The sequence below is a fragment of the Exiguobacterium sp. SH0S7 genome (genome assembly GCF_004337195.1).
In the GTDB taxonomy this organism is placed as follows: domain Bacteria; phylum Bacillota; class Bacilli; order Exiguobacteriales; family Exiguobacteriaceae; genus Exiguobacterium; species Exiguobacterium aurantiacum_A.
The window spans coordinates 165,413-249,624 of record NZ_SJVA01000004.1; the positions used below are offsets into that span (position 1 = coordinate 165,413).

The following is an 84,212-nucleotide window of genomic DNA, read 5'->3' on the forward strand; positions in this document are numbered from 1 at the left end:
CCGGTTCACATCGAACAGTTCTTTGATGAACGTCGGCGTGTCGGCGTTGAACTCCATCAGTTTGATCACACCGTCTTTGACGATCCAGTCATAACGGCCGATGATCGTCTCTTGCGGGAGCGCTTTGTCACGCAAGAACGGCAAGCTCGCCTCCGGATAACCGAGCAGACGGAGCGTCTCATCTGGGAGCGTCCGCAACAATCGATTGGCTTTCCGGAAGATGGCATCGACGGCGCGCGTCGCTTCCCGGATGCGATCGACCTCGTCTTGCGTGTAGACGAGGCAATCGTAGAGTGCATATTCTTCGTCGTTCAAGTCGGGCCAAAAGTAAGGGATTTGGCCAAACAAGTCGTGCCGATTCATCCCCCGAATCCGCCTTTTGAGCCGCTGCCGAGTCCTGAGTTTGATCCTGAATTCGATCGGTTCGGTGTGATGCTGCTCGCGCCACCGTTCGAGCGGTAGTTTTTATAAGCGGACGAGTTTTTTAGCGAACTTTTTGAATTGAACAGACTGCCGAGTAAGAAGAAGCTCCCGAAGTGCGGGGACCGTCTGTCGTCGCAGTAATATGATTCCGTTTCATCGTCCCATTCCCAGTCGTCACACTCATAGCCGGTTGGCTCTTCCGGTAACGTCGCTTGTTGCGTTTCGTCCGTACCGCACGCCGCGAGTGACGCTGTCAAGACGGCGGCCGAGAGACCGCTTAAAATCTTCTTGCTTGTTTTCATGTTGTTTCCTCCAGTGTATAGCCAGTCGGGGTGACATAGATGACGTAGACGCCACGGTCCTCGTCCGTCTCGGCCGAGTCGCGCGCATATTCGTTTCCAGCGACGTATAAATACTCGCTGCCGAGCATGGCGAGCGCGTCAAGGTGACGGTCGACGAAGTACGCTTCGAGCAGCGGGTTGTCGAACCGGTCGTCGAGCGTACGAATCTCGACTTTGATGTCGTCAGTTGCTTTCTTATCAACAGGTCCTTCCGTGTACCGGTCGACATAAATCAAGAAATATTGGTCGCCTTCGAGCGCGGACGAGCGTTGTTTGTACGTCATGCCGTCTTTGACGAAAAATTCGCATTCGCGTCTAGCGAGTACTTCATCAAGCCCGAGCGATGTATAATGGTAGAGTGGCTCGAACGAGATCTCATTTTTATAGAGTCGGTATTCTAAAACGATGGAGTCCATAAGTCAGTCCTTTCTTTTTTCTTTCTATACGGAACCGAACGCAAACTGGTTTCGTAAATCAATTGAGTTGTCTCTAGTATATAGGAGAAAGGGAGTGATTTCAGTGCATATCTTTTTTCGAGTGTGGCGCGGGTTATCGAAATTATCGTTTCTGAACGTCGTGTTGGCATCACTCGTCATTATTTTGACCGGTACCGTCCTCGGTTACTGGCTCGAGCCGGAGACGTTCCCGTCGATGTTCGATTCGTTCTGGTGGACGATGACGACGCTGACGACGGTCGGTTACGGTGATTTCTTCCCGTCAACTGTTGCCGGGCGTTGGCTAGGCATTTTCTTGTTCCTGTTCGGGATCGGGATTATCGGGGCTTTGATCGGAAAACTCGTTGAGGTCGGTGCGACGTTTCAACGTTTAAAACGGGAGGGAAAGCTAGTGTATCGAGGAGAAGGGCATTACGTCTATATCGGTTGGTCGCCGAAGACGAAGAAAGCGATCGACGAGGTGCTCAGCTATGAGCCGAAGGCGGAGATCGTCTTGATCGATCAATTGAAAGAAGAACCGTACGATCATGACAACGTCCATTTTGTCCACGGTGACCCGTCCGATGAGGCGGTGCTCCTGCAGGCGAACATTTTGAAAGCGCGTCGGGTCGCCATCTTCGCGGATGCGCAGATCAGCGAGACGTTGCTCGCCGACGGGAAATCGCTATTGATCGCGTCAGCCGTCGAGGCGCTATCGTCGGAACGGGGGGTTGACCTACATACGGTCGTCGAAGTATGCGAAGAGCGGAACATCTCAAAGTTCAAACACGTGCGCATCGACGACTTTATATTGGCGAACGATTCGGTATCGCTCCTCATGGCGAAAGCGACGTTACAGCCGGGCACGACATCGATTTTTCGGCAACTGCTCAGCAAGCAGTCCGGTGGCAACATTCAAGCGCTCGCGCCGAAACCCGAGTGGGCGACGGTACGGGACGCTGTTGAAAACTTGTTGCACCAGGGCGTCACGTTAATTGCCGTCAACGACCGTCTCGATTTCGCGACGGCGCTCGATACAACGCTTGAGCCGAACGACACACTCTACATCGTCTGTCATGACGATGCGTGGGAACGTCTAAAGCAAGGAGGAATTTGATGCATAACGGAACGTTTATCCGCAAGATGACACGTATGCAAAACGTGCAGCGGTGGGATGAATACGCGCCGCACTATCACGACAACGCCGCGAGCCATAGTTTCCGCGTCGCCGTGTTCAGTTTGATCGCGGCCTATTATGAAGAGAACAACGGACGGGACGTCAACTTGCTCGATGTGCTCGGCAAGGCGTTGTTCCACGATATGAACGAGGTGCAGACCGGCCCGATCATGCACCGGACGAAAAAAGAGCCGACGCTCAAAGAACATATCGAACGGATGGAGCGGACGGCGAGCCTCGGGTTGGTCGACTTGTTGTCACAGTCGCTCCGGCCGCACTTTTATCGTTTTCTCGTCGAGGCGGAGGACGATTCGTTCGAAGGACGGATTGTCGACGGGATCGATTCGTTCGATGCGATGCTGTTCGTGCGGCGTGAAGTCGCACACGGATCGCCACACTTCGTCGAGAAGCTCAAAGAGATGAAAGCGATGCTCCGCAACCATCCGCTCGAGTCAGTCCGCTGGCTCTATGAGCAAGTCGAAACGGAGACGGACGTCGCGACGTTCATCGAGAACGTCATGCGGATGGATAGCGTCCGGCGCTGGAAAGGCCGTTTCAACACGATTGACGACAACGACGCCATCCACGGTTTCCGGGCGGCGGCGCTCGGTCTGTTCAGCGGCTTGCTCGAGCGTGAGAAGTACGGGGTCGAGGTCGACGTCGCCGAACTGACTGCGCGCTTGCTCTGTCACGACCTCGTCGAAGGCGTGACCGGGGACGTGCTCGGTCCGGTGAAGCACTCGACGGCCGAGACAGGTGCTGCGTTCGAGGCGTATGAACGGGCCGAGAGCGAGGCGTTATTGTCGCTCCTCCCGGAATACATGCAACCGGCGTTCCGGCGCTATATGGCCGATTCGAAAGATGCGACGTACGAAGGGTCGCTCGTCGATATGATGGACAAGCTCGACGCGTTGATCAAGATGAACATGGAGCGGAAGATGAACGGGGCCGAGTACGAAGTCACGTACCGGGAACAACTCCGAAAAGTCCAGTCGCGCTATGAGAATCCGAGTATGATTTTCTTCCTCGCCTACATTTTGCACGATCTCGATTATGTCACGAGTTAAACGAGTCGCAGACGACCTGTCTGCGGCTTTTTTTATATCATTCATTGACATATATCATTTAACGATATATATTAGGAGTAAGAAGTATATCAATGAATGATAGAGGAGGCGAGACGATGCCACGGAACGATACGATTGGGCTCGGGGAGTTGACCGACAGCACATTTTACATCTTGCTCGCGCTGACCGAGCCAAGACATGGGTATTTGATCATGCAGTTCGTCGAAGAGTTGACGAACGGGCGGGTGCAGATCGGTCCGGCGTCGATGTACACGATCATCAAAAAACTCGTGAACGCGTCGCTGATCGAGCCGCTCGACGGGGACGGGAAGAAGAAGAGTTACATCATCACAGACATCGGGCGCGCGTTGTTACACGAAGACGTGAAACGGCGCCAAGCGATGGTCGACGACGCACGTTTCATTATGGAAGGGGAGGGCCACAGATGAACCGAAAATATATGGCGAGTTGGGGCCTCGCGTTCGCTGAAGAACGCGAGATGGAGAAGTTGGGACGGATGGCCGCGCAGGGCTGGCATTTAGAGAAGTTTGCACCGCTCGGCTATACGCTCGTCGAAAGGGAACCGGCGGACGTCCAGTATAGTCTCGATTATCGTAAACGACCGGACGAGGATTATTTCGAGCTGTTCCGCGCGAGCGGCTGGGAACACGTCACGTCGAGCGGGGACGAGATTCACGTGTTCAAAGGGAGTCCGGACGCGCGACCGATTTACTCGGATCGTGAGACGACACACGAGAAATACGCTCAAGTCGAAGGGCAGATGGGGAAAGTCGCGTTGGTACTGCTCATCTTATGGATTGGCCTGTTTATGTTGCTTGAACTGGATTGGTCGGGACTCGTCGAGACGGGATTGATCATGGTCCAGTTGCTCGTCACGATCGGACTTGTCTTCACAGGTCTCCCGTATTTAGGCTATCTCGTGAAGCGGAAACGGCTCGATCGTAAAGGATGACTAGGCGGATGGCACAAGCCATCCGTTTTTGTTTTGGTCAACTGAACTATTCGAACAAAAAATAGTTAGGTGCATAGAACTGTTTTTCGGAAATCCTCTGTTCAACTAAAGTGGAATCGGGCATGATATTTTATGAAAGCGCTTGCATCTAATTTGATAGGAGGAAAACGCATGATGAAGAGACGACAAGGGTTTGCGGTCATCGCTGGCGTCACGGCTGTTGCACTGCTAGCCGGGCAACCGGTCGCACAAGCAGCGACGCCTCAAAACGGTACGATGATGCAGTATTTTGAATGGTACGTTCCTAACGACGGCTTACATTGGAATCGATTATCGAACGACTCCCAGAACCTGAAGGACATCGGAGTGACGACGGTATGGATCCCGCCGGCGTATAAAGGGACGTCGCAAAACGATGTCGGTTATGGGGCGTATGACTTGTATGACCTCGGTGAGTTCAACCAAAAAGGGACCGTCCGGACGAAGTACGGTACGAAAGCGCAGCTCCAATCGGCGATCTCGAACTTGCGTGGTAAAGGTATCGGTGTCTACGGCGATGTCGTCATGAACCATAAGGGTGGTGCCGACTATACCGAGTCTGTCCAAGCGATCGAGGTGAACCCGTCGAACCGGAACCAAGAGACGTCAGGGGAATACGGCATCTCGGCCTGGACCGGCTTCAACTTCGCGGGCCGCAACAATACATACTCGCCGTTCAAGTGGCGCTGGTATCACTTTGACGGGACCGACTGGGATCAGTCACGCAGCTTGAGCCGAATCTACAAGTTCAAGAGTACGGGCAAGGCGTGGGACACGGACGTCTCGAACGAAAACGGCAACTACGACTATCTCATGTATGCCGACGTCGACTTCGAGCACCCGGAAGTCCGCCAAGAGATGAAGAACTGGGGCAAGTGGTACGCCGACTCACTCGGACTCGACGGGTTCCGCTTGGACGCGGTCAAGCATATCAGTCACGCGTATTTGCGTGAATGGGTGACGAGCGTCCGGCAGACGACCGGCAAAGAGATGTTCACGGTCGCCGAATATTGGAAGAACGACCTCGGCGCCATCAACGACTATCTCGCGAAGACCGGTTACACGCACTCTGTCTTCGATGTACCGCTCCACTATAACTTCCAAGCGGCCGGCAACGGCGGCGGCTTCTATGACATGCGCAACATTTTGAAAGGCACTGTCACCGAGCAGCATCCGACGCTCGCCGTGACAATCGTCGACAACCATGACTCACAACCAGGGCAGTCGCTCGAGTCGACGGTCGCCAACTGGTTCAAACCGCTCGCCTATGCGACGATCATGACGCGCAGCCAAGGCTATCCGACGCTCTTCTACGGAGACTACTACGGGACGAAAGGGACGACGAACCGGGAGATCCCGAACATGTCGGCCTCGCTCCAACCGATCATGAAAGCACGTAAAGACTTCGCCTACGGGACACAGCACGACTATCTCGATCATCAAGACGTCATCGGTTGGACACGTGAAGGCGTGAGTGACCGGGCCAAGTCAGGTCTCGCGACGATTTTGTCTGACGGACCGGGCGGATCGAAATGGATGTACGTCGGCAAGCAGAACGCCGGTGAAGTGTGGAAAGATATGACGAACAACAACAATCGTCTCGTCACGATCAATAGCGACGGCTGGGGTCAGTTCTTCGTCAACGGGGGTTCGGTGTCGATTTACACCCAACAATAATGACTTCGAACAGAGGGACACCATCCATATCGGATGATGTCCCTCTATTTCACGTTTGTAGCAGACGTTGCACGAGCTTCGTATTCCACATCCCGTATCCGATCAAGGCACCAATCAGATTCAACATGAAATCATCGATGTCAAAACTGCCGCGTCGAGTGACGAGCTGGATGACTTCAAGGGTGAATAATAGCACCGTCATGAATCCGACGAACTTACCGATTCGATTCACCGATTTTATAAACAGCGGCACATAGATTCCCATCGGTAAGAATAGCAATACGTTACCACCTAAATTTTTGATTGGGATGTCCACATTCAAGCTTCCGTCCTTGATCGATTGGATATAAAGGCGAATCGTTTCAAACGGGACAAGATTCGAGGAGGCCTGAATGTATTCGACTAACGATAAGTTAGTAAAAAGTTGGCCGCGCCCCCCGCTGAACATCAGGACGAATAGTCCAATCAGATACAGGATGAAGCTCAGTTTGATCATTTTTTTCATGTCTTAAAATCAACTCTTTCTGAATTCATCTTTTGTGCAACGTACATTATACAATACAAGTAAATCGGTTATTCCGGTCGTGCTCACTCAATGATTTGCACGTTCAATCAATCTGTTTCTAAAATCTAACACTCTTTTAAGATAATACATGGTATAATTACCTGGTATTAGTTTAGGTGGGGAAGATGACCATACGGATACTATGAATTCACCTTCACGAACGTCGGTTGTCGGTTTCATTTCATATCATCACTTTAGACGCGTCGTGAACGCTGTCGAATTCAAGGAGGCTCACATATGAGTAAAGAAAAGATCGCCCAGCTACGTAAACACGTCTCGCCTTTTGAAAAGGCAGACGTCAAAGTCAGTGTCCGGCAGATGATCAACACGATCCTGCCGTTCCTCGTCGCCTGGTTCCTCGCGTACCAAGCACTTCAAGTGTCGGTATGGCTGACGATTCCGCTCGCCGTCATCGCGGCCGGGTTCGTCGTCCGCATGTTTATCATCTTCCACGATTGCACGCACGGTTCGTTCTTCAAAAACAAGAAAGCGAACGCCGTCGTCGGCACGATCATGGGTGTGTTGACGCTGTTCCCGTACGAGAAGTGGAAACGGGAGCATTCGATCCATCACGCGTCGAGCGGTAACCTCGATAAGCGCGGTGTCGGTGACATTTGGGTCATGACGATTGAGGAATATGTCGAGGCCTCGAAATGGACGCGTCTGCAGTATCGTCTCTATCGCAACCCGCTCGTCATGTTCGGTCTCGGACCGCTGTTCTTGATTCTCGTCACGAGCCGGTTCAACCGCAAGGACGCCCGTAAAAAAGAGCGGACGAACACGTATGTCATCAACCTCTCGCTCGTTGTGCTGTATAGTCTGATGATTTATTTGGTCGGCTGGCAGGCGTTCTTGATCGTTCAAGGGACGACGATGTTCACGGCCGGTGTCCTTGGGATTTGGCTGTTTTACGTCCAACATACGTTCGAAGACTCGTATTTCGAAGATGAGAGCGAATGGGATTACGTCAAAGCGGCGATCGAAGGCAGTTCATATTACGAGTTGCCGAAAGTGTTGCAGTGGGTGACAGGCAATATCGGCTTCCACCACGTCCACCACTTGAGCCCGCGCGTGCCGAACTATAACCTCGAAAAAGCGCATACGGCGACGCCGCCGTTGCAAAAAGCGACGACGATCGGATTGTTCTCTAGTTTAAAATCGCTTCGTTACAAATTGTACGATGCGAAAAATATGACGTTCGTCACGTTCCGCGACATTAAGCATCTGTTGCGCGACCCGAAGACAACTTTATAAAAAATGTCCTGCTGAATCGTTTCAGCAGGACATTTTTCGGTTCATGCATCTCAGCGTTTCCAGACCCAGTCGTCACTCTCATACTTTTCAACTAAGCGAGCAATCTCATCTTGCTGTTCTGACGTGAACACGAGCGGCTCGAACGTCAGTTGAAACGCGTCGCGGAACCCGTCCTCAAACGCCGCAGCGACTTCGTCGAACGTCACGAAGCGGCCGAGCGTCTCGTTCAAGGCGACCGCTTTGCTGCTGAACCGTGCTTTCGCTTGTGCTTTCTCGTCCGCCTCCATCTTAAAGCAATCGAACAGGACGTCGTCGTCGATCGATAGCGGGATCGACCCGTGCTGCAAGACCGCCCCTTGGTGCCGGACTTGAGCACTACCAGCCACTTTACGGCCGTCGACGGCGAGTTCGTAGTAAGAAGCGGCGTCGAAACAGACGGCCGACTTCGGTTTCCGCAATACTTCGCGGTCTTCTTCGGTCAACGGTACCGAGAATTCGGCCGGGACACCGAGCGCTCGGTAGCCGCGCCGGACGCCTTCGGTCAACAGGCGATAGCTCTCGATGACGTTCGTCGGGAGTGTCGGCGTCGTTTCGGGCAAGATGACGCTATACGTCAATTCGTCGGCGTGTAAGACGGCCCGGCCCCCGGTCAAGCGGCGGACGACGGGGATGCCGTTCGCTGCGAGCGCCTCACGGTCCAGGTCACGTGTCGCCCGTTGGAAGCGCCCGACACTGATCGCGTGCGGGGCCCATGAATAGAAGCGGAGTGTCGGTTTCAGTTCGCCGCGGGCGACCCAGCCTGAGACCGCTTCATCGATTGCCATGTTTTCAGCCGGGGCGAGTGATTGTGTCGTTAAAATGTGCCATGTTGTATCAGTCATCGTGTCTCTTCTTTCTCTCAATCGATTGGCAACATCGTATGGCGACGTGCCTTATGGACTTGTTCGTCGGCGTGATACGACGAGCGGACGAGCGGTCCGGCCTCGCAATGTGAGAAGCCTTTTGACAACGCGATCTCTTTCAACTCGGCAAACTCGTCCGGGTGATAGTAGCGTTCGACGTCGAGGTGTTTTTTTGTCGGCTGTAAATATTGACCGAGCGTCAATATATCGACGTCATGGGCGCGTAGATCATCCATCGCTTGGATGACTTCTTCTCGTGTCTCGCCAAGGCCGAGCATGATCGACGACTTCGTCGGGATGTCCGGATTCAGTTCTTTGGAACGTTTTAAAAATTCGAGCGTGCGGTCGTACGTCGCTTTGGCCCGGACGCGCGGCGTCAAGCGGCGCACCGTCTCCAAGTTATGGTTCATAATGTCCGGCCCCGCGTCGATCAACGTCTGAAGCGCCGAGAAGTCGCCCATCATGTCGGACGGCAATACTTCAATCGATGTTTCCGGGTTCAACGCGCGCACGGCACGGACCGTCTCGGCGAACACGGTCGCCCCATAATCGTTCAAGTCGTCGCGGGCGACGGCGGTGATGACGACGTGTTTCAAGTTCATGAGCCGAACCGACTCGGCGACGCGCTTCGGCTCTTCCCAGTCGAGTTCGTTCGGTTTACCGGTCGTGACCGCGCAGAAGCGGCACGCCCGTGTACAGATGCTCCCGAGGATCATGAACGTCGCCGTGCGGCGGACAGCCCAACATTCATGGATGTTCGGACATTTCGCTTCCTCGCACACCGTGTTCAAATTCTTCTCTCGCATCATCTTTTTAAGGCCGGTATACGTCTCATTCGTATTCAACTTGATCTTCAGCCATTCCGGCTTTCGTTTCAGTTCCCCTCTTGCCATTTCGGATTCCCCCTTTATCATGTCAACCCCTATCGAAATGAGTTTACCAAAAAACAGGTGCGAATCGAACCACTCAAATTATTGGCTTTGCCAATACAGGTGGAACGTGTTGCAAGACAGGTCATATGTTTCAAAATGGTTACGCTTTCATTAAAGTCATTGTTTCCCATTTTTTGAATTGCTATACTGACGTTGACCACCTGAATAATGACCATATGTAACTGATTCGATCAGGCATGGGGTGAACGAGCGTTGGTGAGGCAACGCTTATTCCTCCATGCCTTTTTGTTTGTGGTCGGGGGAACTTTCAAAAAGGAGTGAAAACATGAACAAAGTACTGAACTGGACAGCAACACTCGGATTGACGACAGCGTTACTCGTCTCGTCCGTCCCGATGGCAAACGCCGTCGTGGCAGAGGAGACGCCGGCACAATCGATTGAAGCACGGGTGAACGCGCAACTCGAGGCGATGACGCTCGAACAGAAACTCGGACAGATGATCATGCCAGACTTCCGACTTTGGAACGGGGCGAACCATACGGCACTCGCGCCAGATGTGGCGCGGGTCATCGACCGGTTCGACCTCGGAGGTGTCATCTTGTTCGCGGAAAACGTGACCGAGACCGAACAGACGACGAAACTCGTTCACGACCTGCAAGAAGTCGTCAAGCAAGACGACAGCAACGACGTCCCGCTCTTCATCACAATCGACCAAGAAGGCGGGATCGTGACCCGGCTCGGGACCGGCACGAACTTACCGGGGAACATGGCGCTCGGGGCGACGCGGAGCAGCCAATATGCGTATGATGCGGGGAACATCATCGGGTCAGAGCTGAACGCGCTCGGGGTGAACGTCAACTTCGGTCCGGTCTTAGACGTCAACAACAATCCGGCCAACCCGGTCATCGGGGTGCGCTCGTTCTCGAGTGACCCTGAGCTCGTCGGCGAACTCGGCTCAGCGATGACGCAAGGGATTCAAGACCAAGGCGTTGCCGCGACGGCGAAACATTTCCCGGGGCACGGCGACACGGCGGTCGACTCGCACTACGGCTTACCGATCGTCGATAAGTCACTCGAAGACTTGCGCGGCCTCGAGCTGTTGCCGTTCAAGCGGGCCATCACGGAAGGCATCGATATGATCATGACGGCCCACATCGGGATGCCACAAATCGAGGACGAGGTCGTCAACTCTCCGCGCGGCACGTTCCCGCTCCCGGCGACGCTCTCTGACGACGTCATCACCGGCGTCTTGCGTGACGAGATGGGCTATGACGGCATCGTCATCACAGACGCTTTGAACATGCAGGCGATCGCGGACAACTTCACCGAAGCCGAGGCGGTCATCAAGACGTTTGAAGCGGGCGTCGATATCGCCCTCATGCCGACGATTTTACGGTCGAACGCAGACGTCGTGAAACTTGAGACGATCTTTGAAGACGTCATGGCGGCTGTCGAGAGCGGTCGTTTGCCAGAAGCGAAGATCGATGAAGCGGTCGAACGGATCTTGAAACTGAAAGCGGAACGCGGGATTTGGAGCGAGTCAGTGGATACGACGACCCTCGAGGCGAAACTTGCGGAAGCGAACACGGTCGTCGGCAGTGCCGAGCATAAGGCGAAAGAGCGTGAAATCGCCGAAGCAGCCGTCACGCTCGTGAAGAACGACGACAAGACGCTCCCGTTCAAACCGAAAAAAGGTGACACGGTGCTCGTCATCTCGCCAGCGAAAGACCAGACCGACAGCATGGTCAAGACGATCAAATCGCTTAAAAAGAACGCGGGCAACATGAAACAAGTGAACGTCATCACGGCGAACTATACGGCGTCAACGAAACACTTGGATCAAAATCCGGCCCTTAAAGAGAAGCTCGATGCGGCCGACTATATCATCGTCGGCTCGAACGTGAACAACAGCGCCAAGCTGAAAGCGACGTCAGCGGACAATTACGTACCGGCAGAAGTGTTCCGCTATGCCAACGAGACGGGCAAGAAATCGGTGTTGCTCAGCCTTCGTAACCCGTACGATGTGGCTGTCCAACCGGATGCGCCGGCCCAGCTGCTCATCTATGGCTTCAAAGGTGACCCGAACGGACCGGACTCTGAAGCAGGTAACGCCAAATCGGCTGGACCAAACCTTCCGGCTGGCATTCGCGCCATTTTCGGTGAAGTCAAACCAGGAGGCAAGCTCCCGGTCGACGTCCCGACGTTTGAGAACGGTATGTTCGGTGACGAACTCCACCTCGAATTCGGTGACGGCTTCAAGAACTGGAATAAATGAGAACAGCGAGCGCCCTTGAGGGTGCTCGCTGCTTTTAGTTTTGGTTTACGCCTCGAAGTAACTGACGACAAGGAGTCCAGGACCTGTGTGCGCGCCAATCGCTGAACCGACGATTGTCTTCGTCACGCTGGCCGGATTCATCTGTTCAAGCAGTAGTGCTTCCAGTTGATCGGCTTTGGCCGGGTCGTCCCCGTGACCGATAAAGATGTGATGTCCTTCGATGAGCGGTTTCGACTCGGTCATCCACTCGACGATGCGCCGCATCATTTTTTTATGGCCGCGAATCTTCTCGATCGGGACGAGCTTACCATCTCGGACAGTGAGCAGCGGTAAAATCGTCAACAAGTCCCCGATGAACGCGCTCGCTCTCGAGACGCGGCCACCGCGCATCAAGTACTCGAGCGATTCGACGGTGAACAAGTGGCGGATCTTCCCGACAAGCGACTCGGCGTAGGCGATCGTCTCCTCGTACGAGTGGTCTTGGCCGTATTCGGCGACCGTTCGGACGAACAATCCTTGTCCGACCGACGCGGTCCGCGTGTCAAGAATATGGAACGTGCTGTTCGGGTATTCTTCTTTAAGCAAGTTCCCGACCATGACGGCCGTTTGATATGTACCGGACAGTTCGCCCGAGAAGGCGAGGTAAAGGAACGGGATCTCAGACTCGAGATGTTGGCGGAAACAGTGTTCAATCCGGGCCGCCTCGATTTGGAACGTCTTCGGCGTCTTGCCGACACGCATCGCGTCATATACTTCTTTCGGCTGAATCGTCTCTCCGTCTAAAAACTCTTCGTTGTCGATGATGACCCCGAGCGGTAACATCTCGAGGCCGTATTCGACGATCTGGTCTTGCGTCAAATCAGCACCGGTATCGGTTATGATTTTGAACATGGTTGGATCACTCCTCTAGTAGTTGGTGTTCAATGTCACGGATCGGTTCGTTTCGTTGCCACATGCGATCAAGCTGAACGATGAGCGTCGCTTGTTCGTCTGTGTCGAGTGTTGCCGGGACGAGTCGGCTCGTCTCCCCGAGCACGTCATAGGCACGGCGGAGCACATCCTCGACGGTGAGCGGGATGTGAAGCAAGTCTTCGAGCGACGCCATCGTCTCCGGGATGATCGCCGGGTACGTGAATCGTGTCGCTTCGCCTTGGATGGCACGGTCGTAAAAGTCACGGATGAGGGCGGCACGAGCGCTGCCGCTTTTGCGGACGCTCAAATAAATTTGGACGGCGACACCGCCACGGACACGTCGCTGCGAGATGCCGGCGAACTTTTTACCGTCAATCGATAGATCGAAGCTACCCGGGCAGTACGAACCGACGATCTCGCCAGGCACGATTTTGTCCGTCACGTCTTTGAACATATTTTGAATGAGCGACGTCATCGCCTCATAGCCGCTATCGATTTGAATGCCGTCATTCTCGGGTAGAATAAGAGATAGGTTCAATACATCTTCGTCGAGGACGACCGCAAGTCCTCCCGAGTTACGGACGACGGGGCGATAGCCGTGTTCGTGCAGCAATCGGATGCCATCGCGCAGATGAGGCAGCCGCGCGTCTTGAATCCCGAGCACGACTGTGTTCAGATGGACCCAGGCCCGCAAGACGGCGCCTTGGTGTTTCGTCGACGCGCACAGCGTATCGTCCGTCGCGAACGATTGCTCGGCTTGAAACGCCGCACCGAGCGATGATTGGTCGATCAGGCGGTAGGTCGGTTGTCGTAAAAGTGGATGGATCATATACATAATTCCTTTTCAAAAAATAATATCTTCCTCATTATAGCATGGAGGGAACGACTCGGAAGAAGTCGAATCAGTACAATATAAAACGCAGGGGGCAGAAACATGTACACATCAAGAGGTCAGCTATCTGGGTCAAAAGTGTTTAAAGACCCGGTCCATCGCTATATATACGTCTACGATCATCTCATTTGGGAGTTGATCAACACGAAAGAGTTTCAACGGTTACGTCGGATCAAGCAGCTCGGGACGTCGTTTTTGACATTCCACGGGGCTGAACACACCCGATTCCACCACTCGCTCGGCGTCTATGAGATTGCCCGGCAGTTGATCGACCAGTTCCGCGACTATCCGGAATGGGACGATCGCGACCGGGAGCTGTTGCTCGCGGCGGCACTGTTGCATGACGTCGGGCACGGCCCGTTCTCGCACGCGTTCGAGCACGTCTTCTCGGTCCGCCATGAAGTCTGGACCGAACGGATCATCTTAGGGAATACGGAAGTGAATAAAGTGCTCTCCGAGATGGGTGTCGGGTTCCCGGAAGAAGTCGCGGCCATCATCAACAAGACGCACCCGAACCGGCTCATCGTCAACATGCTCAGCTCACAGCTCGACGTCGACCGGATGGACTATTTACTTCGCGATGCCCATTTCGCCGGCGTCAGTTACGGAAAGTTCGACCTCGAGCGGATGTTGCGCGTGTTGCGGCCGGACGAAGATCAAATCGTCGTCAAACAATCGGGGATGCATACGATTGAAGACTATATCATGCGGCGCTATCAAATGTATTGGCAAGTCTATCTGCATCCGGCGACGCGTTCGAGTGACTTGCTATTAAAAGCCGTGCTCGAGCGGGCCCAAGAACTGCATGAATCGGGCTATGTGTTTGAGATGACACCGAAGCATTTCTTGCCGATCTTCAACCATGACGAGATGACGCTCGAACACTATTTGAAGCTTGACGAGACGATCGTCTACTTCTATTTCCAAGAATGGATGGACGAGGCAGACCCGATTTTGGCTGATCTGGCGAGCCGTTTCGTCAATCGTCGCCTGTTAAAGTATAAAAACTTCCCAGAAGCGAACCGTGTCCGCTATATGGACCGGTTACGGTCGACGATGGAAGCGATCGGGTTGCCGACGCGCTATTATTTGCTCGAGGACCAGCTCAGCCAGCTGCCATATGATCTATATAAAGGGCACGGCACGTACGAAGGGATTTACCTGCAGATGAACGACGGCGACCGTCGCGAGATTTCAGAGGTGTCGATGCTCGTCCAATCGATTTTGAATTCGCGACAGTCGGACGAGAAAATTTATTACCCTGAGGACGTGCTGTTGAACTTGAAAGACCACGCTTCAGAAAAATCATGGATGTTGTCAACGTTACGCGGCGATTGAATCGCTTGAAAAGGATGTGACACCATGGGGGTCGGGACGCTCATCGGCGGAATCGGCATCTTTTTGTTAGGGATGATGCTGTTGACCGATACGTTGAAAAGCTTGGCTGGGGAAAGACTGCGAGAGCGATTGAACCGCATGGCGGAAGGACCGGTGGCAGGGGCATTTCTCGGTGCGACGATGACGGCGTTGTTTCAGTCCTCGACCGTGACGACGCTCATGACGATCAGTTTCGTCAGCGCAGGGTTGTTGACGTTCACGCAGGCGCTCACGCTCGTCATCGGGGCGAACGCCGGTAGTGCGACGACGGGATGGATCGTAGCGCTCCTCGGCTACAACGTCGACATTCGGGAGCTCTTACTGCCGCTCATCGGCGTCGGGATGGCGCTCCGCTTGATCGGACGACGGGTCAAGCGGATTGGGATGTTGCTCGTCGGTCTCGGACTTGTTTTTGTCGGCATCGGCACACTTCAAGAAGCGATGCGGGAAGTCGTCACGTTCTCGTTTTCGGGCTGGGACACCGACACACCGCTTCATCAATTAGCCTTGCTCGGCACGGGCCTGTTCATGACCGTCGTCTTGCAATCGTCGAGTATCGGTCTCGTCTTGACGATGACGGCGCTCGCGACCGACACGGTGACGCTCGCGCAGGCTGCATTCCTCGTACTCGGGCAGAGTGCCGGGACGAGTCTTGTCGTCGCGCTCGGCTCGCTCGGAGGATGGAAATCAGCGCGGCGCATCGTGCTCGGACACGTACTCGTTCATAGTTCGATTTTGTTGATTGGCTGGCTGACGTTCCCGCTTTTGTTTGGTGTCGTCAATCGCGTGGCCGACTGGTTGAATTGGAATGAGCTATTGCGGCTCGCATTGTTCCATACGTCGTTTCACTTGCTTGGCGTGTTGACGTTTCTGCCGTTTCACGAAGCGTTCAGCCGGCGGTTGCTCAAATGGGTGCCGAGTCGGTCTGAAAAGCTGATCCGTTTCCTCGACCCGAACATGTCGCGGATTCCGACGGTCGCACTCGAGGCGGCAAGACGTTCGTTGATTGAGATCGAGCGCTATCTCGGAAACGAGACGAAACTGTTATTGACGGAAGCGCGCAAGCGGGAGGACGAGTTGCAGCTCGTCGAGAAGACGCTCGGTGACGTCCGGGTGTTTTTGAGCACGATTCAATTGGAAGAAGGACAGGGCCGCAACGACTACGGACAACACTTGTCACTGCTCCATACGATCGACCATTTGGAGCGCTGGCTGTTCGTCCTGCGCGAAGTCGATCCCGTCGACGCCCTCCGCGACACCGACTTTTTAGTCGCACGTCAGCTCGTCTTGCACGAGCTCGAGCTTGTCGATGCCCTCAACCATCACACGCCGCCGGAGGATTCGAAACAATGGAAGACGGCGTCGAAGCAGCTCGCCGAGTACCGGAAAGCGCATCGGGCCGAGATGTTAGAGGAGACGGCGGCGAACCAGCTTGAAATGGAGCAGACGATTCGCAAAGTTCAAGCGCTCCTTTGGCTTGACCGACTTGGTTATCACGTCTGGCGGGCGACCCGGCACTTGATCAAGCCGACCGTCCCGAGCGAGCGGTTCGAAGTGAACTTAGAAGACTGAAAAAACACCCGCGCGTCCAACTGGATGCGCGGGTGACTGGCGTTACTTTTTGTCGGCGTGCATGACACCGGCTTGACCGTAGTTCGTCGCGTCCATCTCTTCGATGAAGACGGTGATGTTCTCTTTCGGTGCGTTCGTCGTCTCTGAGACGGCGTCTGTCACTTTCTCGATCAAGGCACGTTTCTGATCAACAGTACGGCCTGGGAGCATTTTTACGGTAACGTATGGCATATTATTTCCTCCTTTTCTAGTTCTCTTCTATTTTAGAGAATCACTAGTCGAGAGGAAAGTGAAAAATCAATGGAATGCAGCTTCGATGATGTGAGGCGCACTCGATTTCGATAAGTTTTTGTGCACGACGCGCTCTGGTTTCGTCCGTAACTCGTCACGGAACGAGTTGGAAAGCTCGGCTTCTCCGATGACGACAAGCGATTCCCAGTCGTGTGCACCTTTCATCTGTTCGACGGTTTGGGCGAGGTCGCGGTAGAAGCGACCGAGATTTTCGGCAAGTCGACGATCGAATTTATCGACTTGCGAGCTGCTCGACGCCATACGGTCACCCGAAGCCGTCCCTTCGAACCGAACCCACTCCTCGGTCTCAGGGTCGAACGCGAATTCGAACGATGCATCGATGTGCCCGAGTGAGGTGTCGAGTACCGTCACGTGGTCGAGGTTCGTCAAAATAATACCGGTGGACGGAAATTTTTGTTGTAACGCCTCGAGTGGTTCAAGTACTGGCTTCGTTTCCCAGTGGAACGACGTCTCGACATCGTGTTGAAGGTAGTATGTTTCAAATAAATCGTTTTCTTCTGAAGCAAAAATGATTAGGCTGCGCGCCAAGTCGTTTCGGTGTTTGCCGAGCTCTTGATCGACTTGTTTGCGTACTTTTTTGAAGTTCTTCAGTTGCGTCTCGTCACCGGACGCCTCTAAATATTCACCGATTCGCTTCAAACCGTTCTTCAAGTGGATTGACCAGTCGCCTTGTTGGTTAGGTCCTGTATTAAGGTAGACCGATAGCACACACTTGTCCTTGCATTCAATCTGACGCAATTGTTTCAAGTCGCTTGCTAATCCCATCTTAATTCCTCCCTAAAGTAAACGTTCTCTTAACCTGTTTCCTACTTGGTTAGGACTCAAACACCGAACACGATGGGAAAATGTGAAAAAAGCAGGTGCGAAACGAGATGAATCCGGGTAAGTAACAAGACAGACTAGCAGTAGGAGGAACAATCGTATGAAATGGAAAGGCAGACAGGCGAGTCGGAATGTCGAAGACCGGCGGGGCCGAAGTGTTGGGGGAAAAGGGATTGCAGGAATCGGGGGTGGCCTTGGCCTCATTTTAGTCATCGTCTTCACGCTTTTGAACGGGGGTAACCCGGCCGATATCGTCAACAATATCGGAATCGGTGAGCCGCAGTCTTCCGAGACGTATCAAGGCTCGGCGCGGGAAGAAGAGATGGCGGACTTTGTCTCGGTCGTCCTGCGTGACACCGAAGAAGTGTGGACCGACATCTTTGCCGAGAACGGGTTGACGTATCGGGAACCGGCGCTCGTCCTCTACTCAGGACAAGTCGAGTCGGCGTGTGGGATCGCTGGCTCGGCGGTCGGACCGTTTTATTGCCCGGGTGATCAGAAACTGTATATCGATTTGAGTTTCTATGATGAACTCGGTCAGCGCTTCAACGCGCCAGGTGATTTCGCGATGGCGTACGTCGTCGCCCATGAGGTCGGACACCACGTGCAGACGTTGCTCGGCACGACCGACGAAATCATGCCGCTGCGCAACGAGATGAGCGAGACCGAGTTCAACACGTACTTGGTACGGTTCGAACTTCAAGCCGACTACTATGCCGGTGTATGGGCGCATCACGCCCAAGGCATGGGCTATTTAGAGGCGGGTGATGTCGAAGAAGCGATGAACGCGGCGCACCAAATCGGTGACGATACGCTACAAAAACAAGCACGCGGCTACGTCACGCCGGACTCGTTCACGCACGGGACGTCGGAACAACGGAAACGATGGTTTGATAAAGGGTTTCAAAATGGAACAATCCAAGGCGGCGACACGTTCAATACGAAAAACTTATAAGCCTCACCTGCAGGTTGAGCGCGAGCTCGGCCTTTTTCGTGTCCAAGTTGGAATGTGAGGAAAGAATCCGCTATCATTAAATACAGCAACTAGTAGCAGGAAGGGGATGACCTGATGGAATCCTTACTGAAAAAAATCGAGCTCGCCCAAGGCGAGATGACGTCCGTCGAAAAGAAAATCGCGGACTACATCTTGACCCATTCGACGCTCGTCCCGAATATGACGACGAAAGAACTCGCCCAAAAGACCGACGTGTCAGAAGCGAGCATCGTCCGCTTCGCGCGTGTCGTTGGGATCGACAGCTTCAAATCGTTCAAGCTCGCCCTCGTCAAAGACTTGGCGATCACAGAGACGATGCTGACCGACTTTAATGTCCTCCAACAGAAGGACACGCCGTACGACTCGTTCCAAAAAGTCATCCATGTGAACAAGATGGCCATCGAGGCTTGTGCCGAGGCGATGGACAAACGTGAACTCGAACACGCGATCGATACGTTCGCTCGCGCGAACCGGGTCATCTTCTACGGAGTCGGTGGCTCATCGACGGCCGCCTATGACGCGCAGTACAAGTTCACGAAACTCGGCTACGCCGCTCTGACATCGCAAGACTTTCACTACATGCTGTCGCTCATCCCGCATCTTGGGCCGACCGACGTCTTCGTCGCGATCAGCACGTCGGGCCGGACGAAAGACGTGCTCGAGCTCGTCCGGTTCGCTAAGAAAAAAGGCGTCACCGTCGTCGCCATCACTGACCTCGACAAGTCGCCGCTTTACCGCGAGGCGGACGTCCGTCTGTGCACACCGACCGTCGAACGAGATTACCGGATTGCGAGCATCGCCTCACGGATGACACAATTGACGATTATCGACACGCTCTACATGGGTCTGTTGCACCGAAAAGGCGAAGGGCTGATCGATCGTTACGCCGAGGCGCGCGACGAGATGGTGAAGCTGCGCCGGTGATTCGCCGATATGAAGCGTCAGACCGTGAACGAGTGGCAGCTTTCCTCATGAGACAACAAGCGTTCGCCGCATTGAACGCTCAGACGCTCGAAGTGTTCCGCGATGAGAATTTGGCTGACTTCGAGGAGACAGGTACGGTCAGCCTCGTCGTGGAGGACGACGTGGCGATCGTGGCGATGGCGGATTTGTTGAGGCGTCATCCGGTTGATGGTTCACTCTGGCTCGGTCTGCTTCTCGTCGACGAACAACTTCACGGCACCGGTCGCGCCCAGACGGTATACGATCAACTCGAGCGGGACCACATGCGTCCGTTTCAGACGACGTTCCGGCTCGGTGTGCTCCCGACGAACGTGCGGGCCCGTCGTTTTTGGGAGCGGCAAGGCTAGGTGTATGAGACAGACTCGGTCACGGGGGATGGTGTCCACGTCCACGTGTTGAAAAAAGACATCGAATGAAGCGAACTCGGTCCTCAAATGGCCGAGTTTTTTTATTGGCACTCGAGTCGAGGGTTTATGAAATTATAATTCTTTATTCATTTAAATAAGTTTGACTTTTAATTTCAAATTAGTACAATAAAACTAGAGAGAAGAAAGGATGGTGGCGATGTTAGACAAATTGGCTACAGAACGACGGAACGAACGGACGATGCGCCTAGACGACATGACGGTTGAGGAACTGCTCGGCGTGATGAATGAAGAGGACCAGTCGGTGCCTCACGTGATCAAGCAACAGCTTCCGGTCATCGCACAAGTCGTAGAACGGGCGATCACATCGTTTAAACGAGGCGGACGCTTGATCTATATCGGTGCGGGGACGAGTGGACGACTCGGTATTTTAGATGCGGCAGAATGTGTCCCGACGTTCGGCGTGTCAGCGGACATGGTCGTCGGCTTGATTGCCGGTGGCGAACGCGCGCTCGTCAAAGCGGTCGAGGGAGCAGAGGATAGTATGGATTTGGCAATCAACGATTTGAAAGCGCTTCACTTGAGTCCGGACGATACGGTCATCGGCATCGCCGCGAGCGGCCGGACCCCGTACGTCATCGGCGGACTCGATTACGCGCGTGACGTCGGTGCGACGACGGCGGCGCTATCTTGCAACGAAGGCTCAAAAATCAGCGAGCACGCCGAGTTTAAAATCGAGGTCGAGACGGGACCGGAAGTATTGACCGGATCGACGCGCTTGAAAGCGGGGACGGCCCAAAAACTTGTCCTCAACATGATCTCGACGGCGTCGATGATTGGAGTGGGCAAAGTGTATCAAAACTTGATGGTCGACGTGCAACCGACGAACGAGAAATTGGAAGTTCGGGCCAAACGGATGATTGCGGAAGCGACAGGGGTCGACGAACAGACGGCCGCGCGTTATTTCGCTTCATCGAACGGCCACGTCAAGACGGCGATCGTCATGATTTTAGCCGACGTCTCCTATGCAGAGGCAGTCGAGCGATTACAGCGCGCGAACGGATTCGTCCGCGACGCGATTTAAGGGGGATTACGAGATGAAGAAAGAAGAGGTGTTGGCGCAAGCCATACTCGAGCACGTCGGGGGAAAAGATAATATCCGCCAACTCGCGCACTGTATGACACGCGTCCGGTTGTCGTTGAAAGACCCAACGAAGGCAGATATTTCGGCACTCAAACAAATCGACGGTGTCATGGGCGTCATCGATGACGAGACGCTGCAAATCGTCGTCGGACCTGGAACGGTCAACCGTGTCGCGGATTACTTGAGCCGTGAGACGGGGCTCGCCATCGGGGAAGAGGCAGTCGATGCGAACTTGACGCCTGACGAGCGGGCGGCCATCGAGCGTCAAAAAGTGAAAGATAAACAGAAGTCACCGTTCAAACGTTTCTTGCGTCGCTTAGGGAATATCTTCATCCCGCTCATCCCGGGACTTGTCGCTTCAGGGATCATCAACGGGGCAGCGAACTTTGCCGTCAACGCTGGTGTCGACCGGACCGAGACGTGGATGCAAATTCTGCTTGTGCTCGGGAGCACGGTCTTCGCTTATCTCGCCATCCTCGTCGGGTGGAATACGGCGAAAGAGTTCGGGGGGACGCCGGTGCTCGGAGCGATTGCCGGGGGGATTTTGTTCAACCCGTTACTCGCCGACATCGTCATCTATGGGGAAGCACTCGTCGTCGGCAGGGGTGGATTGTTCGGTGTCATCTTTGCCGCTTGGCTCATGACGTATATCGAAAAACACGTCCGCCGCTTCATGCCGGTCTCGATTGATATTATCTTTACACCGCTGCTTACGGTGCTCGTCGTCGGCTTCACGGCGCTCTATGCGATCATGCCGGTCGCAGGCGTGTTGTCAGACGGCATCATGCAAGGACTGAACGCCGTGCTTGAAATCGGCGGACCGGTCGCAGGGGCCGTCCTCGCCGGCTTCTTCTTGCCGCTCGTCATGGTCGGCTTGCATCATGGTTTGACACCGATTCACCTTGAGTTACTGAACACCGTTGGCAACACGGCGCTCTTGCCGATCCTTGCGATGGCAGGAGCGGGACAAGTCGGGGCCGCGCTTGCGATTTTCGTGAAGACGCGCAACCAACGTCTCCGCAACATCATCAAAGGGGCGATCCCGGTCGGTTTCCTCGGAATCGGCGAACCGCTTCTTTACGGGGTCACGCTTCCGCTCGGCCGTCCGTTCTTGACGGCTTGTATGGGAGCCGCGGTCGGCGGTGCGTTCCAAGCGACGATGCAGACGGCAGCGCTCGGGATCGGGGTCTCGGGTCTTTCGCTCACACCGCTCATCGACAATGGGATGTACTTGACGTATATTGGGGGTCTCGTCATCTCGTATACGGCTGGCTTCATCTTCACATATTTCTTCGGTTTCAAAGAAGAGATGGCGGATGGGATTTAACAACCAAGGTGGCTCTTTCGAGTCACCTTTTTGAATAGGGAGGGCTGTTTTATATGAGAGGATTATCTGTTTACTTGAGCGAACCGCTGACAGAAGCGTTCACGGTGTGGATGAAACGTATGCGTGAGATCGGTTTTACGTCACTGTTCACATCGCTACATATCCCGGAAGACGATCCATCGGTCTACACGGAGCGTCTGCGTCGACTCGGCACGCTCGCGCGACAGCACGACATGGAACTGTTCGCCGATATCGCCCCGACTTCGCTCGCCGCGCTCGGGAAGACGTGGGACGACGCCCATACGCTCATCGACTGGGGGGTGACCGGCCTCCGCGTCGATTACGGGGTGACCCCGAAACAAGTCGCCGATTTGTCGAAACGGATGACCGTCGCCTTGAACGCGAGCACGTTGACTGCTGAAGAGCTCGACGCGATGAAACGGGAAGGGCTCATGACAGACAATGTCGAAGCTTGGCATAACTTCTATCCGCGTCCGGAGACCGGGCTCGACCGGCAATGGTTTGACGAAAAAAATGACTGGTTAAAACGACAAGGGTTGAGCGTGCAGGCGTTCATCCCGGGAGATGGGACGCTCCGCGGACCGCTATACGAACGACTGCCGACGCTTGAAGACCACCGGCAGCTGTCGACGTTCGCTGCTTATTTAGAGTTGACGGGGAGTGTCGACCGCATTTTGATTGGTGACCCGGGACTAGCGGATGCGACGGTCGAACAGTTCGCGTCATACGCGGACGGGATGCTCGTCCTCCGGGCCGAGGCGTATACGACGGTCGAGGCGGCGCTCTACCGCGTCCAGACGAACCGGATGGACCCGGCGCGCGACGTCATCCGTTCCGTCGAATCACGGGCGTATGGTCGCCCTGGGGACCGCTTGCTCGAACCGGTTGCGGCGAAACAGCGACCGCTCGGCACGATCACGATTGACAACATGGATTACGGGCGCTATGCTGGCGAAATGCAAGTGACGAAGACAGACCTTCAAGCCGACAAGCGGGTCAACGTGCTCGGACGTGTCATCGAAGCGGATCGTCCGCTCCTTCGTTCGGTTGGACCCGGTACGAAGTTTCGAATCGAGTGGGGCTGACGTTCGCGATTGCCACGTTCCCTCGTCTTTGTGTACAGTAGAGGGGGAGGGAATGCCATGAAAGATATCAACTTTAACATTATCGCTGACGATGCGACGGACGGCCACGGCGGTTTTGGGGTCGGATCGCTCAGTTTGAACAATATGTCGCCCGTCATCATCGACGTCGAGGCAGGTACGGCAGTGATCGACATGGGTGCGATGCACGCCAAGTCGGCAATCGAGAAGCGGATCAAGTTTTTGACCGACCCGGAAGCGGTGCCGAACGGTAAACCGTATTGGATCGTCTGGGTAACGGTCGGACGCAAGCCGGAAGGGTTCTACTACGGCGGGATTGCGGCTTGTGACATGTCGATTGACTTGGAGGCGCGTCGCGGGTACAAATTGCTCCCGTATCACGTCAACCAAATGGACAAATCGCTCAAAGGACGGATCCTCATCGATATGATGGATGCGCCGTCACGGAGCGTGCTCGCGGAGTTTCTGCAACAGCACCGTCCGGAGATATGGGACCAGTCGACCGAACTTCATACTGAGCTCGCGCGTCTCGCTGCCGAGTAAAAAGATTGGACCGTCACGGTCTCCAATCTTTTTTGTTTTCTTTTGAAGCAACTCGGGAAAATGACCGTGTTAAGGCCCGCAAATCAACCGGAATTGTAAGGAAATTTAGCATTATGCTATACTAAACGCACTGTGTAAAAAAGAAAGGGTGACACGATGAGTGAAACTAAGAAAATTTTGATTGGCCTCGCCTTAGGGGTCATCGTCGGTCTCGGGCTCGCCGGCCTATCCGGTAACGTCTACGACGTGATCAATACGTACATACTATCCCCAGTCGGGACAGTGTTTTTGAACTTGATTAAAATGTTAGTCGTCCCGATCGTCTTCTTCTCGATCATTCTCGGTGTCATGGGCCTAGGTGACCCGAAAGAGCTCGGTCGCGTCGGGTCGAAGGCGCTTCTGTTCTTCTTGACGACGACAGCGCTCGCCATCGTGCTCGCGATGGGTGTCGCGTCGGTCATCAAGCCAGGTGAACGCGGCAACTTCGACACAGCCAATCTAGCATTTGAATCGACAACGACCGAAGAATCGTCGAACATCGTCCAGACGTTCGTCAATATGATTCCGACGAACCCGATCCAAGCGCTCGCTGAAGGAAACATGTTACAGATCATCGTCTTCGCGGCGTTGATCGGGTTTGCGATGATCGCCCTCGGTGAACGTGCCAAAACGTGGCGCCGCTTCGTGAAACAAGGGGATCGCATCATGATGCATCTCATTCACTTGGTCATGAAGCTCGCCCCATACGGTGCCTTCGCGTTGATCGCCTCGGCCATCGGTGGTATCGGGTTTGATGCTGTCGCAGCGATGGCATGGTACATGTTTGCCGTCGTCTTGACGTTGTTCTTACATGCGACCATCGTTTACGGCGGAGCGCTCATCTTGCTCGGCAAGATGAGTCCGGTCTTCTTCTTTAAAAACTTCTATGAAGCGATCACGCTCGCGTTCTCGACGTCGTCTTCAAACGCGACGCTCCCTGTGTCGATGGAGCTCGCCCAGACGAAGCTCGGCGTCCCGCGTTCGATCTCGTCATTCGTCCAACCGCTCGGTGCGACGGTGAACATGGACGGAACGGCCATCATGCAAGGGGTCGCGACCATCTTTATCGCCCAAGTGTTCGCCGCTGACTTGACAATCACTGAGCTCGTGACGGTCGTCATCACGGCGGTGCTCGCCTCGATCGGGACGGCTGGCGTGCCGGGTGTCGGGCTCATCATGCTCGCGCTCGTCTTACAGTCGGTCAACTTGCCGGTCGAAGGGATCGCCCTCATCATCGGGGTCGACCGTATCCTCGACATGCTCCGTACGTCCGTCAACATCACGGGTGACGCGACGTGTGCGGTCGTTGTAGCGAAGCTTGAAGAGAAACACCTTCCACCTGTCGACGAAGATGCGTGGGATGAAGTCGAAGCGAAATAAAACAAAGGCTGACCTCGCGGGGTCAGCCTTTTGAAATGGGGTTTGAATGATGGAATGGGAACTGCTCCCGATCCCGCTGTTTGTCGTTATCAGTATCGTCTTGAACAGTGCCATCGCCGTCGCCGGCGTGTTGCCGAGCGCGTTTTTGACGGCGCTGAACGTAAAGGTTCTCGGTTTCGGTCTCGGCGTCACTGTCTCAATCGTCGGTGAGGCGGTCGGAGCGGTCATCAGTTTCGTACTGTACCGACGCGCGCTACAAACGTATACGTCACCGAACGGAAAGCGCTTCAAGCGTCTCCGCGAGGCGAGCGGGGTTGAGGCGTGGTTCCTCGTCCTCGGGATGCGACTCATGCCGTTCGTCCCGTCCGGACTCGTCACGTTATCGGCTGCGTTCAGTCGGATGACGCTAACGTCGTTCGCCGCGGCGAGCACGATTGGGAAAGTGCCGGCGCTCCTCATCGAGGCGCTCGCGGTCACGGCCGTGATGCGTGTTGCGACCGGTTGGCAATTCGTGCTGATCGCGCTACTCGTGCTCATCTATCTCCTCTGGCGTGTGTTTCAAAGCAACGGCGAGAAGATATGACAGAACGCCTCGATGAACCGTTTGCCGTTCGATTTTTTTCGGAGCGTCGACCAGTCGACGAGAATCGACTCGTCGAAGTCTTTCAAAAACGCGTCATGCAGTTGACCGATTGATGACGTCTCGAACTGGGCAATCGTCATCTCGTGATTCAAATACATGCTGCGGAAATCAAAGTTAGCCGTCCCAACGAGCGCAATTTTGCCGTCGATGAGGACGGTTTTTGCATGGATGAAATGACGATTGTATTTATAAATGCGGATGTTCCGTTTCAGCAGCTGCTCGAAATAATATTCGGTCGCATGGAAACTGAACCATTCGTCGCCTTGTCCTGGGACGACGATGCGAACGTCTATGCCGCTCTTCCCTGCTACTTCGAGCACGGCGAGCAGTTCGGGCGGTGGGATCAAGTAAGGGGTCGTGATCCAAATCGACTCTTTCGCTTCCATCAACAGACGCATCATCCCATCCCGGATCGTGACGTCCTTACCGGGAGACGTCACAAGTAGTTGTGTCGCCCCGTTCGCGTCTTGCGGTTCGTTAATGAAGTATTCCGGAAGATGTTTAGCGTCGGCGAACAGGTCCCACGTCTCGCTCTCTTCTTCGTGACCGGCGTAAAGCCAATTCTCGATGAACAGACGCTGAAGCTCCCGGACGAGCGGTCCTTCGACACGCAAATGCGTATCTCGCCAAAAACCGAGCTTCTTATGTCTGCCGAGATATTCATCGCCGACATTAAGCCCACCAGTGTAGGCGATCCGTCCGTCGAGCACGATGAGTTTTTGATGATTTCGGAAGTTGGCGTTAAAGACGAGCAGCGGATGCAGGACCGGATCGAACGCTTCGACGTGCACCCGCGACTTGCGGAGCGGCTCGAGGAAATCTTCGCTGATCTCTTGGCTGCCGAGACCGTCATAAAGAAAACGGACGGTGACGTTTTCATTGGCTCTTTTGATTAAGGCGTCGCGAATCTTCAGGGAGATCTCATCGGTCCGGAACAAATAATATTGGACGTGGATATGGTGCGTCGCTTGCTCGATGTCTTTGAGCACAGCGTCGTACTTTTCATCTCCGTTGACGAGCAGTTTCGTCGCCGTATGGCCGTCGGCACCGGTCGCGCCCATTTTTTCGAGCGCTCTCGTGAGAGGGAACCGGTCGGATACTTCATTCGTCGTCTCGACGCGGTCGGCTTCGATCGCTTGCCGGAACATGCGAATCTCGGACGATGTTCGTTTGATCCGGCGGTGGCGTTTCGGTGTCCGGCCGAACAGCACCCAGGCGAGAGCGCCGAGAAACGGGATGAACAAGACGGTGAGCAGCCAAGCGAGCTTCGCTTGCGGTTGAACTTGGTCAAATAAAATATTCCAACCGACGATGAGCGGGGCGAAAACCCCGATTAAAATTAAAAACGGAGTGAGCGTGTCAACCCAAAACAAAAAAACTAATAGTAAAACGAGACTGACTATCATCATGATCAGTTGAATGACTCGTCGCTTCAACAAAGGCACCTACTTTCTAAAACGTTTAAGACGAGGGGAGTCCCCTCGTCTTAATACAAGCTGTTTAATACGGCGTTGATCTCATTCGCGTAGCGTATGAAGAAGTACAGGTTGACAGCGAGTGAAAACAAAACGAGGAAGAGAGCGAATTGTGCTTTCGTTCGATTACGGTTCCAGTAGTAAAAGACGGACAATAAAACGGCGATACCAACGAATAGAGCGACAATTTCAACAATTCCCCAAAGGATGTCTTTCGATAAAAACATATCGACGATTGTCATGACGACAAAAACGAATACGACAATCCCCATGAGGACCACCAAAATGGCTAAGATGATACTAATCCAATCTGAACTGACTGCATCAACTAAATTTTCAATTGCGACGTTGTATTCGTTCATAAACGACCCTCCTTTCCAGGCACTGCATAACTACTCATCCAATACCCTTTTTTTTCATACTGAAATCAATTGTGTGCATGAGGATGGATGAACGCGGGAAGGGGGATTTTTGATACAATCGCCACGACTCCAAATACATAAACCCAGCTGTTCGGAGGAAAGAACAAGACGAGCAGGACGATGATCGCCAACGGTTGGCGCATAGTAGTCGCAAGCAGGGTACTCGTCGCTAAAACGACGGCAAAAGTTGGGTCGAGGTCGAATGATCCGCTGAAAAAGTAGCCGAGGGTGAAAGCAGAGAAAAGCAATGGATAAATATGTCCACCACGCCAGCCGGTGGCGAGACAAAAGGCGGTAAAAAATAGCTTTAAAAAGCTAAACAATAATAGTGTATACAGCGGAATACGCTCCCAATCATTAAAATACTCTAAAATGGTCTCTTCCCCAGAGAATAAGAGGTCTGGATAAATGAGTGCCATCGTACCGATTCCGATTCCACCTATGATTGTCAAAAACAAGATAGGTACTTGAGAGGTTAGCCTCATCAAAGCATGCTCTGCTAGTAAATAAAGCCAACCAAAAACCATGCCAATCAAGATGATGAATAAAATCGACCAGTCAAGCTGAATTGACTCGATGGCGGGGAACTTGACGACAAAAGGTGGACGTTCGTCCAATCGGTTGAGGAGATAAAACGTCCCGACGCCCGCAAGAGTTGCCAGTAAGTTCAGCATCGGTTGCTTTTTATGTTCAGTTTCTTCGGCTGCGAGCGCTCCAAACAATGGTGCGTTGAAAACAATCCCGAGAACGACCGCGTGCCCGACTTCTTGCAATTCATTCAGCTCGTGCCGGACATAACGGAGTCGTTCGGCAAACCAAGTCGTAAGCCCGCCGACGATTCCGATGAGAGCCGCCTCGGGCCCGAGACTAGCACCGCCAATCAAGACGAGAAGAGCGGTGAGCGTCGTGAATCCGATGTAGCGGTAGGTAATCCGTCCTGAGGTCTTCCTGTCTTCTAAAATTTCTGGCATAAGGCGCGGCATCGGCCCGTATCGCTGCTGTAATAGTCCAATCAAGACTCCGGCTACGAGCGGTACGAAAAAGATATAAAAAGGACTTTCGACTCGTTCGGGTACGGTATGCCAGACAAAGTGAATTCCTTTATAGACGACCGATAAAAAAATCCAGCTAATGAATCCAATCAAAATACCGAGTATGCCTGCATAGACACTTACGACGATGGTCTTCACTGATCTCCCACCTTTTTGCCCGTATCACTAAAAACTTCTGTTAGTTATCCTATCTCCCGAACGTTCTTCTCTAAAACCTAAAAAAAGATGCTACTCTGTTATAAGAGTGGCATCGATTTAAGCGAAGTAACATGATCTGGTGCAGCCGGTTTTCCGAAAAAGTAGCCTTGAGCGAGATCATAACCGAGTTCGCGACAGACGTCGACTTCTTCGGCGCGTTCGATCCCTTCGGCGAGGATGGTGATGCCCATCGAGCGCGTCAATTGACGGACGTTCTTCAAGAACGTGCGTTTCTCGGCATCTTGGTCACAGAACGAAATATACGACCGATCGATTTTGACGTAATCGGGCTCGAGCCGCTGTAACATGTCAAGCGTCGAGAAGCCGGCACCGACATCGTCGAGCGCGACTTTCATGCCGCGTTTCTTATACGTGGCGAACACGTGCTGCAAATGAGCGACGTCCTGGACTTGCTCCGTCTCGACGACTTCAAAGATGAAGCGGTCGGCACTGAGCCCGTAGCGGTCGATGACTTCGAACGTGTGTTGCAGGCAGTAGTCAGGATTGTAGATTGTCGACGGCAAGAAGTTGATGAACGTCTTCTCGTGAGGCGCAACGGCGTGATACGTCGCTTTGATTGCCTCGGACCGGGCGCGTTGGTCGAGCTTCGAATGAAGTCCGAACCGGTTGGCGGCGCGGAACAGCTCCCCAGGCGAGATATTGTTCGGGCTGCGAAGGAGCGCCTCGTAACCGAACCGTTCACCTGTGTCGAGATGGATGATCGGTTGCAGGTGACTTTCGAACTCCCCGTGTTGGATCAGCTCAATCGTGTCACGGTTGGCGATCTGTTCGAGCAAATCGATTGCTGGTAGAATCGGTGTTTGCTGTTTCGTGGCAGGGTTGACACAATATACATTGTCCTCGACCGAAGATAGCTTAGTCTTGAGTTCATCAAATGATTCGTATGGCTGAGGTTGGTCGTTGACGACCAACAAGCCACGTTCAAAAAGCGGGATTGTCGTGGAGCAGGCCACGCAAGGAGACCACATAGGATCCCTCCTTTCCTGTTATAAACTACATCTATATCCAGTTTATCGGCTAAACCTCATGGAAAAATCACACATCTGGACGAATAAATAAAAAAATCGTGCAAAATGCGGACAGTTTTTGTATACTTCCTATCGTATGAATAAGAAGCGCCTCAAAACGCCACTCGCATACGAACAACTTTTTGAACAGAAAGGGGTTCTATCGATGGACCAAAAATTAAAGTTATGGTTTACGGAGCACCAGACAGAAGATTACGGGATCACGTTCCGGGTTAACCACGTTTATGAGAGCGAACAAACGGAGTTTCAACGACTAGAGATGGTCGAAACGGACGAGTTCGGTACAATGTTGTTGCTTGACGGAATGGTCATGACGACGGATAAAGACGAATTCGTCTATCACGAGATGGTGGCGCACGTGCCACTGTTCACGCACCCTAACCCGAAACACGTTCTCGTGGTCGGCGGCGGCGACGGTGGTGTCATCCGTGAGATTATGAAACACCCAACAGTCGAGAAAGCGGTTCTTGTCGACATCGACGGGAAAGTCATTGAATATTCGAAGAAATACTTGCCAAATATTGCGGGTGAGCTCGACAACCCACGCGTCGAAGTCATCGTCGGCGACGGCTTCATGCACATCGCGAAATCGGAAAACGAGTACGACGTCATCATGGTCGATTCGACTGAACCGGTCGGACCGGCAGCGAACTTGTTCACGAAAGGGTTCTACGCAGGAATCTCGAAAGCGCTCAAAGACGATGGAATTTTCGTCGCGCAGTCGGATAACCCGTGGTTCACACCAGAACTCATCCAAACGGTACAGCGTGACGTGAAAGAGATCTTCCCGATCACGAAGCTGTACACAGCCAACGTGCCGACGTACCCGAGCGGCTTGTGGACGTTCACGATCGGCTCGAAGAAGTACGACCCGCTTCAAGTTCCGGCTGAGCGGTTCCACGATATCGAGACGAAATACTACACGCCAGCGCTGCACTCGGCGGCGTTCGTGCTTCCTAAATTCGTGGAGGACTTGACGAAATGATCAAACGATTCGATGAAGCCTACTCAGGAAAAGTGTTTATCGCGAGCCTACCGGAAGTGACGGATGCGAAGACGGTCCTTTACGGCATGCCGATGGACTGGACGGTCAGTTTCCGTCCGGGCTCACGTTTCGGTCCGAACCGCATCCGTGAAGTCTCGATCGGACTTGAAGAATACAGCCCGTACCTTGACGGGGACTTGAACGAAGCGGCCGTCTATGACGCAGGGGACATCCCGCTCCCGTTCGGCAACGCCCAAAAATCGCTCGACATGATCGAGTCGTTCGTCAAAGACGTCATCAAGGAAGGGAAGTTCCCGCTCGGTATGGGCGGTGAACACCTCGTCACGTGGCCGGTCATCAAGGCGATGTATGACGCGTACGGGGACGACTTCGTCATCTTGCACCTCGACGCGCACACCGACCTTCGTGACGATTACGAAGGCGAGCCGCTCTCGCACTCGACACCGCTCAAAAAAGCGGCCAACTTGATCGGACCGTCGAACTGCTACTCGTTCGGGATTCGTTCGGGGATGAAAGAAGAGTTCGACTGGGCAAAAGATGTCGGCTACAACTTGTACAAGTATGAAGTGCTCGAACCGCTCAAGCGCGTCCTACCGACGCTCGCCGGCAAAAAAGTGTACGTCACGATCGACATCGACGTCCTTGACCCGTCGGCCGCACCAGGAACCGGCACGCAAGAGATCGGCGGCATCACGACGAAAGAGTTGCTCGAGTCGGTCCATGCCATCGCCAACGCTGACCTCGATATCATCGGTGCCGACCTCGTCGAAGTGTCACCGGCGTATGATCAGTCAGACATGACGGCGATCGCCGCCGCGAAGATCCTTCGCGAGATGATGATCGGGTTCGTGAAGTAACGATGCCGAAAAAAGGTCAGCTCGAGATGGAACTGAGCGCCCGGATCACCCAATGGGAGAAAGAGTATCTCGGGCGCGGTTCATTAACGTGTAAGAGTGACCTGCTCCGCGATTTGGCCATCGTGACGCTGCAAGGCGTCTTGACCCCGGCCGAATATGAACTCGCCGCGAAGTCGAGTGGTCGCGAACAGTTAAAGAAATACCGCAACAACCTCGTCGAATCCGGCCGGGTCCAACTCGAGACGATCATTTATGACGTGCTCGGGAGACGGCTCGTGTCGCTCCATACGGACATCAGCACGAAGACAGGCGAACGCCTCATCGTCTTTCGGTTGGATGCACCGTGGGACGATGTGATTGACAAGGCGTGACGACATTTTTACACTAGAAGCAGAGACGCGTCAGGATTGGTGGAGAGAGCCTACGGGAACTTTCCACCGCCGTCCTGAAACGGAGCTGTCAAAAAAAAATCCGACAGTTGTCGGCTAGACGGAACGAACGTGTTCGAGCCGTCGGCATGCAGCGCACACCTTTCTTTGGTGTGCGCTTTTGTCGTCTAGGAGGAAATAATGGAACTATTGACGTTTTTATTGACGAGCGCCCCGGTGCTCCTGTTCGTGACGGGCGTGATTGCCGCCCTTGGAAAATCGAATTTAAAGATACCAGAATCGCTCAGTGTGACACTCAACATTTATCTGCTGCTCGCCATCGGGTTAAAAGGGGGGATGGGGCTCGCCGCTGTCTCGCTTGACGAGCTTGCGGCACCGCTCGCCGTGACGCTCGTCCTCGGGATGGTTTTACCGCTCGTCGCTTTTGGGCTCGGCCGTCTGTTCAAGTTCAGCTTTCACGAACGGATCGCCATGGCGGCGACGTTCGGTTCGGTCTCGCTCGTGACGTATGTCGCTGCGACCGCCCAGCTCGAGCGGCTCGGTATCAGCTACGAACCGTTCATGACGACGCTCGTTGTCGTCCTCGAGATTCCCGGTCTCGTCGTCGCGCTCTTACTGTACAACCAGACACGTGTGCTCGGTATCACGGCCGCCCCGAGCCAGTCGTTCACCGTCATCCGGGACAGTATGCTCTCAAAGAGCATCCTCTTGCTCATCGCCGGCCTCGTCGTCGGATTCGTCACGCCGGACACCTCGGCGCTGACACCATTCTTCGTCGACTTGTTCCCAGGCGTCTTACTCTTATTCTTACTGAGCCTTGGGGTCAAGGTCGGCCATCAGCTGAAAGACGTCCCGGCGTACGGCATGAAGTTTTTAATTGTCGGGACGTTATTCCCGCTCATCGGTGCCGTTGTCGGCTACTTTGCCGCCGGACTGGCCGGTTTGTCTGACGGGGGCACGATCTTGCTCATGACGCTCGCAGCGAGCGGTTCTTACATCGCGGCGCCGGCGATGCTCCAAGCGTCCGTCCCGGAAGCCGAGCCGTCGTTTTATTTGACGCTCGCCCTCGCCGTCACGTTCCCGTTCAATCTGCTCGTCGGTATCCCGCTCTTCATCACGATCGTCACCTGACAAAAGCGCCGTCTCTTAATGAGACGGCGCTTTTGTCAGGTGATGACTTGCTGTTGTTCCATACATTTCAAAGCGGCGGTCCAGCTTCCGAACAAGGCGTTGATCGTCGACGTGCTCGGCACGTTTCGTCCTTCGGCCCATTTACGGTAGTGAAGGATACTGAAATGACTTAATTCATCTTTAGCGACCCGGAGCGCCTCGATGACGTCCTCTTCGTCCCATTTCCGTTTCGGTGGGGCGATATCGAGGACGAACAAGGCGTAGCTCCAGGATCCGTACTTCCGGGCAATCGTTGCCACGGTCGGATATCCCTTCTCCTGCGCCCAGACAGCGTAGTGCTGTGAAGTGAGACGTGTCAGTTCGGCGGACGCCTCGATGAGTGCTTGAATAATGCGCTCCTCGTTATTGCGGGCCGTCGTCGTCTGCAACTTCGCTTCGCGAAGTGCGTTTGACCACGAGCCGAACCGACTGCTAATCAGCGTGAGCGACGGGGCTTGTGCGACTTTGGCCCACTCCCGATACGTTTGGCTCGTAAAGATGTCGAGTTCTTCAGCGGCCTCGTTTAACGCGGTTAAAATATCTTCGTCCGAATAATAGCGGTACATCATTTTGATTTCAGCGGCCTGAACGGCTTCGCGCCAAGAACCGAATTTGTAAATCACGGTCGAGAGGGAAGGAACGTCTTTGCTGCGGGCCCAGAGTGTGTATTGTTTCGTATCGAATTCTTTGAGTTCATTCGCTGCTTGTTGTAGGCATGAGATGATTTGCTGCTCTGTCCATCTTTTCATCGTGATGTCTCTCCTTTTTAGAAGCACTTGATTGCTTCAAAGGTCATGGTGTGGTTGAACGATGATGGTCCTCAAGGAAAGCCCAAACGGTCGAGGGCGCGACTGCGGTTGACAATGAACATAAAAGACTCGTGACTGACGGTGTAAGCAAGTCGTGAAGAAATCATGTGACGAGCATGTAGGTTTACTTATTTCTAAATTCCCCTCCTTATTGACAATTTACACCTAATTCACGACTCATATACTTTCAATATTACCCATTTAGTGCGGAAATATTCACAAACAAAAAGAAATGGCCATCATACATTTGTAAAACTGTTTGATGGCTAAATTTCGTTGCTATGAAAAAGCTATGGTTTTCTTTCAGATTGTGAATCTCGAACGGGTACTAATCTAGCATCAGCGAATAACCCGTTTACATTCGGCAATCTTTTAAGGTGGTGACAGGATGACTATTCGATTCAATCATTATCCGATGGACCGAAAAAACACGATGCTTATGATGCTCGACGTGACGATCGCGGCTGCGGCCATCTTTCTCACGTTCAAACTGTTGTTCGCTCATGACACGACCGTCTCCGGCGACACGACGAAGTTGATGATGATTTTAGCGCTGAAGAGTACGGCTCTGCTCGTCCTCGGGTGGATGACACGCGTTTATCGGATTGACTGGCGTTATGGTTCGATGCGTGAGTTGCAATTGCTCGCCCTCGTGTTGCTCACGAGTGATTTACTTGTCCTCGGTGCTGCCCTCGTCGTGTTAGAGAATGTATCGTATCAAGCGCTGTTCGTCCAGAGTCTGCTCGCGTTCAACGGGATGCTGTTCATCCGGATCGTGGCGAGAATGCGGTCTTTCTTCCGTTTCCGGAACGCTCCGCCGAGCGGGAAAGCGACGCTCATCATCGGCGGTGGGGACTCAGGGCAGAAGATCACGAAAGAGTTGAAAGAACATCGGACGAACGTGTTAAACGTCGTCGGTATTTTAGACGACAATCCGTTCCTGCAACGGCTCTATATCCACGGGACACCGGTCATCGGCCCGATTGATGCGCTCGAGCGGAAAATTGAAGAGTTCGGGATCGAAGTCGTTGTTCTCGCAATCCCGTCCTTGCCTTACAACAAGCGACTGCAACTGCTCAAGCGAATCGAGAAGACAGGCGTCGAATCACACGCGTTGCCGATGCTATCGGAGCTTGCGTCCGGAAAAGTATCGATGAATGAGATCAGGGAAGTGGCGATCGAGGACTTGCTCGGACGAGAGCCGGTCCAACTCGACGTATCCGAGATCTCACATAAGCTAAAAGGCACGACCATTTTGATTTCAGGTGCTGGTGGATCGATTGGATCTGAGCTATGCCGGCAGTTGATCAAATTTGAACCTGGGCGCCTCGTCTTGTTCGGACATGGCGAGAACAGCATTTATTCGATTGACCGTGAACTCAAAGACTTACAAACGGAAACGGAGATTTGTCCGATCATTGGGGACGTCCAAGACCGGGCGCGGTTAATGGAAGTGTTCGAACAGTTCGAGCCTGAGATCGTCTATCACGCAGCGGCCCATAAACACGTCCCGCTCATGGAAGGGAACCCGAAAGAGGCTGTGAAGAACAACATCTATGGCACGAAAAACATGGTCGAAACCGCTGATTTGTTTAACGTCGAACGTTTCGTCATGATCTCGACAGACAAGGCGGTCAATCCGACGAACGTAATGGGCGCGACGAAACGGGTCGCCGAGATGGTCGTGCAGCAACAAGCGCGTCATAGTGCGACGACGTTCTCGGTCGTCCGGTTCGGGAACGTCCTCGGCAGTCGCGGCTCGGTCGTCCCGTTGTTCAAAGAACAGATTGAACGAGGTGGGCCGATTACGGTGACACATCCCGAGATGACGCGTTACTTTATGACCATCCCCGAGGCGAGTCGGCTCGTCGTTCAAGCAAGTGTTCGCGCGAATGGCGGTGAGGTGTTCGTCCTTGATATGGGACAGCCGGTCAAAATCGTCGACTTGGCCCGACGGATGATCACGCTCAGCGGCTTCACGCTTGAGCAAATTCCGATTGAATACAGCGGGATCCGGCCAGGCGAGAAGTTGTATGAGGAGCTGCTTGCCACGAGCGAACGCAGCGAAAATCAAGTGTACGATAAAATTTTTGTCGGCTGTACGCGACCGTTCAAATCGGTCGAACCAATTTTACGTACGATTGAACATCTGCTTGACCAACAAAGCGCATTGACGTCCTTCCTCTTGTTCGTCGCCAACAGCGAAATCCCGGAAGAAGTGATGGCAGATATGTTCGCGCCTCAGATCGAGCCCGTTCGGATTCGTTCGAGCGACCCCACTCAAAGGAGGAAGACATTATGAAAAAGACTGTGCTCGTCACAGGTGTCGCCGGGTTCATCGGCTTTCATTTGGCGCGCCGGCTGTTGCGAGAAGGGCACCACGTCGTCGGCATTGATGAAGTGAATGATTACTACGATCCTCATTTGAAAGAGGCGCGTCTTTACGTCTTGACGCACCCGAACTTCAAACTGTATCGGGACTCGCTCGAGAACAAAATGGCTGTCACACGGGTGTTCGAGAAACGAAGTCCTGACATCGTCGTCAACTTGGCTGCGCAAGCAGGCGTCCGCTACAGTCTTGAAAATCCGGACGCTTATATCCAATCGAATATCGTTGGATTTTTAAACATCCTTGAGGCGTGCCGAAACTTCCCGGTCGAGCAATTGGTTTATGCATCATCAAGCTCCGTGTACGGATCAAACCAAAAAATGCCGTTCTCTGAACAGCATCCGGTCGATCATCCGCTCTCGTTATATGCAGCTTCGAAGAAAGCGAATGAACTGATGGCCCACACGTATAGCCATCTGTTCGGTCTAAAGACGACCGGACTCCGCTTTTTCAGCGTTTATGGACCGTGGGGAAGACCGGATATGGCGCTGTACAAATTCACAGAAGCCATCATGAAAGGCGAAGCGATTGACGTCTATAACTATGGGCAAATGGCCCGTGACTTCACGTACGTCGACGACGTGATCGAGTCGATTGTCCGCTTGATGGACGTTCAACCGTTCGCTGACGAAGAGTTTGACTATCATGACCCGCTCCCGGACCGAAGCGACGTCCCGTTCCGTGTTTACAACGTCGGCAATCATAGCCCGGTCCAGCTGATGGATTTTATTCGGATCATCGAGAAAAAACTAGGGAAGCGAGCAATCGTGAACGAACTCCCGCTGCAGCCGGGTGACGTGCCGGAAAGTTTTGCCGATTCATCAGAATTGTATGAAGCGATTGATTTTCAACCACAGACCCCGATTGAACAGGGGGTGCATGAATTTATCGATTGGTATATCGCGTATCACCATGCATTGAAGGAGGGAATCGAGTGATGATGTCACTTCAAGACAAAATCTACGCCAACTCTCCGTTGCCGGTCCAAAACTGGCTCATCTCGCTATACGGGTTGAAGTTATACCATGAGCGTTACGGTCCTTATTACGATAAAGAGTTGACCAAGCTCCGAAGTCGACGGTTCGTCGATCCGCAAACGGCCCAACTGAACCGGCTCAATCGGTTCCTTAAGTTCTGTCGGACGCATAATAGCTACTACCGAGACTTGTTTGACCGCCATCACGTAGAGCTGCCGCTTCTGCAACTGAGCGATTTGAAACAAATTCCAGTGCTTGAGAAAGAGACACTTCGTACCGAACCGGCTATTTTCTCGGACGTTAAAGCACCAATTATTGGTTCTACGGGTGGAACGACCGGGACGGCACTTCAAGTCCGGTTCACGGTCGAAGATTATCAAGCTCGAATGGCCCACTTGGATTACTTTAAAGAGCAGCACGGCTTTGCAAAAGGGATGAAACGAGCGAGTTTCACCGATCGGATGATTTGTCCGCGCGGCCAGGAAGAGCCGGTCTACTGGCGCTATAACGCTCCGATGAAACAGATGCTCTACTCGGTCGTTCACTTTCATCCGAAAACGATCCCGGCCTACGTCGAATCATTGAACGACTTTCAACCTGACGCCCTCGACGGTTCGCCGTCCGCGATGATCGAAGTCGCCAAGTATTTAAAAGACACGGATATGCGCTTAACGTTCAAGCCAATCGCCATCTTTCCGACGTCGGAAACGTTGTCACCATGGGGACGCGCGTTGCTCGAGGAAGTTTTCGACGCCCCGGTATACGACCAATACGCTTCTTCAGAAGGCGCACCGCTCGTCACCGAATGTCGGCATGGACGGATGCACCTCCATCCGGAGAGCGGCATCATTGAGGTCGGGGAGGACGGAGAAGCGCTCGTCACGAGCTTCACGACCCACGGCACGCCGCTCGTCCGTTATCGAATCGGAGACCGGATGACGCTCAGCGATGAGACGTGTCCGTGCGGCCACCCCGGTACGGTCATCTCGTCGATCGATGGCCGTCAAATGAATTACGTCGAGACACCGGAAGGTTATAAAGTATTCGAGGGCGACTTGACGGCGACCGTCGCCGTGCTGCCGAACTCGGTACTTCAAGTCCAAGTGCTCCAACATGAGATCGACCAGATTGAAATGTTGTATGTCAAAGATGAGGACCGGTTCGAAAACGAACATGAGACGATATTAAAGCAAGAAGTGGAACGACTGTTCACACCGAATATGCGAATCCGTCTTAAAAATGTGCCGGCCATCAAAAAAGAACCAAACGGAAAAATTCGGGTCGTGAAGCGACTTCACGTCTGACCCATACAAAAGGGGAGTTCGATCATGGCAATCTTCGCGTTGCGGGACGTATATTTTAAGGCGCCGATCCGCCTTCAAAACTGGATGACGTCACTTTATGGCTTGAAATTGTCACAAGAGCGTTACGGGAAAGCGTACGAGCAGGAGCTTGCCGCACTACGCAACCGTCCGACGGATGACGCGGCCGTTCGAGCAGACCAGCTTCGACGACTCAATGACTTTTTAGCATTTTGCGAAGCGAACAATGACTATTACCGTCAGTTATTCGACGAGGCCGGCGTATCGCTCCCGCTCCACTCGATTGAAGCTCTGAAACAGATTCCGATACTCGAGAAGGAAACGGTCCGCTCGACCCCGGCCATCTACTCGCACGTGAAAACAGACATTACCGGCAAGACAGGCGGGACGACCGGTGCGTCGCTCCAAGTGAAATTCACAGCGGAAGATTATCAGATCCGGATGGCCCATTTGGATTATTTTAAAGAACAACACGGCTTTAAAAAAGGGATGAAACGAGCCAGTTTCACGGGACGCGTCATTTGTGAACCGGATCAAGCGACACCCGTGTTTTGGCGGTATAATCGTCCGATGAATCAACTACTGCTGTCGTTGTTCCATCTGACCGAGACGAATATCCCACACTATATCGCAGAACTGAATCGGTTCAAACCAAGCGTTCTCGATAGCGCCCCGTCCGCCATGATTGACTTGGCCTCATACATTAAAGCGCACAACATCAAACTCGACTTCCAACTGATCGCCTTGTTCCCGACGTCAGAGACGATCACGGCGTTTGGACGGTCGTTGCTTGAAGAAGCGTTCAATGCGCCCGTGTTCGACCAATACGCCTCGTCCGAAGGTGCACCGATTTTGAGCGAGTGCAGTCATGGACGGATGCACCTTCATCACGAGACGGGAGTCATCGAGCCTTACGGGGAGGACGGAGAAATTCTCGTCACGGGCTTTACGACCCACGGCACACCGCTCGTCCGCTACCGGATTGGGGACCGGATGAAGTTTGGGGAAGGGACTTGCCCGTGCGGTCAAGGCGGGACGTATGTCGAGTCGATCGAGGGACGGCAATCGAATTTCATCGTCACGCCAAAAGGACTCAAAGTCTATGAAGGGGATTTAACGACGATCGTCAGCGAGCTCCCGAACTCGGTCATTCAAGTCCAGTTTCGGCAACTCGATTTGCATCACATCGAGATGCGCTACATCAAAGACCCAAATCGCTTCACCTCATCTCATGAACAAGTGCTTCGACGGGGGTTGAAAGAGCTCGTCGGAGACAGCGTCGAGATTACGTTGACGCCGGTCAAACAAATTCCTCGAGGCCCGAACGGAAAAGTCATCGTCGTCGAAAAGGTGATGAATCAAATTTCACAATAACTGGAGGCAGATGGACATGGACAAACTCATCTCAGAATCACGGACAGCACGAAGAACCATTGCCAATCGCCATATCGCCGTCGTCGGACTCGGGTACGTCGGTCTCCCGGTCGCGGTCGCGCTCGGAGAAGTCGGAGACGTCATCGGGTTTGATATTAATGAGGCCCGCATCAACGAACTGAACGGTCATCTCGACAGCACGCGAGAAGTCGAGCGGGAATCGCTTGAAATCGCCTCAGTCGCATATACGACCGACGCGTCACAGCTTGAAGAGACCGATTTTATCATCATTGCCGTACCGACGCCGATCAACGAACAAAATCAGCCGGACCTCGGTCCGATCTGTAGCGCGACGCGAACCGTCGGCAAGCACCTACGGCCCGGGACGATTGTCGTCTACGAGTCGACCGTTTATCCTGGACTGACGGAAGAAGAGTGCATCCCGCTGCTCGAACGAGAGTCAGGTCTACGGGCCGGAATCGACTTTAAAGTCGGCTATTCGCCAGAGCGTATCAATCCAGGGGACCGGGTCAACACGTTCCGGACGATCAAGAAAGTCGTCGCCGCCGAGGATGAGGAGACGCTTGATATCGTCGCAGCCGTATATGAGACGGTCGTCGATGCCGGTGTGCATCGCGCTTCGTCCATCAAAGTCGCCGAAGCCGCGAAAGTGATCGAGAACACGCAACGGGACTTGAACATCGCATTGATGAACGAGCTCGCGATCATCTTCGAGCGGATGAACATCGATACGCTTGAAGTGTTAGAAGCGGCCGGTACGAAATGGAACTTCCTGAACTTCCGGCCTGGACTCGTCGGTGGCCACTGCATCGGGGTCGACCCGTTCTATTTGACGATGAAGTCTGAGATGCTCGGCTATCACCCTGAGGTCATTTTAGCCGGACGGCGCATCAACGAGACGATGGGCAGTTTCATCGCCACGTCGCTCATTAAAACGATGATCCGTCAAAACATGCCGGTACTGGGCTCACGGGTCACCGTGCTCGGCATGTCGTTCAAAGAGAACGTCAGTGATATCCGTAATTCAAAAGTCGCGACACTCGTGCGGGAAATCGAGGAGTTCGGCCTTGAGGTGCAAGTGTACGACCCGCTCGTCCACCATGAGGAAGTCGAACAAGAATACGGGATCCAAGTAAAACCGTACCATGAGCTCAAGCCGGCGGAAGTCGTCATCTACGCCGTCTCACACGATGAATTCGTGAGTGCCGGTTGGAAAATCGCCGAACGTCAGTTGAAGATGGGACGAGGGATCGTCATGGATTTAAAAGGTATCTTAAACCGAGCGACGAAGCCAGAGGAGGTCCACTTATGGCGCCTTTAAAGATCCTTCAATTCTGCGCGGTCGACGTGACCGCTGACGTCCTGTTGCGTCCGCTCATCGAGTCGCTGAAAGCCGAAGGGCACCAAGTCGATGTCGCCTGTGCCTACGGTGACCGGACGGACCGGTTGCGGGCGGAAGGGTGGGTCATCCATACGCTGCCGGTTGATCGCAAATTCCATCCGAAGCGGAACGTGCAGACGATTCAAGGGCTCGTCGCCTTGCTCAGACGGGAGAAGTATGACGCGATCCATGTCCATACGCCGGTTGCGGCCGCGCTCGGACGGGTTGCGGCCCGAATCGCCCGCACCCCACACATTCTGTACACGGCCCATGGCTTTTACTTCCATGAACGGATGAGCCGGGTCGCCTATGAACTCGTGTTTTGGCTCGAAAAATCGCTTGCCGCACTCGCGACCGACTGGCTGCTGCTCCAAAGTGAGGAAGATTATTCGCTCGCCAAGACCCGACAATTTAAAAGCGATGACCGTTTGCTTCATCTCGGGAACGGGATTGATTTGACTCGATTCCAACCGCTTGAAAAAACAGTTGACCCGAAGCAGTTAAAGTTTCTGTTCGTCGGTCGCCTCGTCAAAGAAAAGGGGATCCTCGATCTACTCGAGGCGTTTCAGGAAGTGTCTGCGCGTCATCCGGGAGCGACACTCACGATTGCCGGAGAGTTGCTGTCGAATGAGCGGGATCAAGAGACCGCCAAACTCGTTGAAGCTCACTTAGTAGACAATCCGAACGTTCATTACGTCGGATACGTCATAGACACCCCGTCTTTGTTCAACCGTCATGACGTCTTTCTGTTACCGTCTTATCGGGAAGGGCTCCCCCGTTCCATTTTAGAGGCGATGGCGTCAGGTCTTCCGGTCATCGCGACCAACATCCGCGGTTGTCGAGAAGAAGTCATTGACGGAGAGACGGGATACCTCGTCCCGGTGGCCCGTCCGCAAGCGCTCGCGGAGGCGATGGAGTCGTTCATCGAGCATTCGGATCGGATCGAGTCATACGGTCGCCGAGGTCGCGAAGTCGTCGAGGAACGGTTCGATGAATCGAAAATTTTGACACGGCAAATCAATTTATTTGCGCAAATTAGCGCTCGTGAAGTGGGATGAGTCGTCGCATATAAAAGGGGGAGGCGGCATGGAAGAGAAACAAGTGATTCACCAGTTGAGGACGGCCGCCGATGACGGTCGTCTCACGATCCATATGTACCAGCAATGGCAACAAGCGAACGGCGGACCGACCGTACTCGAACTGTTAGAGGTGTATGGTTCGTGGGCGAACGTGCTGCGGCTCGTCGGGTTTGAAAACCAGATGCCGCGTTTCACGAAGTCGGAAATGTTGCGAACGCTTCGCCGGGCAGCGAAGGATCTTGGCTCGATCAATAGTGCCGATTACCGAAAATGGGCGCATGACCATGATGCTCCGACGCTCACGGAAGTTGTCATCCAGTTTGGGTCTTGGAAGGTCGCATTGATTGAGGCCGATCTACTCGGGATGATGGCAAAAGACCAAAAGATTGAAATTATTCAAGCGTTGCTCGATGCGAGCGATGAAATCGAACCATTTAATTCAACGACGTATGCGAAATGGGCGAAAGCGAACCAACGTCCGAGTATCACAAAAGTCGTTCGGCGCTTCGGGTCTTGGACGCAAGCACTTGAAGAAATCGGATTGTCGACGCGTAAAGCGTTCACGGAACAAGATATTCTATCGGCGTTGAAAGAAGCGAGTGAGGATTTGGCCGTCCTCTCGCCATGGGGTTATGAAATATGGCAAAAAAAGACGGGAAAGGACCGGCGCTTAAAGATATCCAACAGATGTTCGGTTCTTTTGACATAGCGCTTTCGGCGATGGGGCTAGAATTTACAGACCAGACAGACGATGACGCTTCAAAGAGAGGGAAGGAGGAGGGCTTATGACGCGTCCGATCGTCTTATGTATCGGCGAGGATCCGACTTCGACTTATGTGTACCAGGCGATCCGGAATCTCGGGGTGACCCATGTGATCAAAGAAGATGGTCCGGCTGAAGTGCGGCCCGACTCGATCAACGAGTGGATGCGTCAATCATACGTTCGCTTTATGTCACCGCTCATGTGCCGATTCAGTCGTCAGCGCGTCCGAGAGTTACAAGCACGTTATCCGCTGAACGACAATCCGATCCCATCGCATCATCTGTTGCGTGTCACGTCACTGAATGACGCACGAACGATGATGTGGCTTGATCGCTTACAACCACAACTCGTGATCTTGCACGAGACCGGACCCGTCGACATGAGTCGACTGCACCGTCTTGACTGTCCGATTTTAACGGTCAGCCCTTCGATGGCCAAAGGACAACTTGAAGCGTACTGGGCGTTTCGCGCTAAGCCTGACGTCTGTGAAGTGAGAATCGAACAATGGGGCGACAGAGGCTGGACTGTACTCGATCGGTCCGTCCTGTATGTCGGTGGCACCGATAACTTTGCGACGTATCCTTACCTTCAACTTGTGACGGCACTGCCGCTTTTGCGTCGTCAAATTGAATCGATGCTCGAAGAGGACGTATATGATCGACGGACGGCAGAGTAAAGGCCAAAGCGAGTTCGCTTTGGCCTTTCAGCTATTTTTGATGCAGTAATGTTGGATCGCGTCGTTATAGTAGACGGCAAGCCCGGTCGCGTACTTGTCGTAAAACATCGTGAACCGCTCATCCATGACATACATGTGCCCGAGTCCGCTGAACATGTCGAGCGAGCAGTCGTAGAAGTTGGTATGGATGAACTGATGGTTCGTCTTGACGACGGCTTGGACACGTTCGTCTTCAATCGGCACGTCCGCTCGGAACAGGTCGACGAGCGGTTTGACGAGATTCATCTGTTCTTGGCTGAGTGTTTCCCAATCATCTTTCGAGCGTTGGTTGGCACGCTCGAAAGATGTGTGGTACGCCTCGCTGTCGCCCCAACGGTCTTGTACTTCAGTCTCATGTTTTGCTTCGTGTGCCTTGAGTTCGTCAAACGACAGTCCGTTGAACAACTCTTTTTCTTTCATTGGAATTCCTCCTTTGAGTGAGGTGAGTGTCGTCTCGGCCGTGTCGGCGAGCATATCAAAGTAAGCCGCTTTCTCGCGCAACGCTGTGACTTGGTGCTCGAGCGTCTGAGCCCGGTCGAACGAATCGGCTTCAAGTAAGTGTTTGATCGCGTCGAGTGAGAAGTCGAGCGACCGATAGAACAGAACCGTCTGCAAACGGTCGACGTCATGTTTTGCATAGCGGCGATATCCATTGTCGTCGCGCAGCGGTACAAGCAGACCGATCGCGTCATAATACCTTAGTGTCCGTTGCGTCGTCCCGGCGAGCTTCGCGAGCTGCTGAATCGAATACATAAGCCTCACCTCCTTGAATTCAGTGTAAAGCGTGACGTCACGTCAAGGTCAAGCTTGTTTTTCAAATAAGGAAAAACCGTCGCGTTCGCCGACGTAGCTGAAGCCGAAGCGAAGATAATAGTCGTTCAAAAATCCGTTCGTCGCGACACAGTCGAGCCGGATCCGTTTTGATCCGACCATTGCCTGACGCATCAGTTGGGAACCAATCTGTTTTCCTTTATGACGCGAGTCGACGACGAGGCGATGCACGTAGACGGCTGTGTCGGCGTCGTTCCATAAGTTCTCGTCCCACGACGTCGGTGGGATCAGACTGACCGCCCCGACAACCGTATCGTTTTCTTCATATACATAGACTGTTCCGTTCGTGACGTCGTACGTGACAATCTCGGTCCGGCTCGGCTCTAAATATTTTTGCCATTGCGTTTTTCCGGCTGCTTTAAACTCCATCGCTTTCGTTAGAATAAGCGTATCGATGGGAGATATGTCGGACACGGTGGCCAAACGAATCATATGAGTTGCCTCGCTTTCAATTGGTTTTCAAATCGTGTAGGGTACACGGTGAGTAAGCTATTTTAAAACTTCTTTGTGTCGGCGAATGATTTTTGGTAAGATAAACTTACCATAATCGTGCAAACGATTGCGCTAGCCGTAAGAAGAAAAAATAGCACTGATAATAAGATGAGTATATATGATGCGCAGTGAGTTTAGAGACAAGGGAGTCTTATTGAGACATGCAACTTTTACAACGTGACCAACAGACAAAAACTTTAAAACGAAATTGGTGGAAAGAAGCCGTCGCCTATCAAATCTACCCACGCAGTTTTTACGACGCGAACGGTGACGGGATCGGTGACATTCAAGGCATCATCGACAAACTCGATTATTTGAAAGACCTCGGCGTCGACGTCATCTGGATTTGCCCGATGTACAAGTCGCCGAACGACGACAACGGTTATGACATTAGCGACTATGAGGACATCATGGACGAGTTCGGGACGATGGCAGACTTTGACCGTCTCTTGGAAGAAGTCCATGCGCGCGGCATGAAGCTGCTCTTGGACCTCGTCGTCAACCACACGTCAGACGAGCACCCGTGGTTCATCGAATCGAAGAGCTCGAAGGACAATCCGAAGCGTGACTGGTACATTTGGCGCGACGGGAAGCCGGACGGCTCGAAGCCGAACAACTGGGAGTCAATCTTTGGCGGCTCGGCTTGGGAGTTCGACGAGACGACCGAACAGTATTTCTTGCACGTCTTCTCGAAGAAACAGCCGGACCTCAACTGGGAGAACGCTGAGATGCGCCAGACGATCTACAACATGATCAACTGGTGGCTCGACAAAGGTATCGACGGTTTCCGCGTCGACGCCATCAGCCATATCCGTAAACACCCGTCGTTCGGCGATCTTCCGAACCCTGAAGGCCTCGACTTCGTGCCGTCGTTCGAGATGCACATGAACGTCGACGGTATCCACGGCTACCTGGAAGAACTCCGTGACGAGACGTTCAACAAACACGACATCATGACGGTCGGTGAAGCGAACGGCGTCTCGCCTGACGACGCCCACCTTTGGGTCGGTGAGAAGGACGGCAAGATGAACATGGTGTTCCAATTCGAACATATGGGTCTTTGGCGTGAAGATGCCGAGTCGAAACTCGACGTCGTCCATTTGAAGAACGTCTTGACGAAATGGCAAAAAGGCCTTGAGGCAGACGGCTGGAACGCCTTGTATGTCGAGAACCACGACCAGACACGGACCGTGTCGTCATGGGGCGACGATGAGCGTTACTGGAAAGAGAGCGCCAAGTCGATCGCGATGATGTATTTCCTCATGCAAGGGACACCGTTCATCTATCAAGGCCAAGAGATCGGGATGACGAACGTGAAGTTCGATTCGATCGACCAGTACGACGACATCGCGACACGTAACCGTTACTATATCGGACGTGAGCACGGCAAGAGCCATGAAGAGATGATGGAGATCACGTGGAACTCGTCGCGTGACAACACACGGACGCCGATGCAATGGAGCGACGCCGCGAATGCGGGCTTCACGTTCGCCGAGAAGCCGTGGTTCGGCATCAACCCGAACTATCCGGATATCAACGTCGACGCGCAGCTCGAGGACGAGGATTCGATCCTCAACTTCTATAAAGAGATGATCCGTCTCCGTAAAGACGACGAGACGTTCGTCTACGGCAAGTACGATATCGTCTTGCCTGAACATCCGGAGATTTACGCCTACACACGGACGCTCGGTGACACGCAATACCTCGTCATGTCGAACTTGACGGACAAAGAAGCGATCTTCGCGACGGATATCATGCTTCGTTCAGACGACGTCGTCTTGAAGAACATGCCGCTCGACGCGCATGATGAGACGATGCTCCTCCACTTGAAGCCGTTCGAAGGACGCGTCTACAAGTTGAGCTGACTCAAAGACAGGGGAAACCCTGTCTTTTTTGTAGTGTGAGGCGCGCGCGAACCGGGAAAGAAAAAGTTAGCGATTCCGGACCGTTTAGGAGATATGGTACGATGAGACAGCGGAAAGGGGAATCACCATGGCAATTGAACCACGACGGGTCCGTGTCCGGCAGACGACGAAAGTCAGTGAGGTCGATGAACCGATCGAGCTCCATGCCGACGGGCTCTACTATGAATTAAAGACCGGCTTCATCTTGATGTTCGACCAAGAGCGTGAGGACGGCATCGTACCGACGACGTTGAAATATACGACCGGACGGCTCGCCCTCATCTGTAAAGGACCGATTGAGATGAACCATTCCTTCATTGAAGGACGGCTGACGCAAAGCCTATATAAAAACCCATATATGTCGATGACGATGGCGACGACGACGGAACGGCTTGAGATTTCAGACGGCCGTTGCCGTTTCCATTACGAGTTGGCAATGAACGACGACTTGGCGGGCGACTACGAAGTCGACGTCGCTTGGACGTTTGAAGGAGGAGAAACGACATGAATTTTGCAGAACGTGTGAAAAAGATTGAAGAGATGTTGAACGAAGATTGGTTTGAGATGCTCGAGACGAACGAGGAAGAGTATGAGGAATGGCGAGGCCGCCTCGAAGACCATGCCGAACAAGTCATCGGTCATTACGACAATGAGACGGGTGTCGATATGGACGCGGTCGACAAGTTGCTCCAATTGAACGACGAATTTCCGCTTCTTTACGGAGAAGATACGGTCCGGCTCTATATCGCGTTGATCGAGGCGCGACCGGAAGATAAATCGGTGTATGACCGCTACATCGACTATTTGGCAGCAATCGGTGACGCCGAACACGAGGAATTTTTACGGTTCCATACGCTCGTCGAAGCCGGTCGCCTAGACGAAGCGAGACAACTCGCACCCGTGATGCCGAAACGATTAGGACTCGAAGACTAAGGCCGCATTGCGGTCTTTTCTATACATATAATTAGGGGGTAAACACATGCTGACACTCGTAAAGACATCAATCGAACAGCAAGCGCAGGTGCTCGAATTTCTAAACGAGTGGCGAGAACGGGAAGAGACGATCGTCCCGAACGCGGTCGACCGTGATGCGTCTGATTTTGAGGCGTACGTCAAGCAGATTCGTTCTAAGGAGTCTCGCGAGGACGTTAACGTCAGTTGGGTGCCGAGTACGACTTACTGGTTGACCGATGGGAACGAGTTACTCGGCGCGGCGAATATCCGCCATGAATTAAATGACAACTTAATCAACTTCGGGGGACATATCGGCTATGGCATCAAGCCGAGTGCGCGCGGACGCGGTCTCGCGACGAAACAGCTCGCACTCGCGCTCGAGAAAGCGAAACAGCTCGGCATCGAGCGGGCCTTGATCACGTGCAATCGGACGAACGTGGCGTCACGCCAAGTCATCTTGAACAACGGCGGTGTCGCCGATACACCATTTCTAGAAGAAAGCGGTAAAGTCGTCGAGCGGTTTTGGATTGACCTGAAAGGGTGATATAGGATGGCGAACTGGATCGTCGTGTATTTAGTGCTCATCAATTTCTTTGGGATCTATCTGTTTCCACGCGACCGGGTACCGTCTAAAAAATGGTTCTCATTTTCGAGCGGGATCGCCATCACGTATTTTTTCATGTACCTGTTACCATCTCTCAACAAGCGCCAAGATACGCTTCAAGTCAACTGGCTCGACCTTGCTTTGCCGTCAGAGATTTACGTCGTCAGTCTGCTCGGCTTCACCGTTTTCTACGGGACGATGCGGTTCGTGCGGACACCGTACTTTCAAGACGAGACGATCGACCGAAACGTGTCGTATTGGCTTCAAGTGACGCTTCTGACGGCATACATGTCGTTCTCGGCTTACGTCGTCACGGCGACGTCGGTCACGTTTGTGGCACGTGGTTTTTACGCGACCGCGCTCGGCGTCCATTTCCTCGCTGTCGGACACGACTTGTACCGTCACTACGGGGCACGTTATTTGACACAAGGACGCTATTTTTTGAGCGGCGGGATTCTCGTTGGCGGCTTGTTCGCCCGTTTCATCGATCTCGCGACGCACGTCGAGGCGCTCCTGTTCGCGTTCGTCGCCGGGGCGATGATCCTCAATATCGTCAAGTTCGAGCTGCCGACCGACCGCAACCTCCACTTCCGGACGTTCGTGCTCGCCGTTTCCGGCTACGGCGGCATCTTGTTGTTCTTGAAACATGTGCTCGACTTTTGACTCCGATAAGAAAATGAATGACTGTTCATTCACTTTTTGTTATACTGAACTCAAGATTGAATCCGTTTTCATAAGGGGGAGTTTTGGGGATGTCGACATTTTTAATCGTCAACTGGATTCTATTCTTGCTCGTTCTCGGCTATGGACTGTATTTGTTCGCGACGCTCGTGTATCAGCGTTATACGTTCATCAAGCTTGGGAAGAAGGCAGAATGGAGCCAAACGAATAAGGAACGGCTCGAACAAGTCATGATCAACGTGTTCGGTCAAAAGAAACTACTGAAGGATAAGAAGAGCGGGATCATCCACGTCATGATGTTCTATGGGTTCATCCTCGTCCAATTCGGGGCCATCGATTTCATCTGGAAAGGGCTCGCCGTCGGAACCCGTTTCCCGCACGTGCCGCTCGGTCCGCTCTATCCGATTTTCACATTCATGCAAGAAATCGTCATGCTCATGATTCTTGTCGCGGTCGTTTGGGGATTCTACCGCCGTTACGTCGAGAAGCTCGTGCGCTTGAAACGGAATTTTTTGGCCGGTCTTGCCCTCATCTTCATCGGGGGTCTCATGGTATCGGTCTTGTTCGGCAACGGGTTCTATCTCGTCTATAAAGAAGAGTTGCCGATGTGGGGCGAACCGGTCGCGACACTGATTGGTTCAGTGTTCGCTTGGGTACCTGGGGACGTCGCTTTTGCCTTATTCGTTGTCTTCTGGTGGCTGCACCTCATGTTCTTGCTCAGCTTCATGATCTACATCCCGCAAGGCAAGCACGCCCACTTGATCGCCGGCACGTTAAACGTTTGGCTTGGCCGGACGCACAAAGTCGGTCGTCTCGCGCCAGTCGATTTCTCGGCGATGGAAGACGCGGAAGAGTCGGACGAAGAAGTCGTCTTCGGTGTCAATAAGATCGAAGACTTCAACCAAAAACAACTCGTCGATTTGTACGCTTGTGTCGAATGCGGACGCTGTACGAACGTCTGTCCGGCGACCGGCACCGGTAAGATGCTGTCGCCGATGGATCTCATCGTCAAGTTGCGTGACCATATGAACATGAAAGGGGCGGCCATTACGCGGAAATCACCGTGGGCACCGGCCCTTATGTTCCAAAACACGCAAGGTGCCGAAATCGCGGCCGCAGCCCAAAACGGGCACATGCTCGTCCCTGATGAGTTGATCGGCAACGTCATCACGGAAGAAGAAATTTGGGCGTGCACGACGTGCCGAAACTGTGAAGACCAATGTCCGGTCATGAACGAGCACGTCGATAAAATCATCGATCTTCGCCGTTACCTCGTCATGATGGAAGGGAAGATGGACCCTGAGGCGCAACGCACGGTCGCAAACATCGAGCGTCAAGGCAACCCGTGGGGGATGAACCGGAAAGAGCGCGAGAACTGGCGAAAAGACCGGGAAGAACTCGTCATCCCGACTGCCAAAGAGAAAAAGAAAGCTGGGGAAGAGTTCGAATTTCTCTTCTGGGTTGGGGCGATGGGCTCTTACGACAGCCGCAGCCAAAAAGTCGCCCAAAGCTTCGCAAGCGTCTTGAATAAAGCAGGTGTCTCGTTCGCCATCCTCGGAAACGAGGAGAAGAACTCAGGTGATACGCCGCGTCGCATCGGGAACGAACTGTTGTTCCAAGAACTCGCCGAGGCGAACATCAAACTGTTCGAGAAGTACGGGGTCACGAAAATCGTCACGGTCGACCCGCACGCATACAATACGTTCAAAAACGAGTATCCGGATTTCGGACTTTCTGGTGTGAAAGTGTACCACCATACCGAGCTGCTCGCCGAACTGCTCGATACAGGACGGATCAAACCGGACTTCGCCGTGAACGAACGCGTTGTCTACCACGACTCGTGTTATCTCGGCCGCTACAATAATATTTATGACGCACCGCGTTTCGTCCTTGAACGAATTCCAGGGGTCGAGCTCGTCGAAGCAGAACGAAACCGCGAGAACGGCATGTGTTGTGGAGCCGGTGGCGGACTCATGTGGCAAGAAGAGAAAGTCGGGACGCGTGTCAACGTCGCCCGGACCGAGCAGTTGCTCGAGACGAAGCCGACGGTCATCGGTTCGGCATGTCCGTACTGTTTGACGATGCTCTCGGACGGTACGAAAGCGAAAGAAGTCGATGAGACGGTCGGAACGTTCGACGTCGTCGAGCTGCTCGATCGTTCACTGAAGCCAATCGAAGTACCAGAACCCATCTTACAATGAAACGAAGCCGGGCTTGGTCGTTGACCAGGCCCGGCTTTCGTTTACTCATATTTCGGATTTTGTGAGCAGTGAAGACGTGAGGTGAGACAGTCCTTGCGTCGTCTCGTTGATGGCTGAGATCGTCTCGACCATCTGTCCGAGGTCTTGCTTGTTGCGTTCGAATGAGAGAACGTAGTTGCCCATCTCGTCTTTCACGGTCGAGAAGCCGACTTTGACCGCATTCAACTGACGCATCGCCTCGTCGTTCGTCCGATGCATTTGTCCCATCTGGTCGAGCAGGGCGGCGATGTTCGTCTCGTTCTCGTGGATGAGTACGTTAATTTGGCTGCTGAGCTGTTTGGCGTTCTCGGCGAGTGTCCGGACTTCGGTCGCGACGACGGCGAACCCTTTGCCGTGCTCACCGGCCCGGGCCGCCTCGATGGACGCGTTCAACGCGAGCAAGTTCGTTTGGTTGGCGATCTGTTCGATGCTGCGGGTCATGCTGACGATTTCTTGCGAGCCGTCTTTCAAGGCAGTGATGCGCTCGAGCGAGGCGTCGACGTATGTCGCCGATTGTGTGAATTCGGTCTCCATCTGTTCGATCTGTTTGCTGTTCGTTTGCGTCAGTTCCATCAAGTGACGGCTCATCTTCTCCGTCTGTTCGGTTTCAGACAACACTTGGTGGGCCCGGTCGCTCGTCTCGGACATGGCGGCGCCGGTCCGTTCCATCGTCGTCGCGACTTCCGTGCTGACACGACCGATATCGGTCAACAAATCGGCCCGGGCCACGTTTGCCGATTCGATCTCACCGAGTCGGGCGTCGACGTACTGCTCGGTCACGATTTGAGCATCCAAATTCATTGCGTGTGACAACGCGAGGAGTGACTCGGTCATCGCCGCCGGATCGTGTTGATAGTGCTCGACGATTTTCGGGACGAGCAACGTGTTGAAGGCAGAATACGTCGCGAGGAACCAGACGACCGGCACCGAAAAGTTGTGATGGGTCTGTCCCATACGTTTACGCATGGCGAGAAACTTCTCATCGATTTGACCCGTCAATAGGCTACGGAAGTAGTCGGCGAACACTTTTTTCAAACGCTCGCGTGTCGATGAGGCGTTGGCGATCTTGACCATGTCAGGTTGCAACATCAAGTGGTCGAGTACGCTTTCTAACACGTCATCGAGCACAGATTCGACGAGTGGGGCCATCGCTTGAAGTCGTTCGACTTGAGTCGACGTATAGCCCATATAATGCGCACGTCCACTCAGACGGGTGTCTGACGGTTGGGCGATGGTCGCTGCGTCAGGGAAAGCGATTGATGCGGTATAATCAGTTTTTTTCGATTTACGGAAGAGTGTCATTCAAAAATCTCCTTTTCATAGTACGAGTAAAAGCCGTCATCTCATATATCGGTCAAAATGTGAAAATACTGAGAACTTGATGTGCGAAGGAGTCAGTTGTTTTTTGTCCAAATCGGGAAAGAAGGAAAGAGAGACTGTTTCGACCACTTCGACCATTTCGAAGAAAGAGGTGTCCTTCGTGAAAAACATGATTGTGTTATTGACGATTGTCAGTGCGCTCAGCAGCCAGATTCTCCCGCAAATCCTGTATTTGTCGGTGATGGCATTAGAAGAAGGCATCGGGGGTTTAATCCCATTCATGATTTTTTATGTCGCGAGCATGTCGGGGCTATTGTTGTGGGTGTATGTCATCGGTCGTCTCGGATCGAAACAGACATTTTTGATTGCTTTGTGGGTACTAGTCGGCGGACTGGTCTGTTTTTTGTTGCCGTTTGAATGGGCCGTTGAGTTGAGTGCATTTTTAGTCGGCGTCGGCTCAATTGGGGTCGGGTCAATCATGACGACGATTTTGTCCCAACTGAGTGAACTGTCTGTACCAAAAGAACCGACGGAGGACAAAGGGAGTTCATTGCCGCTCGTATTGGCACTCGTTGCGTGGATCGCCGCATTCTCATACATGCTCACCCAATCTTATAATGGGGCCGTCATCTTATTCCTCGTCAGCCTTGTCCTGCCATGGTTATTCGTGAGAAAGTTGCCACTCCAAAAAACGGCAACTTGGACATTGACGACGGTAAAGTTTGTGGGCGCCTTCATCGCCGTCACATTATTTACGTTAGTGAGCCGTCTTCTTAGTTTGTTAGAAGGAACGAGAGGCTACATTGAACTATTTTTATTGATGGTCATTTTACTAGGATATGTGGGCTGGGTTCTGTTCCAAGAACGGACGAGAACATACGTCAGCGCGACTAGGACGCGACAAGTCCAATTGCTTGCGTTCGTCGTCGGCTTGTTCGGGGGATGGACATTGATCGGTGCCGTATTCGTCAGTCTCGCCCTATATTCGTTTCAAGTACTCCTCTTCTATGTATTTGTCCCATTTTTTGCAGGGGTGATCGGTTGGGTATTGATTAGTCGCGTTTTCGACTTGGCTCGCCGTCCTTATCTCGTCCTGTTCGTCTCATCTCTGGTGTTTTTCTTAGGTTTCATCGAACCGCTCGTGTTCATTCCCGTCCTGTTCGTGAGCGGTTACGTCCAAACGATGTACTCAAGTGCCGGGCACGTCTACTTATATGAATACTATGGAGACAACAAAGAGTTTGCTTCGTTACTGCTTCAACTATGGAAACGATTTGGCATGGTCGTCGCCTATTCCGCTTTGATGGTCGGAATATTAAGCTATGGTCTCTACGTTGGACAGACAGTCAATGCCGAGCTGTCGTTTCAAATTCCTCGCGGCTGGATGATGGTTGTACTCGGTCTGACTTGGTTGTTTAACGTTGGATTGATTACAATCTATTGGCAACGCGTCAATAAAAATCAAGCGGAACCGAAATAATTTCCTCTAGCTTTTTTATATTGCTTTTGTTTATAATGAGGAGTGATGTTTAACTAGTGACGGAAAAGGAGTGTCCTTTAATGAATAAATCGTTGATCGATTTTGTTTACGAAATTCTTCAAAAGACTGGGGAGCAACCAGTTTCATTTGATGAAATCCGCGAGCAGATCAGACAAAACTATACGTTCACAAGTGAAGAGGAAGAGCTCGAGAAAATCGCGCAACTCTACACGGACATGAACATCGACGGACTATTCGTCAACTTGGGAGCTAACCGTTGGGCGCTTCGTGTTTGGTATCCGTTCGATAAGTCAGACGAAGATCTCGTCATCGAGGCACGCCAACGCGGCGAGCTCGACGAGTTTGAGGAAGATCTCGATGAGACGGACGAAGGCATCGTCGACATCGAAGACGACCTTGACGTCTTTGCTAAAGGTGAAGATTTCGATGCATCTGAATTTGATGCGGATGATGAAACTGAAAAAGTACCAGACCTTGACGAGTTCAAGGACGACGACTTAGACGACGACCTCGACCTTGAAGACGAGGACGACTTATAAGAGACCGCAAAAAGCCGGGCATTTGTCCCGGCTAGGCGTGTCTCTTTTTCTTTTTTGGTACACGTGACCAAGAAAAAAATAATAACTTGACGACTGCATCGTCTCTGACGTAAATTAGTCATGGGCTAGTTTAGCACGTACGATGCAGCAAAAGTGTCCCCCATGTCAGTGGGGGCACTTTTGCTTTTTTTGTTTTTCGTTTCCCGATGTGGGCATTCAAGAGAGGAGAATGATGATGACAAAGTATATTTTCGTAACAGGTGGGGTAGTATCTTCACTCGGTAAAGGGATCACAGCCGCTTCACTCGCACGTCTGCTTAAAAACCGAGGTTTGAACGTAACGATTCAAAAGTTTGACCCATATATCAATATCGACCCAGGGACGATGAGCCCATACCAGCACGGTGAGGTGTTCGTCACGGACGACGGCGCCGAGACCGATCTTGACCTCGGACATTACGAGCGTTTCATCGACATCAACTTGTCGCAAAACGCGAACGTGACGTCGGGCCGCATCTACTCGACGGTGTTGAAAAAAGAACGTCGTGGTGACTATAACGGGGGGACGGTCCAAGTCATCCCGCATATCACGAACGAGATTAAAGACCGCGTCTTCCGTGCCGGCCGCGAGACGAACGCGGACGTCGTCATCACAGAGATTGGTGGAACAGTCGGGGACATCGAGTCGCTTCCGTTCATTGAGGCCATTCGACAAGTGAAGAACGACATCGGTAAAGAGAACGTCATGTACGTTCACTGTACGCTCGTCCCATACCTTCGCGCAGCTGGCGAGATGAAGACGAAACCGACACAACACAGCGTCAAAGAGCTCCGCAGTTACGGAATCCAGCCGGACATCATCGTGCTCCGTACCGAGTATGATATCCCGGAAGACATGCGTGAAAAGATCGCCCTCTTCTGCGACACGCGCAAAGAAGCGGTCATCGAGGCACAAGACGCGTCGACGTTGTATGAAGTGCCGCTCAACCTTCAAAAACAAGGCATGGACCAGCTCGTCAACGACTACTTCGGCTTCAACACGCCACCGGCTGACATGACGGCTTGGAAAAACCTTGTCCATACAGTCACGCACCTCGAGAAGAAAGTGAAGATCGCACTCGTCGGGAAATACGTCGAACTCCGCGACGCCTATATCTCGGTCGCCGAATCACTCAAGCACGCCGGCTACGCGTTCAACGCCGACATCGACATCGACTGGGTCAACGCGGAAGATGTGACGGCTGAAAACGTCAAGGCGCTTCTTGGCGACGCTGACGGTATTCTCGTCCCGGGCGGCTTCGGCGAGCGTGGGATTGAAGGGAAGATTGAAGCGACGCGTTATGCGCGTGAGAACAATGTCCCGTTCTTCGGGATCTGTCTCGGGATGCAACTCGCGACGGTTGAGTTTGCCCGTAACGTCTTGAAGTTAGACGGCGCCCACTCGGCGGAGATCGATCCGACGACGAACTACCCGATCATCGATCTTCTTCCTGAGCAAAAAGATATCGAGGACCTCGGCGGTACGCTCCGCCTCGGCCTTTATCCTTGTAAGCTTGAGCCGGGCACGAAAGCGCACGCCGCTTACAACCAAGAGCTCGTCTATGAGCGTCATCGCCATCGCTACGAGTTCAACAACGAGTACCGTGAAGCGTTCGAAGCGGAAGGATTCAAGTTCTCGGGGACGAGCCCGGACGGCCGTCTTGTCGAGATCATCGAGATTCCAGAACACAAGTGGTTCGTCGCGTCACAGTTCCACCCGGAATTGATTTCGCGTCCTGAGCGCCCGCAGCGCTTGTTCCACGATTTCATCCAAGCAGCACTCGCAGAGTGAGTGAGAAGTCACGACCGTTTTTGGTCGTGGCTTTTTTTCTCGGTCAAAAGACTGACCGCTTCAACAGCTTAGGATGGATACATGTTCACCTAAATCCGGGTAAACTAAGAGTAGAACGGGGAGAGGGCGATGTCACATGGGGGAACGAAACATGATTTACTGGGGGTATGGGGTCGCATTAGTCGCGTTGAGCATATTGCCGTTCGTCGTCCTGCCGACACTCTTATTGCCGTATCAACTCGGATGGACCGGGGTTGTCCTGTTGGCTCTATCGATCGGTCTGTTGCGGTCAATCCGTGAAGGGTCGAGCGTCTATTTGAAGCAGATGTTGAAAGTGACATTCACGTTGTTTTTATTATTTGTCTTGATCTATTACGTCTCATTCGGTCTTATCTTATACGATACGTATGGGCTCGATCGTTTGCTCGAACGTTATGAGGCTCATGCGGTCTGGGTGTTCGCCGCGTTCAGTTTCCTGCAGCCGATCGCGTTGCCGGTCCCGGAAGCGATCAGCGTCCCGATCGGCAGTGTCGCCCTCGGTCCGTTGCGTGCGGCCTTGATCGGCAGTGTCGCGACGACGCTCGGCATACTCGTCATGTATGGGCTCGCGCGGTTCGGACGGGAGCGGGTCATGCACTTGATCGATGCGGATAAGCTCGCGACGTACGATCGTTATGTCGGCAAGTACGGTCTCGGTGTCTTGCTCGTCTTGTTCATCATCCCGATTTTGCCGGACGAAGTGATTTGTTTGGCGGCCGGGTTCAGCCGCGTGCCGTTCGGACGTTTCGTGATGATCGCAGCCGGAGCGAAGCTCGTCACGTCGTTCGGGTTAGCTTATTCGGTCTCGCTCGGCGAACTGTTCGTGACCGGTGCGAGCCCATTCGCGGTCGTATCGGTGACGGCGAGCTTCATCCTCGTCATCTTGGCGCTCGTCTGGCGCAAACGTAGAAAAGGGAATTCGAACTGATGTCTCGAATGAGTGAAGAGCATATACAGAGAGGAAGAGATTATGTATCGAGATGAGAACCTGATCATTCGACCGATTGAAGAGCGCGACTTGGGACGGCTATGGGAATTGATTTACAAAGAAGCGGCGCCCGAATGGAAACGTTGGGACGCACCGTATTTTGAACATCGCGCGCAAAGTTATGATGCGTATCAGGAGGAGGCAGATCGCCACATCGGACGTGACGACATGTGGGTCGTCGAAGTCGATGGGAAGGTATTCGGTACGGTGTCCTACTATTATGAGGACGCCGGGAAGGAATGGCTCGAAGTCGGGATCATCCTTCATCAGTCAGACCGCTGGAATCAAGGTGTCGGGACGAGGGCGCTCAAACTATGGGTCGACCATTTGTTCGAAACGCTCTCGACGGTCCGGGTCGGATTGACGACGTGGTCCGGGAACGAGCGGATGGTGCGCGTCGCTGAAAAGATCGGCATGCAGCTCGAAGGCCGGATGCGACGTGTCCGCGTCGTCCGTGGCGAGCGCTACGATTCGATTCGAATGGGCATGCTTCGTGAAGAATGGGAAGACGAACAAAAGCGCGACGTCTCAAGTTGAGGCATCGCGCTTTTTAGACGTGAGAAACAATTGGCGGTATTGGAGCGGGGTCATCTGCTTGTACGTCTTGAACGTGGTAATATACGCCGTGCAAGAGGCAAAACAGTATTTTTCGCCGATGGCACAAATTGGCAGATTCGTACCGAGCAGGTCGGCGATCGACGCATCGACCCGTCGCCTGCGAATCCGTTCTGGCACACTTTCCCCGACTTCTTGTTTGAACAGGGCTGACAGATAGTTGTTCGACATACCGATTCGTTGGGCGATCCAAGGGAGTGATAACGCCGGTTCTTGCAGATGGTCCTCGATTAAGTGGATGATCGTCGTCACGTTCGGATTAGTCGATACGGGTGGGGACAAGAAAGCCATCATCTTCGTCAAGGAATCGACGATGACCGGGACGGCATAGATGAAGTCGAGCGTAGTCGTCAGTTCGTCGATCAAGATGAGGAGCGCACTCGTATAAGTGAGCGCGGTCTGGACGTTCGGGTTGTCGACCGGAATCATGCGGATGACGTGATAGACGAGTCCGCGATAGTAGAAGCGGACACTCCTATATTCATCCGTGACCGGAAGTTTCAAAAGGTCGAACGTCAACGTTTCAAGCAATTGCTCGGCCCGGACCGGATGGGCGCTCCGGAGCGCACTCACAATCTGTTGGTCGAGCGCATAAAAGTTATCGAGCAGCTGAAAGTCAGCAAACAAGTTTTTGTCGCGCTGCAAGTGGTTCATAAATTGGCGTTCGATTTTGTTTTCCACCGGTCAAGTCACTTCTTTCGTCGTACCATCGGGAATCGTTCATTTGTCTCGTTGAGCGTTTCGCATCGTCGCCTGCTTCAGCTCGGCGATTTCTTTGGCGAGTGCTTCTTCTCGGGAACGTGTGGATGATTCGAGGTGGTGTTCGAGTTCTTTGCTTTTGTTGCGATACGTTTCAGCCGCTTGTTTTGTGCGCTGGTGATGTTGATTAAGCTGTTTGTTGTGTACATCGAGATCAAACGGCTTTTTTGTCATATATATGCCCCTTTCAAAACAAGGTCAAACAGACAGGCGGAACGAATGATTGGTCTCGAGCCGCGGTCTCAATGAGGAAACGCTTCCTGTCCTTAGCTTACGAATGGGGCGAATGCTTGGAAAGTTAGGTCAACACGAAAGGAGTGGTGAAAAAGATGATAAATGTGACGGAATTGTGTCTGAAGAGACTTATTTGTGTCACAGTCCGGTCTCGTCTCCGAACGCAATAAAAAATCCGCAGACTTATGTCTGCGGACAGCTTGCTTATTTGACTGCTTCGTCTTTGATTGGGAACCAACCGGCACGTGTCGTGATGGCGTTCCAAAGTGGGGCTGGGACAGCGAGTTCGGCTTGCTTGTTCAAGTCGAGTGCCGTTTCGATCTCCTCTTCACGATCCGTTTGCACTTTTTCAAGCCAGTCAGGGTCGATGATGAGTTCACGGCCGAGCGCGGCTAGGTCGATAACGTTTAAAGCGTCTTCGACTTGACCGGGACGCTGAAGTTGTCCGACTCCGATGAGCGGGACGGCACCGTTGATGCGTTTCGCGATCCGGTCGATCGAGCGCTCCATAACGTTCTCGTTGCGCATCGAACCGATATTGAAGTTCCAAAGCGAGGCGTGAAGGTAGTCGAGTCCTTCCTCGAGCAACATGTCAATCAATACGTCCGTGTCGTCGAGCGTGATGCCGGGCTCTTCCACTTCTTCTGGTGAGAAGCGGTAGCCGATCAAGAAATCGTCAGCGTCTTTCGCCGCGGCTTTCACAGAACGGATGACTTCACGCGGGAACGTGAGACGCGCCTGTACGTCGCCTCCGAAGCGGTCGTCTCGGCGGTTTGAGTGCGGTGAGAAGAACTGTTGGATCAAGTACGTGTTCGCTCCGTGAATCTCGACGCCGTCAAATCCGGCTTCAATGGCACGGCGTGTCGCTTCACCGAACGCTTCGATGATTGCCTCGACTTCTTCTGTCTCGAGGGCACGCGGTGTGGCGGCACCTTCACGGACGGGTGCGACCGCGCTTGCACTCACAGGTTGTTCGTGCGGGACGAGCTCTGGAGGAGACATGCGTCCAGCGTGGAAGATTTGCAGGACGGCTTTGGCACCTTCCGCCTTCAAACTTTCAGCGAGTTGACGGAGACCGATGATGAAGTGATCGTCGTTCGCGCCAAACGCGTTTGGGAATCCCTTCCCGTCTTCTGTCACGTAAGCGCACGCCGTGATGGCGAGACCGACATTTTTAGCTCGCTTCCGATAGTAGGCGAGTTCGTGCTCCGAAACCTCACCTGTCGGCTCGGACGAATAATGGGTCATCGGCGCAAGAACGAGCCGGTTATGAAGCTCGACGCCGTTTTTAAATTGAAAAGGTTGTAACATGCGTTTCATGAAAACTCCTCCTTCGTAGTGATACTTTGAAGTCTAGTCTTCTGAATTTCAAATTGCGAGCGTGACGCTTTCGGTCGGGCAGGTTGCGTGTCTAGTGAGCCGGTCGATGGTTGAAGAATGGAGAATAGGGTATAATACAGGAGAAAAGTTGATAACCGGTTGGAGATTACAGAGAGACCACGACATATAGGGCGAAGCCTTGTTTTGTTGTGGTCTTTCTGTTTATACGAACCGGATTCATTATAGGAGGGAATAAGATGGAAATCAGAAACTTCTCAGCAAAAGAACGTGCCAAGCGATACGAACAATTGACGAGTGAGCGTCATGACATCCTCGTCGTCGGTGGGGGTATCACCGGTGCCGGGATCGCCCTCGACGCCGCTTCAAGGGGAATGAAGACGGCTGTGCTTGAAATGCAAGACTTCGCGGCCGGAACATCGAGCCGCTCGACGAAACTTGTCCACGGTGGCTTGCGCTATTTGAAACAGTTCGAAGTCGCGCTCGTCGCCGAGGTCGGGAAAGAACGCGCCATCGTCTATGAGAACGGACCGCACGTCACGACGCCGGAGCGCATGCTGCTTCCGATGCACAAAGGTGGCACGTTCGGACCACTCTCGACAGCGCTCGGGCTGATGGTGTATGACTTCTTGGCCGGCGTCAAACGAGCGGAGCGTCGTTTGATGTTGAAGCCGGAAGAAGTGATTGAGAAGTCACCGCTCGTCAAAAAAGACGGGCTCGTCGGTGGCGGTTATTACGTCGAGTATCGGACGGACGATGCGCGCATGACGATTGAAGTCGCGAAAGAAGCTTCGAACCATGGGGCACTCCTCTTAAACTACTCGAAAGTGACCGGTCTCATCTACGAGCAAGGCAAAGTCGTCGGCGTGAACGTCGAAGACCAAATCGACGGGAAGACGTATGAAATTTATGCGAAAAAAGTCATCAACGCGACCGGCCCATGGGTCGACGTGCTTCGCGAGCAGGACGGCTCGAATAAAGGCAAGATGCTTCGTCTGACGAAAGGGATTCACCTCGTCATCGATCAATCGAAGTTCCCGCTCAAACAAGCGACTTACTTCGATACACCAGATGGCCGAATGGTGTTCGCCATCCCGCGTGACGGAAAAGCGTACGTCGGGACGACCGACACGTTCTTCGATAAGGATAAGGCACACCCGCGCATGACGACAGAAGACCGCGACTACATTTTAGGCGCGATCCACTATATGTTCCCGGATGTGTCGTTGACGGAAGAGGACGTCGAGTCGAGCTGGGCCGGCATCCGCCCGCTCATCTACGAGGAAGGCAAAGACCCGTCCGAGATTTCACGGAAAGATGAGATTTGGCAATCGGACAGCGGCCTGATCACAATCGCTGGCGGTAAGTTGACAGGCTACCGGAAGATGTCTGAGACGGTCGTCGATCTCGTCGCGAAGCTACTCAAACAAGAAGAGGGCATCGTCTTCCTCGCTTCACGGACGAAGCATATGCCGATGTCAGGTGGACATGTGGGCGGTTCGAACGGCTTTGACGACTTCTTGACGAAGAAGACAGACGAGCTGAAAAACCTTGGTTTCGATGACGTGAAAGCGGAGCAGTTAGTCCGTCTCTACGGGTCGAACATCGATCGCGTCGTCGAGCGGATGGATACGAACGCTTATGACCTGCCCGAGATCGTCTACGCGCAGTTGATGTACGGCATCGAAGAAGAGTCGGTCGTCCGTGCCATCGACTTCCTCGTCCGTCGGACAGGGGCGATGTTCTTCGACATCGACTTCGTCAGAGATTATAAAGACGGCGTCTTGCGCTGTATGGCCGATGTCTTCAAATGGTCGGATGCACGTCTCACCGAGGAGCGGGAAGAAGTCGAGAAAGAAATCGAGCTCGCCGTCGTCCCGGTCACGATCGACTAAACGTATACCAAAAGGAACTTCGCTCAAGCGAGCGAAGTTCCTTTTCATATGCCTAATTCTTCATAGTACGCGGTGATCCGGTCATCGATTGCGAAGACCATCTCCTCGTCGCCCGAAAAATAGAAGACGATATACGTTCCGTCCTCGCGATCCACTTCCGCTTCGACGATGAGCGTTGTCGGCTGTCCGTCATACGTGACTTCTAGTTCACCGAGCGGATGCACGGTCGCCTCGTCTAAATCCGGATTGGAGACGAGTAGATATATGCGCTTTACGTCTTTTGCTGAAATCGGTTCGTCGAAAACCTCGGAGATGAGTTTGAACGTCTCGGGCACGTCTTCTAATTCCGCATCTATTGAAGTAGCGAGCGGTATATCGTCTTCATAAACATCTTCATACGCGTCGGCGACCGGCTCTTCTCCGAACGTCCCAGCCGTGATGGCGACACCTCCGGCAAGCGTCACTAAAAAAAGTAAAAATCCAAATAGATGCTTCATGTCGTGTCTCCCATCATGTCTTGTACGTCGAGTATAACAAGAAGCACTGCGTTTAGGAATCGCTCAGATATGGTATTGGAAGATAGCGATCAATAGAAGTGAGGGATGCCCATGCAACGGAACCGAGTACCCATCGTCACAGTCTGTCTCGCGGTCTTTGCCGGATGGTTCGTCATCGATTTGGACCGTCTGTTCGCGGATACATATTATGTGAAAATACCGAAGGCAGAGACGGCAGAGCGAGATGGGACGGACTATGTGTATACGACAATCGGCTATGATGAGGAACGAAAAAAGCGTTCGCTCACATTCACGTCTGACTCACGGCTCGCAGAAGGTGATTTTTTGCAATTGTACGTGAAAGATGAAGGGACGGTGACGTCGTATGAAATCGCCGACGAACGAGACGTTCCCTTTGAATTGAAAATGGAGCAAGCAGGGGAGGCGGGGACATGAGCCTCGTTTCCTTGTTTTAGAAAATGACGCGTCGCCAAACGAAAACGATTTTGGTATGGTTATATTATCGCACAAAGTTATAGAAGCTACGGAAAGAAGGTAACTAGATGTCACGCATGCTAATCGCAGACGACCAAGATGGAATTCGCTTGATGCTCGCCCAAGTGTTTAAAAATCTGGGTATCGAGGTCGACACGGCCGAGGACGGCTTGAGCGCTTGGGAACAGCTAGAACAAAGTACTTACGATTTGGTGCTGCTCGATATGAACATGCCGCGCATGTTCGGGCATGAAGTGTTACGGAACATGCGGAACAACGACATCGACACACCGGTCATGATCATGACCGCATTTGGGGAAAAATCGACAATCGAAGAAGTGCGCCGCCTTGGGATCACGGCTCAGTTCGAGAAGCCGTTCGATATTTATGGCATGATCGAGAAAGTGAAAGAAGTGCTCGACATTCAGTGAATCGTCACGAAGATGACATATGTAAACGCTTGCGTGGAGCCATTTCTATATGCGAATAGCATAGGCACAAGTTTTGACGTGTGTTATAATGGGAACGAATTGCACAGGGTCACTTTTCCCACAGTGCACAACAGCGAACAGAGGAGGACATCATTATGCCATTAGTATCAATGACAGAAATGCTTAACAAAGCATTCGAAGGCAAGTATGCAGTCGGCCAATTCAACATCAACAACCTCGAGTGGACGCAAGCGATTCTTCGCGCTGCGGAAGACGAGAAATCACCAGTTATCCTCGGTGTATCAGAAGGTGCAGCAAAATACATGGGGGGCTTCACAACAGTTGTTAAAATGACTGAAGGTCTCATGCACGACTACAACATCACTGTTCCAGTTGCAATCCACCTCGACCACGGTTCTTCATTCGACAAGTGTAAAGCAGCGATCGACGCTGGTTTCACGTCTGTTATGATCGACGGTTCACACCACCCGATCGAAGAAAACATCGAAATGACGAAACAAGTCGTTGAATATGCACACGCTAAAGGTGCTTCAGTTGAAGCGGAAGTCGGCACAGTCGGCGGCGAAGAAGACGGCGTCATCGGCGGCGTACAATACGCTGACCTTAACGAGTGTGTCCGTGTTGTTAAAGAAGCGAAAGTTGACGCTCTTGCAGCGGCACTCGGTTCTGTACACGGAGAATACGCAGGCGAGCCAAACCTTGGCTTCAAAGAGATGGAAGAAATCGCGGAAGCGACTAAAACGCCACTCGTTCTTCACGGCGGTTCAGGAATCCCTGAACACCAAATCAAAAAAGCAATCGAGCTCGGCCACAGCAAAATCAACGTTAACACTGAGTGCCAACAAGAATGGACTCGTGCCGTACGTGAGAAAGTCGCTGCTGACTCGAAAGTATATGACCCACGTAAAATCATCGGACCTGGTATCGAAGCGATCTACAACGTCGTTTCTGGTAAGATGCGTGAGTTCGGTTCAAGCAACCAAGCGTAATCCTGTCACATCAGTCGGTTCTCCTCGTGAGAACTGGCTTTTTTGTTGAAAAAAATATAGGAAGTCATGGGCCGTCGGGACGCTCGCCGGGATGATTTTGCTTGCCGCTTCGATGCTCGGCATCGTCGCCTTGACGTAAAGGGTATAGCAATTCTGTGTCGATTTCCTCATAATAAGAGAGTAAGCGATTACAATCCGATTCGAGGAGGACATGTACATGCGTTTTTTCATTGACACAGCAAATGTGGAAGACATCAAGAAAGCTCACAAAATGGGCGTCATCGGGGGCGTGACGACGAATCCATCGCTCGTCGCGAAAGAAGGCGTCGATTTCCATACGCGGCTCCGTGAGATTTGTGAGGTCGTCGGGGACCTTTCAGTCAGCGCGGAAGTTATTGCGCTCGACGCAGAGGGTATGGTCAAAGAAGGAAAGGAACTCGCGGCGATCGCGCCGAATATTACAGTTAAGGTGCCAATGACAGCAGCCGGTATGGTCGCTGTCAATGAGTTTTCGAAGCTTGGCATTAAGACGAACGTGACGCTCATTTTTAACGCCAACCAAGCGCTCTTAGCAGCTCGGGCGGGTGCGTCATACGTCTCGCCGTTCATCGGACGCCTTGACGACATCGGCCACGATGGTCTCGACCTCGTCGAGACGATTGCGAATATCTTTGCCATCCATGGCATCGATACGGAAATCATCGCCGCGTCCGTTCGCCATCCGGTCCACGTGACGAAAGCAGCTCTACTTGGTGCTAATATCGCCACGGTACCGTACAAAGTCATCGAACAGATGATGAATCATCCGCTCACTGACAAAGGGATTGAGCAGTTCTTAGCGGATTGGAATAACGCTCAATCCAAATAAGTTCGTCGTAGAAAGGTTTGATCATCGTGGAAATTCTCCATATCGTTGGACAGCAGAAGCTTGAAGGAACAGTTGACATTAGTGGCGCCAAACAGAGTGCCTTGCCTTGTCTCGTCGCAGCACTTCTTACCGAAGAACCGGTGACAATCGAGAACGTCCCCGTCATCGAAGATGTCGAAGTGATGCTCAGCCTATTACAAGAACTCGGGGTGACAATCGAGCGGGACGGGGAGCGGATGACGCTTCATGCAAAAGATGCCGTCGCCATGCCGCTGCTCGGCTCAGAAACTCGGAAAGTCCGGGCCGCTGTCTACTTACTTGGTGTGTTCGCAGCTCGTTTTGGGAAAGGGGCCGTGGGATTACCAGGGGGATATGCGATTGGTCCACGACCGATCGATTTACATTTAAAAGCGTTAGAACGTCTCGGTATCAAAGTCGAGAACGAGTCGGGTCTCTATCACGTCAACGCCGACAAGTTGGCCGGCAACCGGATCTACCTCGACCTTCGTTCATTCGGGGCGACGGTGAGCGCGATGCTCGCCGCGGTCCTTGCCGAAGGGACGACCGTCATTGAAAATGCCGCGATTGATCCGGAAGTCGTCGATGTCGCGACGATGCTGACATCGATGGGCGCATACGTCATCGGCGCCGGGACCGATGAGATTCGAATTAAAGGAGTCGAACGCTTGCACGGCTGTACACATACGCTCATCCCAGACCGCCTTGAAGCCGGAACGTTTATGATTTACGGTGCGGTTGCAGGGGAAGTGACGGTTCGAAACGTTATTCCGACCCATTTAGAAGGGGTCATCCAAAAATTGATGGATTACGGTGCTGAAGTCGAGGTCGGGGAAGAGGCGATCACGGTTCGGGCGAAAGCTTTTGAGCCGATTGATATTCGCGTCTTCCACTACTCGGGTTATCCGACCGATTTACAACCAATCATGTCAGCCGCTTTGCTGAAAGCGAACGGGACGAGCATCGTGACGGATAAGCTATACGTCCAACGTTTCCGTCATATCGCCGAAATGCGGCGGATGAACGCGCAAATCACACTTGAAGATTCGTCGGCTGTCATTCGTGGCGGGACGACGCTTGCGAACGCTGAGATGGAGTCTGCCGACGCGCGGAGCGCCGCAGCACTCGTCTTGGCCGGTCTGCAGGCAACGGGAGAGTCGACGGTTCTCTATGCGGAACGTCTTAACGACTCGTACGTCGACTTCGTCGGCAAACTAAAACAACTCGGCGCCCTCGTCTGGGTCGATGAGGTGTCCGAGTAACAAAGGGGAGAATTCGGGTGGAACGTAGTTTATCAATGGAATTGGTCCGGGTCACAGAAGCGGCAGCGCTATCTTCGGCCCGCTGGATGGGAAAAGGCTTGAAAGAAGAAGCGGATGATGCAGCCACAACGGCGATGCGCGAAGTGTTCGATACGATTCCGATGAAAGGGATCGTCGTCATCGGGGAAGGTGAGATGGACGAGGCACCGATGCTCTACATCGGCGAGAAAGTCGGGAACGGTTACGGCTCACGTCTCGACGTCGCCGTCGATCCGCTCGAAGGGACGAGCATCGTCGCGACGGGAACGTGGGGCGCGCTCGCAGTGCTCGCGGTCGCGGACGCAGGTGATCTCCTTCACGCGCCAGACATGTATATGGATAAGATTGCGGTCGGTCCAGAAGCTGCGGGACTGATCAGCCTCGACAACTCGATCGAAGAAAACATCGCAATCGTCGCCAAGGCTAAGGGCAAGAACGTCGAAGACGTCGTCGTCACGATTTTGCACCGTGACCGTCATGAAGAGATGATTCAACGGGTCCGGGCAACGGGAGCTCGTATCAAGTTGATTCCGGACGGCGATGTCGCGGCAGCCATCAACACGGCGTTCCCGAAAACCGGTGTCGATCTCTTGCTCGGCTCGGGCGGGGCGCCGGAAGGCGTCATCGCAGCCGTCGCCATGAAGTGCCTCGGTGGTGACTTCCAGGGACGGTTGTTGCCGGAAGACGCGGCCCAGGAAAAACGATGCCAAGATATGGGCATCGCCGACACGGGACGCATCCTGCTTCTTGACGATCTCGTCAAAGGCGAGGATTGTATCTTCGCGGCGACGGGTGTGACGGACGGTGAACTGCTCCGAGGTGTCCAATTCACGGGTCAGGGTGGTCAGACACACTCGGTCGTCATGCGCGCCAAATCGGGTACGGTCCGTTTCGTCGAAGGGATTCATTCATTGAAGAAAAAACCGAAAATGGTCATGAAACCTTAATTCTCTCGAGCTGCAGATTCTCTCTGCAGCTTTTTTTGATGCGTTCTTTCATATTTAAAACATGAACAGAACGGGAATGAGAAAGGCAGGAGGTGGGTTTAATGATCGAAGTGGAGTCACTCGTCAAGACGTTCGGGGATGTACCGGCCGTTGACGGGATATCGTTTTCAGTGAAACAAGGAGAAATCTTTGCGTTCCTTGGTCCGAACGGGGCCGGGAAATCGACGGCTATACAAATGTTGACGACGCTCATTCGACCGACGAGCGGGTCGGCTCGTGTGAACGGGTTTGATGTCGTCAAGCGGGAGAAGGACGTCCGGTTATCCATCGGCGTCGCCCTCCAAGAGACAGGCATCGATAAAGTGTTGACCGGCCGGGAATTGCTCGTCCTTCAAGGACGGCTGTTCAAGATGACGAAACGCGAAGCAGAAGCACGGGCCGAGGAACTGCTGTCGGTCGTCTCGCTCGCGGAAGCGGCTGACCGAAAGAGTGGCACGTATTCCGGCGGGATGCGGCGTCGGCTTGATTTGGCGCTCACGCTCGTCCATCGTCCGATCGTACTGTTTTTAGATGAACCGACGACCGGGCTCGACCCTGCGAGTCGAATCGAAATTTGGAAAGAAGTACGGCGTCTCAATCAAGAGTTCGGGACGACCATCTTTTTGACGACCCAATATTTAGAAGAGGCGGACGAGCTGGCCGATCGCATTGCCATCATCCATCACGGTAAGATTGTCGTCGAAGGGACGGCAGAGGAATTGAAGCAGACCGTCGGAGGCGAGTCGATTTCTCTAGTGTTTCATACCGATTCAGAAGCACGAGCCGCCGCTGAGCTGTTCGGACAAACCGCGGCCGGACCGAGCCTCGTCTTCGAACTTCACGACTACACGTTGACCGACGTCGTCCGGAAACTCGATGAGCAGGCGTTACAGCCGGAGCGACTCACCGTGAAACAGCCATCGCTTGACGACGTATTCTTGAAAGTGACGGGCGAATCGTACGAAGGAGGTGTGCCGAGTGTGGACTGAAACGTGGTTGTTTACAAAGCGGAGTCTTTTGACGACGCTCCGCAATCCATTTTCATTTATCCCGAACTTGATGATTTCTGTCTTTTTCTTGCTCGTCTATACGAGCGGGCTGTCGAGTGTGGCCGCATTGCCGCAGTTCGGTGGCGGCGACTATTTGAATTTCATCTTGCCAGTATCGATCGTGTCAGGTGCTGTCGGTGGGGCCGGGGGTGCCGGCCAAGCGTTAGTGCGTGACATCGAGAGCGGCTATTTCGCCCGATTGCTACTCACACCTTCGACGCGGACCGCCATCGTGCTTGGACCGATGATTGCCGGGATGCTTCAGCTGTTCGTTCAAACGCTGCTTATCTTTTCCGTCGCGTTCTTACTCGGGTTGACGATTCCGGTCGGTGTGGTCGGATTCTTGTTCACGGTCCTGCTCGCGCTCGGATTTGGACTTGGCTTTGCCGGGTATTCGGTCGGGGTCGCCTTGAAGACACGGAACGCCCAAGCCGCACAGGCCGGGACACTTCTCTTCTTCCCGCTCATCTTCTTGTCGACGACGTTCGTCCCAAAAGAGTTGATCGAGGCGGAATGGCTCAAAGTGGCGGCGACGTTCAATCCGACGACGTACATTTTCGAAGGCATGCGGGCCGTGTTGACCCAACCGACGATCGACTGGGGCGCTTTATCGGCCGGCCTTGCCGTGGCCGGAGGGATGAGTATCATCATGGTCGTCTTCGCGGCGACGAACGCGCGGGGGGCTTTGAAACAAAAATGATGAACGACGAGTGAGCTTTCGAAGTGATGGTTCAAAAACAGAAAAGGGGGGAGACGATGGACCAACTCAAAACGATGGGGCAAATCATCTTGACAGGAATCGGGGCTTACTTCTCGATCATTTTTATATTGCGTGTATCGGGAAAACGGACGCTCTCGAAAATGAACGCATTTGATTTCATCGTGACGGTTGCCCTCGGTTCAATCTTAGCGACGACGCTCACGAGCCGACAGACGCCGCTACTGAATGGGCTCGTCGCTTTTGCCACGCTCGTCGCGTTGCAATACGTCATGGCGAAGCTGGCCAAACGGTCAAAACGAGTGAACGAGCTGATCAAATCGACACCGACGATGCTATACTATCGGGGGAGTTACTTAGAAGCGGAGATGCGTAAAGAACGCGTGCTCGAGATCGAAGTGCTCCAAGCCATCCGCTCGAGTGGGACCGCTCATGACAAAGTCGAGGCGGTCGTCCTTGAGACAGACGGGACGTTCTCGGTGTTGACGAGTACGGAAGCCGTTTTGCAAAACGTGCGTAAATGAAAAACGACTCGGTTCCGTTGAACCGAGTCGTTTGAGGTTTTATTGAATTAGAGGTACGTTCCAGCACCGACGTAACGCGGTGCCCAGTAACCTGATGTGAAGCTCGCGTATTTAACGCCGCCTGTTTCTGAGTTGATCATTTGTGTTTTGCTGATTGCCATACCGACGTGTTGGATCGTGCCGCCGTTATGTGAGAAGAACACGAGGTCACCTGCTTGAATTGCTGACTTCGACAATTTTTTCGAACTTGAGTACTGTGAGCGTGAATCACGTGGGATCGACTTGTTGATCGCTTTCTTATAAACATGTCCTGTGTAACCAGAGCAGTCAAATCCAGCTGTTGTCGTTCCGCCGTAACGGTACGGTGTGCCAAGGTATTTCTTCGACTCGGCGACAAGTTTCGTACGAGCGCTTGAAGAAGAAGTCGTTGTCACTTTAGTAGCCGTTGCTGTGTTTGCTTTCAAGTACGTGTAAGTCGATGATGCTGAGATATAACGGTGAGTACCTTTGTAGTTGATCTTGTAGAACGAGCCAACTTTACCGAGGTATGTATAGCGTTGACCTTTATTCATCTTCGTAACGACTGACGAGCTGAGTGATGCTGATGTCCGAATGTTCAAGCCGTTGACTTTCGAGTAAGCAAATGTTCCAGTAGCTGCTTCTGCTTGTTCACCTGTTGTGAATGCAAGACCCGAGAAAGCGATAGTGGCGGCGACGATGATAGATGCGAAACGCTTTAACATAGTATAATTCCCTCCGTTTTTTAAAATAAAACCCTGTGAGTGTATATGATCGATGTGTGCTTACGATAGTTGAGCACAAGGTGAGTTTGTTACCCGGTTTCCTGTGCAAATAAACTATATCATGCGTAAGACCGATGGCATTTTTCAATCACAAGTCAAAAATAGTTTTCTTGTAACATGTTTGAAACAATATGCAGGCATAGAGACCTTTTTGTTACATAAAGAAAGAAGAAGTTGTTATTATTTGAACATCAGGGGAATAGACTGTCATATAGCCGTTTATATAAAGTGACGGCATGGTTGAATTGTGATTAGATGAATAAGAACTTTACAATTACTTTTCAAATATAGAATCACAAGAAAGACAGGTGACTTGAATGACGCAAAGTACAGAACCAGCTAAAAACTATACGCTTCGTGAACTCGAGACGAAGACGTTGAAAGAATTGTATGAAATCGCAAAAGAAGTGAACGTGCCTCAATATCGGGAAGCGCGAAAACGTGAACTTATGTTCCGAATCTTAAAATCGCAAGCCGAATCGAAGGACCTTTACTTCCTCGAAGGTATCCTTGAGATCATCCCTCCGAACCCGCAGTCACAAAATGATGGTGGCTTCGGTTTCCTCCGACCGATCAACTACTCCCAATCGTCTGAAGACATCTATATCGCAGCCTCACAGATTCGCCGCTTTAGTTTGCGGAACGGGGATCTCGTCACCGGGAAAGTCCGGAAACCGAAAGAAAATGAACGTTTTCAAGGGCTTTTGAGCGTCGAGGCGGTCAACGGGGAAACGACAGATTCGACCCGGAACCGAGATTACTTCCCTGCGCTCACGCCGATCTATCCGGAAAAGCAAATGGTGCTCGAGACGGAGCCGAACCATCTCTCGGTCCGTGTCATGGATATGATCGCACCGGTCGGCTTCGGGCAACGTGGTTTGATCGTCGCCCCACCGAAAGCCGGGAAGACATCTCTATTGAAAGAAGTCGCCAATTCAATCACGACGAACCATCCGAACGTCGAACTGATCATCCTATTGATCGACGAACGTCCGGAAGAAGTGACGGACATCCAACGTTCGGTGCCGGGTGCAGACGTCGCCTATTCGACGTTTGACGAGACACCAGAGAATCACACTCGCATCTCGGAGCTCGTGCTAGAGCGGGCGATGCGCCTCGTCGAACATAAGAAAGACGTCGTCATCTTGCTCGACTCGATCACTCGGTTGACGCGTGCGTATAACCTGTCCGTCCCGCCGAGCGGTCGTACGCTCTCGGGCGGGATCGACCCGGCAGCGTTCCACAAACCGAAGAAATTCTTCGGGGCGGCCCGGAACATCGAGGACGGCGGCAGTTTGACGATTCTCGGGACAGCGCTCATCGATACCGGTTCGCGGATGGATGACGTCATCTATGAAGAGTTCAAAGGCACCGGCAACATGGAGCTCCATCTCGACCGGAAGCTCGCTGAACGCCGTATCTTCCCGGCCATCGATATCCGTCGTTCGGGTACGCGGAAAGAAGAACTCCTCCTCGGCAAGGACGAGCTCGACTCGCTTTGGACGATTCGTCGCACGATGAACGAGTCGCCGGACTTCGTTGATCAGTTCTTGCGTCGTGTGCGTGAGACGCAAACAAATCTCGACTTTTTTGCAGCGCTCGAGGCCGATAAGAAAAAGAGTCGCCGCCCGGTGAAAAAAACGAAAACGGACTTGTAAATCCGTGAACCGGGTGCTATTATATTCTAGTGAACTTTCTCTAGGTTGAAAGAATACTTAGGGCAGAAGGAGTTGAAAAGCAATGAAACAAGGAATCCACCCAGAATACCGTAAAGTCGTATTCATGGACTCAACGACTGAGTTTAAATTCATCAGTGGTTCGACTCGTTACTCTAACGAAACAATCACGATGGAAGATGGTAACGAATACCCACTCATCCGTGTCGATGTATCTTCTGATTCGCACCCGTTCTACACAGGTCGCCAGAAATTCGCATCTGCGGACGGTCGTATCGAGCGCTTCAACAAGAAGTACCAACGTTAATCGTCAAGTTGTATGCACACCGCCTAGGGATTGCCCTTGGCGGTTTTTTGTTGTCCAAGCGAGGGTAAAGAGACGGAAGACTGACGTGAGGGGGCTTCCATGGAGTATATATTGATTAGCATCAGCTTGTTGGTTGGCGTCGGGATCGTCTCGCAATGGTTGGCGTGGCGCTACCAAATTCCGGCGATTATCATCATGACAGTCGCCGGCGTATTGGCCGGCCCAATTTTTGGTTTGTTTGAACCGCGAGAGTTACTAGGTGATTTGTACAGCCCGATCATCTCGTTTGCGGTCGCGATCATATTATTTGAAGGTAGTTTAGGACTTCATTTCAGCGAAATCAACCAATTCCGGCGTTCGATCGTCCGCATCGTGACAGCGGGTATGACGTTGTCGTTCGTTGGGTCTTCGCTGTTGATTCAATACGTCGGCGGTCTCCATTGGGTCGTCGCTTGGACGATGGGAGCGCTATTCGTCGTCACTGGCCCGACGGTCGTCATCCCGTTGCTCAGGCAAGCCCATCTGAAAGATCGGGTCGGTGCCATCTTAAAGTGGGAAGGGATCATTGTCGACCCGGTCGGTGCGTTGCTCGGCCTGTTCGTGATTCGAATCGGCTACATCGTCTACGAAGGCATGGACTTGTGGGTGCAATTGCTCTTTGCGGGAGCATGTCTCGTCGGTATCGGTCTCGGTTACGTGTTCGGTCACGTCTTGATGGGCTGGTTCGTAGGTGAGAAGATTCCGCGGTACTTACGCGCCTCGGTTACGCTTACGGCCGTCTTGATCTTATTCTCTTTGAGCGAGTTTATGATGCATGAAGTCGGTCTCCTTGCCGTGACGGCGATGGGGATGACGATGGCGAACACGAAACTTCGCGATGAACAGATCATCGAGGAACTGCAGTCGTTCAAGGAAGACATCTCGATCTTGCTGATCTCATCCGTATTCATCTTGCTGACGGCATCGCTGTCGCGTGAAGAACTATTGAATATCTTCCAGTGGCCATTGCTGTTGACGATTGCCGGCATCTTGTTTCTCGTTCGACCACTGGCAATCTATGTATCGACGCTTGGTGTGGGGCTTCCGCTCAAGGAGCGTGGGTTCATCGGCTGGATCGCACCACGCGGCATCGTCGCGATGACGGTCGCAGGTTTTTTTGCAGAGGAAGTGGCCGGTCTCGGGATTGAGGATGCGTCACAGATGCTACCGCTCACGATCGGACTCGTCTTTACCTCGGTGACGTTGCACGGGCTGACGATTCGACCGCTCGCGCGCAAATTGAACTTGATCGATTATAAAAAAGAAGAAGCAGCGGAAGAGTGAAGAGAAATCGGGACGGGATGATACCGTTCCGATTTTTGTTAGAAGTCAACCCTTTTCCTATGACTGAAAGATGGTTATAATCGGAAAGCGATTAACGATGGAGAGGGCGAAGTAGAATGATGCATGTGACGAACCGTTACGGTTGGATAGAAGTGATTTGTGGCAGTATGTTTTCTGGGAAGTCGGAGGAATTGATCCGCCGTGTCCGTCGGGCGCACTACGGGAAGATCCCGGTCCAAGTGTTCAAGCCGGCCATCGATGACCGCTACCACGAAGAGAACGTCGTCTCCCATAGCGGCAACTCGGTCGTGGCCGTCCCGACTCGAACGAGTCAAGATGTGTACGATGCGGTGCGCGAAGAGACGCAAGTCATCGCCATCGACGAGGTGCAGTTCTTTGATGAGGGGATCGTCGACGTCATCGAGCAGTTGGCGTCAGAAGACAAACGTGTCATCTGCGCCGGACTCGATATGGACTTCCGTGGCGAACCGTTCACGATGATGCCGGAGCTCTTGTCGCGTGCCGAGTTCGTCACGAAGCTGCAGGCGATCTGCCTGTCGTGCGGCGCCCCGGCGTCTCGGACGCAGCGCTTGATCAACGGAGAACCGGCTCGCTTTGAGGACCCGGTCATCTTAGTCGGTGCCGCCGAGTCGTACGAACCGCGTTGCCGCCATTGTCATGACGTCCCGAACAAACCACGCCCGATCCGTCATACAGTAGCGGATTGAGGATTTTGTCGGTTCGCTCTAAGTATTCAATTTGTCGACGAACCGAGCTAGCTCGGTTCGTTTTTTGGTATAATGAAGAGAACGATTTGGTGAACAGAAAGGACGGATCATGATGTTTGACCGTTTAAGCGTTTTAGAAGAACGATATATGCAACTGAATGAGATGCTCGCTGACCCGGAAGTGCTCAGCGACTCGAATAAACTGCGTCAATATTCAAAAGAACAGTCTCAACTCGAGGAGACGGTACAAGCGTATCGGCGCTATAAAGAGGCGAGTACGGCCTACAAAGAAGCGAAAGCGATGTTAGAAGACCGAACGCTCGAGTCAGATATGCGCGAACTCGCGAAAGAAGAGATGGCGCTGCTCGAACCTGTTGTGAAAGCGCTCGAAGCGAAGCTGCGCGTCCTGCTCATCCCGAAAGACCCGAACGACGACAAGAACGTCATCGTCGAGATTCGCGGGGCAGCCGGTGGTGACGAGGCGGCACTGTTTGCGGTCGACTTGTATAAGATGTACACCCGATTCGCCGAGCGTCAAAACTGGAAAGCCGAGCTGATCGACGCCAACTACACGGAACTCGGCGGCTTTAAAGAAGTGACGTTTTTGATCAACGGTGCCGGTGCCTACTCGAAACTGAAATTCGAGAATGGGGCACACCGTGTGCAACGCGTCCCGTCGACGGAGTCGGGTGGACGAATCCACACGTCGACAGCAACCGTCGCGGTCTTGCCGGAAGCCGAAGACGTCGAAGTGCACATCGACATGAAAGATGTCCGCGTCGACACGTTCACGTCGTCAGGGCCGGGTGGTCAATCGGTCAACACGACCCAGTCGGCCGTGCGGTTGACACACATCCCGTCAGGACTCGTCGTGTCATGCCAAGACGAGAAATCACAGCATAAAAACAAAGATCGGGCGATGAAAGTATTGCGGGCCCGCCTGTATGACAAGATGCAGCGCGAACATCTCGAAGAACTGTCGGCGCAGCGGAAGTCGGCCGTCGGGACGGGCGACCGTTCGGAGCGGATCCGGACGTATAACTTCCCGCAAAGCCGCGTGACCGACCACCGTATCGGCCTCACGCTTCAAAAACTCGACCGGGTGCTCGCCGGGGAGCTTGAAGACATCATTGATGCGCTCGTCATGGAAGATCAGGCCGGCTTGATGGAGGGTATGGAGTGATGCGGATTGCCGCAAAGTTGAAACAAGCGGAACGCATGCTCGTTGACGCGGGTCGTGACCCATCGACCGCCGAATGGTGGCTCATGCACGTTCTACAGGTCGATCGAACTGGTCTGATCATTCGGTTATCCGAAGAACTCTCGGACGACGAAACAACTGCGTTCGAGTCCGGGCTCGAGCGACTGCTTGCCGGTGAGCCGGTCCAACATTTGATTGGCCAGGCCCCGTTCTACGGTCGGTCATTCGCTGTGAACCGGGACGTACTTATCCCGCGACCGGAGACCGAAGAATTGATTGAATGGGTCGTTGAGCACGTCGGACCGATTGAAGACGACGCGATCGTTGACGTCGGCACGGGCAGTGGCGCCATCGCCATCACGCTCAGTCTCGAGCTCGGTGTCCGCGTCCAAACGGTCGATATTTCCCGGGAAGCGATCGCGGTGGCAAAACGTAACGCGGAAGTGCTTCGTGCCGATGTGGCGTTTCATGAAGGGGATTGCCTCGGTCCGGTCGCGGACGACTCGATTCGGGTGCTCGTCTCAAATCCGCCTTATATTGAAGCTGATGAACTGCTCGATGAGACGGTCGCGGGGTACGAACCGCACCTCGCATTATTCGGGGGGGCGGACGGTCTCGAGTTCTACCGGAAAATCATCGCGGACTCGATGCGCGTGCTACGTGCCGATTGGCAATTGATTGCGTTTGAAATCGGGTATAATCAAGGACAAGTTGTGAAATCGTACTTGTCCGAACGTTATCCTGAAGCAGAAACGGGTATTTTAAAAGATATAAACGGTAAAGACCGAATTGTCTACGCCGTGAGGGAAGGGATTGCGCATGGAAACGAAATGGATCAAGCCAACAGAAGTTGAGGAAGGGGTTCGTCTCTTGAAGATGGGCGAGGTGATCGCGATTCCGACAGAGACTGTGTACGGCCTCGCCGGGGATGCGACGAACGATATCGCCATCCGTAAGATTTTTGAGGCGAAAGGAAGACCATCGGACAACCCGCTCATCGTCCACGTGGCTACGGTCGAACAGGCCGAACATTTCGCGCAAGCCATCCCGCCGGTAGCCAAACGCTTGATGGAAGCGTTTTGGCCCGGTGCCTTGACGATCATCTTACCGTCGAACGGTCGAGCGTCGTCACTTGTGACGGCCGGGCTCGACTCGATCGGCCTCCGCATGCCGGACCATCCGGCCGCACTCGAACTCATCCGCACGTCCGGTCTCGGTCTCGCGGCGCCGAGTGCGAACCGTTCAGGACGACCGTCACCGACATCGGCACAGCACGTAGCCGATGATTTGACCGGTCGGATCGCGGGTATTATGGATGGGGGACCGACAGGCATCGGCGTCGAGTCGACTGTGATCGACTGTACGACGGAACCGGTGACGATTTTGCGTCCCGGTGGCGTGACGAAAGAAGCGATCGAGGCCGTCATCGGGCCAGTTGCGCTCGATGCGAATTTGAGCGATGAAGCGGCCGCGCCCAGATCACCAGGAATGAAGTACACCCACTATGCCCCGACTGCACCTTTGTATTTAGTCGATGGCGGACGCGATGATCTCGTCCGTGCCATCACGATGCGGCAGGCGGCAGGCAAACGGATCGGCGCGCTCGTATTTGATGAAGCAACGACCCCGGCTGACGTCACCCTTTCTCTCGGTGACACGATGGAGATGGCGGCCCAGCGACTTTACGAGGCGTTGCGCAAATTCGATGAGACAGATGTAGAAGAGATTTACGTGAATCGGATTGAACCGACGGGAGTCGCCCTTGCCGTATATAATCGCTTGTATAAAGCGGCAGGCGGGAAAATCATCCGTCTAGAGGAAGAGGCTTAAGGACATGAGGAGGATCACGCGATGTCAATGAAACGCGTATTATTCATATGTAGTGGGAACACATGCCGAAGCCCGATGGCGATGGCCCTGCTCCGCTCGAAAGTGACAGGCGACGAATTTGATATTCGTTCGGCTGGAGTTCGGACGATGCAAGGGTTTGATGCCTCAGAAAACGCTCTTCAAGTATTACGTGAACGAGGGATTGAACTCGAACACGTGACGCAGACGTTCGATGACGTACTCGGACGTTGGGCAGACGTCATTTTGACGATGACGCGGGCACACCGCGAACAGATTCGGGATACGTATCCGGATTTGGCCGATCGTACGTTCACATTATATGAGTTCGTGACCGGGCTCGAACGTGACATTAACGACCCGTTCGGAGGCTCGATGAACGTCTATCGCCAAGTCCGAAACGAACTCGAACCACTCGTCAATCGACTTGTGCTAAAATTGACGAATGACGGGTCAAAGGTGACGAAACCACCGAGACGCCTACCAAAGAAGACGGGGGAATGAACACATGAAAATTGCAATCGGCGCCGACCACGGCGGATTCAACTTGAAAAAAGACATCATTGGATTACTAGAAGAGCTTGGTCACGAGTATAAAGATTTCGGGACACACTCGGCCGAGTCGATCGATTATCCAGACGTAGCCATCCCGGTCGCTGAGGCTGTCGCTGCCGGCGAGTTCGACCGCGGCATCTTGATTTGCGGCACAGGGATCGGTATCGGGATTGCGGCGAACAAAGTCAAAGGGATCCGCGCAGCACTCGTTCATGACTCATTCAGCGCCAAGGCGACACGTCAACACAACGACTCGAACATCATGACGATGGGCGAGCGTGTCGTCGGACCGGGGCTCGCGATTGACTTGGTGGCGACGTGGCTCGATACAGATTTCGAGGGCGGACGTCACTCGAACCGTGTCGACAAAATGAGCGCTTACGAAACGAAGTGACCGTGATGAAAGCTGAACTTTCGAACCTGCTGTTGGAGCTGCACGAACGCTTTCCGCTTGATGAGGACAAAATCCTCGTCATCGGCTGTTCGACGAGCGAAGTCATCGGCAAGACGATTGGGAAAGCCGGGTCGATCGATGTGGCCTCGGAATTCATCGAAGCGTTTCTCGCGTTTCGTGACAAGACGGGCGTCCATCTGGCGTTTCAAGGGTGCGAGCACATTAACCGTGCCCTCACCGTCGAGCGTCGGACGCAGAAGCAGTTCGGTCTGACCGAAGTGACCGTCGTCCCGGTCCGCTCAGCGGGCGGGGCGATGGCGGAGAAAGCGTATGAGCGCCTCAACGCGCCGTGCGTCGTCGAATCGATTCAAGCGGACGCTGGGATCGACATCGGCTCGACGTTGATCGGCATGCACTTGAAGCCGGTCGCTATCCCGGTCCGGTTATCGGCGAAACAGCTCGGCGAGGCGTACGTCACGTTCGCCGTCACAAGACCGAAACTAATCGGTGGGCCACGGGCACACTATCCAGCGAAATAACAAAGACAGCCGGTCGCTTATGACCGGCTGTCTTTTGCGTTATACGTCTTCACTGAACAGATACGAGATGACCATCGGGAAACGTTCGCGCCAGGCGAGTTCGTTATGCACACCTTCTTCGATGACTTCGAAGCGCAAGTGATCGACTTTGTCGCGTAGTAAGGCGTAGACGCGCTCGCTCGACTCGAGATACATCTCGTTCGTCGGCCCATCCTCTGACGGCTGCTCGACTTCTTTACGGCCGACGTCCATATATAGACGCTCGATACCTTTCAAATCACTCGACTCGATCAACTGCTCGAGTTCGGTCTGGTTGAACCAGAACGCTGACGACAAGGAAGCGACGCGTTTGAAGATGTCTGGATAGACGCAAGCGGCATAGACTGAGATGAGGCCGCCCATCGAACTGCCAATCATCCCGGTCTCGTCCGGTTTCGTCCGATACGCGTCGTCAATCATCGGCTTCAGCTCTTGGGCGATATATTCGATGTAGGCCGAGCCTTGGCCGCCTAATGTCAATTCTCGACCATAGAGCGCTTCCCCGACGAACGGATTTTCCCAAGGACCGTATTCGTCGAGGCGCATCTCACCCGGTGCGCTATCGATGGCGACGACGATCAAGTCGCGCTTTGAGGCGTCCAAATACTCTCCGACGCGCCAGCTCATATTGTAGCTCGCGTCCGCGTCGTCGAACGCGTTCTGTCCGTCGTGCATGTAGAGCACCGGGTAGCGCTTGTCCGTAAGCTCGTAGTCGTTAGGTGTATAAATCCGGACCGTCCGCTCGCGCTCGAACGGGGTAATCGTCACTTGTCTCGTCTCAATCATAATTGTCCTCCTCTAATGTTCTTCTTCAATACCATACCCAACTTTGAGCCCGATTATGACGATACCCAAAAAAACGAGCATATGGTACGATGGGGTTGTTGATTTTTAGACATTCAGAGGGGGTTTCAACATGGTAAACACGACGAAGTTGAAAGTGCAGGATGCGGAATTGTTTGAAGCGATGCAACACGAGCTCGCCCGTCAGCGGGAGAACATCGAACTGATCGCCTCGGAGAACTTTGTCTCAGAAGCGGTCATGGAAGCGCAAGGCGGGGTTCTCACGAACAAATACGCCGAAGGTTACCCAAGTCGCCGTTACTACGGTGGTTGTGAGTTCGTCGACGTGGCCGAAAACTTGGCACGCGACCGGGCGAAGGAACTGTTCGGTGCAGAACACGCCAACGTCCAGCCGCATTCGGGTGCGCAAGCGAACATGGCCGTCTACTTCACGGTGCTTGAAGCGGGCGACACGGTGCTCGGCATGAACTTGTCGCACGGTGGCCATTTGACGCACGGAAGTCCGGTCAACTTCTCGGGCGTCCAGTACAACTTCGTCGAGTACGGTGTGGACAAAGACACAGAACACATCGACTATGACGTCGTCGCAGCCCTCGCGAAAGAACATAAACCAAAACTAATCGTTGCAGGAGCGTCAGCATACCCGCGGACGATCGATTTCGCCAAGTTCCGTGAAATCGCCGACAGCGTCGACGCCTATCTCATGGTCGATATGGCTCACATTGCCGGACTCGTCGCGGCCGGGCTCCATCCGAACCCGGTCGAGCACGCGCACTTCGTGACGACGACGACGCACAAGACGCTTCGCGGCCCGCGCGGCGGGATGATTCTTTGTAAAGAAGAGTTCGCGAAAGCGATCGACAAGTCGATTTTCCCTGGTATTCAAGGCGGCCCGCTCATGCACGTCATCGCCGCGAAAGCGGTGGCGTTCGGAGAGGCGCTCCAACCGGAGTTTAAAGACTATCAGGCGCAAGTCATCAAAAACGCGCAAGTGCTCGCGCAAGGTTTAGAAGAAGAAGGGCTCCGCATCGTATCGGGCGGTACGGACAACCATCTCCTCCTCGTCGACCTACGTGGCATCGACATTACCGGTAAAGCGGCCGAGCATGCGCTCGATGCAGCCGGTATCACGGTCAACAAGAACACGATCCCGTTCGACCCGGCGTCACCGTTCGTCACGAGTGGGATCCGTCTCGGGACGGCAGCGATGACGACACGCGGTTTGAAAGAAGACGACATGCGTGAAGTCGCCCGTCTGATCGGTCGTGTCCTGACAAACCATGAAGATGAAGCAGTGCTCGCCGAGGCGCACGAAGACGTACGTGCCTTGACGGCGAAATTCCCGCTCTATCCTGAACGAGGCTGACGAATGGACGCACGGACACTAGCAGAACGGGAACTTGCAGAACTGCCGCTCATCGATATGACGGAATGGCTAATCCGAAAAGGAGAGCATGACCCGACGTTCCGTCTCGTCGCGAACGAGTTTGGCGTCGTGATGACGCTCCTTGACCACGGCTATTACGTCGAGGCGAGCGAACGGATTGTGCCGCTTCTCGGGATGAAAGTGCCGGCGGCGTTCCATCGGCTCGGACTCGCGCTCGAAATGAAAGCGAACGGAAAGAAGGCGGCCAAGCGCCGCTTTCGTTCGTTGTCGCCAGCAGTCATGCAGCATGCGGACCTCTCGCCATGGCGTGATGTCTTTAAATGGGACAAGAAGTGGCTCGGACTACCAGCTGTTGTCGCGTTAGCATTGTTTGCTCTCGCATTTTGGCCCGATGCGACTCCACCCGTCGCACCGGTGACTGAAGACGCGCCACGGGTCGAGACGGTGACCGAGGACGAGGCGCTCGCCAAACGGTTAGAAGAGCTCGAGCAAGAAGTCGCCCGTCTCGAGGAAGCGAACGAGGCGTTGCAGACGGAAGAAGCGCCGGTCGAAGAGGAAGCGTCGGCGACACCGGCACAACAAGTCATTCCGCTTGCGGATGTCGAGACGCTCGTTCAAGACAAGCGCTATAAAGAGGCGGATGCCCTCCTCGAAGGCACGCCGAAAGCCGGGCAAGAACAGGCCGTCGGCTTCTATCGCCTCCTCGTCGACAACAAGCTCGGGGAAGCAGAAGTGTCGGACTACGCGGCGTACGTCGAAACGTACCCGGAATCAGGCTACAAGACAGACGTCCTGTGGATGAAGGGCATCGCTGAGAAGAAGGCCGGGGACGAAGCGTACCGGACGACGCTCGCCGAAGTCGCCGCGATGGAAGGCACGTATTGGGCACCAATTGCGAAATCGGTACTAGAAGACGAATGAGGTTGCGGCCATGCCGCAACCTCAGGCTGTTGACGAACCAAATCGCCCATCGCGATTTGGTTCGTCTCTTTTTGTGTTCATCGAGCTCGAGGCGCTCTGCCCGGCATAAAATTGAAGAAATGCTATGTAGACGGTCTTTTTCGGCCAA

General features: G+C 53.4%; 88 protein-coding genes (1 of these 88 cut by a window edge). 63 read left to right on the plus strand and 25 right to left on the minus strand.

The genetic code is table 11. The features are described from left to right. The 3 genes in view from EVJ22_RS09020 to EVJ22_RS09030 are tightly spaced (each overlapping or abutting the next) and all read right to left on the minus strand, a layout consistent with a single transcriptional unit that may run on beyond the window. On the minus strand, positions 1-363 hold the beginning of the coding sequence (locus EVJ22_RS09020) for a glutathionylspermidine synthase family protein (RefSeq protein WP_131443777.1). The gene continues 861 nt to the left of window position 1, outside the view; only the first 363 of its 1,224 coding nucleotides appear in the window; its start codon is at positions 361-363; its stop codon lies beyond the left edge, outside the window. Beyond that, entirely contained in the window at positions 360-725 is a 366-nt protein-coding gene (locus tag EVJ22_RS09025; RefSeq protein WP_070328267.1) for a hypothetical protein, read from the minus strand. The genes EVJ22_RS09020 and EVJ22_RS09025 overlap by 4 nt, the downstream gene beginning before the upstream one ends. Further along, the gene (locus tag EVJ22_RS09030; protein ID WP_016508356.1) at positions 722-1,180 is read right to left on the minus strand and encodes a hypothetical protein; all 459 of its coding nucleotides are present in this window, start codon (positions 1,178-1,180) and stop codon (positions 722-724) included. Before EVJ22_RS09030 ends, EVJ22_RS09025 begins: the two co-directional genes overlap by 4 nt. Before the next feature lie 121 nt (positions 1,181-1,301). On the opposite strand from EVJ22_RS09030, the gene EVJ22_RS09035 reads away from it, so the two are divergent. The 5 genes from EVJ22_RS09035 to amyS all read left to right on the plus strand — a co-directional run bounded on the left by EVJ22_RS09035 (position 1,302) and on the right by amyS (position 6,131). Next, positions 1,302-2,315 (plus strand): ion channel, encoded by a 1,014-nt coding sequence (locus EVJ22_RS09035; protein ID WP_131443806.1) that lies wholly within the window; start codon positions 1,302-1,304, stop codon positions 2,313-2,315. Then, positions 2,315-3,442 carry a YfbR-like 5'-deoxynucleotidase gene (locus EVJ22_RS09040; protein ID WP_131443779.1) on the plus strand — a complete coding sequence of 376 codons (1,128 nt, stop codon included), beginning with the start codon at positions 2,315-2,317 and terminating at the stop codon, positions 3,440-3,442. Before EVJ22_RS09035 ends, EVJ22_RS09040 begins: the two co-directional genes overlap by 1 nt. Positions 3,443-3,558: 116 nt before the next feature. Further along, entirely contained in the window at positions 3,559-3,891 is a 333-nt protein-coding gene (locus EVJ22_RS09045; protein WP_071398432.1) for a PadR family transcriptional regulator, read from the plus strand. After that, positions 3,888-4,415 (plus strand): DUF2812 domain-containing protein, encoded by a 528-nt coding sequence (locus tag EVJ22_RS09050; RefSeq protein ID WP_071398431.1) that lies wholly within the window; start codon positions 3,888-3,890, stop codon positions 4,413-4,415. Before EVJ22_RS09045 ends, EVJ22_RS09050 begins: the two co-directional genes overlap by 4 nt. Positions 4,416-4,586: 171 nt before the next feature. After that, on the plus strand, positions 4,587-6,131 hold the full coding sequence (amyS, locus tag EVJ22_RS09055) for an alpha-amylase (RefSeq protein ID WP_131443780.1): 1,545 nt from the start codon (positions 4,587-4,589) through the stop codon (positions 6,129-6,131). 49 nt (positions 6,132-6,180) lie between these two features. Here the strand turns inward: amyS and EVJ22_RS09060 are convergent, their stop codons facing one another. Further along, on the minus strand, positions 6,181-6,636 hold the full coding sequence (locus tag EVJ22_RS09060; protein ID WP_071398429.1) for a VanZ family protein: 456 nt from the start codon (positions 6,634-6,636) through the stop codon (positions 6,181-6,183). Positions 6,637-6,933: 297 nt separating this feature from the next. Between EVJ22_RS09060 and desA the strand changes: the two genes are divergently transcribed. Continuing rightward, positions 6,934-7,950, plus strand: a complete 1,017-nt coding sequence (gene desA / locus EVJ22_RS09065; RefSeq protein WP_071398428.1) for a Delta(5) desaturase DesA — start codon at positions 6,934-6,936, stop codon at positions 7,948-7,950. A gap of 50 nt (positions 7,951-8,000) precedes the next feature. Here the strand turns inward: desA and EVJ22_RS09070 are convergent, their stop codons facing one another. Both EVJ22_RS09070 and lipA read right to left on the minus strand, forming a co-directional pair. Then, positions 8,001-8,831 carry a lipoate--protein ligase family protein gene (locus EVJ22_RS09070; protein ID WP_071398427.1) on the minus strand — a complete coding sequence of 277 codons (831 nt, stop codon included), beginning with the start codon at positions 8,829-8,831 and terminating at the stop codon, positions 8,001-8,003. 17 nt (positions 8,832-8,848) lie between these two features. Then, complete coding sequence (lipA, locus tag EVJ22_RS09075) at positions 8,849-9,766, minus strand: lipoyl synthase (protein WP_084812988.1); 918 nt, start codon at positions 9,764-9,766, stop codon at positions 8,849-8,851. A 304-nt stretch (positions 9,767-10,070) separates the two neighbouring features. Here lipA and EVJ22_RS09080 point away from each other — a divergent pair, with 304 nt between their 5' ends. Then, positions 10,071-12,020 carry a glycoside hydrolase family 3 protein gene (locus EVJ22_RS09080; RefSeq protein WP_131443781.1) on the plus strand — a complete coding sequence of 650 codons (1,950 nt, stop codon included), beginning with the start codon at positions 10,071-10,073 and terminating at the stop codon, positions 12,018-12,020. A 45-nt stretch (positions 12,021-12,065) separates the two neighbouring features. Here EVJ22_RS09080 and EVJ22_RS09085 read toward each other — a convergent pair whose 3' ends face one another. Both EVJ22_RS09085 and EVJ22_RS09090 read right to left on the minus strand, forming a co-directional pair. Then, a complete protein-coding gene (locus EVJ22_RS09085; protein ID WP_071398424.1) occupies positions 12,066-12,911 on the minus strand; it encodes a DegV family protein in 846 nt (281 codons plus the stop codon). Between the two features lie 7 nt (positions 12,912-12,918). Further along, complete coding sequence (locus EVJ22_RS09090; protein WP_071398423.1) at positions 12,919-13,761, minus strand: lipoate--protein ligase family protein; 843 nt, start codon at positions 13,759-13,761, stop codon at positions 12,919-12,921. Between the two features lie 105 nt (positions 13,762-13,866). Here EVJ22_RS09090 and EVJ22_RS09095 point away from each other — a divergent pair, with 105 nt between their 5' ends. Together EVJ22_RS09095 and EVJ22_RS09100 are read left to right on the plus strand one after the other, a co-directional pair. Further along, positions 13,867-15,162: an HD domain-containing protein gene (locus EVJ22_RS09095; RefSeq protein WP_131443782.1), complete on the plus strand. Its 1,296-nt coding sequence runs from the start codon at positions 13,867-13,869 to the stop codon at positions 15,160-15,162. A gap of 24 nt (positions 15,163-15,186) precedes the next feature. Then, positions 15,187-16,773 (plus strand): Na/Pi cotransporter family protein, encoded by a 1,587-nt coding sequence (locus EVJ22_RS09100; protein WP_131443783.1) that lies wholly within the window; start codon positions 15,187-15,189, stop codon positions 16,771-16,773. Between the two features lie 42 nt (positions 16,774-16,815). Here EVJ22_RS09100 and EVJ22_RS09105 read toward each other — a convergent pair whose 3' ends face one another. Together EVJ22_RS09105 and EVJ22_RS09110 are read right to left on the minus strand one after the other, a co-directional pair. Continuing rightward, the gene (locus EVJ22_RS09105; protein WP_071398421.1) at positions 16,816-17,004 is read right to left on the minus strand and encodes a 2-hydroxymuconate tautomerase; all 189 of its coding nucleotides are present in this window, start codon (positions 17,002-17,004) and stop codon (positions 16,816-16,818) included. 66 nt (positions 17,005-17,070) lie between these two features. Next, positions 17,071-17,850, minus strand: a complete 780-nt coding sequence (locus EVJ22_RS09110) for a VLRF1 family aeRF1-type release factor (protein ID WP_071398420.1) — start codon at positions 17,848-17,850, stop codon at positions 17,071-17,073. A 157-nt stretch (positions 17,851-18,007) separates the two neighbouring features. Here EVJ22_RS09110 and ypfJ point away from each other — a divergent pair, with 157 nt between their 5' ends. The 9 genes from ypfJ (at position 18,008) to EVJ22_RS09155 (ending at position 26,369) form a co-directional block, all read left to right on the plus strand. Next, complete coding sequence (gene ypfJ / locus EVJ22_RS09115) at positions 18,008-18,862, plus strand: KPN_02809 family neutral zinc metallopeptidase (protein ID WP_131443784.1); 855 nt, start codon at positions 18,008-18,010, stop codon at positions 18,860-18,862. 114 nt (positions 18,863-18,976) lie between these two features. Continuing rightward, complete coding sequence (locus EVJ22_RS09120; protein WP_070328251.1) at positions 18,977-19,825, plus strand: MurR/RpiR family transcriptional regulator; 849 nt, start codon at positions 18,977-18,979, stop codon at positions 19,823-19,825. Beyond that, entirely contained in the window at positions 19,822-20,211 is a 390-nt protein-coding gene (locus EVJ22_RS09125; protein WP_233589663.1) for a GNAT family N-acetyltransferase, read from the plus strand. The genes EVJ22_RS09120 and EVJ22_RS09125 overlap by 4 nt, the downstream gene beginning before the upstream one ends. A gap of 208 nt (positions 20,212-20,419) precedes the next feature. Continuing rightward, positions 20,420-21,313 carry an N-acetylmuramic acid 6-phosphate etherase gene (gene murQ / locus EVJ22_RS09130; protein ID WP_071398417.1) on the plus strand — a complete coding sequence of 298 codons (894 nt, stop codon included), beginning with the start codon at positions 20,420-20,422 and terminating at the stop codon, positions 21,311-21,313. 13 nt (positions 21,314-21,326) lie between these two features. Continuing rightward, complete coding sequence (locus tag EVJ22_RS09135) at positions 21,327-22,700, plus strand: PTS transporter subunit EIIC (protein ID WP_131443785.1); 1,374 nt, start codon at positions 21,327-21,329, stop codon at positions 22,698-22,700. Between the two features lie 53 nt (positions 22,701-22,753). Continuing rightward, a complete protein-coding gene (locus tag EVJ22_RS09140; protein ID WP_131443786.1) occupies positions 22,754-23,806 on the plus strand; it encodes a DUF871 domain-containing protein in 1,053 nt (350 codons plus the stop codon). A gap of 57 nt (positions 23,807-23,863) precedes the next feature. Beyond that, a complete protein-coding gene (locus EVJ22_RS09145; protein ID WP_070328246.1) occupies positions 23,864-24,367 on the plus strand; it encodes a YwhD family protein in 504 nt (167 codons plus the stop codon). A gap of 156 nt (positions 24,368-24,523) precedes the next feature. Continuing rightward, positions 24,524-25,786 carry a dicarboxylate/amino acid:cation symporter gene (locus EVJ22_RS09150; protein ID WP_131443787.1) on the plus strand — a complete coding sequence of 421 codons (1,263 nt, stop codon included), beginning with the start codon at positions 24,524-24,526 and terminating at the stop codon, positions 25,784-25,786. 49 nt (positions 25,787-25,835) lie between these two features. Further along, the gene (locus EVJ22_RS09155) at positions 25,836-26,369 is read left to right on the plus strand and encodes a TVP38/TMEM64 family protein (protein WP_071398413.1); all 534 of its coding nucleotides are present in this window, start codon (positions 25,836-25,838) and stop codon (positions 26,367-26,369) included. Here the strand turns inward: EVJ22_RS09155 and cls are convergent. The 4 genes from cls to EVJ22_RS09175 all read right to left on the minus strand — a co-directional run bounded on the left by cls (position 26,345) and on the right by EVJ22_RS09175 (position 30,565). Then, entirely contained in the window at positions 26,345-27,802 is a 1,458-nt protein-coding gene (gene cls / locus EVJ22_RS09160) for a cardiolipin synthase (RefSeq protein WP_233589664.1), read from the minus strand. The two genes, EVJ22_RS09155 and cls, sit on opposite strands and share 25 nt — an antisense overlap. A 113-nt stretch (positions 27,803-27,915) precedes the next feature. After that, a complete protein-coding gene (locus EVJ22_RS09165) occupies positions 27,916-28,266 on the minus strand; it encodes a hypothetical protein (RefSeq protein ID WP_071398412.1) in 351 nt (116 codons plus the stop codon). A gap of 65 nt (positions 28,267-28,331) precedes the next feature. Beyond that, positions 28,332-29,516 (minus strand): chloride channel protein, encoded by a 1,185-nt coding sequence (locus tag EVJ22_RS09170; RefSeq protein ID WP_131443788.1) that lies wholly within the window; start codon positions 29,514-29,516, stop codon positions 28,332-28,334. Positions 29,517-29,614: 98 nt separating this feature from the next. Then, positions 29,615-30,565: an EAL domain-containing protein gene (locus EVJ22_RS09175; RefSeq protein ID WP_071398410.1), complete on the minus strand. Its 951-nt coding sequence runs from the start codon at positions 30,563-30,565 to the stop codon at positions 29,615-29,617. A gap of 205 nt (positions 30,566-30,770) precedes the next feature. Between EVJ22_RS09175 and speE the strand changes: the two genes are divergently transcribed. The 4 genes from speE (at position 30,771) to EVJ22_RS09195 (ending at position 34,008) form a co-directional block, all read left to right on the plus strand. Then, positions 30,771-31,610 (plus strand): spermidine synthase, encoded by an 840-nt coding sequence (gene speE / locus EVJ22_RS09180; RefSeq protein WP_070328241.1) that lies wholly within the window; start codon positions 30,771-30,773, stop codon positions 31,608-31,610. Continuing rightward, positions 31,607-32,488 (plus strand): agmatinase, encoded by an 882-nt coding sequence (gene speB, locus EVJ22_RS09185; RefSeq protein ID WP_071398409.1) that lies wholly within the window; start codon positions 31,607-31,609, stop codon positions 32,486-32,488. The genes speE and speB overlap by 4 nt, the downstream gene beginning before the upstream one ends. A 2-nt stretch (positions 32,489-32,490) precedes the next feature. After that, the gene (locus EVJ22_RS09190) at positions 32,491-32,859 is read left to right on the plus strand and encodes a Na-translocating system protein MpsC family protein (RefSeq protein ID WP_071398408.1); all 369 of its coding nucleotides are present in this window, start codon (positions 32,491-32,493) and stop codon (positions 32,857-32,859) included. A 198-nt stretch (positions 32,860-33,057) separates the two neighbouring features. Continuing rightward, on the plus strand, positions 33,058-34,008 hold the full coding sequence (locus EVJ22_RS09195; RefSeq protein WP_084812985.1) for a sodium-dependent bicarbonate transport family permease: 951 nt from the start codon (positions 33,058-33,060) through the stop codon (positions 34,006-34,008). A gap of 35 nt (positions 34,009-34,043) precedes the next feature. On the opposite strand, the gene EVJ22_RS09200 is transcribed toward EVJ22_RS09195, so the two are convergent. Next, positions 34,044-34,796, minus strand: a complete 753-nt coding sequence (locus tag EVJ22_RS09200) for a homing endonuclease associated repeat-containing protein (protein WP_071398405.1) — start codon at positions 34,794-34,796, stop codon at positions 34,044-34,046. A 448-nt stretch (positions 34,797-35,244) separates the two neighbouring features. On the opposite strand from EVJ22_RS09200, the gene EVJ22_RS09205 reads away from it, so the two are divergent. From EVJ22_RS09205 to EVJ22_RS09240, 8 genes are all read left to right on the plus strand, one after another. Beyond that, entirely contained in the window at positions 35,245-37,158 is a 1,914-nt protein-coding gene (locus EVJ22_RS09205; protein ID WP_071398404.1) for a polysaccharide biosynthesis protein, read from the plus strand. Further along, on the plus strand, positions 37,155-38,183 hold the full coding sequence (locus EVJ22_RS09210) for an NAD-dependent epimerase (protein ID WP_071398403.1): 1,029 nt from the start codon (positions 37,155-37,157) through the stop codon (positions 38,181-38,183). The genes EVJ22_RS09205 and EVJ22_RS09210 overlap by 4 nt, the downstream gene beginning before the upstream one ends. Then, complete coding sequence (locus EVJ22_RS09215) at positions 38,183-39,526, plus strand: phenylacetate--CoA ligase family protein (RefSeq protein WP_084812984.1); 1,344 nt, start codon at positions 38,183-38,185, stop codon at positions 39,524-39,526. Before EVJ22_RS09210 ends, EVJ22_RS09215 begins: the two co-directional genes overlap by 1 nt. A gap of 24 nt (positions 39,527-39,550) precedes the next feature. Continuing rightward, positions 39,551-40,918, plus strand: coding sequence for a phenylacetate--CoA ligase family protein (locus tag EVJ22_RS09220; RefSeq protein ID WP_131443789.1), 1,368 nt, complete (start codon positions 39,551-39,553; stop codon positions 40,916-40,918). Positions 40,919-40,928: 10 nt separating this feature from the next. After that, a complete protein-coding gene (locus EVJ22_RS09225) occupies positions 40,929-42,260 on the plus strand; it encodes a nucleotide sugar dehydrogenase (RefSeq protein WP_131443790.1) in 1,332 nt (443 codons plus the stop codon). Next, positions 42,248-43,378 (plus strand): glycosyltransferase family 4 protein, encoded by a 1,131-nt coding sequence (locus tag EVJ22_RS09230; protein WP_131443791.1) that lies wholly within the window; start codon positions 42,248-42,250, stop codon positions 43,376-43,378. Before EVJ22_RS09225 ends, EVJ22_RS09230 begins: the two co-directional genes overlap by 13 nt. A gap of 28 nt (positions 43,379-43,406) precedes the next feature. Beyond that, on the plus strand, positions 43,407-44,108 hold the full coding sequence (locus EVJ22_RS09235) for a hypothetical protein (RefSeq protein ID WP_071398400.1): 702 nt from the start codon (positions 43,407-43,409) through the stop codon (positions 44,106-44,108). A 76-nt stretch (positions 44,109-44,184) separates the two neighbouring features. After that, on the plus strand, positions 44,185-44,838 hold the full coding sequence (locus EVJ22_RS09240; protein WP_071398399.1) for a hypothetical protein: 654 nt from the start codon (positions 44,185-44,187) through the stop codon (positions 44,836-44,838). A gap of 27 nt (positions 44,839-44,865) precedes the next feature. On the opposite strand, the gene EVJ22_RS09245 is transcribed toward EVJ22_RS09240, so the two are convergent. Both EVJ22_RS09245 and EVJ22_RS09250 read right to left on the minus strand, forming a co-directional pair. After that, positions 44,866-45,630: a MerR family transcriptional regulator gene (locus EVJ22_RS09245; RefSeq protein WP_131443792.1), complete on the minus strand. Its 765-nt coding sequence runs from the start codon at positions 45,628-45,630 to the stop codon at positions 44,866-44,868. A 48-nt stretch (positions 45,631-45,678) separates the two neighbouring features. After that, positions 45,679-46,140, minus strand: a complete 462-nt coding sequence (locus EVJ22_RS09250) for a GNAT family N-acetyltransferase (protein WP_233589665.1) — start codon at positions 46,138-46,140, stop codon at positions 45,679-45,681. Between the two features lie 221 nt (positions 46,141-46,361). On the opposite strand from EVJ22_RS09250, the gene EVJ22_RS09255 reads away from it, so the two are divergent. From EVJ22_RS09255 to EVJ22_RS09280, 6 genes are all read left to right on the plus strand, one after another. Then, positions 46,362-48,065 carry a glycoside hydrolase family 13 protein gene (locus tag EVJ22_RS09255; protein ID WP_131443793.1) on the plus strand — a complete coding sequence of 568 codons (1,704 nt, stop codon included), beginning with the start codon at positions 46,362-46,364 and terminating at the stop codon, positions 48,063-48,065. 127 nt (positions 48,066-48,192) lie between these two features. Beyond that, complete coding sequence (locus EVJ22_RS09260) at positions 48,193-48,612, plus strand: YwiB family protein (RefSeq protein WP_071398395.1); 420 nt, start codon at positions 48,193-48,195, stop codon at positions 48,610-48,612. Further along, entirely contained in the window at positions 48,609-49,037 is a 429-nt protein-coding gene (locus EVJ22_RS09265; protein WP_071398394.1) for a hypothetical protein, read from the plus strand. Before EVJ22_RS09260 ends, EVJ22_RS09265 begins: the two co-directional genes overlap by 4 nt. Before the next feature lie 46 nt (positions 49,038-49,083). After that, positions 49,084-49,602 carry a GNAT family N-acetyltransferase gene (locus tag EVJ22_RS09270; protein ID WP_071398393.1) on the plus strand — a complete coding sequence of 173 codons (519 nt, stop codon included), beginning with the start codon at positions 49,084-49,086 and terminating at the stop codon, positions 49,600-49,602. Between the two features lie 6 nt (positions 49,603-49,608). Beyond that, positions 49,609-50,325: a hypothetical protein gene (locus tag EVJ22_RS09275; RefSeq protein ID WP_071398392.1), complete on the plus strand. Its 717-nt coding sequence runs from the start codon at positions 49,609-49,611 to the stop codon at positions 50,323-50,325. Positions 50,326-50,414: 89 nt separating this feature from the next. Beyond that, entirely contained in the window at positions 50,415-52,544 is a 2,130-nt protein-coding gene (locus EVJ22_RS09280; RefSeq protein ID WP_071398391.1) for a (Fe-S)-binding protein, read from the plus strand. 45 nt (positions 52,545-52,589) lie between these two features. Here the strand turns inward: EVJ22_RS09280 and EVJ22_RS09285 are convergent, their stop codons facing one another. Further along, positions 52,590-53,885 (minus strand): globin-coupled sensor protein, encoded by a 1,296-nt coding sequence (locus EVJ22_RS09285; protein WP_131443794.1) that lies wholly within the window; start codon positions 53,883-53,885, stop codon positions 52,590-52,592. A gap of 187 nt (positions 53,886-54,072) precedes the next feature. Between EVJ22_RS09285 and EVJ22_RS09290 the strand changes: the two genes are divergently transcribed. The 5 genes from EVJ22_RS09290 to EVJ22_RS09310 all read left to right on the plus strand — a co-directional run bounded on the left by EVJ22_RS09290 (position 54,073) and on the right by EVJ22_RS09310 (position 59,338). Next, on the plus strand, positions 54,073-55,383 hold the full coding sequence (locus EVJ22_RS09290) for a hypothetical protein (protein ID WP_131443808.1): 1,311 nt from the start codon (positions 54,073-54,075) through the stop codon (positions 55,381-55,383). Between the two features lie 80 nt (positions 55,384-55,463). Further along, positions 55,464-55,943: a DNA-directed RNA polymerase subunit delta gene (gene rpoE / locus EVJ22_RS09295; protein WP_070328219.1), complete on the plus strand. Its 480-nt coding sequence runs from the start codon at positions 55,464-55,466 to the stop codon at positions 55,941-55,943. Positions 55,944-56,178: 235 nt separating this feature from the next. Then, complete coding sequence (locus tag EVJ22_RS09300) at positions 56,179-57,774, plus strand: CTP synthase (RefSeq protein ID WP_071398397.1); 1,596 nt, start codon at positions 56,179-56,181, stop codon at positions 57,772-57,774. A 151-nt stretch (positions 57,775-57,925) separates the two neighbouring features. Beyond that, positions 57,926-58,741, plus strand: a complete 816-nt coding sequence (locus EVJ22_RS09305) for a TVP38/TMEM64 family protein (RefSeq protein ID WP_233589666.1) — start codon at positions 57,926-57,928, stop codon at positions 58,739-58,741. Positions 58,742-58,783: 42 nt separating this feature from the next. Then, positions 58,784-59,338, plus strand: coding sequence for a GNAT family N-acetyltransferase (locus EVJ22_RS09310; RefSeq protein ID WP_071398387.1), 555 nt, complete (start codon positions 58,784-58,786; stop codon positions 59,336-59,338). On the opposite strand, the gene EVJ22_RS09315 is transcribed toward EVJ22_RS09310, so the two are convergent. From EVJ22_RS09315 to EVJ22_RS09325, 3 genes are all read right to left on the minus strand, one after another. Continuing rightward, on the minus strand, positions 59,330-60,097 hold the full coding sequence (locus tag EVJ22_RS09315) for a helix-turn-helix transcriptional regulator (protein WP_071398386.1): 768 nt from the start codon (positions 60,095-60,097) through the stop codon (positions 59,330-59,332). The two genes, EVJ22_RS09310 and EVJ22_RS09315, sit on opposite strands and share 9 nt — an antisense overlap. A 39-nt stretch (positions 60,098-60,136) precedes the next feature. After that, positions 60,137-60,349, minus strand: coding sequence for a hypothetical protein (locus tag EVJ22_RS09320; RefSeq protein ID WP_070328215.1), 213 nt, complete (start codon positions 60,347-60,349; stop codon positions 60,137-60,139). Between the two features lie 264 nt (positions 60,350-60,613). Then, complete coding sequence (locus EVJ22_RS09325; RefSeq protein ID WP_071398385.1) at positions 60,614-61,729, minus strand: NADH-dependent flavin oxidoreductase; 1,116 nt, start codon at positions 61,727-61,729, stop codon at positions 60,614-60,616. Between the two features lie 257 nt (positions 61,730-61,986). On the opposite strand from EVJ22_RS09325, the gene EVJ22_RS09330 reads away from it, so the two are divergent. Continuing rightward, complete coding sequence (locus EVJ22_RS09330) at positions 61,987-63,642, plus strand: glycerol-3-phosphate dehydrogenase/oxidase (RefSeq protein ID WP_131443795.1); 1,656 nt, start codon at positions 61,987-61,989, stop codon at positions 63,640-63,642. Positions 63,643-63,686: 44 nt separating this feature from the next. Here the strand turns inward: EVJ22_RS09330 and EVJ22_RS09335 are convergent, their stop codons facing one another. Beyond that, positions 63,687-64,139 carry a hypothetical protein gene (locus EVJ22_RS09335; protein ID WP_131443796.1) on the minus strand — a complete coding sequence of 151 codons (453 nt, stop codon included), beginning with the start codon at positions 64,137-64,139 and terminating at the stop codon, positions 63,687-63,689. A 111-nt stretch (positions 64,140-64,250) separates the two neighbouring features. Between EVJ22_RS09335 and EVJ22_RS09340 the strand changes: the two genes are divergently transcribed. The 3 genes from EVJ22_RS09340 to fba all read left to right on the plus strand — a co-directional run bounded on the left by EVJ22_RS09340 (position 64,251) and on the right by fba (position 66,075). Beyond that, positions 64,251-64,595 (plus strand): YxeA family protein, encoded by a 345-nt coding sequence (locus EVJ22_RS09340; protein WP_158625516.1) that lies wholly within the window; start codon positions 64,251-64,253, stop codon positions 64,593-64,595. A gap of 107 nt (positions 64,596-64,702) precedes the next feature. Continuing rightward, positions 64,703-65,065: a response regulator gene (locus EVJ22_RS09345; RefSeq protein ID WP_071398381.1), complete on the plus strand. Its 363-nt coding sequence runs from the start codon at positions 64,703-64,705 to the stop codon at positions 65,063-65,065. 155 nt (positions 65,066-65,220) lie between these two features. Further along, positions 65,221-66,075: a class II fructose-1,6-bisphosphate aldolase gene (fba, locus tag EVJ22_RS09350; RefSeq protein WP_131439194.1), complete on the plus strand. Its 855-nt coding sequence runs from the start codon at positions 65,221-65,223 to the stop codon at positions 66,073-66,075. On the opposite strand, the gene EVJ22_RS15490 is transcribed toward fba, so the two are convergent. Continuing rightward, a complete protein-coding gene (locus EVJ22_RS15490) occupies positions 66,058-66,246 on the minus strand; it encodes a hypothetical protein (RefSeq protein WP_158625517.1) in 189 nt (62 codons plus the stop codon). The genes fba and EVJ22_RS15490 overlap by 18 nt on opposite strands. A 46-nt stretch (positions 66,247-66,292) precedes the next feature. Between EVJ22_RS15490 and fsa the strand changes: the two genes are divergently transcribed. The 6 genes from fsa to EVJ22_RS09380 all read left to right on the plus strand — a co-directional run bounded on the left by fsa (position 66,293) and on the right by EVJ22_RS09380 (position 71,539). Further along, entirely contained in the window at positions 66,293-66,943 is a 651-nt protein-coding gene (gene fsa, locus EVJ22_RS09355; RefSeq protein ID WP_131439190.1) for a fructose-6-phosphate aldolase, read from the plus strand. A 26-nt stretch (positions 66,944-66,969) separates the two neighbouring features. Beyond that, positions 66,970-68,223, plus strand: a complete 1,254-nt coding sequence (murA, locus tag EVJ22_RS09360; RefSeq protein WP_131443798.1) for a UDP-N-acetylglucosamine 1-carboxyvinyltransferase — start codon at positions 66,970-66,972, stop codon at positions 68,221-68,223. A gap of 17 nt (positions 68,224-68,240) precedes the next feature. After that, positions 68,241-69,209, plus strand: coding sequence for a class II fructose-bisphosphatase (glpX, locus tag EVJ22_RS09365; protein ID WP_071398377.1), 969 nt, complete (start codon positions 68,241-68,243; stop codon positions 69,207-69,209). Between the two features lie 101 nt (positions 69,210-69,310). Further along, positions 69,311-70,237, plus strand: a complete 927-nt coding sequence (locus EVJ22_RS09370) for an ATP-binding cassette domain-containing protein (protein ID WP_071398376.1) — start codon at positions 69,311-69,313, stop codon at positions 70,235-70,237. Next, positions 70,227-70,997 carry an ABC transporter permease gene (locus tag EVJ22_RS09375; RefSeq protein WP_131443799.1) on the plus strand — a complete coding sequence of 257 codons (771 nt, stop codon included), beginning with the start codon at positions 70,227-70,229 and terminating at the stop codon, positions 70,995-70,997. The genes EVJ22_RS09370 and EVJ22_RS09375 overlap by 11 nt, the downstream gene beginning before the upstream one ends. 56 nt (positions 70,998-71,053) lie before the next feature. Next, positions 71,054-71,539 carry a DUF421 domain-containing protein gene (locus EVJ22_RS09380; RefSeq protein ID WP_071398374.1) on the plus strand — a complete coding sequence of 162 codons (486 nt, stop codon included), beginning with the start codon at positions 71,054-71,056 and terminating at the stop codon, positions 71,537-71,539. Positions 71,540-71,586: 47 nt separating this feature from the next. Here the strand turns inward: EVJ22_RS09380 and EVJ22_RS09385 are convergent, their stop codons facing one another. After that, positions 71,587-72,282, minus strand: coding sequence for a C40 family peptidase (locus tag EVJ22_RS09385; protein WP_070328202.1), 696 nt, complete (start codon positions 72,280-72,282; stop codon positions 71,587-71,589). 377 nt (positions 72,283-72,659) lie between these two features. Here EVJ22_RS09385 and rho point away from each other — a divergent pair, with 377 nt between their 5' ends. The 10 genes from rho to EVJ22_RS09435 all read left to right on the plus strand — a co-directional run bounded on the left by rho (position 72,660) and on the right by EVJ22_RS09435 (position 80,913). Then, positions 72,660-74,000, plus strand: a complete 1,341-nt coding sequence (gene rho, locus EVJ22_RS09390) for a transcription termination factor Rho (protein WP_071398371.1) — start codon at positions 72,660-72,662, stop codon at positions 73,998-74,000. An 82-nt stretch (positions 74,001-74,082) separates the two neighbouring features. Further along, the gene (locus EVJ22_RS09395) at positions 74,083-74,325 is read left to right on the plus strand and encodes a type B 50S ribosomal protein L31 (protein WP_021066109.1); all 243 of its coding nucleotides are present in this window, start codon (positions 74,083-74,085) and stop codon (positions 74,323-74,325) included. A 99-nt stretch (positions 74,326-74,424) separates the two neighbouring features. Beyond that, positions 74,425-75,648 (plus strand): cation:proton antiporter, encoded by a 1,224-nt coding sequence (locus EVJ22_RS09400; protein ID WP_071398370.1) that lies wholly within the window; start codon positions 74,425-74,427, stop codon positions 75,646-75,648. Positions 75,649-75,764: 116 nt separating this feature from the next. Beyond that, a complete protein-coding gene (locus tag EVJ22_RS09405) occupies positions 75,765-76,376 on the plus strand; it encodes a thymidine kinase (protein ID WP_070328199.1) in 612 nt (203 codons plus the stop codon). A 112-nt stretch (positions 76,377-76,488) separates the two neighbouring features. After that, positions 76,489-77,559, plus strand: a complete 1,071-nt coding sequence (gene prfA / locus EVJ22_RS09410) for a peptide chain release factor 1 (protein ID WP_071398373.1) — start codon at positions 76,489-76,491, stop codon at positions 77,557-77,559. Beyond that, positions 77,559-78,431: a peptide chain release factor N(5)-glutamine methyltransferase gene (prmC, locus tag EVJ22_RS09415; RefSeq protein ID WP_071398369.1), complete on the plus strand. Its 873-nt coding sequence runs from the start codon at positions 77,559-77,561 to the stop codon at positions 78,429-78,431. The genes prfA and prmC overlap by 1 nt, the downstream gene beginning before the upstream one ends. Beyond that, complete coding sequence (locus EVJ22_RS09420) at positions 78,397-79,407, plus strand: L-threonylcarbamoyladenylate synthase (RefSeq protein ID WP_131443800.1); 1,011 nt, start codon at positions 78,397-78,399, stop codon at positions 79,405-79,407. The genes prmC and EVJ22_RS09420 overlap by 35 nt, the downstream gene beginning before the upstream one ends. Positions 79,408-79,428: 21 nt before the next feature. Continuing rightward, entirely contained in the window at positions 79,429-79,929 is a 501-nt protein-coding gene (locus tag EVJ22_RS09425; RefSeq protein ID WP_131439172.1) for a low molecular weight protein arginine phosphatase, read from the plus strand. 4 nt (positions 79,930-79,933) lie between these two features. Continuing rightward, the gene (rpiB, locus tag EVJ22_RS09430; RefSeq protein WP_070328195.1) at positions 79,934-80,374 is read left to right on the plus strand and encodes a ribose 5-phosphate isomerase B; all 441 of its coding nucleotides are present in this window, start codon (positions 79,934-79,936) and stop codon (positions 80,372-80,374) included. Next, entirely contained in the window at positions 80,371-80,913 is a 543-nt protein-coding gene (locus EVJ22_RS09435) for a TIGR01440 family protein (RefSeq protein ID WP_199749328.1), read from the plus strand. Before rpiB ends, EVJ22_RS09435 begins: the two co-directional genes overlap by 4 nt. 39 nt (positions 80,914-80,952) lie before the next feature. Here the strand turns inward: EVJ22_RS09435 and EVJ22_RS09440 are convergent, their stop codons facing one another. Further along, positions 80,953-81,738: an alpha/beta hydrolase gene (locus EVJ22_RS09440; protein ID WP_131439168.1), complete on the minus strand. Its 786-nt coding sequence runs from the start codon at positions 81,736-81,738 to the stop codon at positions 80,953-80,955. A gap of 130 nt (positions 81,739-81,868) precedes the next feature. On the opposite strand from EVJ22_RS09440, the gene glyA reads away from it, so the two are divergent. Further along, positions 81,869-83,122 (plus strand): serine hydroxymethyltransferase, encoded by a 1,254-nt coding sequence (glyA, locus tag EVJ22_RS09445; RefSeq protein ID WP_131443801.1) that lies wholly within the window; start codon positions 81,869-81,871, stop codon positions 83,120-83,122. A gap of 3 nt (positions 83,123-83,125) precedes the next feature. After that, positions 83,126-84,064, plus strand: coding sequence for a hypothetical protein (locus EVJ22_RS09450; protein WP_131443802.1), 939 nt, complete (start codon positions 83,126-83,128; stop codon positions 84,062-84,064). Positions 84,065-84,212: the final 148 nt, after the last annotated feature.

Bases quoted from the DNA above. Each gene is read 5' to 3' on its own strand.
- EVJ22_RS09025 (WP_070328267.1), bottom strand. From the start codon at position 725: ATGAAAACAAGCAAGAAGATTTTAAGCGGTCTCTCGGCCGCCGTCTTG.
- EVJ22_RS09030 (WP_016508356.1), bottom strand. From the start codon at position 1,180: ATGGACTCCATCGTTTTAGAATACCGACTCTATAAAAATGAGATCTCG.
- EVJ22_RS09040 (WP_131443779.1), top strand. From the start codon at position 2,315: ATGCATAACGGAACGTTTATCCGCAAGATGACACGTATGCAAAACGTG.
- EVJ22_RS09045 (WP_071398432.1), top strand. From the start codon at position 3,559: ATGCCACGGAACGATACGATTGGGCTCGGGGAGTTGACCGACAGCACA.
- EVJ22_RS09050 (WP_071398431.1), top strand. From the start codon at position 3,888: ATGAACCGAAAATATATGGCGAGTTGGGGCCTCGCGTTCGCTGAAGAA.
- amyS (WP_131443780.1), top strand. From the start codon at position 4,587: ATGATGAAGAGACGACAAGGGTTTGCGGTCATCGCTGGCGTCACGGCT.
- EVJ22_RS09060 (WP_071398429.1), bottom strand. From the start codon at position 6,636: ATGAAAAAAATGATCAAACTGAGCTTCATCCTGTATCTGATTGGACTA.
- desA (WP_071398428.1), top strand. From the start codon at position 6,934: ATGAGTAAAGAAAAGATCGCCCAGCTACGTAAACACGTCTCGCCTTTT.
- EVJ22_RS09070 (WP_071398427.1), bottom strand. From the start codon at position 8,831: ATGACTGATACAACATGGCACATTTTAACGACACAATCACTCGCCCCG.
- lipA (WP_084812988.1), bottom strand. From the start codon at position 9,766: ATGATAAAGGGGGAATCCGAAATGGCAAGAGGGGAACTGAAACGAAAG.
- EVJ22_RS09080 (WP_131443781.1), top strand. From the start codon at position 10,071: ATGAACAAAGTACTGAACTGGACAGCAACACTCGGATTGACGACAGCG.
- EVJ22_RS09085 (WP_071398424.1), bottom strand. From the start codon at position 12,911: ATGTTCAAAATCATAACCGATACCGGTGCTGATTTGACGCAAGACCAG.
- EVJ22_RS09090 (WP_071398423.1), bottom strand. From the start codon at position 13,761: ATGATCCATCCACTTTTACGACAACCGACCTACCGCCTGATCGACCAA.
- EVJ22_RS09095 (WP_131443782.1), top strand. From the start codon at position 13,867: ATGTACACATCAAGAGGTCAGCTATCTGGGTCAAAAGTGTTTAAAGAC.
- EVJ22_RS09100 (WP_131443783.1), top strand. From the start codon at position 15,187: ATGGGGGTCGGGACGCTCATCGGCGGAATCGGCATCTTTTTGTTAGGG.
- EVJ22_RS09105 (WP_071398421.1), bottom strand. From the start codon at position 17,004: ATGCCATACGTTACCGTAAAAATGCTCCCAGGCCGTACTGTTGATCAG.
- EVJ22_RS09110 (WP_071398420.1), bottom strand. From the start codon at position 17,850: ATGGGATTAGCAAGCGACTTGAAACAATTGCGTCAGATTGAATGCAAG.
- ypfJ (WP_131443784.1), top strand. From the start codon at position 18,008: ATGAAATGGAAAGGCAGACAGGCGAGTCGGAATGTCGAAGACCGGCGG.
- EVJ22_RS09120 (WP_070328251.1), top strand. From the start codon at position 18,977: ATGGAATCCTTACTGAAAAAAATCGAGCTCGCCCAAGGCGAGATGACG.
- murQ (WP_071398417.1), top strand. From the start codon at position 20,420: ATGGTGGCGATGTTAGACAAATTGGCTACAGAACGACGGAACGAACGG.
- EVJ22_RS09135 (WP_131443785.1), top strand. From the start codon at position 21,327: ATGAAGAAAGAAGAGGTGTTGGCGCAAGCCATACTCGAGCACGTCGGG.
- EVJ22_RS09140 (WP_131443786.1), top strand. From the start codon at position 22,754: ATGAGAGGATTATCTGTTTACTTGAGCGAACCGCTGACAGAAGCGTTC.
- EVJ22_RS09145 (WP_070328246.1), top strand. From the start codon at position 23,864: ATGAAAGATATCAACTTTAACATTATCGCTGACGATGCGACGGACGGC.
- EVJ22_RS09150 (WP_131443787.1), top strand. From the start codon at position 24,524: ATGAGTGAAACTAAGAAAATTTTGATTGGCCTCGCCTTAGGGGTCATC.
- EVJ22_RS09155 (WP_071398413.1), top strand. From the start codon at position 25,836: ATGGAATGGGAACTGCTCCCGATCCCGCTGTTTGTCGTTATCAGTATC.
- EVJ22_RS09165 (WP_071398412.1), bottom strand. From the start codon at position 28,266: ATGAACGAATACAACGTCGCAATTGAAAATTTAGTTGATGCAGTCAGT.
- EVJ22_RS09175 (WP_071398410.1), bottom strand. From the start codon at position 30,565: ATGTGGTCTCCTTGCGTGGCCTGCTCCACGACAATCCCGCTTTTTGAA.
- speE (WP_070328241.1), top strand. From the start codon at position 30,771: ATGGACCAAAAATTAAAGTTATGGTTTACGGAGCACCAGACAGAAGAT.
- speB (WP_071398409.1), top strand. From the start codon at position 31,607: ATGATCAAACGATTCGATGAAGCCTACTCAGGAAAAGTGTTTATCGCG.
- EVJ22_RS09190 (WP_071398408.1), top strand. From the start codon at position 32,491: ATGCCGAAAAAAGGTCAGCTCGAGATGGAACTGAGCGCCCGGATCACC.
- EVJ22_RS09195 (WP_084812985.1), top strand. From the start codon at position 33,058: ATGGAACTATTGACGTTTTTATTGACGAGCGCCCCGGTGCTCCTGTTC.
- EVJ22_RS09200 (WP_071398405.1), bottom strand. From the start codon at position 34,796: ATGAAAAGATGGACAGAGCAGCAAATCATCTCATGCCTACAACAAGCA.
- EVJ22_RS09205 (WP_071398404.1), top strand. From the start codon at position 35,245: ATGACTATTCGATTCAATCATTATCCGATGGACCGAAAAAACACGATG.
- EVJ22_RS09210 (WP_071398403.1), top strand. From the start codon at position 37,155: ATGAAAAAGACTGTGCTCGTCACAGGTGTCGCCGGGTTCATCGGCTTT.
- EVJ22_RS09215 (WP_084812984.1), top strand. From the start codon at position 38,183: ATGATGTCACTTCAAGACAAAATCTACGCCAACTCTCCGTTGCCGGTC.
- EVJ22_RS09220 (WP_131443789.1), top strand. From the start codon at position 39,551: ATGGCAATCTTCGCGTTGCGGGACGTATATTTTAAGGCGCCGATCCGC.
- EVJ22_RS09225 (WP_131443790.1), top strand. From the start codon at position 40,929: ATGGACATGGACAAACTCATCTCAGAATCACGGACAGCACGAAGAACC.
- EVJ22_RS09230 (WP_131443791.1), top strand. From the start codon at position 42,248: ATGGCGCCTTTAAAGATCCTTCAATTCTGCGCGGTCGACGTGACCGCT.
- EVJ22_RS09235 (WP_071398400.1), top strand. From the start codon at position 43,407: ATGGAAGAGAAACAAGTGATTCACCAGTTGAGGACGGCCGCCGATGAC.
- EVJ22_RS09240 (WP_071398399.1), top strand. From the start codon at position 44,185: ATGACGCGTCCGATCGTCTTATGTATCGGCGAGGATCCGACTTCGACT.
- EVJ22_RS09245 (WP_131443792.1), bottom strand. From the start codon at position 45,630: ATGTATTCGATTCAGCAGCTCGCGAAGCTCGCCGGGACGACGCAACGG.
- EVJ22_RS09250 (WP_233589665.1), bottom strand. From the start codon at position 46,140: ATGATTCGTTTGGCCACCGTGTCCGACATATCTCCCATCGATACGCTT.
- EVJ22_RS09255 (WP_131443793.1), top strand. From the start codon at position 46,362: ATGCAACTTTTACAACGTGACCAACAGACAAAAACTTTAAAACGAAAT.
- EVJ22_RS09260 (WP_071398395.1), top strand. From the start codon at position 48,193: ATGGCAATTGAACCACGACGGGTCCGTGTCCGGCAGACGACGAAAGTC.
- EVJ22_RS09265 (WP_071398394.1), top strand. From the start codon at position 48,609: ATGAATTTTGCAGAACGTGTGAAAAAGATTGAAGAGATGTTGAACGAA.
- EVJ22_RS09270 (WP_071398393.1), top strand. From the start codon at position 49,084: ATGCTGACACTCGTAAAGACATCAATCGAACAGCAAGCGCAGGTGCTC.
- EVJ22_RS09275 (WP_071398392.1), top strand. From the start codon at position 49,609: ATGGCGAACTGGATCGTCGTGTATTTAGTGCTCATCAATTTCTTTGGG.
- EVJ22_RS09280 (WP_071398391.1), top strand. From the start codon at position 50,415: ATGTCGACATTTTTAATCGTCAACTGGATTCTATTCTTGCTCGTTCTC.
- EVJ22_RS09285 (WP_131443794.1), bottom strand. From the start codon at position 53,885: ATGACACTCTTCCGTAAATCGAAAAAAACTGATTATACCGCATCAATC.
- EVJ22_RS09290 (WP_131443808.1), top strand. From the start codon at position 54,073: ATGATTGTGTTATTGACGATTGTCAGTGCGCTCAGCAGCCAGATTCTC.
- rpoE (WP_070328219.1), top strand. From the start codon at position 55,464: ATGAATAAATCGTTGATCGATTTTGTTTACGAAATTCTTCAAAAGACT.
- EVJ22_RS09300 (WP_071398397.1), top strand. From the start codon at position 56,179: ATGACAAAGTATATTTTCGTAACAGGTGGGGTAGTATCTTCACTCGGT.
- EVJ22_RS09305 (WP_233589666.1), top strand. From the start codon at position 57,926: ATGATTTACTGGGGGTATGGGGTCGCATTAGTCGCGTTGAGCATATTG.
- EVJ22_RS09310 (WP_071398387.1), top strand. From the start codon at position 58,784: ATGTATCGAGATGAGAACCTGATCATTCGACCGATTGAAGAGCGCGAC.
- EVJ22_RS09320 (WP_070328215.1), bottom strand. From the start codon at position 60,349: ATGACAAAAAAGCCGTTTGATCTCGATGTACACAACAAACAGCTTAAT.
- EVJ22_RS09325 (WP_071398385.1), bottom strand. From the start codon at position 61,729: ATGAAACGCATGTTACAACCTTTTCAATTTAAAAACGGCGTCGAGCTT.
- EVJ22_RS09330 (WP_131443795.1), top strand. From the start codon at position 61,987: ATGGAAATCAGAAACTTCTCAGCAAAAGAACGTGCCAAGCGATACGAA.
- EVJ22_RS09335 (WP_131443796.1), bottom strand. From the start codon at position 64,139: ATGAAGCATCTATTTGGATTTTTACTTTTTTTAGTGACGCTTGCCGGA.
- EVJ22_RS09340 (WP_158625516.1), top strand. From the start codon at position 64,251: ATGCAACGGAACCGAGTACCCATCGTCACAGTCTGTCTCGCGGTCTTT.
- EVJ22_RS09345 (WP_071398381.1), top strand. From the start codon at position 64,703: ATGTCACGCATGCTAATCGCAGACGACCAAGATGGAATTCGCTTGATG.
- fba (WP_131439194.1), top strand. From the start codon at position 65,221: ATGCCATTAGTATCAATGACAGAAATGCTTAACAAAGCATTCGAAGGC.
- EVJ22_RS15490 (WP_158625517.1), bottom strand. From the start codon at position 66,246: ATGAGGAAATCGACACAGAATTGCTATACCCTTTACGTCAAGGCGACG.
- fsa (WP_131439190.1), top strand. From the start codon at position 66,293: ATGCGTTTTTTCATTGACACAGCAAATGTGGAAGACATCAAGAAAGCT.
- EVJ22_RS09370 (WP_071398376.1), top strand. From the start codon at position 69,311: ATGATCGAAGTGGAGTCACTCGTCAAGACGTTCGGGGATGTACCGGCC.
- EVJ22_RS09380 (WP_071398374.1), top strand. From the start codon at position 71,054: ATGGACCAACTCAAAACGATGGGGCAAATCATCTTGACAGGAATCGGG.
- EVJ22_RS09385 (WP_070328202.1), bottom strand. From the start codon at position 72,282: ATGTTAAAGCGTTTCGCATCTATCATCGTCGCCGCCACTATCGCTTTC.
- rho (WP_071398371.1), top strand. From the start codon at position 72,660: ATGACGCAAAGTACAGAACCAGCTAAAAACTATACGCTTCGTGAACTC.
- EVJ22_RS09395 (WP_021066109.1), top strand. From the start codon at position 74,083: ATGAAACAAGGAATCCACCCAGAATACCGTAAAGTCGTATTCATGGAC.
- EVJ22_RS09400 (WP_071398370.1), top strand. From the start codon at position 74,425: ATGGAGTATATATTGATTAGCATCAGCTTGTTGGTTGGCGTCGGGATC.
- EVJ22_RS09405 (WP_070328199.1), top strand. From the start codon at position 75,765: ATGATGCATGTGACGAACCGTTACGGTTGGATAGAAGTGATTTGTGGC.
- prfA (WP_071398373.1), top strand. From the start codon at position 76,489: ATGTTTGACCGTTTAAGCGTTTTAGAAGAACGATATATGCAACTGAAT.
- prmC (WP_071398369.1), top strand. From the start codon at position 77,559: ATGCGGATTGCCGCAAAGTTGAAACAAGCGGAACGCATGCTCGTTGAC.
- EVJ22_RS09420 (WP_131443800.1), top strand. From the start codon at position 78,397: ATGGAAACGAAATGGATCAAGCCAACAGAAGTTGAGGAAGGGGTTCGT.
- EVJ22_RS09425 (WP_131439172.1), top strand. From the start codon at position 79,429: ATGTCAATGAAACGCGTATTATTCATATGTAGTGGGAACACATGCCGA.
- rpiB (WP_070328195.1), top strand. From the start codon at position 79,934: ATGAAAATTGCAATCGGCGCCGACCACGGCGGATTCAACTTGAAAAAA.
- EVJ22_RS09440 (WP_131439168.1), bottom strand. From the start codon at position 81,738: ATGATTGAGACGAGACAAGTGACGATTACCCCGTTCGAGCGCGAGCGG.
- glyA (WP_131443801.1), top strand. From the start codon at position 81,869: ATGGTAAACACGACGAAGTTGAAAGTGCAGGATGCGGAATTGTTTGAA.
- EVJ22_RS09450 (WP_131443802.1), top strand. From the start codon at position 83,126: ATGGACGCACGGACACTAGCAGAACGGGAACTTGCAGAACTGCCGCTC.